Here is a 114,520-nt window from a genome sequence, read left to right as displayed (position 1 = left end):
AGGCGAAGGGCACCGGGCGAGTTTCCGGAGTGCTCGCGCTCAGGACTACCTCCAGGCCGGTGTCAGCAAGGCGATAAACCGCCTCGACCTCCACCTGCCAGGGCCAGCCGGACTGTGGCGCGATTGAGTGGCGCAGCACGACAGCCGCTGGGGCGCACTCACTGACCTCCCACTCGACTTCATTGCAGAAGCCGTGAATCGCATTATTGAGAGCCGGTTCCGTGATGGGCAACTGATAGTTAGTTCCCTGCCACGAGTATGTCCCGTCCTCTACCCGGTTGGGCCATGGTGCGAGCACCACGCCTGCACTCAAAGGCGGATAAGCGCCATCCGGATAGGTCTCGACTAGAGGCTTAGAGTCAAAGGTCAATGCTTTGATACCCCCGCCGAAGGTGGCTATGTCGGCGCGATAGCGCCCGGCGGCAATCTCGAGGACTGGGGAGGTGTTGGCCATGGGAGCTAGACCTTTCTAGCTAGAGGAAGTCCCTACCTCCTCTACCCTATGGCCGCGCTGACCAGCACGTCAATCGTTTGCGTAAATCCGCAATAATTTAGCATTAGGGCCAATCCATAAATACCGTTTTTAGCCCAATCTGGGGTCATACCCTCCACTTGCGCCACAACACCCGCAGTGCTGAGTGCGGGGTGGCGACAACCTCGCGCAGATAGTTGCTCGCCTTCAATGACCACGGAGTACGCGCGGAGTGCATCCTAACCGGGATCCCCAAATGCCAGGCCCACAGCCTAGTGCGCACAATGTGAAAGTCACTCGTAATGACGTGAAAAAGTTCAGCGCCGGGGGAAAGCCGCACAGCCCTCTCTAAGTTCTCGTTGGTGCTCGTAGCATCCAGTTCAACAACAATGCGCCGCGGATCGATGCCGTGGTCAACGAGGTAGCGTTGCATGGCTTCTGCCTCACCTTTGCCTGAAACGATGATGGGTTCGGGCAGGTGGGAGGCTAGTTCTATCGCTTTATCTAGGCGCGTCGCCAACATGGGCCCCGGCTCGCCGTCGACAACGCGGGCGCCAAGGACGAGCAGAGGTTGGGACATAGCAACGAGCATAGGCCAGCGAAATTGATGGCGAATGCCCAGGGGTTGACACCGCGCCTCAAGGCTCAGTAGTTTAAATCCCATAGAAGTTATGCAAACGTTTGCACAACGTGAGAGGTTCATCATGTCAGGAGCAACACTCAAGGACGTGGCCGCCGCCGCAGGCGTGTCCGTTTCGACGGCCTCGCGCTCGTTGGCGGATAATCCCGCCATCTCCGAGGCTACTCGGCGCCGAGTTAAAAAGGCGGCCGCCAGTCTTAATTATCACCCCAATGCGCAGGCCCGCGCACTGCGCAGCTCGCGGAGTAACGCCATCGGCCTAGTCATTCCCAGCCTGGTCAACCCCTACTTTGCAGCCATGGCAGCCGCCATCGAGGAGGCGGCGGAGGCACGCGGCTTCGCCACCATCATCACCTCCAGCGCCGAGGATGGCACCAAACTCGCCTCGGCGCTCGATGCCTTGTCCTCCCGCCAGGTCGACGGCATCGTGGCCGTCCCCATGCACGGCGCCGAGGAAGCGCTTGCCGCAACGGCCGCGCTGCGCCCCCTGCTCCTAGTTGACCGCCACTTGGGGGATCTGCCCGCGGTCGTCTCCGATCCCACCCCAGGCATCGCAGCAGCACTGGCCTTACTCAAGAGGCGCGGGCACAGCCGCATTGGCTACCTCTCGGGGCCGGACTCCACCTCCACAGGCCGCGAACGCCTAGAGGTATTCCTCCGCGAATCCTCAGGCCTCGACGTCATCGTCCACGACGGAGGCTTTCGCCGCAAAGAGGGCTACAAAGCCACCCTCGATCTTCTTGATTCCCAGGTCACGGCCATCGTTGCCGGCGACTCCATGATGACCTTCGGCGCGCTTGAAGCCTGCCACAACGCCCAGGTCGACATCGGAAAGCAACTCGCGCTCGTCGGCTTCGATGACTTTGTCTTCCTGCGCTATCAACCCTCCCCGGTCTCCGTCATCGACCAAGAGGTAGACCGCCTGGGAGTCGCGGCCGTGGACTCTTTAATCCACGCCATCGAGACCAAGACCACGCCGCGCGGTGTCGTACACCCCACGCGCTTTATCCCCCGCCCATCCACCGCCTATGGCCCCCAATCCGGCCCAGCATTGGCAGCACAGCAGTAGTACATGAGAAGTAAATCAGTAACAGGAGAACGAGCATGACCTACCCTGCGCGGCACCAGCCCGCCGCCAGTTCTTCCCATCCGCCGGTCCTCGAGCTAGTCGAGGTATCGAAGTCCTTTGGTTCCGTCGACGTCATCAAGGGCGTGACCCTGCACGTACGCCGCGGCCAGGTCCAGGCACTCTTGGGAGAAAACGGCGCCGGAAAATCCACGCTTATCAAGATGATTGCCGGAGTACACCGCCCAGATTCGGGCCGCATCGTTGTCGACGGAAACGAGGTCGACATTGCGGACACCAACGCCGCAGAAGCCCTAGGCATTGCCACCATCCACCAAGAGCTCAACCTCGTGCCCACCATGTCGGTGGCAGAAAACATCCTCTTGGGACGCACTCCCCACAAGTGGGGCTTGGTCAACCGCGCCCATCTGCGTGCCCAGGCCCAGGCGGCGCTGCACCTCATCGGGCTCGACGTCGACCTGGATACGCCCGTGGGGGAACTCGGCATCGCCAAGCAACAGCTCATCGAGATTGCCAAGGCCCTGTCGATGAACGCACGCATTCTCATCCTCGACGAACCCACCGCGGCCCTGACCGGCAAGGAGATTGACGCACTCTTCCTCATCCTCGACGAGCTCAAGGCCAAGGGCGTGGCGATGGTGTTCATCAGCCATCACCTGGAAGAGCTCGCGCGGATCGCGGACACCATCAGCGTTCTGCGTGACGGAGAATTCGTCGCCGAGGTCCCCTCCTTCACTCCCGAGGCGGAGCTCGTGCGCCTCATGGTGGGCCGCGACATCGAGGATCAATACCCGCGCCAGCGCCCGCAGCAGCCGGGCGAAGTACTCCTCGAGGTTGAAGATCTCAGCGCCGAGGGCAAGTTTTCCGGCGTGAGCTTTTCTGTCCGCTCCGGCGAGGTCGTGGGTCTAGCCGGCCTGGTAGGCGCAGGCAGGACGGAGATCATTCGCGCCATCGCGGGCGCTGATCCCTATGACTCGGGCAGCGTGCGCATCGCCGGAAACGCTGTGAAGCGCGGCGATATAGCGGCCTCTATTGCCGCCGGCGTCGGCCACATCCCCGAAGACCGCAAGTCCCAGGCCTTGGTCCTTGATGCCAGCGTCTCCGACAACCTCGGATTTGCCACCTTGTCCGCCACCTCAAAGCTGGGGCTGGCTGACCTGCGCGGCCAAAAGCAGCGCGCAGGCACCGTCGCCGAGAAACTCCGCATCCGCATGGCCGGCCTTGAGCAACCCATCCGCAACCTCTCGGGCGGCAACCAGCAGAAGGCCGTCTTTGGCCGCTGGGTACTTGCCGGTTCCTCCGTGTTGCTTCTCGACGAACCGACCCGCGGCGTCGATGTCGGCGCCAAGGTAGAGATCTACAACATCATCAACGATGTCACCTCCCGGGGCGGGGCCGTGCTCATGGTCTCCTCCGACCTGCCAGAAGTCCTGGGGATGTCTGACCGCGTCCTTGTCATGTCTGGCGGTGTCCTGGCAGGCGAGCTCTCCCCCGAATCCTCCCAAGACGAGGTGATGGCCCTAGCCGTCTCCAACGTCTCCAACGTCATTACCGAAGCCGATGTCGATCCGGCTGCAGCAAGCTGAAGGAATCAGAAACCATGACTCAGACCCGCACGAAGAACCAGGTCCTCAATTGGGCGATGAATAACGGCGCCCTCGTCGGCCTCATCGCACTGTGCATCGCGCTCTTTATAGCCACGCCCTACTTTCTCACCGTTGCCAACCTGCTCAACATCGGCATTCAGGCCGCTACGGTAGCCATTCTGGCCTTCGGCATGACCTTCGTCATCGTCACCGCCGGCATCGACCTTTCGGTCGGCTCGGTCGCAGCCTTAGGCGCAATGGTCTCGGCCTATATGTTCGCCGAGGCCGGCCTGCCCGGCTGGCTCACCCTCCTCATCGGCCATTGCGCCGCAGCCAAGGCCGATGAGGAGGCCGAACGCAACGTTCCAGTAGAGGTGGTCACCGTGACCGCAGAAAACGTAGAGGACTTCCAATGAGCAAGCTCACCGTAGTCGGCTCCATTAACGCCGATCTGATCATCCGCGCCGAGCGCCATCCGCTGCCTGGTGAAACACTCGTCGGCATTGGCGGAGAGATTCTCGCCGGCGGCAAGGGCGCAAATCAGGCGGTGGCCGCCGCCCAACTAGGTGCACATGTCGCCTTTGTCGGCGCGGTAGGCCGCGATGCCTACGCCGTGCCCGCCATGGCCTACATGGAGACTTCCGGCATCGATGTCTCCGCCGTGGCCACGGCTGACACCAACACCGGCTTGGCCGTCATCACCGTCGCCGCCGACGGCGAGAACACCATCGTCATCTCGCCCGGCGCGAATGCGCTTGTCGACGACGCCTTCGTCACCGCCCGCGCCTCCACCATCGCCGACGCCGACATCGTCTTGCTACAGGGCGAGATTCCCTCCTCCGGCTTCGCTGCCGCCGTCGCCGCGACCACCGGGCGAGCCATCATCAACCTGGCTCCTGTGGTCGAGGTGAATCCCGCCGCTTTACTGCGCGCGGATCCCCTCCTGGCCAACGAGCATGAGGCCGGCCTTATCCTGGCTCAGCTGGGCCAGAAGGTCGATGCTGCTGCCAGCCCGCGGGAGCTTGCGAAAGGACTGCTCGGGGCAGGTTTTCGCTCTGTGGTTCTCACCTTGGGCTCCGCCGGCGCGCTCGTGGCTACTGCGGATGCCGTGACGGAAATCCCCACCCCTCGTATCGAGGCCGTCGATACCACCGGCGCTGGCGACGCCTTTGCAGGAGCGTTGTGCGTGCGACTGCTGGAGGGAGAAAACCTGGAGGACGCCGCGCGCTTTGCAGCACGGGTGGGGGCCTTTGCCGCCACCGGCGCAGGCGCTCAGCCCTCCTATCCCACTACTACATCCGCCCTACCCGAGGTCTAAAACCGTGCTCAAGTCCGGATTGTTCAATCCCGCTCTGGCCAGCGCCGTGGCCCGGCTCGGCCACACCGATTCCTTCGCCATCGCCGATTGCGGGCTGCCCATCCCCCATGGGACCACCATCATCGACCTAGCCTTGGTATTCGGCATCCCCAGCTTCGAGGACACCCTTGCAGCACTTCTGGAGTCAGTGGTGGTCGAGGGTGCAACCATCGCCACCGAGACCCCCGCGTCCATCCGCGCGGCATTGCCCACGGTTCCGATCAAGGAAGTTACTCACGCACAGCTCAAAGCCGCGCTAAGTGAGGTCGCCTTCGTCGTCCGCACCGGCTCCACCACGCCCTATGCCAACGTAATCCTGCGCAGCGGCGTGGCCTTCTAGGCCTCTAGCCCTCCATGAGGCGGCGACGCAGGTTGGCGTCCTTCTCCTCCACCTCAGCGGCCATGCGCTGCTGATAGGCGGACATCTTCTCCACCAGCTGCGGGTTGCCCGCCCCCAAGATGCGCACTGCCAGCAGACCGGCATTCTTGGCACCTCCGATGGATACAGTGGCCACGGGAACGCCGCCTGGCATCTGCACGATGGACAGGAGCGAATCCAGACCATCAAGATCCTTGAGCGCACGCGGAATGCCAATTACCGGCAAGGGGGTGGCCGCAGCCACCATGCCAGGCAGGTGCGCAGCTCCGCCAGCACACGCAATGATTGCCTGCAAGCCACGAGTATGTGCCTGCTTGGCATAGGCCAGCATCTTCTCTGGGGTGCGGTGTGCACTTAAGACGCCCACCTCGAAAGGCACCCCGAACTCAGCGAGCACCTCTGCTGCTGGTTCTACGGTGGGCCAATCAGAATCTGAGCCCATGATGAGGCCGACGAGTGGTTGCATTGCAGTACTCCTTAATTCAACAGATCAACAATTAAATCTACGTAGATAGATCCTCTTAGTCAGTGTCCAGTTAGACAGTGTCCGGCCACTGCGCATGCACTAGGAAGTGCGCCGCCGCCTGCGCCTGCTCCCGCGTGGCCTGCACGTCGGTGCCGCATAGATTAACGTGACCAATCTTGCGACCGGGGCGGTGCGCTTTGCCATAGAGGTGAATCTTGACAGCCGGATAACGCTCCATGACCTCACGTACTCGCTCGCGCATGGGCATCTGCGGATCCTCCGGGGCTCCCAGCACATTGGCCATGACAGTAATCGCTGCGGTTTCTTCCGTTGCTCCCAGCGGCAAATCCAGTACCGCACGAAGGTGCTGCTCGAATTGGGAGGTCACAGAACCATCCTGCGTCCAGTGCCCGGTGTTATGCGGGCGCATTGCTAGCTCATTGACCGCGATGTCTTCCACACCGTTTTCTCCGGTGAAGGCGAAGAGCTCCACGGCAAGCACGCCGGTAACGCCTAGAGACTGCGCAATTTCCACCCCCAGGTCGCGGGCACGCTTTTCCAGCTGCGGGGAGAGGTCCGGTGCAGGGGCCATGGCCTCGGCACAGATGCCGTTGCGCTGGACCGATTGCGTGATCGGCCATTCCTTGGTCTCCCCGGAAGGGCGCCGTGCCACGAGGATGGAGAGCTCGCGGGTGAGCGCCACCTTCTTCTCCGCCATCAAAGGAGTGTCTTTCTTTAGCAGTTGGGTGGTCAGCGCCACCAGCTCAGCCTCGGATCCTGGGAACCATACGCCCTTGCCGTCATAGCCATCACGGCGGGCTTTCAAGCACACGTGCCCACCCGTCTGCGCCCAGAAATGCGCGGCCTCCTCAGCCGAATTGATGGCCTGGAAAGCAGGAATAGGCGCACCCAGCTCTTGCAGGCGCTGACGCATGATGAGCTTGTCTTGGGCGTTGATCAACGCCGCAGGTTGGGGCTGCACATTAAATCCTGCGGCGATGAGCGCCCGCAAATACTCATTGGGCACATGCTCGTGTTCAAAGGTCACGGCATCGGAGCCTTTGGCGGCCCCGCGCAGGGTGGCGTAATCGTGGTAGTCACCGATGATGGCATCGGGGATAACCTGGGCTGCAGAAGAGTCCGAACGCGATGCCAAGATCCGCAGGTGGATGTCGAGCTCTGCGGCGGCGGGCTGCATCATTCGAGCAAGTTGGCCATCGCCGAAGACGGTAACGTTTAGCTTTGCTTGTTCACTCACTCGCCCAATACTAGCCTTAGGACTATGATCGCTCGGCATACCATCTTCCAAAACTCTTTGATGACCGCACTGCTCGACGGAATCTACGACGGCGAAATGTCCGTGGGAGAACTACTCGGCAAGGGCAACTTCGGCATTGGCACCTTCGATGCTCTCGACGGAGAGATGATCATCGTTGACGGAGTCTGCTACCAGCTGCGCGGGGATGGCTCCGCGCAGGTAGCCGATCTCTCCCAGCGCTCGCCCTACGCGGTGGTGACAAACTTCGTGCCTCGTATCACGGTCGATGCCCCTCCCGGGATGCACCGCAGCGATCTCTCCGATCTCATCGATGAAGTCCTGCCCTCCGCCAACTACATGTACGCCGTGCGCATGGTGGGAACATTCAGCTCGGTTACTACCCGTACGGTGGTCAAACAACCCAAGCCCTATCCTCCCATGGCGCAGGCCGTAGGAAGCGATGCAGAGCTGCACTTCAGTAACGTCGAGGGCGTCATTGGCGGATTCCGCACGCCAGTCTTCGAGAAAGGAATCTCGGTCCCGGGCTGCCACGTGCATTTTATCGACGCCGATCACAAATACGGCGGTCACCTGCTCGATTACACCGTAGACAAGGCCACCATCGAAATGTGCCCAGGCACCGACTTGGAGCTGCGCCTACCCCTCACCCGGGAGTTTGAGAGCGCGAATCTTGCCCCAGAAGACCTCGACCACCAGCTCCACACCACGGAGATCAAAGGCCGCGACTGAAAGCCCTCGGCTTAGTACCCGGCCAGAGCAGGCTAGTACCAGGGCTTCTCGTTGAGCAGGGCCTCTACTTTCTTAGCCTTGGGCACATCAGAAAAGTAGAGTGGCCGCTCGAATCCATGGATGGCCAGTGAAATGCCGCCACGCCGGCGGCGGGCTCCGCTTATATCGCGCAGCGGAATCGAATCAATCTTCTTGCCTTGACGGGCGATAACTCGCTGGTTGGTAACAATGAATCGGCGCCGCCGCGCCTTAAACAGCGGCACTCCGAAACGCCAAGCCGCCAAGATCGCCCACACCCCGACGAGCGCATTACGCAGCGCCAAATCGACGCCTTGGGTGTCACACCAGCCAATCGCTATCCAAGCTAGGCCGGTGACCAAAATGAGCTCCAAGAATGGGAAGATCAGCGCGCGAAATGGCGTGGTCATATCCGCGCGGATGACCTCGCCTTGTCCCATCTTCATCATTCCCATAGGTGGGAATCCTACCCGCTAGTCTTGGACACTCCACATGCACGAAGCGGGGACCGCACGACCGCACCGCTTGCTTGAGGCTTTGGGCTTTAAGAAGACGTCGGGCGCAGGTGGGTGACGTCACCGGCCGAGTAGTACTGCCCGCCAACGTTGATGCGGCCATCATCGGCGACGCCTTCCACAAGGCCGATAACATTTCCAGCCGGCGCCTCGAGGCGGACTTCCTGGCCAATGGAAGAGCACACCGCGCGGTAGTCCTCCAAGAGCTGGGGGTCCTGCTTGTCCCACTGATCAATGCGCCGACGCAGATTCTTGAGCACCTTGATTGCCAGCTCAGTGCGGTCAGTGTCCATACCCTCGATGGCAAGCGAGGTGGCCCTCTCAATGGGCAGCTGCTCCCGTGTCAGTGTGACGTTGAGGCCAACGCCCAAGACAACGCGCGCCGAAGGGGCATCCGCTGCGGCCGTCTTCGGCGCAATCTCAGCCTTATTAATCTCAGCCTTGCTGACCTCAGCCTTATTAATCTCAGCCTTATTGACTTCGGTCTTGGTCAGCTCGGTCTTGGGCAGGGACTTAAAGGCGGCACCGACGGGGCCGGCCTCGGCGAGGATGCCGCAAAGCTTCTTTCCATCAATCTGCACGTCATTGGGCCACTTGAGTACTGTGCGCTCGATTGAGTCTGTAACGGCGAGACCGACTGCTAGGGGCAGGGTCCCCAAATGCTCGAGGGTATGTGGGAGCAAAAGGGTGGAGAAGATGAGCTGGGTACCAGCTGGCGAGACCCACGTCCGCCCCAGTCTTCCCTTGCCCGCTACCTGCTCATCAGTGAGCAACACGGTGCGGTCAACCACGTCATCCGCCTGCATGAGGTCAGTATTAGTGGAGGTAGTTTGCTCCACGTAGTCGATCTCGGCATAGTCATCGCTCAACGCGGCACGAATCTTGTCTAGGTTTAAGGCAGTCATAGAAGAGATGATACCTGTGCGGAGGGCCTCAACCGTAGGAAGTGCGCAGCACCTCGCCCCAAAGATGGTGAGCCCGAGCACTGTGCAGTGCTAATGTAACGTCCATGTCAAAGGTCACTTTTGAGAAGGTCAGTATCACCTACCCCGGGGCGGCATCTCCCACGGTGGCAGAGCTCGACCTCACCATCTCCGACGGAGAGTTCCTCGTCCTCGTTGGACCCTCCGGGTGCGGAAAGTCCACCACGTTGCGCTCCCTGGCAGGGCTGGAGCCCGTCTCCAGCGGCCGGATCCTCATCGATGATGAAGACGTGACCAACCTGGAGCCTGGTGAGCGAGACATCGCCATGGTCTTCCAGAACTACGCGCTATATCCGCACCTCACGGTGGCAGAGAATATGGGTTTTGCCCTACGCCTAGCACGCTTGCCCAAGGCAGAGATCAAGGCCAAGGTGGCAGAGGCCGCCGAGACGCTCGGACTGAGCGAGCTCCTTGACCGCAAGCCAAAGGATCTCTCCGGTGGTCAGCGCCAGCGCGTGGCCATGGGTCGCGCCATTGTGCGCCAGCCCAAGGTCTTCCTCATGGATGAGCCGCTGTCCAACCTCGATGCCAAGCTGCGCGTACAAACGCGTTCGGAACTAGCCAGCTTGCAGCAAAGACTCGGCACCACCACCGTCTATGTCACCCACGACCAGGTCGAGGCAATGACCATGGGAGATCGCGTCGCCGTACTCAAGGACGGCATTCTGCAGCAGGTCGCCCCGCCACGGGAACTCTACGATCGCCCCGCCAACGAATTTGTTGCAGGCTTCATCGGCTCCCCCTCGATGAATATCTTTGACTTCGCCGGCCACAGGCTAGGCGTTCGGCCTGAAAACATTCGCCTAAGCGCTGAGCACGGTGAACTCACTGGCGTCGTCGACATCGTCGAAGAACTAGGGGCGGAATCCTATGTGTACGTCACCGTTGGCTCCCAGCGCTTCGTTGCTCGTGCGGAAGCAGGGGTCATCCCTGCGCGCGGCGAGGAGGTAGGGCTGGACTTCGATCCGGAACAAGCCCACCGCTTCGATACCGAAACTGGAGTGCGCCTCTCCGCCTAGACGGGGGTGATTGAAGTCACCCCTACGCGCTATTATTCCCAAAACCACTCTTATATCGCCGTCCGCATCATACTTTTGTATAAGCCAAAAGTTTTCCGAAAGGTGAATCCCCATGAAGATCTCCCGACTCCGTGCCGTGAAACGCGGCGCAATCGTTAGCACCGCAGCACTTGCTCTCGTCCTTGCTGGCTGCTCCTCCTCCGAGGACTCCGGCTCGTCTAATGGCGCCGCCACCGAGGGCACCGACGCACGCGGCCCCATCAGCTTCGCAATGGGCAAGAACGATACCGATAAGCTTCAGCCCATCATCGAGAAGTGGAACGCAGAACACCCCGATGAGGAAGTAACGCTCAAGGAACTGGCCGGTGAGGCCGACGCACAGCGTGAGACCCTCGTGCAGTCCCTCCAGGCAGGCAACTCGGATTATGACGTCATGGCACTCGACGTGGTCTGGACCGCAGACTTCGCTGCCAACCAGTGGCTCGCCCCGCTCACCGATGACCTCAAGGTAGACACCGCAGAACTGCTACCTGCCACCGTGGAATCTGCCACCTATAACGACACGCTCTATGCGCTGCCGCAAAACACCAATGGTCAGCTGCTTTTCCGCAACACCGACCTCGCCAAGGAGCAGCCGACCAAGTTCGATGACATCAAGTCCGCTTGTGAGGGACTCTCCGGTGACCAAGGCTGCCTGACCACTCAGCTCAAGCAGTACGAGGGCCTGACGGTCAACACCATTGGCTTCATCGAAGGCTGGGGTGGCTCGGTCCTCGATGACCAGGGCGCCGTCACGGTTGATTCCCCTGAAGCCAAGGCCGGCATGCAGGCCATGGTTGATGCCTACGCCGATGGCGTCATCACCAAGGCTTCCACCGCAGCCACCGAGGAAGAGACCAACCTGGCCTTTACCGAGGGCAAGTCGGCATTCGCCATCAACTGGCCGTATATGTACACCAACGCCGAGGACGCCGGCGTGAAGTTCGAGGTCTCCCCGCTCGTGGGCAAGGATGATGTCGGAGTGTCCACCTTGGGTGGCTACAACAACGGCATCAACATCAATTCCAAGCACAAGGCCACCGCGCTGGACTTCATGAAGTTCATCATCAACGAGGACAACCAGAAGTCCTTCGCTGAGGCCTCCTTCCCGCCGGTTCTCTCCTCCATCTATGACGATCCCGCACTCGTGGAGCAGTTCCCGTACCTGCCTGCGCTGAAGGAATCCCTGGAGAATGCTGCACCACGTCCGGTTTCCCCGTTCTACAGCGCCATCTCCAAGGCCGTGCAGGATAACGCTTACGCAGCACTGACCGCTGGCAAGTCCGTCGATGACGCGGCTTCAGACATGAAGGCTGCCATCGAGGCCGCCTCACAGGGCTAAGGTTAAAGCACCCTGCCCCTCTTAGAGGTCGCACCTTCTAGATCTCACTTTCTAGGTCGTACCTTCTAAGCCTCACCGCCACCGCGGTGAGGCGGGCAAGAAACAAGCGGGCAGGTCTTCGGACTTGCCCGCTTCTAGGCTTTATTCCGCTTCTTCCTTCTCACCCAGAAGTCTCCGTAAAGAAAGGCGCAGCAGCGTGGCACTAAAATCACCCAATGCCAGCAAGCGCAAACAGCACCTGCAGATTGGCGCCCTCGTTGCGCCAGCGCTCGTCGTGCTGGCCATCGTCATTGGCTACCCCATCGTGCGAGCAATCGCGCTGTCCTTCCAAGCCAACCGGCACCTCGATCCCAGCACCGGGGTATTCGTGGACGGCGGCTTCGCAGGGCTGGAGAACTACCTCTACTGGATCAACAATCGCTGCATGTCCGCCACGGGTGTGGTCTCCCAATGCCCGCCCGGGGTTATCGCCACGGACTTCTGGCCCGCAGTTCAGATCACCCTCTTTTTCACGGTGGTCACGGTGAGCCTAGAAATCATCTTGGGCATGTTCATGGCACTCATCATGAACGGCAGCTATAGGGGCCGCGGCTTGGTGCGAGCCGCTGTGCTTATCCCGTGGGCAATCCCCACCGCCGTTACCGCCAAGCTCTGGCAGTTCATGTTCGCCCCCGACGGTATCGTCAACTCCCTGCTCGGCACGGACATCGCGTGGACCACGGATCCCGCATTTGCCCGCCTAGCGGTCATTGTTGCTGATGTCTGGAAGACCTCGCCTTTTATGGCGCTGCTCATTCTGGCCGGTCTGCAGATGATTCCGCGGGATGTCTATGATGCCGCCCGCGTTGACGGTGCCACGCGCTTGCAGCTCTTTTTCACCATCACGCTCCCCCTAGTGCGCCCCGCACTAATGGTGGCCATTTTGTTCCGCACGCTCGACGCCCTGCGCATGTATGACCTGCCGGTCATCATGATTTCCTCTTCCTCCAACTCCCCTACCGCCACTATCTCCCAGCTGGTGGTTGAGGATATGCGCCAAGGAAACTTCAATTCGGCCTCCGCACTATCCACCCTGATTTTCCTTCTCATCTTCTTCGTCGCCTTCATCTTGGTGCGCCTCCTGGGCGCTGATGTCTCCGGCAAGGAACGTCGCCGCATTCAGAAAGGGGCAGCACAGTGAAAAAGTTCGGACACTACGCCGGCATCCTTTTCATCATGTTCTGGGGCCTAGCGCCCTTCTATTGGATGGTGGTCACCGCCTTCCGCAATAAGGCCCATACCTTCGATACCACCCCCTGGCCCACCCACCTCACGCTGCAGAACTTCCGCGACGCGCTGGCCACAGACAAGGGCAATAACTTCCTAGCGGCGATGGGCAACTCCGTGTTCATCTCACTTGCCACCACCCTCATCGCCGTTCTCGTTGGAGTGTTTACCGCCTACGCGCTCGCGCGCTATGAATTCCCCGGCAAGGGCATCATCACCGGCATCATCTTGGCTGCTTCGATGTTCCCTGCGATCGCGCTGGTGACTCCGCTCTTCCAGCTCTTTGGCAACCTTGAGTGGATCGGCACCTACCGCGCCATGATTATTCCCAACATCTCCTTCGCGCTGCCGCTTACGGTCTATACCTTGCTCAGCTTCTTCCGCCAGCTGCCGTGGGAATTAGAGGAGGCCGCGCGTGTCGACGGCGCCTCACGCAGCCAGGCATTCCGCCTCATTCTCCTGCCTTTGGCTGCACCGGCGCTGTTTACCACCGCCATCATCGCTTTCATCACGACCTGGAATGAGTTCATGCTCGCGCGGCAGCTTTCAACCACCGGCACCGAGCCGGTCACCGTGGCAATCGCGCGCTTCTCAGGCCCCTCGGCTTTTGAGTATCCCTACGCGGCCACGATGGCAGCCGGGGCACTCGTCACCATTCCGCTCATCATCATGGTGCTTATTTTCCAGCACCGCATCGTCGCTGGCCTAACCGCAGGAGGTGTCAAGGCCTAATGTCTATTTCCCGCTCCCTTTCCATGATCGTTCCCATTGTCGTAGGCACCGCGTTGGTGACCGGTTGCTCGCCCGCCAATGAGAATCCCTCTCCCAATCCCCCGGAAACGAGTACTGCTATCTCCCAGCCTGCCGACTCACAGCCTCCTACCTCCCAGCCGGCTATTTCCCCCGTCATCGCCCCAGTCACGGTTCCGGTCTCCGAGCTGGCCGGCTCCCAGCAAAACCTCGTCGAAAGCCAGGTGCTCAACATCGTGGTGCCGGCGGCGGATCTCGACGCCTACAGCCCCGAGAGCACACCGGACTTCCTCGCCTTCCGCCAAGGCTACGATGACGGCAGCGCCCGCTTTAATCCCGGCTTTAGCGCCACCGCCCCCGGCCAAGGCGAGGTAACACTCGAAGGCCCCCAGACCATCACCTTCACGGTGACCGTGGAGCAGTAATGCGTCAGTCCTTGTTGTGGGACACCGCCATTGGTTTCGCCGGCTTCTTCGCCGTTCTTGCCCTCATCCAAGCCATCCTCAACCTCTTTGCACCGGCGCCGGCCCTGTGGCCAGGACTGCTCGCCGGAGCGCTGTGCCTTATGGTCTATGGGTTGGTCAGGGCCAAGTCGAAGGCACTGCACGAGGCTGAGAAGTAGCTATCAACAAAACACCGCAGGATTCCCCCTCCGCAGCACGGGTTCTCCGGTACTTTTGTTTCCATGTCCGGTAGCTTCTGGTTTCGCAATGCAATCTTTTACCAAGCCCTCGTAGGTTCTTTCAAGGACACCACGGGTAGTGGTGTCGGTACCCTGCGCGGGGTCATCGACAAGCTGGACTACCTCAAGTGGCTGGGCGTGGATTGTCTGTGGCTATCGCCCTTCTACGCCTCACCCATGCGCGACGACGGCTACGACATCGCCGATTATTACTCCATCCACCCGGACTATGGCACGATGGCGGACTTCGAGGAGCTCGTTGCAGAGCTCAAGAAGCGCGATATGCGCATCATGACTGATCTGGCACTCAACCACACCTCCATAGAACATGAGTGGTTCCAGCAATCGCGCCTGGATCCCAACGGTCCTTATGGCGACTACTACGTGTGGGGCGATGATGCACAGCGCTATCCGGAAATCCGCATCATCTTCACCGACGCGGAGGACTCGAATTGGCAGTGGGATGAGACCCGTGGCCAGTACTACTTCCACCGCTTTTATTCGCACCAACCGGACTTGAACTATGACAATCCATTGGTGCACGAGGAAGTATTCAATATCCTGTCCTTCTGGATGGACAAGGGGCTAGACGGCTTCCGCCTCGACGCCATTCCTTATCTCTACGAGCGTGATGGGGTCGGAGGCGAATCCCTCCCAGAGACTATCGAGTTCATTGAGAAGATCCGTCGTTTCCTTGATGAGAACTATCCCGACGCCATCATGCTGGCGGAGGCGAACCAACCCCCCTCCGAAACCATGGAGTTCTTTGGTAAGGGCGACCGCTTTCACATGGTCTTTAACTTCCCGCTGATGCCGCGTCTCTTTCAGGCCTTCGCGCTGGGGGACGCCTCCCCTATCTACAACATCATGGCGGCTATGCCGACCCTTCCGGAGAACTGCCAATGGGGCACCTTCGTGCGCAACCACGACGAGCTCACCCTCGAGATGGTCGATGAGGGAAACCGTTCGCTCCTCTATTCCGCCTACCTGCCCGATGACAGCATGCGCGCCCACGTCGGCATCGCCAGGCGCTTGGCGCCACTCATGGGACAGGATCGGCGCAAGATCGAGTTAATGTACTCGCTTCTTCTCACCATGCCAGGCTCGCCCTTCCTGTACTACGGCGATGAGATAGGCATGCTCGATGACACCTCCCTTCCTGACCGCGATGCCGTACGCACCCCCATGCAATGGGAGCCGGGCCCGGGTGCCGGCTTCACCACCTCCTCCCATCCGCGCCGCCCCATCGTCGGAGGCAAGGGCATTTCAGTGGCGGAGCAGGTAGATGACCCGGAATCGCTGCTTAACGTTGTGCGCACGATGGTCCAAGAACGCAAGGCGCATCCGGAGTTGGGCACCGCACCCTTCGAAGCGGTGGAAAGCGGGCACATCGGAGTACTCGCCTTCGAGCGTGGCGGTTTGTTGTGCCTGCATAACTTCTGCGATGAAACGGTGGACCTCGGCATGGTCGAGCTGGGTCCTTATGGCTATGCCTGGATCCCCGTCGAGGCGGCGGAAGATTAGCGGAGCGTGGCGTCTCACGCACGCTTTTCGACGCCCATATAAGTGAACTTTGGTTGAACTTCAGCCATCGTGTGCCATAATTGCCTCCCCGTCTAAGAAGGCTGGGACGCCGCTAACGGCCATACTGTCAAACATAATGGTCCATATTCCCTGCGTGCGGCCCACGCGGCATAGCCTCGCCGCGAAAGCGTTGATTATACAGAGCATCAACGCAGGTCTAGCCTAATCCTCGTCAGCTTCTTCCCTGCTTGGGTGGCATCTTCCATACCGCTCCGGCCCTAGAGGCATGACTGCGGCGGGGACGCCTCGTCTCCCCTATTTCCAGTTTTGTCTGTTCAAGGCTCTTTTACTTCTCCTCCGAAAGGGGTCGCTATTGTGACAGCGACACTCATCATCCTGGCCATTGTCATCGTCACTGCTCTCGCATTCGACTTCACCAACGGCTTCCATGACACCGCGAACGCCATGGCAACCTCCATCGCCACCGGTGCGCTCAAGCCCTTTACCGCCGTAGCCATCTCCGCTGCTCTTAACCTGGTCGGCGCATTCCTTTCGGTCCACGTTGCTGCAACAGTGGCCAAGGGAATAGTTAACCTCGATTCCTACGACATCAGCACCGCCGGTGGTTCCGTGCCTGTCGACGGCGAAGCGCTGCTCATGGTTGTCTTCACCGGCCTTATCGGCGGCATCTTCTGGAACCTCTTCACCTGGCTGCTGGGCATGCCTTCCTCTTCTTCCCACGCCCTTTTCGGCGGCCTCATCGGCGCTGCTTTTGCAGCCATGGGAACGGCAGGCGTGGCCTGGTCCTCGATTGCGGGAAAGATCATCATTCCTGCCTTGGTTTCGCCCTTTATTGCCGCCTTTGTCTCGGCCTGCGGCACCTTCATGGTCTATTGGATCACCAACACGATCCCGCACCGCGTCAAGAACGAGCACTTCCGCCACGGTCAGATTGTCACCGCCTGCCTGGTGTCTTTGGCACACGGTGCCGGCGACGCCCAGAAGACGATGGGCGTCATCTTCCTGGCACTTGTTGCTGCGGGTGAGGCCAACCCCGACGCCCGCCTGCCCACCTGGGTGATCTTCGGCTGCGCCATCGCCATTGCGGCCGGCACTCTCTCCGGAGGATGGCGCGTTATTCGCACCCTAGGCAAGGGCCTCGTGGAGATCGAATCCCCCCAGGGCATGGCCGCCGAGGCATCCTCGGCCGCGATCATCTTGACCTCCGCCGCCGGCGGTATGGCGCTGTCCACCACGCACGTATCCACCGGTTCCATCCTGGGCACCGGCATTGGACGCAAGGGTGCGCAGGTGCGCTGGGGCGTCGCCATGCGCATGGCCGCGGCCTGGCTCATCACCTTGCCTTGTGCCGCCATCGTCGGATTCCTCAGCTGGTGGATCGCCAACGGGGTGTCCTCCTTCAGCTCGACAGTGGTGGGCGCCATCGTGGACTTCATCCTCCTTATCGCCATGGCCACCGTCATCGTCATCCGCTCGCACATGAACCCGGTCGACGCCTCCAACGTCAACGATGACTGGGATTCCAACGCAGAGACCGTCGATTCCTCTATCACCGTCGAGCAGGCCGCAGCTTCCACCACCCTTCAGCCCGTTGCCGTCGGAGTCACAGAACCTGCCCCCGCGGCAGAAAAGTAGGCACACAATTATGTCCCCAGCAGAAATCTTTGAAGCAATTATCCGCGTGGCCGGCCTAGCACTGGCCTTCGGGGCCGGTATCCCCATTTTGTTTGCGCTCGGTATGCGCTGCATGACGGGTGACCCCGTTCGCAATAGCGAGGGAGTTATCGTCGGTGATACCGCGGCCTCCCCGCAGATGAAGGTCCTTGGCTGGTCGGTCTACGGCATCCTTGCCCTGGTCATTGTCGTGGCCATCTTGTGGATAGCCAAAGACTCCCTCAATCACTACTTCGGGTTAAGTCTCTTCTCCTAACCCCGCCCAAGGTGAACAAAAGGTAAACAAATAGTTAAATCAGTATTGACACCCTAATAGGACGGGCGTACTTTAAGAGTCAGAAGAAGTCAATGCCCCTCGGCAAAACCCGCCGAGCGGCAACGTCCTTCCCCACTAACCGAAAAGAGGTGAGAGAACATGAATTCACTCAAAGGACTTCTCAATTCAGTCTCCGCCGTATTTAAAAGCGCCACCGGAACCGGGTTAGATACCCTTGCATCCACTCCCGTGGAGGCTCGAGTGACCGAGAAACTCGTTGAGGATGACCTCATCCCAGCGACACGCAACGACGTCATCGAAGCCTTCAAGGCTACCGAGGGACGCAGCCCCTCCTCCACCGAGCTGCCGGCGGTCGAGCTTTTCCTGCTCGACTTTGGCTGGCTCGACTAGCAAGAAAGCGCGCCCGCACCGCATCTACCAAGTCAGCCTCAGGCTGGGGACATTTTGTCCCCCGCCCTGAAGCACTAGGACGATGCGATTCGGGCGCTTTTTCTTTGTCCGCTTTCTTTGCCGGCTCGGCCTTCCCACCATTTACCTTCGTCCTGAGCAGCCAGATTTCCCGCGGCTGGCGGGCCAGCTACCAGCATAAACTACTTTTGTGAGTGAAATCACCGGCGTGGCAAGGTGTAAAACCGGCGCAAAATTGCCTAAACTCTCCAAACATGACCATTTCCTCACATTTGGCGGAGCTCGACAGCTTGAACAACGCAAACACCACAGCGGAAAAGATCGCTGAGCTCAAGAGGCGCCGCGCCGCGGCTGAAAAGCCCATGGGCGACAAGGCCATTGACAAGGTTCACGCCCAGGACCGCCTCACTGCGCGCGATCGCCTAGATTACCTCCTCGACGAGGGCTCCTTCGTCGAAACCGACATGCTAGCCACCCACCGCACCACGGACTTCGGCATGTCGAAGAAGAAGATCCCCACCGACGGCATCGTCACCGGCTGGGGCACCATCGATGGCCGCGAGGTCTGCATCTTCTCCCAGGATGGAACCGTCTTCGGCGGCGCCTTGGGCGAGGTCTACGGCGAGAAGATGGTGAAGATCATGGAGCTCGCCGTGACCACCGGCCGCCCGCTCATCGGACTCTACGAGGGCGCCGGCGCACGTATCCAGGATGGCGCCGTATCGCTGGACTGGATTGCCCAGACCTTCTACCAGAACATCAAGGCCTCCGGCGTCGTGCCGCAGATCTCCGTCATCATGGGCGCGTGTGCAGGCGGCAACGCCTACTCGCCGGCCCTGACGGACTTCGTCGTCATGGTGGACAAGAAGTCCAAGATGTTCGTCACCGGCCCAGATGTCATCAAGACCGTCACCGGCGAAGAGATCACCCAAGAAGAACTCGGCGGCGCCGCCGCCCACATGCTCGCCGCAGGTAACTCTCACTACACCGCCGCCTCCGATGAAGAGGCCCTCGACTGGGTCCACGACTTGGTGGGTTACCTTCCCTCCAACAACCGTCAGCGCGCCCCCTTTGAAGCCTTCGAGGAGCTGGGAGACGAGGCCGCGAGCGATCTGAGCCTGGATGAGATCATCCCTGACTCCCCCACCCAGCCCTACAACGTCAAGGAAGTCATCGAGGCCCTGACGGATGATGGCGAGTTCCTCGAGATTCAATCCGAGCGCGCCGAGAACGTCGTTGTCGCCTTCGGCCGCATCGAAGGCCAAAGCGTCGGCTTCGTGGCCAACCAGCCGCAGGTCTACGCCGGCTGCCTCGACATCGACTCCTCTGAGAAGGCCGCGCGCTTCATTCGCACCTGCGACGCCTTCAACATCCCCATCGTCTTGTTGGTTGACGTCCCGGGCTTCCTGCCCGGCGCCAGCCAGGAGCACTCGGGCATTTTGCGCCGCGGCGCCAAGCTGCTCTACGCCTACGGCGAGGCCACCGTCCCGAAGATCACCGTGACCATGCGCAAGGCCTACGGCGGAGCATATTGCGTCATGGGCTCCAAGGGCCTGGGCGCCGACGTCAACCTGGCATGGCCCACCGCACAGATCGCGGTCATGGGCGCGGCCGGAGCCGTCGGCTTCATCTACCGCAAGGAGCTCAAGCAGGCCCACGAGAAGGGCCTCGATGTCCAGGAGCTGGCCAAGTCCTTCGAGCGCGAGTACGAAGACCACATGCTCAACCCTTATAAGGCGGCCGAGCGCGGCCTTATCGATGCGGTCATCCTTCCCTCCGAGACCCGCAGCGCCATCACCCGCAACCTGCGCCTGTATGCCGACAAGAACGTTCCCCGTCCGGCCCGCAAGCACGGCAACATCCCGCTTTAAGGGGTGGGGTTGTAGAATTGGACCCCATGACTGATCTTAAGACCACTGCCGGCAAGATCGAGGACCTCGGCAACCGTCTGTCCGAGGCCCGCACCCCCATGGGCGCGGATATCGTCGAGGCCTTACATGCCGCAGGCCACCTCAGCGCACGCGAACGCGTCGAGAAGCTGGTTGATGAGGGCACTTTCGTGGAGATGGACGCGCTTGCCAGGCACCGCTCCACCGCCTTTGGCCGCGAGCATGACCGCCCCTATACCGATGGCATCGTCACCGGTTACGGCGTCGTCGACAAGCGCAAGGTATGCGTCTTTAGCCAGGATGCCACCGTCTTTGGCGGGACTCAGGGCGAGGTTTATGCCGAGAAGCTGACCAAGCTCTACGATCTGGCCCTCAAAACCGGTGTGCCCATCATTGGTCTCTACGATTCCACGGGCCCCCGCGTGCAGGAGGGCATTGCCACCCTGGCCGGCTATGCCCGCATCATGGCGCGTGTGACCGCCGCCTCGGGGCTTATCCCGCAGATTGGCGTCGTCCTCGGTGATACCGCTGGAATCGCAGCTTTTGCCCCCACGCTGAGTGATGTCCTCATTTTCACCGAAGGCGCAACGCTCCACCAGGCCGCAGGGCACGTGGCCGACGCAGACGTCGAAAGCTTCGGCGGTGCCGCGGTTCACGCCGCAGCAGGAACCGCACAGCTCGTCGCCACCGACGAGGAGGAGGCTTTGTCCCTCGCGCGTGACGTACTGTCTTTCCTGCCTGCCAACAACCGGGCGGAGGCTCCGCGGAGCGCGGCTGAGGTCGCCGCTGGGGCCATCGCCGATAACATCACTGAGCGCGACCGCGCCCTTGATGTCATCATCCCCGATGGCGCCGCGGAGGCCTACGACATGCGTGATGTCATCGCCACCGTTGTCGATGAGGGCTCTTTCTTTGAGCTTTCGGCGAGCACCGCGGAAAACATCCTCACCGGCTTTGCCCACATTGAGGGACGCGCCGTAGGCATCGTGGCCAATCAGCCTCTCGCACTCGCCGGTGCGCTCGATGCCGCCGCCGCGGAGAAAGCCGCTCGCTTCATCCGCACCTGCGACGCCTTTAACACCCCAGTCATCGAATTCGTCGACTCCCCTGGCTTCGTTCCCACCTCGGAGGAAGAAAAGGCCGGCCTAGTGCGTCGCGCCTCCAAGCTGGCCTTCGCCTTCGCGGAGACCACCGTGGGTACCCTCACCGTCATCACACGCAAAGCCATCGGTCCTGCCTATGTTTTCATGGGTTCCAAGGACCTCGGCGCGGACCTGGTTTATGCCTGGCCCACCGCCGAAATCGCCGTTACCCAGGCTTCGCAGGCCGCTTTGGCCATCTACGGCGAGGGCGCTAACCCTGATAATGAGGCTGAGCTGGCCGCTCAGTTCCTACATCCTTATGCCGCAGCAGAAAACGGCCTAGTGGACAACGTCATCGAGCCTTCTGCAACGCGCGGCTACCTCATCGAGGGGCTGCGCCTGCTTGAGCGCAAGGTCGTTGCCCAGCTGCCCAAGAAGCACGGCAATATCACCCTCTAAAAGGAGAAACCATGACCACCCCGGCCTTTAGCATCCTCAAGGGAAACCCTTCCGACTCCGAGGTTGCCGCGCTCACCGCCGTCTTGGCCCAGCTCTCCGCGCAGGCGCGCGCCCAGCAGGCTCAATCTGGCACCGGCGAGCGCAACATGTGGGGCCGTCTCGAGGAGCGCTACAACCCGCTGGGCGCCCAGGACATCTTCAACCCCGCCGCGTTCCGCAACGTCCGCTACTACTGATGCGCATTGTTCTAGCCTCCCAATCCCCTTCGCGCGCAGCCATCCTGCGGGCGGGCGGGGTTGAACCCGTTTTAGCCCCCGCCAACGTCGACGAACGCGCCATCGAGGCAGCGCTTGGTCCTGCTGCCCCAGAAGATATCGTCGCCGCGCTGGCGTGCGCCAAGGCCGAAAAGGTCGCCAGCTCCTACCCCGATGACCTCGTCATTGGCGGGGATTCCATGCTCCTCCTCGACGGCGAGCTACAGGGCAAACCTCTCACTGCCGAAGCTACCGTAGCGCGCTGGCAGGCCCAGGCTGGCCGCCGTGCCGAGCTACTGACGGGGCACTGCCTCATCGCCGACGGCCGCCGCCACGTCGAGACTTCCCGCACCGTCATTTACTTTGCGCAGGCAAGCGAGGATGATATCGCCGCCTACGCTGCGAGCGGGGAGCCACTGCAGTGCGCCGGCGCCTTTACGCTTGAGGCACTCGGTGGCTGGTTCATCGACCGCATCGAGGGCGATCCCTCCTCCGTCATCGGGCTTTCCCTGCCGGTAGTGCGCCGCGCCATCTACTCATCTGGATGGAATGTCAGCGACTTCTGGGCTCAGGCACAACAATAAGAGCCCTTGCACAAGCGCCTGCGTCGACTCTAGGTGCGATGCAGGCGCTAAACTGGGGCATCATGAAAATCAATGACATGTTGGCGCCCGAGCCTATAAAACTTCTCCAGGATCCTGGGGCCGATTCCACTGCGGATCTCGCCGCAGGAATTGTCTCCCACCCCGATTCCCCGCTGCTGTGGGCGCTGTTGGCGGAAGAAGAGCTGGCAGGCGTTCGCGCACAAGGTGCCGCACCGGCTGCCTATATCACCGCTTATGCCTACGCACGCACCGGCTATCACCGCAGCCTCGACCGCCTGCGCGGCAACGGTTGGAAGGGCTGGGGCCCAGTCCCCTTCGACCACGAGCCCAACCAGGGCGTCCTGCGCGCCATCGCCGCGCTCGCGCACGCCGCCCAGGCCATAGGAGAGCAGGACGAGTACGACCGCCTGCGCCAGATGCTTTCCGACGCCGACCCAGACTCCGTCGCCCGCCTCCTCGACTAGGGATTAAACCGGCTCTTTCGGTTTTAGAGTGCATGGTGGGAGTGACAGAAAAGAAGCAAGTCCCTTGTCGTTAAGGGTTTAGGTATGAATCTAGCCACAACCAACAAGGGGACTGTGTTCAGCCAAGTACTTCCAGACGCAATGAGAGTGCGCAGAGCCAGAAGAAGCAAGCCACCCGCTGGACTTTGCAACGCAAACGCCGGTTTGGTCGACTGGGTTTGTTTTCGGGGTGCGGGAAGTCGCCGTTAGGCGGTGTTGTCCTAACGGCTAGTGCGCGTGGGGTGGCTGCCAGACTACTGTCCCGCCGTCGCGGGTAAGGCGCCCGCGCCGTGGTGGCGCATTCGGATCATCCTCATTAACACCATTGTGATAGCTACACAAGGTCACCAGGTTGGCAACGTTAGTCTCCCCACCATGACTCCACGACGTGAGATGGTGAAACTGCCCCCGCTCTGCCGGGATGCTACAGCCCGGCCACGCACACGTGGGGTGTTCTGCTGCGAGCATCGTGCGCTGCTTGACCGAGGCGAAGCGGTCAAAGCGGTACAAGTCTACCGGCCCCTGCGCCCGACTTATCACCGTAATAAGACCCTCGTTAGCACAGGCACGCTCTACAAGCTGCGCGCCGGTGATAACAGCCCCACTGGTGGTGCGTATCATCACATCACCACCCTCGCGGCGTACAAGCTTCCCGTAGTCCTCCAACTGGAGGACTGCCATAGTCGTCACCCGAGTACGCGCAGCCGGGGCCGCGCCTGCCTTGCCGAGCATGCGGGCGATAAAACTTGTCCCTGGCCGCTTGTGGTCAATAGTCCGGAAAGCATCCGCCATATCCAGCCCATTGCCGGTCACTGTCAAGGTAGCTAGCCCGTTGGGGTGCTGGCGCAGCAGTGCGCGCTCGCAATACGTGCGGGGAACACGCATTTCACGCAACCGGCGCCTGGCTACCGCGGTAACATGCTCGCTGGAGGTGGCGCATAGCTCTACGCGCAGGTTCCACGCCGCCAGGCGCCCTTGAACGCGGCGGGCAAAGGATTCGATCTGGCGCAGGGTGCTCAGAGTGTGCCTGTTGCGCCGAGCAGAGTTAACGGCTAAGCGCTGCTTTGCTGTATAGGGAGTAGTACCAAAGTAGATGGTGTGCAGGCTTATAAGCTCGGCGGCATCCTGCGCGCTAGCCCCCATCTTTTCAAGGTCTGGCACAGATAGCCCCGAGCACTCAGCTACGAGGTCAACACCTCGGCTAAGTTGTGCGAAATACTCCTGCAAGCCCATGAGCGTCACGCTAAGGCACCGCCAAGCGGTGCGACAATCCCCAACCCGCACCCAGTAAGGAAACTGTGGATAACCCACCAGGCCCGGGGCGGTTATCCACAGACGGGCCGCCTCGCCAGAACTTGGCAGTGCAATAGCAAGGGCATTCGGCTTATCCTGAATGATCGGGCTCAAACGGAGGACAACCGACCAACAAAATCAATGCACTCTAAAACCAAAAGAGCCATTAAAGCTCACCACACCGCAGCGGTTTGCAAACCCCTAAAGAGCCCGCCGCTCCGCTATTGCCTTGGTGTACTGAACGCTGCGGACATTGGACACGAAGAACTCCAGAACGAGGCGTATCTGAATGACGTAGATAAAGAAGAACGCCGTTCCGAAGATGAGGTGTCCAAGCAGCGCCAAAACTATGGTAAACACACCATCACCCATGCCTGCAGCACCGAGGACGAGGGCAAGCAGGAATCCACCACACCAGCAGGCCACACCGATGAGGACGCACACGGTGTAGATCATCGAGGCGAAGTGCACGGTGATGAACGTGGTGAAGCGCATGTCAAAGAGAGCCTTGAAGAAGCCCTCGCGCTGCGGCTCGCTGTCCCCGCGCCCAAACTGTGCCGTCTGGCTTTGCGCGGGCTGCCATGCTTGGCCCTGCTGCTGAGGTTGGGGCTGCTGCGGCTGCTGCCAAGGCTGGCTCGGACCGGCTTGAGCTGCCGGTTGAGTTTGCCACGGGGAGGCCTGCTGCGACTGAGGCACCTGCTGCTGTGGCGCGGCCTGACCGAAGCCCTCGTTGGCGCCAGCTTCGTGCCGGTTTCCTTCTGACCACGGCGCTGAAAAGTTGTCGCTGGAGTTGTCGCCGTTGCTGGCGTCGCTGTTGCTTGCGTTATCCGGGGTAGTCATTGAAGAGAGAGTGCTTTCTTTCGCCTTAGGAGGCGAAGATAGAGGGAAAGTTAGGGAAATCTCAGAGAGATCTAAAACAGAGAAAAGGGCGGGAAGCCCTCAAAGAGGGTCCCCCCCGCCCTAGTTGCCGCCTCCGAAGCAATTAGTGGGAACGGCAGACACAAGCCATTTTAGACAGCCTGTGCCTCTACGCGTGCGATTGCCTCAGCAGCGACCTTTTCTTGAATGCCCATGTCCAATTCGGAGGTGAAGCCTACGCAGGAGCAGTTGATCTCTCCGAGCACGTAGGTGTCTTCCCCGTCTGGGCCATCCGCCAACATGAAGTCCGCGGTCCAGATGAGCGGAACGGTATCGGTATCCCCGAGCTTTTCCGCGATGACAGGGCGGGCGTCGGCGAAGAGCTCGAGCAGCTCAGGCCAGTCATCTGGGTGATCGTAGGTGTAGGTGGCGCCGGAGAACAAGGTGGCGGAGAAGGAATCCCCACCGGCGGCCGGCTTCTTATGAACTATGAAGACGGGCTCGTTGCCTACGAGCAGAATGCGAATCTCACCCTCTACGATGCGCGGCATGAAGCGCATGTCCACGAGCATGCCATTGTGGCCAATGATGTACTTGTCGCAGAAGTCCATGAACTCCCCGAGGGTGAAATCATGGGTCTTATTGTCCACGGCCTCGGTGCACTTGAGCTCGGTATCAAGAGGCAGAGCAGTACCCGGCGTTAGCGACTCAGCCAGCGCCTTATCGGCCAAACGTACGCGCCAGATTCCCTCACCTGTGGAGCCCCGGTTCTGCTTGAGCACGCGCTCCCCGTAGGACAAGGTAACGGGGAAGGTCTTGTGGAAGTCCTCAACATCGTAATAAGCGCGGGTGTCCTCCGGCACGAGGGAGGTGTCATTGAGCTTCACCAAGGCATCCTTGGCACCATAGGCCATCATGTCTGCGGGAGTGGACATTCCCACCAGGCCGGCCTCCGCCAGGTTGGTCAGAAGCTCGAAGTAGCCCTTCTCACCGCCCGGAATATTCCCGGGATTAACGCGAGAGATATAGCCGTCATAGTTCTCAGAAACTTCGCGGAAGATCTCCTCCGCGCGGTCCGGGTGGAAGTAGATTACTGTGGATTCCCAACCAGCATCCTTGATGGCGTTGACGATGGGAAGAGTGTCTTTGCGGTGGCCGTCTGGGCCTTTATCGGATCCGCCCTCGACTTCGAAGACGACGATTGCCTTGTGCACTTGTTAACTCCCTTTCATTAAGAGGGTCCGAGGAGATGTTCCCCGGTCATATCAGCCGGGGAGTGTCCTTCGATGGGACAGAGACCACCGAGTACTTTTCTAAAATTATCCTAAGAACCCCTTCCCGCCGAGCTATTAACCAAACTTTAACCCCGCAAGGATGTGATCTAGCTCGGCTTTTTCTTGATGCAAGCTACACCACATTTGCGGGCCCCGCGTGACCAATCGAGATCGATACAGGCTAGAGTTGGTGCAGAAACTCTTTTCCCCAAAAGACTTTTTTCTTAGAGCACGAACCCCGAAAACACACAGAAAGGCAGACGGAAAGTGGCTGAATTTGATCCGAATCCCCCTTTTCAAGAATATGCAAACCCGCAGCGGCTCGTGTCTGCGCCATGGCTGTCTGCACGCTTGGGCATTAAAGGTCTGCGAGTGATCGAGGTCGATGAGGATTCGCTCCTCTACGACATTGGCCACATCCCCACGGCCAGCCGCATCATTTTCCAAAAAGAATTGCTCGATCCGCTTACCCGCGACACCGTGGACGGGGAGGCCTTTGCCACTCTCATGCAGGCCAAGGGGATCAATCGGGAAGATACGGTGGTGCTCTACGGCGATAAGTCGAACTGGTGGGCAGCCTACGCACTGTGGGTCTTTGAGCTCTTCGGGCACCCAGATGTCCGTTTGCTCGACGGCGGGCGTGACGCGTGGATGATTGAGGAGCGCGATACCTCCTACATGGTCCCGGAGTTCACTGCTTCCGATTATCCCGTCGTAGAGCGCAATGATGCGGAGTTTAGGGCCTTCGTGGCGGAGGTACGCGAAACCTCTGCACACATAGTTGATACCCGCACCCCTGAGGAATACGCAGGCGAGGCCACCGTGGATTCTCCGCTGGGCAATTCCTCCTACGGCACCACCATGCGCCACGGCCACATCCCTGGCGCCAGCAACCTCGAGTGGGATCGCGCGGTCTACCCCAATGCCTGCTTCCGCAGCGCCGATGAACTGCGCGTGAACTACGGTTCCCTCGAACCGGCCAAGGAGACCATCCTCTACTCTCACGTGGGAGCGCAGGCCGCGCACTCTTGGTTCGTGCTCAAGCACCTGCTCGGCTTCGATGACGTCCGCACTTATGACGGCTCTTGGGCAGAGTGGGGCAACATGGTCCGCATGCCGATAGAGAAGTAGGTCACCGTGGCGTAACACCACGGCCTGTCGCGACGAAAAACAGTTAAGACCCCGGCGGTAACACGCCGGTGATTCCCGCATCATCGCTGGTGCGGGATTATTTCTGACACAAAACTGGAACCTGACGGTTTTCTCATGTTTTTGTGTGCAAGAATAGTGGGCAGTCCAATTCAAGATTAATCAGGAGGGTTCCTGCCGTGGCAGTTGAAACCAAGAAGATCACCAAGGTACTTATCGCTAACCGTGGTGAGATCGCAGTTCGCGTGATCCGCGCCGCGCGCGACGCTGGCATTGCCTCCGTCGCCGTCTATGCGGAGCCGGATAAAGACGCATCATTCGTATCCTTGGCCGATGAGGCCTTTGCTCTTGGCGGAAACACCTCCGCCGAGTCCTACCTGGTCTTCGACAAGATCCTCGACGCCGCAGCTAAGTCCGGCGCCAATGCCATTCACCCCGGCTACGGATTCTTGTCTGAAAACGCCGACTTTGCCCAAGCCGTCATCGACGCTGGGCTCATCTGGATCGGCCCCTCCCCCGAATCCATCCGCGACCTCGGAGACAAGGTCACCGCCCGCCACATCGCCGAGCGCGCCAACGCCCCGATGGCCCCTGGCACCAAGGACCCCGTCGCAGACGCGGCCGAGGTCGAGGCCTTCGCGGCCGCCAATGGTCTACCCATCGCCATCAAGGCCGCTTTCGGCGGCGGCGGACGCGGAATGAAGGTCGCCTACGAGGCCTCCGAGATCCCCGAGCTCTTCGAGTCCGCCACCCGTGAGGCCACCGCGGCTTTCGGCCGTGGAGAGTGCTTCGTTGAGCGCTACCTGGATAAGGCGCGCCACGTCGAGGCCCAGGTCTTGGCGGATCACCACGGCAACGTGGTCGTCGTCGGCACGCGTGACTGCTCCCTGCAGCGCCGCTTCCAGAAGCTGGTGGAGGAGGCCCCTGCTCCCTTCCTGAGTGATGAGCAGCGCGAGGCCATCCATGATTCCGCCAAGCGCATCTGCCGCGAGGCCGGCTACTACGGCGCCGGCACCGTCGAGTACCTCGTTGGCTCCGACGGGCTCATCTCCTTCCTCGAGGTCAATACCCGCCTCCAGGTTGAGCACCCTGTCTCCGAGGAGACCACCGGCCTCGACCTCGTTCTCGAGCAGTTCAAGATCGCCGAGGGCCAAGAGCTGTCCTTCCACGAAGATCCCACCCCGCGTGGACACGCCTTCGAGTTCCGCATCAACGGCGAGGACCCTGCTGCTGGCTTCATGCCCTCCCCCGGCACCGTGGTCACCTACTCGGAGCCTGCAGGCCCCGGCGTTCGCGTGGATTCCGGCGTGCGTCAGGGCTCTGTCATCGGCGGCCAGTTCGATTCCATGCTGGCAAAGCTCATCGTGTGGGGCCCGGACCGCGAGTCCGCTCTGCACCGCGCTGCCCGCGCTCTTTCTGAGTACAAGGTCGAGGGCCTGCCCACGGTCATCCCCTTCCACCGCGCTATCGTCGAAGATCCTGCTTTCGGCGAAGATTTCCAGATCTACACCAAGTGGATCGAGGAGGAATGGAAGAACGAGCTTCCTCCCTACACCGATGATGCCGAGGCTGAGGACGAGGAGCAGGTCCCCTCGCAGAAGTATGTCGTCGAGGTCGATGGTCGCCGCATTGAGGTCGCACTGCCTGCAAGCATGACCCTCGGTGGAGGCGCAGCACCGCGCAAGAATTCCAAGAAGCGCCGTGGCTCTGGCTCCAAGGCTGCCGTCTCCGGTGATACCGTGGCCGCGCCCATGCAGGGCACCGTCATCAAGGTCAACGTGGAAGAGGGCCAAGAGGTCGCCGAGGGCGACATCGTGGTTGTTCTCGAGGCCATGAAGATGGAGAACCCTGTCAAGGCTCACAAGGCCGGAATCGTCACCGGCCTCGTGGTCGAGACTGGTGGTCAGATCAACAAGGGCATCGCCATGCTGGAGATCAAGTAGACCCCAGCTCGACAAAGCACTCCGAGGGCTGGTGGGAACTGGCCCTCGGGTAGCGTGGTGTCTATGACTGCCAACGACACCGAATACTCAGTCCGCCTCGCCCGCGAGGAGGACCGTACATATCTCTCGCGCCTGCTTTTCCTCGCCGATGTTCTTGGAGACGAGGAAGCCAATATCGGGGACTTCCACACCGGCGACGTCGGCCTTTACGTGGAACAGTGGTCTCCTTTGGTAGATGGCGGGGTTCTCGCAGTCTCCTCCCACAACGTACCCATGGGTGGCTCGTGGCTGCGCTACTACACCGGCGTCGACAAGGGCGCCGCCTACCTAGGCAGCCACAGCGCGGACCCACATGATGAAGATCTGTGGGCAACGGAGTTTGACCCAGAAGAAATACCCGAGCTGTGCATCGCGGTCGAGCACCGCTACCGCCGACTAGGAATCGGCCGCACCCTTCTGCGCAACGCCTGCGATCTCGCCCGCGCTCAGCAGGCGCCAGGCATTGCCCTGTGGGTCGATGAGAATAACCAGGGCGCACGCTCCCTTTATGAGGCCGAGGGCTTTGAAGCCGTCGATGTCCCCGGGGAGGATCCAGGTATCATGTTCAAGCGCTTCTGGCCGGTGGCTTAAGCCAGATAAGCTTCAGCAGCGCTTTCTAGAACAAGCTGCACTTTCAGATAACACGAAAGGCGGTGCTTTAACCCTCCATTGCTGGGAGGTTAAAGCACCGCCTTTGTGCTGTGGCTGCTACTTGATGACGGCGATGAGGTCTCCGCCCTCTACCTTCGTAGCCTGGCCGATGGCCACGCGGTCAACAACTCCGTCCTTCGGCGCAGAGATGGAAGCCTCCATCTTCATGGCCTCAATGACGGCGACTTGGTCTCCGGCCTTAACCTTGTCGCCCGCGGCAACGGTGGCATTGACAACTCCGGCAAACGGTGCCGCAACATGACCCTCGTTGGAGGGATCGGCCTTTTCCACGGTGGCGACGGTGGATTCGACGTTGTTGTCGCGGACCTTGAGCGGGCGTACCTGACCGTTGACGTTGAGCACCACGTTGCGCATGCCCTTGGCATCCGGCTCGCCCACGGCATCGAGGCGAACAACCATGGCGTTGAGATCGCTGCGGTCGGTGGAATCCTTGGGGAAGAAGTGAATAACCTTTTCTTCACCCTCAGTCAGGCCGTAGAAGAAGTCGGCGTCCGTGAGCGCCTCGGTGTTGCCGAACTTGCGGCGGAACTCCTTGAACTCCTCCCACTGCTTCGGGAACAGCAGGCGGTTGAGTGCCTCACGGCGCTCGGTGGAGTTGTCAGAGTCGAGGTGCTTTGCCTCCTCCTCTGGGATCTCGGTGAGCTTCGCACCGGTCTGGGCGCGGCCGTCCAAGATCTTATCCCGCAGCGGCGGCCAGCCACCGGGAGGGGTGCCCAGCTCGCCGTGTAGGAAGGCGATGACGGAATCCGGGATGTCGTACTTCGTGGGATTAGCCTCGAAGTCCGCAGGATCAACGCCTGTACCAACCAGGTGTAGCGCCAAGTCCCCGACCACCTTGGAAGATGGGGTCACCTTGGTGGGACGGCCCAGCATCTCGTTGACGGCGGCGTAGTTGTTCTCAATGACCTCGAAGCGATCAGACAAGCCGAGCGCAACCGCTTGGGCACGAAGATTGGAGAGCTGGCCGCCGGGAATCTCGTGCTTGTACACGCGGCCGGTGGGGCCGGGAATGCCGTTCTCGAAGGGAGCGTAGAGCTGACGGACGGCCTCCCAGTAAGGCTCCAGATCGGAGACTGCCTGCAGGTCTAGCCCGGTATCGCGCGTGGAGTTCGAGAACGCCGCAACGAGGGCAGACAGCGAAGGCTGCGAGGTGGTGCCCGCCAAAGGAGCGGAGGCACCGTCGACGGCGTCGGCCCCAGACAATGCAGCGGCGTAGTAGGTAGCCATCTGCCCGCCTGCGGTGTCGTGCGTGTGCACGTGGACCGGAAGGTCGAATTCCTTACGCAGCGCCATGACGAGCTTGGAGGCAGCCTCTGGGCGCAGTAGTCCCGCCATGTCCTTGATGGCCAACACATGGGCGCCGGACTCGACGATCTGCTCTGCCAAGTGGAGGTAGTAGTCCAAGGTGTAGAGCTTCTCATTCGGCGAAACCATGTCCCCGGAGTAGGCCATGGCGACCTCGGCAACGGTGGTATTGGTCTCCAGCACGGCCTCGATGGCCGGGCGCATCTGAGATACTTCATTGAGTGCATCGAAGATACGGAAGACATCGACGCCGGACTTGACGGCCTCTTCAACGAAGCCGCGGCAGACGGAATCCGGGTAGGGGGTATAACCCACGGTATTGCGCCCGCGCAGCAGCATCTGAATGTTCTGGTTGGGCATGGCCTCGCGCAGCAGGTCGAGGCGAACCCAGGGATCCTCGTGGAGAAAGCGCATGGCTACGTCATAGGTGGCGCCGCCCCAGGCCTCGACGGAGAAAAGGTTCGGGGTCAGCCGCGCCACGGCCTCGGCCGCGGAGACCAGGGCGGTGCCTCGCACGCGGGTCGCAAGCAGGGACTGGTGCGCGTCACGGAAGGTGGTATCGGTGACGGCGAGGGCATCCTGCTTGCGAATCTTCTCCGCCCACTTCTGCGGGCCGAGCTCAAGCAGGTCATCGCGCGAGCCGCGCGGCAAAGGCTGTCCGTGATCCAGCTTGGGGAGCTTGTCAAAGGGACGCAGGGAAGTTGGGCGCTTGCCGTTGGGCTTGTTCACCGTGACATCGGCGATGTAATCGAGGATGCGTCCAGACTCATCGACCGCCGGGGGCGCCTTGAGCAGCTCAGGGTGGTCCGTGATGAAGCCGGTGTCAACGCGCTTGGCGGTGAAGTCCGGCTCACGCAGAAGCGCACGCAGGAAGCCGATGTTGGTGGCCACGCCAGAGACCGTGAACTCGTTGAGCGCGCGCTGGGCACGCGCGACGGCCTGTGCGAAGGTGGCGCCACGGCAGGTCATCTTGACGAGCAAGGAGTCGAAGTTCGGGGAGATTTCCGCTCCCACGGACGTTGCTCCGTCGAGGCGCACACCCGCGCCGCCCGGCGAGCGATAAGAGGTCAGCGTTCCCGTATCGGGGCGGAAGCCGTTGTTCGGGTCCTCGGTGGTGATGCGGCACTGCAGCGCGAAACCATTGATGTGGATCTTGTCCTGGCTCAGGCCAAGATCCGCCAGGGAAGCGCCGGCGGCGATCTGCATCTGGGATTTAACGATGTCGACGCCGGTGATTTCCTCGGTCACGGTGTGCTCAACCTGCACGCGCGGGTTCATCTCGATGAATACGTGGTTGCCACGCTCATCCACCAAGAACTCCACGGTGCCGGCACCCTCGTAGTTGATGTACTTACAGAACTTCACCGCATCCTCGCAGATGCGATCCCGCAGCTGCGGGTCCAGGCTCGGCGCCGGAGCAATCTCGACGACCTTTTGGTGGCGACGCTGCACGGAGCAATCGCGCTCGAAAAGGTGAATGACGTTGCCCTGCGAGTCCGCGAGGATCTGCACCTCGATGTGCTGGGGCTTGATCACCGCAGTCTCAAGGTAGACCGCACCATCACCGAAGGCTGCCTCGGCCTCGCGGGAGGCCTCAGCTGCCTTCTCCTTGAGCTGCTCGGGGCTTTCGACGAAGCGCATACCTCGTCCGCCGCCGCCGGCCACGGCCTTGACGAATACGGGGAAGGTGAAGTCCTTGGCGTACTCGACAAGCTTGTCGACGTCCTCAGAAGGCTCAGAATCCTGCAACGTAGGCAGGCCGGCCTTCTGCGCTGCGGACACCGCAGCAGCCTTATCACCGGTGAGATCGAGCGTTGAGGGGCTGGGGCCGATGAACTTGATGCCTGCCTCTTCGCAGGCGCGGGCTAGGTCAGCACGCTCGGAGAGGAAGCCATAGCCTGGGTAGATGGCGTCAGCTCCGGACTTCTTGGCGGCACGGATAATCTCATCGATGTCGAGATATGCCTTGACTGGCTGCCCCTCGGTACCAATGCGGACTGCCTCATCAGCAAAAGCGCGGTGAAAAGAATTTCGATCCTCGCGGGGGTAGACGGCCACTGTTTTAGCACCGGTCTCGAACGCGGCACGGAAAGCACGAACGGCGATCTCGCCACGGTTGGCTACGAGAATCTTGTTGAACGATGGAAGCGCGGTTTGAGCCACTTCTTTATGTTCCTTTCAATAACGGGTAATTGCCTCTGATGTTGGGGGAGTTATGGCACCACTAGCAATGAGCCCTCACGGGTGATCCGCATCTCACATTAGTGGGCGCGAACCTAAATATCCACAGGTTTGGGATGCGGATTCTGCCACATTAGGGCCTAAATTGAGAGCAATCGCGTCCCAAGGCACCCTGGACGCAGGTGAAGAACTCTTGTCATATTGCAAATACTGCAAAGAAAAGAGGTGCGAAGAAGTCTCCTCCCTCGCACCCCCAATCCCGGGTTGCCGCCTTAGAAAGACTTAGGCGGAACCGAGCGCTGCGGCTCGCCAATGTAAGCCGAGAGCGGGCGAATGAGGGAGTTGCTCTCATTCTGCTCGACGATGTGAGCGGTCCAACCGGTGATGCGGGACATCACAAAGATCGGAGTGAAGAACTCGATGGGGAAGCCCAGGATGTAATAGGCCGGGCCAGCCGGGAAGTCCAGGTTGGGGCGAATCTTGATGGAGGTGTTGTCATACATCGTCTGAGACATGATGTCATACATCTCCACCCACTTTTCCTGGCCATGCTTGGCTGCCAGCTCACGGAAAGCAGCTTCCATGGTGGGAACGCGGGAGTCACCCTTCTTGTACACGCGGTGACCGAAGCCCATGACGAGGTCCTTGTTCGCCAGCTTGTTCTTGGTCCACTCCTCCGCCTTGGCGGGGTCTCCCACCTCGATGAAGTTGTGCATGACAGCCTCGTTGGCGCCGCCGTGCAGCGGGCCCTTCAGCGCGCCGATGGCGCCAACAACGGCGGAGTAGGTATCCGACATCGTAGAGGTGATAACGCGCGCCGCGAAGGTCGAAGCATTGAAGGAGTGCTCAGCATAAAGGATGAGGGACTTGTCAAAGGCCTCGATGTCGGCACGGTTGGTGGCCGGGGAGCCTTCCTCCTCACCAAATACCATCCACAGGAAGTTCTCGGCAAAGCCCTTCTTGCGGGAAGGCTCGATGTAGGCCTCGCCGCGGCGACGGCGAATATCCAGGGCGATGATGGTCGGAATCTTCGCCATCAGCTCGAGAGCGGTGCGACGAATGTGCTCGGAGTCCTTGGTGTACTCCTCGGGGTCCTGGGCGCCAATGAAGGAGATGGCGGTGCGCAACACATCCATGGGGTGGCACGACAGCGGCATAGACATGATGAGGTCGATGAGGTGGCGGTCGAGGTGGCGCAGCGTCTTCTCGCGGGCGGAGAAGCGGGTGAGCTCGGCGGACTCGGGCAGGTCGCCATTCCACAACAGGTAGGCCACCTCCTCGAAGGAGCAGTAGCGGGCGAGTTCTTGGACAGGGTATCCGCGGTAGGTCAGCGAGTTGGTCTCAGGAACGACCTTGGACACTGCGGTTTCGTCGACGACGACGCCGTAGAGGCCCTTACGGATTTCTGGTTGCTCTGGGGTGGTGGACATGGTGAAGCTCCTTCAAGTTTGGCTTTCAGGGTTAGGGGGGAGGTGGGAAGAATGCAGGGAAAGGGAGGCGACTTAGTCGAAGGTGGGCTTGTAGGAGTCCTTCGAGTAGGTAAATACTTCTTGGTCAAAAGCGTTGTACTCGTTGTAGCGAACGAGCTCGTAGAGGCGTGAGCGGTGCTGCATGCGGTCAAGCCAGTCGCTTTGGATGCCGGTTTCTTGCAGGTCGCGCAGGAAGTCCTCGGTGGCGCCCATGGCAACACGGAAAGTGGAAACCGGCCAGATGACTGCGTTATAGCCCAGGTCTTCGAGCTGGCGGGCGGAGAGCAGCTCGGTCTTGCCAAACTCCGTCATATTCGCCAGCAGAGGGGTGTCAACAGCGGCGCGGAAGGCCTCGAAGTCCTCCGGGCGGTAGAGAGCCTCGGTGAAGATGAGGTCGGCCCCGGCATCGGCATAGGCCTTCGCGCGTTCGATGGCATCGTCGATGCCGTTGACGCCGGCTGCATCCGTGCGTGCACAGATGATGAAGTTCTCATCGCGGCGCTCGTTCGCGGCGGCGGTGATGCGGCGGACCATGAGGTCTACCGGCACGACTTCCTTGCCATCGAGGTGGCCACAGCGCTTGGGGTTTACCTGGTCCTCAAGGTGGCAGCCGGACAGTCCTGCGTCCTCGAGTGCGGCGATGGTGCGCGCGGCGGACATGGGTTCGCCGAAGCCAGTGTCGGCGTCGACAAGCACGGGCAAATCGGTGACACGGGCAATCTGACCAGCGCGGGTGGCCACCTCGGTCAGGGTGGTCATACCGATGTCCGGCAGGCCCAGATCATTGGCCAAGACGGCACCGGAGATGTAGACGCCGCCGAAGCCGCCGATGTCCTGGATAAGACGGGCAGACAAGGGGTTGAAAGCACCAGGCAGGGTGGTGATGCCAGGACCTTCGAGCGCGGCACGGAAGTCCGCGCGCTTTTGGGCGTTGGTCTTAAGAGATCCAAACAGGCCGGCCATTTAGAACACTCCCTTCGGGGTATGCGGTGCGGAAGCAAGGTTTTCTTCAGTGACGCGAACGTTGAGCTCACGCAGGTCCTGGAGGTTTTCCAGGTTCTGGGCGGCGGCGAGGAAGCGATCCTGCTCCTCGGGGGCGACGATGCCCTCCGCCAGGGTGCGGAACTTCTCGATGTACTGCTCGCGTCCAAAGGGACGGGCGCCGAGCGGGTGCGCATCGGCCACGGCCATCTCATCCTCGATGACGGTGCCATCGCGGAAGGTGATGACGGCGCGGGCGCCGAAGGCCTTTTCCGCCGGATCCTGCGAGTGATAACGCCGGGTCCACTCAGGGTCCTCCACCGTGGAGATCTTGTGCCAGAGCTCAATCGTCTCGGGGTGGTGTGCACGCTCAGGGGAGTAGGACTTGACGTGGTGCCAGCCCCCATCCTCTAGAGCGACGGCGAAGATGTACATGATGGAGTGGTCCAGGGTCTCGCGCGAAGCGTCCGGATCCATCTTCTGGGGATCGTTGGCACCGGTGCCGATGACGTAGTGGGTGTGGTGCGAGGTATGCAGGACGATGGACTCGATTTCGGAGGTCGGGCGTCCGGCATCCGCCAGCGTCTTCTTCATCCGGCGAGCCAGGTCGATGGGCGCCTGGGACTGGTACTCCGCGGAGTGCTCCTTGGTATAAGTCTCCAGGATGGCGCGCTTTTCCTCGCCGGGGCCGGGCAGCGGGACGGTGTAGGTGCGGTCCGGGGAGTGCAGCATCCAAGCGATGAACCCGTCCTCGCCTTCCCAGATGGGGGCAGGGGCACCCTCGCCGCGCATCGCACGGTCAGCGGCCTCGATGGCCATCTTGCCCGCGAAGGAGGGCGCATAGGCCTTCCAGGAGGAGATGAGGCCCTTACGGGACTGACGGGTGGCGGTGGTGGTGTGCAGCGCCTGTCCAATGGCCTGGTAGATGGTGTCAACGTCGAGGTCGAGCATGGTTCCCAGTCCGGCAGCCACGGAGGGTCCGAGGTGCGCGACGTGGTCGATCTTCCACTCGTGCAGGCAGATACCCTTGACCAGGTTGACCTGGATTTCATATCCGGTGGCCACACCACGGATGAGGTCTTGCCCACTCAGGCCCTTGTGCTGGGCGACGGCGAGGATCGGCGGGATGTTATCCCCCGGGTGAGAGTACTCGGCGGCCAGGAAGGTGTCGTGGAAGTCGAGCTCGCGCACTGCGGTGCCGTTGGCCAAGGCTGCCCACTCCGCGGAGTAGGTGCCGTCGATGCCGACGACGTTGGCGCCGCCTTCAGAAACAGGGTGAGCCTGCGCCATAACGCGGGCGGAGGTCACGGGACGACGCGCAACCGAGGCCACGGCGACGGCAGCGTTGTCGATGATGCGGTTGATGATCATCTCCGCCGTATCCTGCGGAACGGCTACCGAATCGGCGGCTACCTGAGCAATCTTATAAGCCAGGTGCTCTTCAATGGGGAAATCCTCGGCGGACTTGTGGGTACGTACTTCGTGGTTGATCACGGCCGGTGGTGCTCCTTCATCTTGATGCCTCGTCGTGCGGGGCCCGGTATGAAACGAATATTCAGCATTGCTAAGCGCTAATGCGTTGTCGGTCACATTAGTCAGTTGCGTGTGCTGGGAACCATAGGTAAGGTTTGCGTAAACTAGCGGCATGAAAACGCGGATCTTGCGTAATCTGTAAAAATGGCTGCTAATGGCCGGTTTTTCAAAGGAGACAAACGTGAGCAAACTCTATGCGGGGGCAAGAATCCACGCGCTGCGCAAAGCCCGGAATCTCACCCAAGTCGCCATGGCCAAGCAACTTGATCTGTCCACGAGTTACCTCAATCAGCTAGAAAATGATCAACGCCCCCTTACCGCGACGGTGCTCATGCAACTCTCGCGGCGCTTCGACCTCGACCCCGCCTACTTCTCCCCCGACCGCGATCTCCACGCCATAGCAGAACTGCGCACTCTCTTCCCCGCGGCTGCCGAGGACACCCTCTCCGACCTGGCATCGCGGTTCCCCGAGCTCATCCCCCGGCTCGTCGAGGTGGCAGGACACGCCCCTGCCACGCCGGCGGTCAGCCCCTCAGAGCTGGTCCGTGACTTCTTCTACGAGGCTGGCAACTACATCCACGACTTGGACGTCCTCGGCGAGGATCTGGCCCAGCACACCGGCGATAAGATCCTGCGCCTGACCCGGCTATCCAACGAGCTCGACCAGCAATTCGGGGTGCGCGTGCGCTTTGGTCACCGCACCTCTGGAGCGCGGCGCGAGTTCCACCCCGATAGACGCGAGCTGAGCCTGCGCGCTGGGCTCAGTGACGCTCAGCTCTGCTTCGAAATGGCCCTCCAATACTGCCTGCTGGCCTATCCGCACGTCCTAGAGAACCTTGTCTCGGAGCTGCCCACGGATGCCGCCAAGAAGCTGGCCACCTATGGGCTAGCCCAGTACTTCGCTGCCGCTGTGACCATGCCCTACCGCCAGTTTCTCGCCGCCGCGGAAGACACGCGTTACGACATCGACCGCGTCGCCAGCATCTTTGGAACAGGCTTTGAAACCACCGCCCAGCGCCTGACCACCCTGCAGCGCCCCGGCACGCGCGGGGTGCCTTTCTTCTTCATCCGCACCGACCGCGCTGGCAATATCTCCAAGCGCCAATCCGCCACCGGCTTTCACTTCTCGCGCTCGGGTGGCTCGTGTCCCCTCTGGGTGGTTCACCGCGCTTTCGAGACCCCCAACCGCATCACCCGGCAGGTGGCCACCATGCCGGATGGGCGCACCTACCTGTGGATAGCCCGCCACGTACAGGGCGAGGCCAAGCGTTTTGGCACCCCCCGCAAGGAATTCGCGGTGGGGCTGGGCTGCGACATTTCCCAGGCACACCGGCTGGTCTACTCGGATGCGCTCAACCTCTCACCCTCCGCCGCCACTCCCATCGGCCCCGGCTGCATTTCCTGCCCGCGGGAAAACTGCGCACAGCGTGCGTTTCCGCAGGCCGGCAGCAACCAGGCGCCCGATCTTAACTTCAGCATCGGCATTCAGTAGTTACCTACCGTGCCGGGGCTGCGCACAACCGTTCTAAAGCTATGCCGCGCATGTCTGGGCACAATGCTTAATTAAAAGGGCTCCGTAGATTATGTTGCGGAGCACTCTCTATCACTCACGGCTGTCCTCCCCTTTTCCCCTATCCACCGGCTCCCCCTAGCCGGCGGCACGGGGAGGGCAGCCCTGAATTGTCTACTCCTCCCCCCCTATTCGCGCTTGTTATTCGTACCTATAGTTCTTGCTTACTCAAGGTCATCGTGGGCAACGAGGCGGCGAGCGGCCTCCGTAATCGTGCCCGAAAGCGAGGGGTAGACCGCGAAAGAATCCGCCAGCTGATTAACAGTGAGCTGGTTGGTCACCGCCACGGCGATGGGCAAGATGAGCTCAGAGGCGGTCGGCGCCACGATAACTCCGCCGATAATTCGGCCCGAGGTCTGACGGCAAAATAGTTTGACAAAGCCGTGCTTCAGCGAGCGCATCTTGGCGCGCGGGTTCGTCGCCAGCGGCATGGTGATGGTCCGAGCTGCAATATCGCCGTTTTCGATCTCCGCCTGCGAATAGCCTACGGCGGCGATCTCGGGGCGAGTAAACACAGCGGTGGCAACAGTCTTCAGACGCAGCGGGGACACGCCCTCCCCCAAGGAGTGGTACATGGCGATGCGCCCCTGCATAGCTGCCACAGAAGCCAGCGGGAAGAGATCGGAGCAATCACCTGCAGCATAAATGCCGGCGATGTTGGTGCGTGATACGCGGTCGACGTGAATATGGCCGGACTTCACCGTCTCTACCCCGACGTTGTCCAAGCCAAGGTTCTTGGTATTGGGCACAGAGCCGATGGACATAATCGCGTGGGAGCCGGTAATTTCACGCCCATCCTGAGTCTTGACCAGCACTCCGCCGTCTGCGGTTCGAGTGACTGACTCGACGCGGCAATTCTTCTCTAGCTCCACGCCGCGCTCGGCGAGGACGGTCTCGAGCACATCTGCGGCATCAGCATCGTCGTGGGGAAGAATACGGTCCCGAGAAGCAACCATGGTGACCTTCACGCCCATCTCAGCAAAGGCGGAGACGAACTCCGCGCCGGTCACGCCGGAACCGACCACGATGAGGTGCTCGGGAATCTCCGGCAAGGCATAAACCTGCTGCCAGGTCAGAATGCGCTCACCATCCGGCTGCGCACCGGGCAAGATGCGCGGGGTGGCGCCAGTGGCGATGAGGACTAGGTCAGCATCGAGGACCTCCTCGTGCCCGTCCGAGTTGTGAACTGCGACGACCTTGTGCCCACCAAAGTGCTGGGATTGCTGGTCCTGCGGGAAATAGCCGCGGCCGTCGATGACGCGAGCGCCCAGCTCGCCCATGCGATCACGGATGTCGGAGGACTGCCGCTGCGCCAGAGCTTGCACGCGCTCATTAAGGGCTGTGAAGGAGAGCTCGGCTTTACCAATGTGCTCGTTGAGGCCCATGGCCTCCGCACGGCGAAGGTCTGTCTTGATATTCGCGCCGGCGATGAATGACTTCGAAGGAACACAATCGAGGATGACCCCGGAGCCTCCCATGTCTTGATCCTCAATGATCGTTATATCAGCGCCGTATTTTGCGCCCGCATGGGCCGCCTCATAGCCCGCGGGGCCGCCGCCGATGATGACGATGCGTTTGGTCTGGTTAGACACGGAGTAGCTCCTTTTTATGTACCACATTAAAAGTCCTAACAGAGTTTAACGCTTAGGACGCAAAACCACCTATCGAGGATTGCGCCGCCTTACCTAAGTCCCTAGCCAAGGGTGTTCTTTCCCAGAAACTGGTCAACAACCGCACCAAAGAGTTTGATTCCCACCCCAATAGCGCGCTCATCCACGATGAGGTCCCCCATGTGTAGATCGTGCTGCTCGCCCTCCCCCGACCAGCAGCCCAGCCGCGCCATGGAACCGGGCACATGCTCGAGATACCAGGAGAAATCCTCGCCTCCCGAGGACTGCGGCGCCTGCACCACTGCCTGTGGGTCGATCGCCTGAGCGGCGGAGGCAAGCATGGCGGTAGCAACGTCGTCATTCAGCACGGGGGGAACCCCGCGGTGATAATCAAGCTCGTAGTCCACGCCGACGGGAGCCAGCACCTGCCCCACCAACTCGCTAAATAGACCCTGAATCTGGCGCCACACCGCGATGTCCGCGGTGCGTAGGGTGCCGCTGAGCGAGCCAAGCTTGGGGATAGCATTCGGCGCGTATCCGGAATCAACTTGTCCAAAGACCAGCACCGTTCCGGTGCGCGGATCCACCCGGCGAGAGAGCAGAACCGGCAGCTCCGTGATGAGTTTGCCCAGGGCATAGACCACGTCACCCGTGAGGTGCGGGCGCGACGTATGCCCTCCCGGGCCCTTGACCTTAATCTCCACGACGTCCGTGGCCGAGGTGATGGCGCCGGCGCGCACGCCGATGCGGCCCACCCGCAACTTCGGCTCCGCGTGAATGGCGAAGATGGAGTTAACCCCCTCGAGCGCACCCCACTCAATAACGTCCGTGGCGCCGCCAACCCACAGCTCCTCGGCAGGCTGGAAGATGATACGGATGCCGATGGGCAGGCCGTGCTCGCGCTCATAATCCCCCAGCGCGCAAGCTAGGCCGAGGGCAATGGTGGTGTGGACATCGTGCCCACAGGCGTGCATCACGCCGGGGTTCTCCGAGCTAAACTCCAGCCCAGTAACCTCCGTGACGGGCAGCGCATCGATATCCGCGCGGAAGGCCAGACGCCCCAGCTCGATCTCGGGGCCAATGTCCACCATCAGTCCCGTCTCTGGGAAACGTTGCGGCTCGAGTCCGCGCTCACGCAGCCGCGCCTCAATGTATGCGGTGGTGGCGACCTCGTGGTTCGATACCTCCGGATGGCGGTGGATATGCCGACGCCATGCGATGACCTCGGCGCGATGAGCCGTGAACCATTCGTCGATGAATGCCGAGACCATGCCTACCTCTTCTTAAAACCTAGCGCTAGCAACTGAGCGTCGAACCCACTTACCCTCCAAGATTCTACAACTAGACTATGCGGTTCAGTTAGCGCCCCAGTTCACCGGAGGAATATACAAAGATGTACACCCTAAGCTATGCCCAGCCGCGCTAGGCGACGCCGCTCGATATAGTCCCGCGGAAAAGGCGCCAAGTCCGCTATTTTGTCCTCCAATTGCCCAGACGAACGGCTGCAATGATGACGTTCCACGAGCGCATCAGCGCCGGGCAACAACAAGCCAGGCGGGACTTCCAGGGCTAGCGCCAACTTGTAAATGGTAGACAGCTGCGGATCCGCCATGGAATGCGGCCCGTTCTCATTTCTTTCCAGGTTGCAGATTTGCGAGCGCGAGACCCCTGAAATCTCCGCCAACGCCTGCTGAGACAGCCGCCGCGCGTGACGTGCACTGCGCAGCAGCTGTGAAAAACCGTGGCCGTAGCTCGACCACATGAGCCTATGAATAGACACTTTTTGCCTCCCCCGAGTACTTGGGAAGACAGCTTAGCCTAAAGGTCGATATTGCGCGGGCCGTAGAGGCGATCTCCCGCGTCCCCCAAGCCGGGCACGATGTAGGCATCCTCATTGAGAGCTGGGTCGATGACAGCGGTAACCAAGCGTACGGGCAGGCCGGAATTAGCCAGAGCATCGACGCCGGGCTTGGCCGAGACCATGCAGATAGCCGTGATGTCTGTGGCGCCACGATCCGCGAGCAGGCGCAACGAATGCAGCAGAGAGCCGCCCGTGGCCAGCATGGGGTCAACGACAAATACGGTGCGCCCGCTGAGATCGTGCGGCAGCGCCTCGAGGTAGGGCACCGGCTGGTGCGTCTTCTCGTCGCGCGCCATACCGATGAAGCCAACCTGTGCGTCCGGAATCATCGACAAAGCCGGATCAATCATTCCCAGTCCTGCGCGAATGATCGGGACCACGATCGGTGGATCCTGCAGGCGCGTTCCCTTGGCCACCGCCACGGGGGTCTGGCAGTCGAAGTTCTCAACCGCCAAGTCGCGCGAGGCCTCATAAACGAGCATCGCTCCAAGATCGCGGAGGGCCTCGCGGAAGGCGGCGTTATCACTGCGGGCATCTCTCATCAGCGTCAGGCGGGAAGCGGCAAGGGGGTGATCTACTACGTGGATTTCCATAAACACCACTCTAAACTTTTGGGAACCTTCACGGGTAGCGGGAAGTCCAATAGCCCATGACAACCTTTGCGATAGACACGGAATACGCTCGCCGCCTCTCCCATGAACTGTTCCAGGCCTCCCAGGGATCGAATCCTCCTCCTCCGCCCTTGCCGGGTGATTCTTCTCTGGCACACTTTTCTCAGTGCCTCCACGCGGCGCTGCTTAACGTGGGCACGCGCACCGACAGGCTGCGCGGCGACCTCGACCATCTCGCACGCTTTGGCCTGCGCATGGCCCACGAGGCAGAGACCACAGAGAGTGCTCACTCTGCCGCGCTGGGAGGCAGGGGCTGATGATTGATGTAGCACTCAAGCGCATCCAAGGACTCATTCCAGCCCCTCTGCCACGCGTCGAGCTTCCCGCGTTGCCAGATATGGCTGCCGTTGAGCCCCTGGCAGACATCGCTCACGGGGATCCCTCGCGGATTCTCGAGGTCGCCCGCCTTATCGCCAGCGATGAAGAAGCCATAGATAAAGCCGTGAACGAGGCCGCTGCCCTGTGCTCGCGCGCCGGCGCGGATCTGCTGGCCATCGCAGGCGGCCTCATCGCCAAGGCGCTCCCCTTGAGTTTCGGTCTTCTCGCGCCTAACCCGGCTCTCAACCTCGTCGCGCGGGCGGGCATCGAGGCGCTCATGGCCCAGCACGTGGCTTTAGCCTTGGCGCGAATCCAGCAGCTCATGCAGGAACTCGTGAGCGTGGCTAGACCTTTGCTTAGCATTGCCAGCCGCGAGATCTATTCCACCGTCTCTGAGCCCGACTCCCCGGAGGCTTCTCATGCCCCCGCACATGCGGTCAAAGAGCCCACGCCGCTTGGCCTAGTTCCAACACCCGATCCTCCAGCAGCTCAGGGAGCGCAAGAGTCCTCTGGCCAAGGTGCCGCAGCAGTCGCAGCTGCCAAGAGCCAGATCGGCACCCCCTATGTCTGGGGAGGAACGGGCAATGGCGGCTTCGATTGCTCCGGGCTGACCCAATGGGCCTGGCGGCAGGCGGGCGTAGAGCTGCCGCGCACCGCGGACGCACAGGCGGTGGGCCGCCAGATCAGCGCCGAGGAGCTGCAGGCGGGCGACCTCGTGGTCTGGGACGGGCACGTGGCCATGTATGCAGGCAACGGCGAAATGGTAGAGGCCGGCAGCCCAGTGCAGACTAGTCCTTTGCGCACCACGAATATGGGCATGGGTTTCAAGGGCTTTTGGCGCCCTACCGGTTAAGCGCAGCCGCCGCGGGTTGGGTAAACTGGCTCTTCATGAGCGAGCGCACAATTGTTCCGGTCCGGCTATCTATGAGCGAGGGGGACTTCTATACCCTCTGGGCGCCCAAGTGGCGCCAAAACGGCTCCGAGTGGCAGGCCTTTTTGGGAGATGAAGATGCAGTCTTGGGCTTCGAGTCGGAGGCCGCACTGCTGTGTTTCCTGGAGTCGGGCCAACGCCATGACTTGCTCGATCACCCCGATTGGGACACCTTTGCGGCTTCCGGCGCCAACCGCGTCACTCCCACGGCGCAGCACCTCTATGATCTGATTGGCCTGCCGGACTACCTGGCGGGACGGCCCAGCTATGACAATGTCGCCGCCGTCGGGCGCGGCTTGGAAATCGTAGAGGCGCTGGCTACCGTCACTGCGGCCGAGCACGCTGTCATTTTCTTTGCCTCGCACTCCATCCTGCGCAACGCCTCCCGCGGCGCGGATCACTATTCCGGAGACCAAGGTATGAGCGAGTGGACCGGGCTGGGCCGCGTGGTATTGAGCAACTGGAAGCAGGTCATGGAGGACCTTGACGCCCAGGTCAAGGCTGTTGAGTCCACGGATTTCTCCGCCGCTGAACTCGAGGATGCTCAGGAGCGAATCACCGCTGCAGCTGCCGCAGCCCAGGAGCGCCGTGACAAACGCGCACAGGAGAAGGAAGAAAAGGACAAGGCCACCGATCCTTATGACAAGACCGTCTGGGCTGCCGCCGGTATTGACCCGATCAAGGTCACGGTCGATCTGAAGTCGGTCTACACTCTGCGCACCTACCTCGATGGCAAGCCCATCTTCCTAGGCAAGTGGGGCGAGATCTACACCTTCGATACGCCCAAGACTCTCGTGCGCTGGATCATGGAGAATGACGATCACGGTCTGGCCCGCGTCTCCACCTGGGAGGACATCGTCGCCGCAGCCAACGCCGGGGAACTTGAGGTCAGCGTGCACCCGGAGAACCAATACACCTTCACCGGAATCGTGCGTGACATTGACAAGGGCCCAGAGTCCGTCGATGCCACACAGATGGGCCGCTGCTACGAGGTCTGCGCGGACGCCGCGGACTGGGCCGGGGATGACTCGATCAACTCCTACATGCTGGCCAACCCGCGCTTCCAGGATTACCTGGGTTATATGCTCGGTTCCACCGAACACGCAGGCTACGTGCCCTCCAAGCCCTATACGCAACACGCCGAGGCGTGGAAGGGCCTCGAGGAGATGCTGGTCAAGCGTTTCTCCAAGTTCTAAGGCGCTAGCCTTCAAGCCCCGTGCGCAGGGCCTCCGCAAAGTGTCTAAACATCTTCCGCGAGGCCCCAGCGGCGGGGCGTATTTGATCAAAGATGTGATAGGCACCCGGGATAACCTCGACGGTGGTGTCCACTCCCGCACCTCGCAGGCGCCGCGCATAGTCCACGACTTCATCGTGGAAGAGGTCGAGCTCCCCCACCACCAGCCACGTGGGCGGAAGTCCCTGAAGGTCTTCCCGCCGCCCCGGCGCGGCATAGCGCTTCAGGCCCTCACTCCGGTGGTTCTTGCCCAGATAGGAAGACCAGGCCGCGCGATTGAAGGGCGCGGTCCACATGAACTTCCCCACCGCGCCCTCCTTGTCAGGGGTGCGATTATCGAGCATGGGGTAAATGAGCGCCTGGAAACACACCGGATGCCCCTCGTCGAAGGCCCGCTGTGTCACGGCGGCGGCGAGTCCCCCGCCTGCACTGTCCCCGGCAATGGCGATGCGCTGCTTGTAGAAGCCCATTTCCTCCGCAGGTTCCTGCGCCCACCGCAGGGCGGCATAACAGGCATTAAGGCCTGCGGGAAAGAGCGCTTGCGTGGACTTGGGATAGTACGGGGAGATGACCACCGCGCCCAGCGTCGCTGCCAGCTCGGAGTTCTGGGGATCGTAGAAGGCGGGACTACCAATCAAGTGACCGCCGCCGTGCATCCACAGCACCGCCGGGGCCGGTACTTGAGCTGCAGGCGGGCGAAGTATGCGCACGTGGAAGTCATGGCCTTCACACTCGCCGGCAATCTCCTTTACTTCGACTGGCTGCCGCATCGCCCGTGCCAGATTCACGGAGCGAATGAGCACGCTTAGTGGGGCCACCACGCATCCGGGGATGAACGCGGAGTCAAGGTAGAGAAACGGGGAGCGCAACTCCGGTGCGACGGCGCGCGTCAGCCGGTGGCGTTTATATCCCCACCACCCTGTTGCGACACCTGCAGCTATTCCAGCCGCGGCGAAGACCCCCCTGCGCATCACTCCTCCTCGCCCTGGGCAAGCTCCTCATAGGCGGGCAAGATGACTTCCTCGATGAGCACTTGACGCTCCTCCTGGGAGCTAAAGGAGTTCTCGATGGCCTTGATCGTCAGATCAAAGTACTCCTCCAGCCCGTAGCCAAAGGCCTGCGTCAGGGCCACAAAGCTCTCATTGATATCGCCGGCACCAGCGCTCAGAGCGCAGGTAAAGCCCAGCTGCTGCAACAGGGGAAGCGGATGATCGGGCAGCTCGGCGACCTCGCGGAGTGGATCGAAGCTCAGCGCGATGTGGCGATCCCTAATCCAGCAGGACACCGTTCCTGGGCGGATGCCGTCGAGGTCGGCACCGAAGTCGTCGATAAGCTGCGTGGCATGCGCCAGGCGGGTGGCGCCTGCCTGGACCGCGGCGGCGACCGCTTGGAAGTCCTCGCCTTCTACATCGGCGACGAAGGGAACGAAGTTAGCACGCAGGTCTGCCACCACCTGCTCATCGAGCTCACCACTGATGACGTAGCCGGCCACCGTCGATCCTTTGCGGGCGATGGCGGACTGCGGCGCGCTGGTCAGCAACAGCCGGGCATCTATCCCCTCTACACCCAGTGCGGATTCGGCGGCCTCGAGCGCCGCCTCGACGCCGAAGCCATAGGACTGCGGATCGAGGCGAATCTCGGCGTAGACCACGTTATCCTTTACTAGATTCTCAACCGTGGTGCGCAGGGCGGCGGTCAATTCCTCCGGCGTGGTCGGCATCTGCGCCGGTTCAAAAGTTACGTCAATATCAACTTTAGGCAGGCCCGCGAGAATTTCCGGAGAGTAGTCCTTATTCTCGGGGCTGATAAGAGGCGCGTCATGCATATGGACCATAGTAGGCATGGGCCTAAGATGTGTCATGCTATGAAGAAAACTGTCCTCACGACCCTTCTCGCGATCGCGTTGAGTGCGCCTGTGGCCGCCGGCCAAGAGCTTCCCGCACCCGCGAGCGAGACCTCAACCCGTACCGAGGCGCCGAATACGGATAACTGCCCGCACGCCCTCGTGCCGGAGGATCCGGTGACCACCTCCGAGCGTCTCGCCCCCAATGCCACCGCCCCCACTCCCCTGCCTGCGGTGGACAGTGCGGAGTCTTGCGGGGTGACCGTTCCCGCCGGATTCGAGGTCAGCCCGGAGGTCGTTGCCTCTGCATGGATGGTCTCCGACATCGACACCGGCGAGGTCATCGCCATGAAAGATCCCAACGGCCGTTACCGGCCGGCCTCCATCATCAAGGCGCTCTTGGCCCTCGTCGTCATCGACGAGCTTGACCTTAACCGCAAGGTGGAGGTCACCCAGGAATCCGCCGATGCGGACGGTTCCGCGGTTGGCATCGGCCCTGGTGGGAATTACACCGTAGAGCAGCTGCTCGACGGCCTCCTCCTGGCCTCCGGCAACGATGCCGCCCATGCCTTGGCCCAAGCCCTCGGCGGCGACGAGGTGGCCTTGGATAAGGTCAACGCCTTGGCCCACCAGCTGGGCACGCGCTCCACGCATGCCTCGAGCTACTCAGGGCTTGACGCCGCAGGAATGTCGACGTCCGCCGAGGACATTTCCCTCATCTACCAGGCGGCTTTTTTGAACCCGACCTTCGCGCGCATCGTGGGCACCGAGCACGTTGATTTCCCCGGCTGGGGCGATATGCCTGGCTATGAGTTGTGGAATGACAACCACCTCTACCTCAACGATCCGGAAGGAATCGGCGGCAAGACCGGCTTTACTGACGACGCCCACCATACCTTCGTCGGCGCCCTCAACCGCGACGGCCGCAGGCTGCAGGCAGTGCTTCTCGACACCACTGTCGAGCACGGCTACCGCCCCTGGGAACAGGCGCAGACCCTCCTCCACGAGGCTTATAAGGTCAAGCCCGGGCAAGGCGTAGGCACGCTGCAGCGCGCCTCAGCGCCCGCAACCGTCACCGCTACGCCAACGTCTACTCCTACACCCGCGCCTACCGCCGTGGCTGCGGGAGCGGATTCCTCCGTGCGCGGCATCGAAGGCTGGGCCGGGTGGGCGGTGGCAGCACTCGTGGCCCTGCTCGTGATTATTGGAGGGGCTTTTTCACTACTTCGGCGTTAGCGATCTCGTCGTGCGTGCCGCGCATGCCCTTGGCCGGGGTGATCGTGCCGAGATACACCATGCCCGCGATGAGGCCAACGACCTGGCCAATACCAGGAACCACGTTGATGAGGCGCCACCACTGACGCTTCGCGGACTGCGCGACGCTCAGCTTCTGCTTGGTCTCAATGTCCCGGACTCGGTAGCCCATGGCCAGCTTGGCCGGGCTTCCGCCTGCTAGGACCTCAAAGCCCAAGGCATAGAGCGCCATCACTAGGCCAGTGACGACCACAAGGACATCGGAATTGAAAACCACCGCGAGCGGCGCGGTCAGCAGTGAGGCCGCCGCGGTGGCCAGGAAGAAATCCACCACGGCCATGAGAAACCGCGTTCCGCCAGTGGGACGCTGTGCGGCCGCCTCGGCGCTGCCTGCCTGAGGAACCGGCTGATTAGTGAAGTGGTTTTGCTGCAGGGGATCTCCATAAGGAGAGGAAGGAGCAGCTCCTGCCTGCGCGTAGGTCGGCGCATAAGAACCGTACGTGGTGTTCTGCGGCTGCGGGTTGGCAGCCGGCCATTCGCCGTGCTGCGCCAAGAAGCTCAGCGTGGACCACGTGGGCTGCATGCCCTGATCGATTCCTTGATCATAGGTGGCGCGCTTTTCCGGGGAGGAGAGAATCTGCTGGGCGGTACGAACCTGGGCCAGCTCGTCGCTCTCCCCTAAAAACCCCAGAGAACCGAGCTGCGCTTGCTTGGCTTCCAGAAGGATGCTCAGCTCGCGGCAGGTATCACGACTGTCGAGAGAAAAGTGAGTATAAAGGTCTGCGGCAGGGGAATCGAGGCTCATGCCAGACATTCTAGAGCCATCGCCCGACAAAGCGCCGAAAGCACCCCGCCTACTTGCGCCCCCGCAGGCTGAGCAGGCCAGCTGCGAGCGCGCCAAGCGCCGCCCCCGCGCCTACGCTTAGCCCCACAGGCGGGCCCTTCTTAATCTCGTTGCGCACGCGGATGACCGCTGGCTCTGGCACGGGTGGCTTCACGAGCTCCAGGGATTCTTCTGTGGTTGCCGTCCACGCCGAGACATAAAGGACAACGCGCCACAGCAGGTACATCACCACCATCAGCACGATGACCGGGCCGAATACTGCGCCGGCGGGGTTGCCCGCAGCCGAGGACATGATAAGCGTCGAGGCCTGCTTGAGGATCTCGAGCGCCACCGCACCTATCACCGCACCGATGAGACCAGAGCGCAGCGGAACCCGCGTGCGCGGTAAGAATACAAGCATCCACCAGACAACGAGGAAGTTGGCGATGAGCCCGGCCACCAGCCCAATAAGAAAGACCACCCAGCCGCTGCCGGGGAAGGATTCAATGCCGAGGAGGTCAAAAATCCGGGTGCTCAGGCCGGAAGTCCCAGCCACCGTCACACCGAAGGCAATGGCGAGGGCGACAAGCAGCCCTACTAGGCCTAGGAAATCGGAGATCTTGGTGCGCACAAAACCGCCGCCGTCATTTGGGTCAATGCCCCACATCGCGGAGATTCCAATGCGCAGGTTGCCCATCCAGCCCAGCCCCGACCACAAGGTGGTCAGGCCGCCGACGCCGAACATGGCGCCACGCTGGGCGACGGCCGTCTCCAGGACCTGGTTGAGCGTCCCTCCCAGCTCGCCCGACACGGACTCCGCGATACGCCCCTGGAGCTGATCGAAGAGATCCGGGCGTGCAGCAAGCACCGTGGCGGCCGTGGCCACCGCAATCATCAGCAGCGGAAAGACAGCGAGCACGGAGTAATAGGTAATTCCCGCCGCGTACTGGTTGCCGCCTGCCCCGCTATAACGGTCATTCATGCGGAGGAGATGATCAACGAAGGGCGAGCGCTCGCGCACCTTTTCTACCGGCCCCGGCTTATCGGCGTGCGCGCGCTCAATCCCATACTCGTCGCTGCGGGATGCGTCGGACTGCGTTGTCGTGGCCATGCCATCACCTTTCTGTAACTTATCTCACATCTTAGCCGCGGTTGGGTGGCGCGGTATGGGGAGGCGACATCGCCAAGCGCCGGAAACTGAAACTAACGGCGACGCGGGAGGAAGCCAACCTTGGAATAGACCTCATCGACCAGGGGATCCGCCACCTCGCGGGCGCGCGCGGCGCCCTTGGCCAAAATGTTCTCAATCTCGGCGGGATCCGCCATCAGCTCATCGAATCGCGCCTTGAGCGGGGTGGTGAAAGCCTCGAGCGCCTCGGCGGTGTCGACCTTGAGGTGGCCGTATCCCTTGCCCTGATACTTCTCCACCAGGGAATCGATGCTCTTCCCGCTCAACTTGGACTGAATGACCAACAAGTTGGCCACACCCGGCTGCTTCTCCCTGTCGAAGGCCACCACACCTAGGTCATCGGTGACGGCGGACTTGATGCGCTTGGCCGAGGTCTTGGGCGCGTCCAGCAGGTTGATAATGCCCTTGGGATTATCCCCCGACTTCGACATCTTGGAGGTGGGATCCTGCAAATCGTAGATCTTGGCCGAGCCCTCCGGAATGAAGGGCTCAGGCACACGGAAGGTCTCCCCGAAGCGCGAGTTGAAGCGCTCGGCCAGGTTGCGAGTGAGCTCGAGGTGCTGGCGCTGATCCTCGCCCACGGGCACGTAGTGCGGCGAGTACAGCAGAATATCCGCCGCCATGAGCATGGGGTAGGTAAACAGCCCCACCGTGGTGCGATCCGAGCCCTGCTTGGCCGACTTATCCTTGAACTGCGTCATCCGCGAGGCCTCACCGAAACCGGTCAAGCACTGCAGGACCCACGTCAACTCCGTGTGAGCGGGCACGTGCGACTGCACGAAGAGCGTGGACTTATCCGGGTCAATACCCAAGGCGATGAGCTGCGCCACGCCCGCAATGGTGCGCCGACGCAACTCCTCCGGATCCTGCGCCACGGTGATGGCATGCAGATCCGGGATGAAGTAGAAAGCATCATAGCTATCTTGCAGGTCTATCCACTGCTTCAAGGCCCCGAGGAAGTTACCCAGGTGATAGGAGTCCGCGGTGGGCTGGATGCCGGAAAGTACGCGAGAGAAAGAAGAAGTGTGCTCGGTCATGATTGTCCTCATTGAGATGTTCCCCGCTGCCCGGGGAGGGGTGGTGTAGACATACGGATAAAGGGAGCAGGAAAGACTTCCCCACTCCCCCCTCTATTCAGGCGCCGCGCTCTGGTTTAGAGCTTGCGGGACGTTGGATTACGAACGTCCAAGAATACGGCGAAAGCGCTCACGATGAAGGCTCCGCCGATACCCTGCAAAATGATCGGTGCCAAGAAGGCGAATGATGGGCCAATAACGGTCCACCACCAAATACCCAGGGCGAGCAAAACAGCGCCGAGGACCAAGTAAATGAGCGCGCGGGTCATGAGCTTCTCCAGTGCAGATTAGAATTAAAGACGGATTTACTCTACCACTATAGGTCTTAGCTGTATTCGACTACGAGCGGAGAATGGTCTGACCAACGTTGCTCCACCGTGGGCGCCCTGTCTACCCAGGCGCGCTGTGCCCGGTCAAGCATGGCACGGGTGGCTGCCTGGTAGTCAATGCGCCAACCCGCGTCATTGTTAAAAGCCTGTCCGCGGTAGGTCCACCACGTATAGGGCCCCTTTGCCTCAGGCTGCAAACGTCGAGCCACATCGAACCACTGCGGATTACGCGCCGCCTCCCACGTGGTGCGCGCCGAATAGTTCACCACCCCGAGGTAATTGCCGAGGCCCTTCTTCTCCTGCGGGGCGGCATCAGGAAAAGACCCGAAGACATGATCCATGAAGGCCCGCTCCTCCGGCAGGTGCCCGGCCTTCTTCTCATTGGGCTTATTGTTCTTCAGGTCCTGGGCGCGGTGGCAGATATTCCAGTCCCCGCCGATGACCATCTCCGGGTAGGCCTCCGCGGCCCTGTCCAAGACCCCGGCGAACTGATCAAGGAAAGTGTACTTCTCATCCAGCTTGGGACTCCCGACGTCCCCCGAAGGCAGGTAGAGCGAGGCCACCCGAATCCCCGCGGTGGTGGCCGCCAGCCAGCGCCCGGAATCAGTGAAGTCCCCGAAACCAGTCTCCACATCCTCCAAGGGGGTGCGCGAGAGGATAGCCACTCCCGCGCGCCCCTTGGCCGCAGCTTCTGCTTGGACGAGGTTCCAGCCCCGGTCCAGGGAGGGCGCCAGCGCTTTTTCGGTCTCCTTTGGGTTAGCGCGGACCTCCTGGAGCAAAACGACGTCCGCGGCAGTGTTCTCCAGCCAGGCGTTCATGCCCGGGTTATCTTCGTTGCGCTGCTTGCAGGCGGCACGAATGCCGTTGACGTTGACGGTGGCGATGCAAAAAGTCATGCGCTCAAGCATAACCACCGCGCCAGACACGCGGCCTATGCCCGGCGGGCCAGGCGCTTCTTATCCCACTGCGTAACGCCCCAGACCAGGCAGGCGGCGGCGGCGAGGCCGGCACCCGCCACCGCTGGGGCGGAGTATCCCAAGCCTGCGCCGACCACGATGCCACCAATCGCGGCGCCGGAGGCGTTCGCGATGTTGAGGGCGGATTGATTGAGTGCGGAGGCTAGTGTCTGCGCGTCCCCGGCTACTTGCACGAGCCGCAGCTGCAGGGAGGGCACCAACGTGGAGCCGAAGAAGGCAACGATGCCGAAGAAGATAGAACCCAGGATGGCGCTGGAAGAGAAGAAGTAAAAACACAGCAGCGCTACTACAAGCATTCCCAACGCGAAGATAATTCCAAACTCGAGGTTGCGGTCAGCGAGCCAGCCACCGAAGGTATTGCCCACAGTCATGCCGATGCCGTAGACCATCAGCACCGCCCAGATGAGACTCGAGCTCAGGCCGGCAACCTCCGTCATGGTCCAAGAAATGTAGGTATAGACGGAGAACATGCCGCCGAAGCCGACGACGCCCATGATGACGGTCAGCCACACCTGCGAGTTCTTAAAGGCCTTGAACTCGGTGGAGATATCCGTGGAAGGCATTTCCGTCATGTGCGGCATGAGGAAGAACAGCAGCGTGGCGGTCGTGGCGCCTAAGAGAACCACCAGCACGTAGGCCGCATGCCAGCCCAAGGCCGAGCCGAGCGCCTGAGCGGCCGGAACGCCGATGACCGTGGCCACCGCAAGCCCCATGCCGACGAAGGCCATGGCGCGTCCGCGCTGGCCCGGGGGCGACATCGAGGCCGCCGAGAGGTTAGCAACGGAGAAGTAAGCACCATGTGGGAGACCAGCGATGAACCGCGCCGCCATGAGGACCGCGTAATTGGGCGCCAAGACCGAGAGCAGGTTGCCCACGACGAGAAAGGCAATGAGCAACAAGATGAGGCGGCGGCGGGGAAGCTTTCCCGTGAAAGCCGCGATAAGCGGTGCTCCCACCACCACGCCGAGCGCGTAGATGGCGATAAGGGTCGAGGCGTGGTCCTCGGAGATTCCGAAGTCGGCGGCAATGAGCGGGAGAAGGCCCATCGAGACGAACTCGGTCGTGCCGATGGCGAAGGCGCCCAGCGCCATGGCCAGCATGACGATGGTGCGCCGCCCCGGCGTGATTTCGGTCTGGCGAGGCAGCTGTTTCCTGCGCACGTGGATCCTCTTGCTGGCGTGGGCCTCCTGTGCAGATTGCGGGGTCTGCTCATCGATGATTTTCACGAGCAGCCACCTTACAGTCCAGCGCCTTGTTAAGCACGGCCACGCTGGCAGTTAGTGAAAATCCTGACCGGCCCGGGGGATCGGTGATCTTCCTCGCAAAAGAGGTTCTTGCGCACAGCGTCAGGTTTGGTAACATGATTTGAGTTTGCGATAGGCTAACCTAAATCCCTTTACAGGAGGACCATAATGCATCTCTCCCGCGCGGTGACCGCCGCCCTACTGGCCGGCTCCCTCGGCCTCAGTCTCGCCGCGTGCTCCGCGGATGACAGCGGCGAAGGCCAAACCACGTCCTCTGCCGCCTCCAATGGTACCGGGGACAACGGGAACGCTGAGAGCACCGAGCAGTTCCCCGTCACCATTCCCAACGCCTTCGGCGAGACCACCATCGAGAAGGCTCCCGAGCGCGTAGCCTCCGTGGGCTGGGCCAACCACGAGGTTCCCCTCGCCCTGGGCGTTGTTCCCGTAGGCATGTCCAAGACCACCTGGGGAGATGATGACGACAACGGAGTCCTGCCCTGGACCGAGGACAAGCTCAAGGAGCTGGGTGCACAGACTCCCGTCCTCTTCGACGAGACTGACGGCATCCCCTACGAGCAGGTCGCAGACACCAAGCCGGATGTCATCCTGGCCTCCTACTCAGGCATCACGAAGGAGGACTACGACACCCTGTCCAAGATCGCACCCGTCGTGGCCTACCCCGAACTGCCCTGGGAGACCTCCTTGGAGGATATGATCAAGCTCAACTCGCAGGCCATCGGCAAGCAGGCGGAGGGCGAGCAGCTCATCGCAGATCTCAACGATCAAACCGAGCAGGCACTGCAGAAGTACCCCAACCTGGAGGGCAAGAAGGTCCTGTTCACCGCCTTCGGCGGCGGCACGGATAACTCCAAGATCGGCTTCTACACCACCGGCGATCCCCGCATGGGCTTCCTCGCTGACCACGGTATGGGAGTTCCGAAGATCGTCGAGGAAAGCTCGCGTACCTCCGATCAGTTCTGGGTCGAAGTCTCTGCCGAAAAGCCCGAGGACTTCCAGGACGTCGATCTCATCGTGGCCTATTCCTCCGGCAACGCAGCCGACGATCAAAAGATGATCGAGGAGCTGCAGAAAGATCCGCTGAAGTCGAAGATCCCCGCCGTCGAAAAGGGCAACGTTGCTTTCCTCGATGATGGCCCCCTCGGTGCCTCGGCCAACCAGTCCCCGCTGTCTATCCCGTGGGGCATCGACCGTTACTTCGCAGCGCTCAATGAGGGCCTGAAGGCTTAAAGCCTCGTTGTGAATATTAAAAAGACTGCCATTGTGTGCGGGCTTGTGGCCGCCATCGCCTGTGCGATGGTGGCTTCGGTCATGTGTGGCGTCCGCACAATATCTGTATCCGATGCCGTCTCCGCACTGGGGGGCTCCACCGCCAGCGCCGGCGAGGCCGCCGCCTACCTGCGGGTACCGCGCACGATCCTGGCCTTATTCGTGGGCGCCGCTCTAGCTCTGGCTGGCACCACGTTCCAGGCAATGACGCGCAACCCTTTGGCGGATCCCGGAATCTTCGGGGTGCTCTCTGGCGCCTCGCTGGCCGTGGTCGTGGGCATCGCCTTCTTCGGGCTCTCGCGTCCGGTTCCGACCATGATCGCAGCTATCGTCGGTTCCTTCGCAGCCGCCGTATTTGTCTACTTCGTCGGCTCGCTCGGTCGTGGCGGCGCCACGCCGCTCAAGTTAGCCCTGGCCGGGGCTGCCACCGCAGCCGCGTGCTCTAGCCTGGTCAGCGCCGTCCTTTTGCCGCGCGCCGATGTCATGGATGAGTTTCGCTTCTGGCAGATAGGCTCGGTCGGCGGCGCGCAGTGGGATCTCATCGGCATGGCCGCGCCCTTGCTGGTGCTGGGAACCCTCATCGTCCTGGCGTGCTCGACTGGGCTCAATGCCCTCGCGCTTGGCGACGACGTCGCCACCGGACTCGGCATCAACGTCCTGCGCACCCGTGTGCTCTCCGCAGTGGGCGCAGTCATCTTGTGCGGAACGGCCACGGCCCTAGCTGGGCCCATCGCCTTCGTCGGCCTCATCGTTCCCCACGTCATGCGCCTGTTGCTGGGCACTGATCATCGCTGGCTGTTGCCTGCCACCGCTCTCGCCGGGGCCCTGCTGTTGGTCAGCGCGGATACTCTCGGCCGCGTGGTCGCCCGCCCCTCCGAGGTGGCGGTCGGCATTCTCACCCCGCTTATTGGCGCACCTTTATTCATCTGGATCGTGCGCCGGACCAAGGTGCGTGAACTGTGATGACAACTATCAAGCAAGCCCAGCGCGCCCGCGCCCGCTCCTATGCCTGGCGTCTGTGCGCACTCATCCTGCTTGTGGTGGCGCTGTGGCTGGCCAGCCTCATGTTCGGCGAGACCTTCTACGGGCCAGGCAAGGTCCTGCGCGTCATCGCCGGCGAGACCGTGCCTGGCGCCTCCTTTACGGTCGGAGATCTGCGTCTGCCGCGGGCGACCGCCGCCGTCGCGGCGGGGGTGGCCTTCGGCATGGCGGGCGTGACCTTTCAGACGATGCTGCGCAATCAGCTGGCCTCGCCGGACATCATCGGCATCTCCTCTGGTGCCTCGGCCACCGGCATCACGGCCATCATCTTCTTCAACGTCTCCCAGACCACCGTTTCCCTGTTCTCCTTGGCCGCCTCGCTGATCATCGCGGCTCTCATCTACCTGCTGTCGCTCAAGTCCGGGTTCACCGGCACGCGCCTTATCCTCATCGGCATCGGCATAGCGGCCATCTTGCAGGCATGGACCAACTTCGTGCTCTCCAAGGCTGCGTCCTGGGACCTGCCCACAGCCACGCGCTGGATTACGGGTTCCCTCAACACGATGTCGTGGGAGCGTACCCTCCCGCTGCTTGCCACCGTGGCCGTCATAGCCCCGCTGATGATTCTCGCCGGCAACCAGCTTTCTGTGCTGCGCCTGGGCGACGACCTGGCAACCGGCTTTGGACTGCGCGTGAACCTCGTTCGCATTGCCACCATCGTGGGAGCCGTCCTCCTCATCGCCGTGGCCACGGCGGCGACGGGGCCCATCGCCTTCGTCGCTTTCATGTCAGGGCCGATTGCCGCCCGGCTCTTCGGGCCCGGGCCCGCGCTGCTCGCCCCGGCTGCGGCCGTGGGCGCCATCCTCGTGTTGGCGGGTGACCTCGCTGGCCAGTACTTCTTCGGCACCCGCTACCCCGTCGGCGTGATAACCGGCGTGCTCGGCGCACCCTTCCTTATCTATTTGCTCACCCGCACCAACCGTTAAGGAGCAACCATGCAAAGACAACTAGCCGCCCGCGGCATTTCCCTGGGATACGCCGATTCCGACATCATCACCGACTTGAGCGTCGACATCGCCCCCGGCAAGGTCACCTCCATCGTGGGACCCAACGGCTGCGGCAAGTCCACGCTTTTGCGCTCCCTCTCGCGCCTGCTCAAGCCGCGCGGCGGAGAGATCCTCTTGGACGGCAAAGCTATCGCGGAGATCCGCACCAAGGAGCTAGCCAAGTCTCTGGGCCTTCTGCCGCAATCACCGATAGCTCCCGACGGCATCGTCGTGGCCGACCTCGTCGGGCGGGGGCGCACCCCGCACCAAGGCATGCTGGGGAGGTGGAGCACCGAGGACTACGAAATAGTGGAGGAATCGATGCGCACAACTGGCACCTTCGAGCTGGCCGAGCGCTCCATCGACGAGCTCTCCGGCGGCCAGCGCCAGCGGGTATGGATCGCCATGGCGCTCGCGCAACGCACAGATATTTTGCTTCTCGACGAGCCCACCACCTACCTCGACATCAAGCACCAACTCGAAGTCCTCGATCTGCTCACCGACCTCAACGCACAACATGGGACGACCATCGCCATGGTCCTCCACGATCTCAACCTGGCCGCGCGCTATTCCGACGAGCTCATCGCCGTAGCGGACGGCAAAATCTACGCCCAAGGCAGCCCGCGCGAGGTCATCACCTCCGAGTCGGTGCGCCACGTATTCGGCGTGGATTCCCTCATCATCGACGATCCCGTCTCCGGCTTGCCCGCAGTCATGCCCATCGGCCACCACCACGTTCTCTAAGGAACACTTATGCCTTATCATCCCTTCCGCGCCACCGTCGTCTCCACGCAGCGCCTGTCCCCCAACTTCCAGCGCGTGCGCTTGAGCGGCCTTAAGTACATGGGCCCGCGAGGCCACATTCACGATCTGCGCATCAAGCTGATTTTCCCCGGTCCTTCCGGGCTCGTGGAGTTCCCCACCGACACGCAGGAGAATTGGTTCGAGGTCTGGCAAAGCCTCGATCCCGCCACCCGCGGGGCAATGCGGACCTATTCGGTGCGCGAGCTCGACCGCGACACCGGCATCCTCACCGTCGACTTTGTCCTCCACACCGCCCCCGGTCAAGCCGGCCCCGCCTGCACCTGGGCCTCGAGTGCCACCCCCGGCGATGACATCTACGTGGTCGCGCCCAGCGCCGACGATGAATCCGGCCCCGGCATCGAGTTCCAACCCGCCGACGCAAACGAGGTTCACCTCTTTGGCGACGAGACTGCCCTGCCCGCGCTCGCCCGCATCGTCGATGAGTGGCCTAAAACCCTCACCGGCACAATTCACATCGAGGTTCCCACCGCGGCTGATCGCCAGGAGGTCAACGCGCCGCCCGGAGTGAGTATCGAGTGGCTGCCGCGCGAGGATGCGCAGCTCGGGGCCTTGCTTATCGAAGTCCTCTCCCGCCACCGCGGCCTGCCCTCCCCAGCGCCAGAAACGGAGGACGCGCCCGATCCTGACATCCTCTGGGAAACCCCAGCCTTCTCCTCCTCAGGCGAGGAGATTGATCCCCGCACGAGCGGCGGCGCGTACTGGTGGATTGCGGGGGAAAGCGGCGTCGTCAAGCATATGCGCCGGATGCTGGTACGTGGCGCAGGAATCCCCCGCTCCCAGGTCTCTTTCATGGGCTATTGGAAGCGCGGGGCGGCCGAGGGCTAAATATCCCACGCGCCGATCACTAAGTAGGTATCCTTATCAACTGAACATTTCTTGAGAACCGCTAGGAGAATTATGTCGAAGATTATCTGGACCCGTACCGATGAGGCGCCGCTGCTCGCGACGTACTCTTTTAAGCCCATCGTCGAAGCCTTCGCCTCAACCGCCGACATCGACGTCGAAACCAGCGATATCTCGCTGGCGGCCCGCATCATCTCCCAGTTCCCGGAGCGCCTGCGCGAGGACCAGAAGATCGATGACGCCCTTTCCCAACTCGGTGCCTTGGCCAAGACCCCGGAAGCAAACATCATCAAGCTTCCTAACATCTCGGCCTCTCTGGTCCAGCTCAAGAAGGCCATCGCCGAGCTGCAAGCTGATGGCTACGATCTGCCGGAGTACCCGGACAGCCCCGCCACGCCCGAGGAAGAAGAAATCGCCGCGCGCTATGACGCCATCAAGGGCTCCGCGGTCAACCCCGTCCTGCGCGAGGGCAACTCCGATCGCCGCGCACCCCAGGCAGTGAAGAACTTCGTGAAGAAGCACCCGCACCGCATGGGTGCTTGGTCCGCCGATTCCAAGACCAACGTCGCCACCATGGATCACGGCGACTTCCGCCACAACGAAAAGTCCGTGGTGATGCCCGAGGCCGACACGCTGACCATCAAGCTCACCGCCGCTGACGGCACCGAGACCATCCTCCTCGACGGCCTCGACGTGCTCAAGGGCGAGGTCATCGACGGCACCTTCATGTCCGCGCGAGCCCTCGACGAGTTCCTGGCGCAGCAGGTCAAGCGCGCCAAGGAGGAGGGCGTGCTCTTCTCCGCACACCTGAAGGCCACCATGATGAAGGTCTCCGACCCGATCATGTTCGGCCATGTCGTGCGCGCCTACTTCGCTGATGTCTTTGCCAAGTACGGCGATGAGTTGCTGGCCGCCGGCCTTAACGGCGAGAACGGCCTCGGCGCCATCTACGCCGGCCTCGACGCGCTGGACAATGGCGCTGAAATCAAGGCAGCTTTCGAAGCGGCTCTGGCCGCAGGCCCTGACCTGGCCATGGTCAACTCCGCCAAGGGCATCACGAACCTCCACGTCCCCTCCGACGTCATCATCGACGCCTCCATGCCCGCCATGATCCGCACCTCCGGGCACATGTGGAACAAGAACGACGAAGAGCAGGACACCCTTGCCGTCATTCCGGATTCCTCCTACGCAGGCGTGTACCAGGCTGTCATCGAGGATTGCAAGGCACACGGCCAGTTTGACCCCACCACGATGGGCACCGTGCCCAACGTCGGTCTCATGGCGCAGAAGGCCGAGGAGTACGGCTCCCACAACAAGACCTTCAAGATTCCGGCCGCCGGCACCGTCACCGTTGTCAACAAGGCCGGCGAGGCACTTATCTCCCACGAGGTCGAGGCTGGCGATATCTGGCGCGCCTGCCAGACCAAGGATGCCCCCATCCAGGACTGGGTCAAGCTGGCCGTGACGCGCTCGCGCATTTCCGGCATGCCCGCCATCTTCTGGCTCGACCCCACCCGCGGACACGATGCGCAGCTCATCACCCTCGTGAAAAAGTACCTGGGTGACCACGACACCGCGGGTCTTGACATCACCATCGCCTCGCCTATCGAGGCCACCAAGACCTCCGTCGAGCGTATCCGCCGCGGCGAGGACACCATCTCCGTGACCGGCAACGTGCTGCGTGACTACAACACCGACCTTTTCCCCATCCTCGAGCTGGGCACCTCGGCAAAGATGCTTTCCGTGGTTCCGCTCATGGCCGGGGGCGGCCTCTTCGAGACCGGAGCCGGCGGCTCCGCCCCGAAGCACGTGCAGCAGGTGGAAGAGGAGAACCACTTGCGCTGGGACTCGCTCGGTGAGTTCCTCGCGCTTGCGGAGTCCTTCCGCCACGAGCTGCACGCTCACGGCAACCAGAAGGCCGGCGTGCTGGCTGCGGCCCTCGATAAGGCCACCGAGAAGCTGCTCAACGAGGGCAAGTCTCCTTCGCGCAAGGTCGGCGAGATCGACAACCGCGGCTCGCACTTCTTCCTGGCCACCTACTGGGCCGAGGAGCTCGCTCAGCAGACCGAGGATGCCGCCCTTTCAGCGACCTTCCAGAGCCTCGCGCAGGAGCTGAGCTCCGCTGCCGAGGAGATCGCCCAAGGCCTTCTCGACGTACAGGGTTCCCCCGCCGATCTCGGCGGTTACTACTGGGTCGATGACGCCAAGACCACCCAGGTCATGCGTCCGGTGGCGAAGTTCAACGCCATCATCGACGGCCTGAAGTAGCCTCTCTTCGCGCTTACCGCGCTTGTCCGCCTTTTTGGCGGGCAGGCGCGGTTTCGTTGTTTTCTACCACTCTTATAGCCGCCGGTTTCCCCTAAATCCGCTGCTTAACACTACTTTCTAGACCCCGCGGGGGTGTGACACCACCATAACTATTGCTTGAAAGAAATAACCCAGCCGGTTTATCTATTTGACAGTAGGTACTTATTTCTCTTTGGCGTCCACCACACCTTCAAAAGACGGGAGATGCGAATGGAAGCAGCAGACGTCGCGTGGGTGCTCAGCGCATTCACACTTGTCTCTCTGATGTTCCCGGGCCTGGCCCTCCTCTACGGCGGAATGCTCGGACAAAAGCAAGTTCTTAATATGTTCATGATGGTCATGGGCTCGTCGTCGGCGATTCACTTGGCGGACTAGGTATCATTGGCAACCCCCTGGAGTACCTCGGATTTGCCAACCTCATGGAAGATGACGGCGCCCGCTCCACCTTGTGGGCAGCCTTCTACATCTTCTTCGCCGCAATCTCTCTAGCCCTGACCTCCTCGGGCGCTGCCGGCCGCATGAAAATCAGTGCCTTTCTGATTTTCGGATTCTTCTGGCTCACGTTCGTCTACGCGCCGCTGGCGCACTGGGTATTTGCCATCTCTGACCTCGAGACCGGCAACGTCGGCGGCTGGATGCGCGATGTCCTCGGATTCCACGACTTCACCGGCGGCACCGCCGTGCACATGAATGCCGGCGCAATGGGACTGGCACTTGCTGTCATACTCGGTCCACGCAGCTCGACCTCGATGACTCGCCCGCACAGCCTGCCGCTTGTCCTCATCGGCCTGGGCATCATCATCGCCGGCTGGTTCGGATTCAATGGCGGCACGCAGGTGGCGCAAACCTCCTCGCTACCTATGTCGTCATGACCAGCGTCATCGCCGCCTCTATGGGCGCCTTCGCCTTCATGGTCTACGAGTGGATTACCAGCAAGAAGCCCACGCTGCTGGGATTTTGTACCGGCGTGCTCGGCGGACTCGTCGCCATTACGCCTTCCGCAGACGCGGTCTCTCCCCTAGGGGCGATGGCCATGGGCATCTTCGGCGCTATCGTCGCCGCGTGGGGAATCTCCCTCAAGCGTCGTCACGGCCTCGATGATTCACTCGACGTCTTCGCGGTTCACGGCATGGCCGGCATCGCCGGAGCAATATACGAAATGTTCCTTGGCAACCCCGCCGCCCCAGCCGGGTTCGCGGGAGTCTTCCGCGGCGGCGAACTGTCGCTGCTGTGGCGCGAGCCGGCTGCCATCATCGTCACCCTGGTATTCGCTTTCGGAGTCTCGTGGCTCATCCTCGAGATGATGAGCCAGTTCATGGAGCTGCGCATCAGCGACGAAGACGAAGTCGCGAGCATCGACCTGGCAGAGCATCACGAAAGCGCCTACGACACCCGCACCGCAAACGCCTAACCCATTTTCTACAAGGAGTATTTTCCAATGTCTCAGACCCCCGAGCAGGCCTCGACTCGCATAGAGTTTCTCTACCTTTCCGAGCCGGACATGATCGAGGCCGGGGTAACCGATATCGCCCGCTGCATCGACGTCATGGATGAAACCCTCGTGCTCCTCGCCGACGAGGACTACCGCATGGCCGGTCAGAACGCGAACTCGCACGGCGCAATGATGAGCTTCCCCGCGCAGCCACGCTTCGACTCCATGCCTACCGACGGCCCCGACCGCCGCTTCATGGCCATGCCCGCCTACTTGGGCGGCCGCTTCCGCAATACCGGAGTCAAGTGGTACGGCTCCAACGCCGAAAACCGCAAGAAGGGGCTCCCCCCTCCATCCACACATCCACGCTGAATGACACCGACACCGGCGTTCCGCTGGCAATCATGTCCGGCAACCTGCTTTCAGCCTATCGCACCGGCGCCGTGCCCGGAGTGGGAGTCATTGCTCTGAGGCCGGGGATCAAGGCCATCAAGGTCAAGGGGCGCAGTCAGGGCAGCACCGACTCATTTATCGAATGGGTAACCCAGACCTATCCCCTCCGTCGCCGAGGTCTATCGCCTGGAAACCGACGCCGAGGCCACCCGGGACAGCGACATCGTCATCGCAGCCACGACAACCGACGCCGCCGGCTCCTCCGCCTTTCCTTACTTCAAGAAAGAAGACATCAAGCCCGGCGCGCTCCTGCTCCTGCCCGCTGCCGCGCGCTTCGACGACGACTTCTTAGGCGAAGACAACACCCGTCTCGTGCTTGACTACCACGGACTCTACGATGCCTGGGCCGAGGAATACGGCGACGAGGCCTATTAGATCCTCGGTATTCCCGGCTGCCACTGGAACGGACTCGTGGAGAAAGGCCAGCTAGACGCCTCCAACTTCGACCAGATTGGTGACATCTCCGCCGGGCGCACCCCGGCGCGCCGCAACGAGGATGAGAGCATCCTCTCCTCGGTAGGCGGCATGCCCGTCGAGGACGTCGCCTGGGCAACCGAGGTCTACGACAACGCCCACGCCAAGGGCCTCGGCCAGAACCTTCTTCTCTGGGACGAACCGGCCATCAAATAACACCACTATCATCATTAAGAAAGAAGAAATCTCACTCATGAGCAGCAAAAAAGTCGTCGTCATCGGGCTGGGCACCATGGGCTCCATGTCATTATGGCAGCTCTCCCAGCACGCCGACGTCGAAGCTATCGGCATCGAACAATTCGGCCTCGTTCACGGATACGGCGCCTTCACCGGTGAATCGCGCCTGTTCCGAGCGGCTTACCAAGAAGGAACCAAGTACGTTCCCATTCTCAAAGAAGCGCGCAGCTTGTGGCAAGAGCTCGCCGCCGCCTCTGGCCGTCAGCTCTTCCTCAACTTCGGAGTCATCTCCATTGGCGAGGAGTCCAATGCGCCTTTCCAGATGATGCTGCAGTCCATCAAGGATTGGGGGCTGCCTCACGAGCACCTCAGCGCCGCGGATCTTCGCGAGCGCTTCCCTGCCATGGATTTCAAGGATACGGAAGAAGGCGTCGTCGACAAGCTGGGCGGGGCGCTGCGCCCCGAGCTGGCGGTCCTTTCCGCCTTGGAACAAGCTCGTGCTAACGGTGCAACCATCTACGAACACGAGGAAGTCCTCGCCTTCGAAGACACGGGCAGCGGCGTCACGGTGACCACCTCCCAGCGCACCATCAATGCTGACTCCGTCATCGTTTCCGCCGGCGCATGGACCGAGTTGGTGCTGCCGCAGCTCACGCCGCTGCTGGAGGTACGCAAGCTGGCTCTCACCTGGTTCCTGCCCAAGGACCTCCAGCTCTTCCAGCCTGACCGGCTCCCCTGCTTCATCTGGGACAAGGATGATTTCCACGTCTTCGGCGCACCCTGCGTCGACGGGTATTCCGTCAAGATTTCCGGACTCGACCTGTGGGGCGGACCCGACACCGAACGCGTCGAGGACGCAGACTTGCGCCTTGAAAGAGACGCAGTCTCTGCCTTTGGACGCCAAGTCGCCGGGCTATTCCCCGGCGTCGATGCGGAGCCTAACCGCTACTCGGTGCACTTCGATACCTACACCGCGGATAAGACACCCATCATCGACCGCGTGGGCAACGTCGTTGTTACGGCTGGCTTCTCTGGCCACGGGTTCAAGCTCTCTCCTGCGGTGGGCAAGCTCGCTACCGCGTTGGCGCTGGGTGAGGACACCGCACTTCATCATCCCGACTTCCGAATCGAGGCACACGGGCCGGTGCTGGCAGCGGTATAACCCCCTTTTCAGTTAATTTACAGAAATGGGTTCGGATTCGGCGGTCGTGGCTCCTATACTTAGCTTGTTTTTGACGACTCTCCAGCTAGTAAGAAACAAGGAACCTCGATGCATGATTTTTCCGCGGCGCTCGCGCACCCCGACCAACGCAAGCGCCGCATCGCCGAATCCCTCTCCCAACAGGCCGAGACGGTGCTCGCTACCGCTCGCAGCATCCATGCGGAGCCGGAAACTTCCTTCCAGGAATTTAACAGCGCCAAGAAGCTAGCTGCAGTGCTTGCCGAAGCCGGATTCCGCGTCGAAGCTCCCTTCGCCGGACTTGATACCGCCTTCCGCGCCACCGCAGGTAGCGGTTCCCTCGTCGTCACACTGTGCCTGGAGTATGACTCCTTGGAGGGCATCGGTCACGCCTGCGGGCACAACATCATCGCGGGCGCCTCCCTCGGTGCCGGCCTGGCCTTGCGAGGGCTGGTAGATGAACTCGATATCACGCTGCAGCTCATCGGCACCCCGGCCGAGGAGCATGGTGCAGGCAAACAGATCATGCTCGACAACGGAGCCTTTGTCGGCACCCATCTAGCGATGATGACGCACCCCGGCCCCGACGTCGGGACCTATGATGTCTTAGGCTCCACCTCCCAAGCCGTCGGGCGCTTTCGGACCACTTTCCACGGGCGCGCCGCGCACGCGGCCGGCTTCCCGCATCGCGGGCTCAATGCCTCAGATGCGGCGATCATCGCTCAGGTTGCGGCGGGGATGCTGCGCCAGCAGGTCGAGGATGGGCATCGCTTTGCCCTTATCACCCGCGAGGCAGGGGTCGAAACAAACATCATCCCCGAGCGCGCCGTAGTGGACTGGGAATGCCGGGCTGTAACCCTCGAAGGGTGGACCACTTTGCGCGAACGCATCGTCGCTTGTCTTGAGGCCGGGGCCCATGCGGCGCAGTGCACGATGGACACCGTCGAGATAGAGCCTTTGTATGAGCCACTGCTGCAGAACACGACGCTGGGCACCGCCTGGAACGAGGCCATGTCTGTGCTGGGCCGCCCGCTCAACGGATCGCTCGGTGTTAATGCCGCGTCGACTGATATGGGCAACGTCTCGCAGCGCTTCCCCTCCCTGCATCCTTTTGTCGGAGTGAGCGGAGCGCACGAGAGCCTCCACTCTGCCGCCTTTACCCAAGCCGCCGACACCGACGCCGCTTATGACCTCATGTTCGATTCCGCCCTCGCCATGGCGTGGATAGCCGAGGATGTCGCCTCCAACCCCCATCGCCGCCAGCAGATTCTTGCCGACGCCGATCTTCTCCAAGAACGGAACCTCTAATGTCCATCACTCACCGCCCACACACAGGGACAGCCGCCGCGCCGATCGATAGGGCCGGAAAGCGCCAGATTCTGCCTTTGGTTGTCCTGTCGGTGCTTATTGCGGTTGTGGCCTCGATCATCGGCAAGGTCACTATTCCGGTTGGTCCCGCGACGATCAGCATCTTCCCCATGGTCTGGGGCCTCATCTTGGGCGCACTAATCTCGATGCAGAAGGTCAAGCCCGTCCCCGTATTTGTCCAGCGCACCGCCAATGCCCTGCTGGGCCTTTTCGTCCTCTTCCTCGTCGCCAGGCTCAGTTTCAACATCGGGCCGGAGCTGCGCACCATTTTGCAAGCAGGCCCAGCGCTTTTGCTCCAAGAGGTAGGCCACTTTCTCGGGACCATCGTGCTGGCGTTGCCGCTGGCCGTGGCTTTGAAGATGGGGCCGGCGACCATTGGCGCCACTTTCTCCCTCGACCGCGAGCCTGCGTTCGCGATGGTCAACGAGAAGTATGGCCCAGATTCCGATCAGTATCGCGGCGTTTTGGCCATGTACGTCTTTGGCACACTCTTCGGCGCAGTCATCATTTCCTTCCTGACCTCTTTGGTGGCCAGCCTCGACATCTTCGACCCAGGCGCCTTGGCGATGGGCGTGGGCGTGGGCTCTGGGTCAATGATGGCGGCGGGAATCGCCTCCATCGTCGACATCTACCCAGACGCTGCAGCCACCGTGTCCGGTCTAGCCGCGGTATCCAACCTCATCACCACCGTCGGCGGCGTGTACGTGGGCGTGTTCATCGCCCTCCCGCTCGCCGACAAGTTCTACCACTTCCTTACGCGCGGCAAGCAGGCAGACGCCGTCGTCAGTGCGGAAGAAGGCGAAGCCAACCGGGCCCTGCGCGAGAAGATCAGCGCCAATATGCGTCCGGTTTCGGTTCCGCTGTGGGCCTCTTTCGCCATCATCAACGCGCTGGGGCTTTTTACGGCCACCATCGAAACCGGCGGATGGGACATCAAGTACCTCTGGGGATACCTCACGATGGACGCGCTAGTGGCGCTGAGCATGCTCCTGCACAAGGCGTTTAAACCTATTTCCACCATCATCTGGGTCACGACTCTGGGCACAGCCATCTCCTCGCCATGGTCGCCCCTGACCGGCGTCATGCACGACTGGGTCGGCAGCGTTGACTACCTCTCCCTGTGTACGGTAGTCCTCGTCATGGCAGGGCTGTCTATCGGCAAAGACGCTCCCCTCTTGCGCCAAATCGGGTGGAAGATCATCCCGGTCGGCGTGACGGCCATCGTGGCCTCGTTCCTCTTTTCTGTCGTTATCGCCGAGTTCTCGCTCGGCATGTGGACTCTCTAGCCGGACACTTTATCGCCCGGCGGGGGCTGCCAGATTATCTTTCCGCCTTCGCGGGTAAGGCGCCCGCGCCGCGGTGGCGCATTCGGATCATCGTCATTAACCCCGTTGTGGTAGTTGCATAAGGTCACTAGGTTGGCAACGTTAGTCTCCCCGCCGTGACTCCACGGCGTGAGATGGTGAAACTGCCCTCTTTCCGCCGGGATGTTACAGCCCGGCCACGCACACGTAGGGTGCTCTGCTGCCAGCATTGTGCGCTGCTTGACCGATGCGAATCGCTCAAAGCGGTACAAGTCCACCGGCCCGTGCGTGCGGCTAATGATCGTGACAAGCCCCTCCTCGGCGCAGGCGCGTTCCACAAGCTGCGCACCGGTGATAACAGTCCCACTGGTGGTGCGCACCATCACGTCATCGCGCTCGCGGCGTACAAGCTTCCCGTAGTCCTCCAACTGGAGGACTGCCATGGTCGTCACCCGAGTACGCGCAGCCGGGGCCGCGCCTGCCTTGCCGAGCATGCGGGCGATAAAACTCTTACCCGGATGCTGCTGGTCGATGGTCCGGAAAGCATCTGCCATATCCAACCCATTACCCGTTACTGTCAAGGTAGCTAGCCCGTTGGGGTGCTGGCGCAGCAGTGCGCGCTCGCAATACGTGCGGGGGACACGCATCTCGCGCAGCCGGCGCCTAGCTACCGCAGTAACCTGCTCGCTTGGCGTGGCGCATAGCTCTACGCGTAGGTTCCATGCGGCTCGTTGTTCTTTGACGCGGCGGGTAAAAGACTCGATCTGGTGCAGGGTGCTCAGAGTGTGCCCGTTGCGCCGAGCAGCACAGACGGCCGAGCGTTGCTTGCCTGTGTAGGGTGTGGGGCCGAAGTAGATGGTGTGCAGGCCTATAAGCTCGGCGGCATCCTGTGTGCTGGCCCCTATCTTTTCAAGGTCTGGCACAGATAGCCCCGAGCACTCGGCTACGAGGTCAACACCTCGGCTAAGTTGTGCGAAGTACTCCTGCAAGCCCATGACCGCCACGCTAAGCCACCGCCCACCGCCGCGACAATCCCCAACCCGCACCAAGGCGGAGAACTGTGGATAACCCACCCGCACCGCCCCGGTTATCCACAGCCGGGCCGCCTAGCCAGAACTCCGCAGTGCGGTAGCAAGGCCATTCATCGTAACCTGGATGGTTTTGGAAACGAGGAAGGAGTCATCCCCTGCGCGATAGCGGCGCAAAAGCTCCAGCTGCACCGCGTTAAGGGGAAGCAAGTAGGGATAGCGCCTGCGCAAAGAGCGAGCTTGGCGCTGGTTTTCAGACACGAGGTCCGCATTGCCCGTGACCTCCTGATAAACCTCACGCGTGCGCTCAAACTCCTCCGCGATGATGCCATAAATGCGCCTGGCTACCTCCTGATCCTCGACCAAGTCCGCGTAAAGGCGAGCCAAAGACATCTCCGCCTTCGCCATGACCTGCGCCATGTTGGAAAAGACGCTGCGGAAGAAGGGCCAGGAAAGATAAAGCTCGCGCAGCTCCTCCCAGCGCTCCGGCTCGCTTCCGCCGTCCACCCATTCGCGCACCGCACTTCCGACGCCGAACCAGCCCGGCAGGTTTGTCCGGGATTGAGACCACGACAGCACCCACGGAATGGCGCGTAGGTCAGATATTGCGCTCGTCTGCTTGCGGGCGGCTGGGCGCGAGCCCAAGTTGAGGTCTCCGATTTCATGCAGCGGCGTCGATTCCGTGAAGTACTCGATGAAGCCGGGATCCTCAAGCAGCTCGCGATACTTCTGTCCCGAAAGAGTGGATAGTTCTCGCATCGTGGCATAGGCACGCTCAGGGTCAGCGATGGGTTCGGTGTCGAGCAACGAGGCTTCAAGCACCCCGGAGACAAAGGCTTCGAGGTGGCGGCGCGCAGTCTCCGGGGAGCCGTACTTCGCGGAAATCACCTCGCCTTGCTCAGTGATGCGCACCGAGCCATTAACCGCGCCTTGGGGCTGAGCCAGGATGGCGTCATAGGTCGGTCCGCCGCCCCTTCCTACTGCGCCGCCGCGCCCGTGGGCGAGGCGCAGTTCGACGCCGTGGCGCTGGCATACGTCGACGAGGGCAAGTTCGGCGTCGTAAAGCGCCCAGTTGGCCTGCAGATAGCCGCCATCTTTGTTGGAATCGGAGTACCCCAGCATCACCTCCTGCACGTCGCCACAAGAACGCAAATGCGCACGGTAGGCCGGGACTTGCCACAGCTGCTCCAAAATGTCAGCGCCTGCCTTAAGATCATCGATGGTCTCAAACAAAGGAACCATGCCGAGGTGGTCCAGCCCGACTTCCTTGAGCAGGATCATCGGCTCGAGGACATCACTAACCGCGCCAGTCATAGAAATTATGCAATGGGAGATGGACTGCAGACCGAAATCAGCGACGGCACGCGCGGCGGCTCGGAAGATGCCTAGCTCCTTCTCCGTATCCGCGCTCAGGCCCTCCACCCCGGGAAAGAGCAGTGGCCGCGGCGTGGCCAGCTCCGCGACGAGGATGTCAATCTTGTCCTCCTCCGCCAGCGCGGCATAGTCCTCGCAGCGTCCGGCGCGGCGGAAGAGCTCGCTCAGCACCTTCTCAAAAGACTCAGAGTTCTGCCGCAGGTCAAGGGTGTAGAGGTGGAAGCCGAAGGTAGACAGCGCAGAGCGCAGGCGCGCGAGTCGGTCGTCGGCGATCACAGCGTCGTTGTGCTGGCGCAAGGAGCGGTCGATGATGTCGAGGTCATAGCGCAGCTGAGCAGGTTCGCCGTAGGGCTCGGATTCGGGCGCTTTATCCTCCAAGACTGCGAGCTTGGCCTCGACACGGTGCCGGATTCCGAAAACCGCACGGCGATAGGGCTCATCCACGCGGGACTTCGCGTCATTTTCACTTGCCTCCGCAAGAGTTAGAAGCTCGCCCGAGCAGGAAGAATAGCGATCCGACAAGCTCAGTTCACGCTCGAGGGCCGCCAGCTCACGCTGGTAATAGCGCAGCACGGTCAGCGCCGCGCGGCGCGTGGCATAAGTTAGGGTTTCCGCCGTGACGAAGGGGTTGCCGTCGTGGTCTCCGCCGATCCAGGAGCCGGGGCGGACCACGGGGGCTTCGGGAAGCGAAAGCCCAAAGACTTCGTGCATTCCCCGCCGAATATCGCGGTTGATCGCCGGGATCTCTTCGAGGAGCGAGAGCTTGTAATAGCGCAATCCGACGTCGACCTCGTCCTCGAGCGTGGGCCGAGTAACGCGAATGAGCGCCGTCTGCCACAACAGCGTCATGCGCAGGTAGAGCTCGCGTTCGATGTCCGTATTATCTGCGGCCGTGTGACTGTGGCGCAGCAGCTGTTTGATCCGGGTCTGGGTATCAAATACCGTCCGACGCCGCGTCTCCGTGGGATGGGCCGTCAGCACCGGGGTAACCTGAGCGTCACGGATGACCTCCGCCGCCTGCGCCGGGGTGATCGAGGATTCGCGCAGCTTGGCAAAGGTCGTGCGCAGGGAGACGGCTGCGGGGACCGCTTCATCCTCGAGGTCCTCGGCCAGGTTGCTCAGCAGGGCGAAGTAGCTGAAGGCGCGGGCAACTAGATTGACCTTGGAGATGTCTAGGTCGCGGAAGATGGCGACGAGGTCCTCGGCGCGGGCGTTGCCGCGCGCCACCTCGAAGGCGAGCACGCGGGTCGATTCCACCAGCTCGAAGACCTCCTGGCCCTCCTGTTGCGCGATGACCTGGCCAAGTACTCGGCCGAGAAAGCGAATGTCTGCGCGGACTTGGTCATTAGGCGGTGTCGTCACGTGGGGTGTGTCCTTTCGCTCGCGTGTTTGCGTCCGCCCTTAAAAGTAGCGCAGGTCACTATCGCCCGTACCCCGGACGCGCACCACTACCCCCGAAACGAGTCCATCCACGCGCGATGCAGGCCGGCCTCGGCGTTTTCTTCCGGATGGAAGCTCAACGCGGTGATATTGCCCTGGCGCACGCCAACGATAACGGGGCGCCCCTGCGCATCTGCGCTGCGCGCGATGACCTCGACTCCGGCGCCGGCCTGAGTGACGATAGGCGCGCGGATGAAGCTCGCCTCAACCTCAACGCCGTCGACGCGGACAAGACGCTCGCTCGAAAAGCGCTGGTTGCCAAAGGCATTACGCCGCACTGTCACGTCGAGCACCCCGAGGGTGCGCTGGCCTGGGGCCGGATTGTCAAGACGCTTCGCACAGTAGATGAGCCCGGCGCACGTGGCCAAGGTGGGCAGCCCCGCAGTGATCGCAGCGGCTAGGGGCTGGGCTAGGCCGAAAGCACGGGCCAGCTTATCGACGACGCTCGATTCCCCGCCCGGCAACACCATCGCATCGAGGCCCTCCAGATCCTGCGGCAGGCGCACGCGGCGCACCTGCGCGCCAAGTAAGGACAGGATGTCGCAGTGCTCCTCGACGCCTCCCTGCAGCGCCAGTACGCCAATCACCAGCCGCGCTCTGCCAGGCGGTGCGGGGCGGGCACGTCGGCAACGTTGATGCCTACCATAGCCTCGCCCAGGTGACGCGAGACTCGGGCCAGCTGTGCGGGCTGATCGTAGAGCGTGGCGGCCTGGACGATGGCGGCCGCACGTGCCGCAGGGTTGCCGGACTTGAAAATCCCGGAGCCAACGAAGACGCCCTGGGCGCCCATCTGGCGGACGAGGGCGGCGTCGGCTGGCGTGGCGACACCACCCGCGACGAAGAGCACGACCGGAAGCGCGCCGGTCTCCGCCACCTCGTGCACGAGGTCATAGGGCGCTTGCAGCTCCTTCGCTGCGACGAAGAGCTCGTCGCGATCGAGATTGCGCAGGCGGGCAATCTCGCCCCGAATGGTGCGCAGGTGCTTGACGGCCTCGGAGACGTCTCCCGTGCCGGCCTCGCCCTTGGAGCGGATCATCGCCGCGCCCTCGGTGATACGCCGCAGGGCCTCGCCCAGGTTGGTCGCGCCGCAGACGAAAGGCACCTCGAAGTCCCACTTGTTGATGTGGTTGGTGTAGTCCGCCGGGGAGAGAACCTCCGATTCGTCGATGAAATCCACGCCTAGTTCCGCGAGGATCTGGGCCTCGACGAAGTGACCGATGCGGGCCTTGGCCATGACCGGGATGGACACGGCGTCGACGATGCCCTCGATGAGATCCGGATCGGACATGCGCGCCACGCCACCCTGGGCACGAATATCGGCCGGGACCCGTTCCAAAGCCATAACCGCGGCCGCACCAGCGTCTTCCGCGATCTTGGCCTGCTCTGCGGTGACGACGTCCATGATGACGCCGCCCTTGAGCATGTCGGCCAGGCCGCGCTTGACGCGAGTGGTGGCGAAGGTGGCGTCCCCGGAGGGCTGTCCCGAATTACTAGTTTTACGTGTCATGTCGTCTATACAAGCGCGCACAGCGGTCCAATACAAGGTCCAATTCTCAGCAATTGGATTAGACCACTTAGGATGGCGGGCATGAACCTCACACTCGATCCGCAGGATCCGCGCCCGCTGCCTGTGCAAATCGCGGCCGCAGTTCGCGAGCTGGTAGCCGCAGGAGCCCTCCTGCCTGGAGAGACCATCGAGTCCTCGCGCGCGCTCGCAGCCTCGCTGGGCATCTCGCGCGGCAGTGTGGTCACGGCCTTCGACCAGCTCACCGCGGAAGGATACCTCGTGGCCACGACGGGTTCGCGAACACGCATCAATCCCCTCCTCAAGCCCATCGCACAGCCATCGCCTGCGCCCGCACCCTCCCCTGCACCCCGCCCGCCACTCATTGAGCTAACACCGGGACTTCCCGATTCGCGCGGGATTGTCACACCGCAGTGGCGCGCGGCGTGGCGCGAGGCCGCCGCCCATGCGCTAGGCACTGCCCCCTCCGTGGGGCTGGAGGCGTTGCGCCGCGAGATAGCGGCCCACCTGCGCCACATGCGCGGGCTCGCCGTGGAGACAGAGCGGATTATCGTCACCGCCGGCGCGCGCGAAGGGCTCACGCTCTTCCTGCGGCACATAGCGGGACCAGGCCCGTTGCGCATTGGCGTCGAGTCGCCCGGCTATCCCAGCCTGCGCCGCATCCCGCCGGCCTTGGGCCATACGCTCGTGGAGGTTCCCACCGACTCGGAGGGCGTCACGGTTCCCCCCACGCCAGTCGACGCCCTCGTCCTCACCCCCAGCCACCAGTATCCCTACGGCGAGTCGCTGTCGGCGGCGCGGCGCACCGAGGTAGTGGAGTGGGCCCGCAGTCAGAGCAGTTGGATCATCGAGGATGATTTCGATTCAGAGCTGCGCTACCTCGGCCAACCCTTACCCGCGTTGGCGTCGCTGGCCCCGGAACGCACGGTCCTGCTCGGAACCTTTTCTTCGGTTCTCTCCCCCGGGATTGCCTGCGGTTTCCTCGTCTGCCCTCCCCGCCTCGTGGCCGGCCTTTCCGCGCAGCGCGAGCTCTTTGGGCAGCCGGTCAGCCTCATCACGCAGACCGCACTGGCCTCCTTCATGGCCAGCGGTGCGCTGCGCCGCCATACGGGAAAGATGCGCCGCGCCTATCGAAGCCGCCGCAACCTCGTCATCGACGCCTTCTCCGACGTCGAGGGCGTGGAACTTCTCCCCATCCATGGAGGACTACACGCGGTCTTGTTGTGTCAGCGACCAGCCGCCGAAGTCGTTGCACGTGCAGCCCGTAGCCGGGTTGGCTTGACCGCCTTGGCGGACTATTGGGGAGGCCACACCGCTCCCAACGGCGTGGTTATAGGCTTCGGGCACCTCGACGATGCACAGCTAGCCGGCGCGCTGAAAGTGCTCGCTCACGCCAGCAACAGCACCCAGCCATAACGCTTTGTCTATTTACATTATTCACCTTCCCTGTGGTTTTCCCTGCGAGAATAGACACGGCATACAGCTTGGTCTAGTCTGGGGTCTCATGACTACGAAATACGATAATTCTTCTTCCGCGAAGTGGTCCTTCGCCACCCGCGCGGTTCACGCCGGGCAGAACCTCGACGGGACGATCAACGCCCGCAACGTGCCCATCTACCAGACCACCTCCTACGTCTTCGACTCCGCGCAACACGCAGCCGATCGCTTCGGTCTCGCAAATGCCGGTCCGATTTATACCCGCATTACCAACCCCACGACTGAGGCGCTAGAAACCCGCCTTGCCGCCCTAGAGGGCGGGGCCGCAGCCGTGGCCTTCGCCTCCGGCCAAGCCGCTGAGACCGCAGCGATCCTCACCCTGGCTTCCGCCGGGGACCACATCGTCACCTCCCCTCGTCTCTACGGTGGCACCGCTAACCTCTTCACGGTGACCCTGCAGCGCCTGGGCATCGATGTCACACTCGTCGACGATCCGGATGATCCCGGCTCCTGGGCCGCAGCGGTGCAAGACAACACCAAGGCCTTCTACGGCGAGACGTTTGGCAACCCAGCCGCCGATATCCTCAACATCCCTGCCATAGCGCAGGTCGCACACGATAATCAGGTGCCTCTCATCGTCGATAACACGATCGCCACCGCCGCTCTGGCCCGCCCGCTCGAGCTCGGCGCCGACATCGTCGTCTTGTCTACCACGAAGTTCTACTCAGGAAGCGGCTCCGTCATCGGCGGCGCCATCGTGGACGGCGGATCCTTTGACTGGACCGTCGAGCGAAATGGCAGCCCGGTCTTTCCCTACTTCGTCACCCCGGAGGCTTCTTATCACGGGCTGACCTTCGCCGAGCTGGACATCCCTCCCTTTGCCACGAAAGCCCGTGTGGGTATACTGCGCGATACCGGTGCGGCAATGTCCCCGTTTAATGCCTGGCTGACGCTGCAGGGGATTGAGACGCTGCAGCTGCGCGTCGAAAAGCACAATGCCAACGCCCAGCAGGTCGCCGAGTACCTCGATGGCCACCCCAAGGTGGCGGCGGTGCACTACGCCGGCCTGGACTCTTCGCCGTACAAGGCGCTCAAGGAGGAGCTGGGCTACGCCTACACAGGCTCGGTACTCTCCTTCGATATCGTCGGCGGCAAGGACGAGGCTTGGGCGTTTATTGACGCCCTGCGCCTGCACTCCAACCTCGCCAACGTCGGCGATACGCGCTCGCTCGCAGTGCACCCGGCCACCACCACCCACTCCCAATCGGATGTGGAAGGTTTGCGCGTGGCTGGAATCAAGCAATCTACTATCCGCCTCTCGGTCGGCATCGAGGACATCCGCGATATCATTGCTGATCTTGAGGCAGGTTTCGCTGCCGTCTAGGCACCGACGTCGTCCACGAAAGAAACACCCACTGTGAATCAACACTCGCCCGCACTCGCTCCCGAGGGAACGCTTGAAAAGGTGTCCATCGGTACTTTCCATACCGAGGCGGGCGCGGCCATCCCTGGCGCAGAGATTGCTTATCAGCGCTTCGGTGCCTTTGCCGGAGAAGGCAGGGGCAGCAACAATGTCATCGTGGTCGAGCATGCGTTGACGGGTGATTCGAATGTCCCGGACTGGTGGGCGGAGCTCATCGGCCCAGGCCGGGCGCTGGACACCGACCGCTGGTGCATCATCGCCACCAATGCCTTGGGCGGGTGCCGCGGCTCCACGGGACCTTCCTCCCCGCACCCGAGCAGCGGCGTATGGGGCTCGCGCTTTCCCGCGCTGTCCATCCGCGACCTCGTCGAGGCGGAGCGCGCAGCCCTGCGGGCTTTAGGCATCGAGCATGTGCATGCCATCATCGGCGGTTCAATGGGCGGGGCTCGCACCTTGGAGTGGAGCCTCATGCACCCAGACTTCCTCGACGCGGCCTGCGCCATCGCCGTTTCCGCCCGTGCCTCGGGCTGGCAGATAGGCATCCAGTCGGCGCAGATTTCAGCCATCGAAAGAGACCCCTTCTGGCAGGGAGGGGACTATTACGCCACGGATGCAGCCCCGCTGGAGGGGTTAGCGGCAGCCAGGCGCATAGCCCACCTGACCTACCGCGGGGAACAAGAAATTGATGAGCGCTTTGGCTCCCAAGCCCAAGAGGGAGAAAACCCGCTCGGGGCTTTCCGCAGCCCCCAGCAGCGTTTCGCCGTCAACTCCTACCTGGACTATCAGGGCGCAAAGTTGGCCCAAAGGTTCGACGCCGGCTCTTATGTGGTCCTTACCGAGGCGCTCAACCGCCACGACATCGGGCGTGGACGAGGCGGGCTTAATAAGGCACTAGGGTCCTCGCACGTACCCACCATGGTTGTGGGGGTAGACACAGACATCCTCTACCCTTATCACCAGCAAGAACACCTCTCGCGCAACCTCGGCAACCTGCTGGCGATGGCGAAGGTGGTCTCCCCCGTGGGCCACGACGCCTTCCTCGCAGAGGCGCGCCAGATGGACCGCATCCTGCGAAACTTCCTTCACCTCGCGCAGAGCCCAGGTAAGTAGCTAGCTGCCGAGTGCGTCGACCGAGGCGGCCAGGAAGGTCATCGCCGCCCCGATGACTGCGGTGAAGAAGGCATCAAAACGCCGCGAGCGTACCGCCAGGACACCCACGCGCTGTGAATCGCAGCTCAAGCGCACGAGGGAAAGCCACAGGAGCGATGCCCCCAACACCACGGTGGCTCGGCGCCAGTGCTCAGAAAAAGCAAAAACGCCGGAGACGGCGACCCCCGCGATGAACAGCCCGATCATCGCCCACTGCACGGCGCTTGGCAGCCGGGAGGGGGCGAGGCCTCGATCGTGCGGGTTATCCAGCGAGAGCGCCTGGCTCATTAGGCCTGCGCCTCCGCGCGCTCGACGATATTGCTCACCAAGAAGGCGCGAGTCAGCGGCCCTACCCCGCCGGGGTTAGGGGAGATGAACCCTGCTTTCTCCCATACGTCGGGCGCGACATCCCCAGCCAGCTTGCCGTCGACGCGCGATACTCCGACGTCGAGGACTGCGGCACCGGGCTTGACCATATCGGCGGTGAGCATATGTGCCTTGCCTGCCGCCGCGACGATGATATCGGCAGCGAGAGTCTCTGCTGCCAAGTCCTTCGTGCCGGTGTGGCAGAGGGTGACGGTGGAATTCTCGCTGCGCCTAGTCAGCAGCAGGCCGATGGGGCGGCCGACAGTGACTCCGCGCCCGATGACGACCACCTTCGCCCCGTCAAGCTCCACCCCGAAGCGACGCAGCAGGTGAATGGCACCATTGGGAGTACACGGCAGCGGGGCCTGCTCATTGAGCACCAGCTTGCCCAGGTTAACCGGGTGGAGACCATCGGCGTCCTTGTCCGGGTCGATGAGGGCAAGGACGCGGTTTTCATCAAGATGAGCGGGAAGCGGCAGCTGCACGATGTAGCCGGTGCACGCGGGATCCTCGTTGAGCTCCGCGATGACTCTTTCAAGCTCTTCCTGCGTGACAGCAGCGGGCAAGTCGCGGCGAATGGAGTTGATTCCTAGCTGCTCACAATCGCGGTGCTTCATCTTGACATAAGAGTGGGAACCGGGGTCATCACCGACCAAAACGGTGGCTAGGCCGGGAACAATGCCCTTTTCTTTCAGCGCGGCGACCCGGGTGGCCAGGTCCTCAAATATCTCGTCTCGGTACAGTTTGCCATCTAGTTTGGTAGCGGTCATGCCCACCATCCTAGACTGAGCACTATGAGCCAGCTGCACATCGTCTTCGATAATCCCGTGATCCCCACCAATACCGGCAACGCCATCCGCACCGCCGCGGTCACGGGAGCAACGCTCCACCTCATCGAACCTCTGGGCTTCGACTTCTCCGACAAGCACCTCAAGCGTGCTGGGCTGGATTACCACGACCTTGCTGATGTGCAGATTCACCCCGACTTCGACTCCTGCATGCAGGCCCTGCCCGGCAGCCGCGTCTTCGCCTTTACTACACAGGCCGCGCGCTGGTTCACCGACGTAGACTACCGCGAGGGCGACGTGCTGCTCTTCGGCACCGAGCCCACCGGCCTGCCCGCCGAGCACCGCAAGCACCCGCGCGTCACCGACGAGGTACGCATCCCCATGGTCCCGGCGCGGCGCTCGATGAACCTCTCCAACTGCGCCTCCACCGCAGTCTTTGAGGCCTGGCGCCAGCTCGGCTTCGCGGGCGGGGTCTAGGCTTCGCGCTGCGGACAGGCGCACACTCGGGCACACTTGAATCCAAACTGCGTAATCCTCAAGAAGGAGCCTGAAGCCGCCGTGCCCGAACTCTCCCGCCAACTTACCCCCTGGATAAATGAGCTCATCTCTGAGCTCTTAGCCTCCGATTCCGCCCACGCCCCACTCATCGAGGCGGTACACCCCACCCATCGCACTGGCGCGCGCAACCTGTTGCATTATGCGCTACTGCGCCAACGAGACGTCGCCAAGCTGCAAACGGGGCTCTCCGCGCTGGGAATTACCCGGCTGTCGAACGTGGAACCCGCCGTGCTCGCCCGGCTGCATGCGGCGCGCAACGTGCTCGACGCCTTCGAAGGCACAGCGCTAACCTATCCCCTTGAACCGATTGCCTCGGCCTTCGCCACGGCGGATGACATCCTCGATGCGCATTCCACCGAGCTTCTGGGGCCAACGGCCGAAGACACGCACTCGCGCATCATGGTGACCCTGCCCGCGGAAGCCGCCCAGGATCCGGCGCTGGTGCTCGGTTTCGCCCAAGCCGGCATGGAGATAGCCCGCATCAACTGCGCGCATGACGGGCCCGAGGTATGGGCCCAAATGATAGAGAACGTCCACGCGGCTGCAGCGCAAGTGGGGCGTGAAATCCTGGTGTCGATGGACCTGGCCGGACCAAAGGTGCGCACCGGCGATTTCCCGCCCGGGCCGGCCGTCGCCCGCGCGCGGGTGACCAGACAGAAGTGGGGCGAGATCATCACCCCGGCCAAGCTCTACCTCTCCCCTGCCGGCCACCCGGTCGCGCCGCCTCCCTTAGGCCCCGGCCGCCCCGGCGTGAGCATCGAGGTCGATCCGCACTGGCACGCGCAGCTGCGCCCTGGCTCCGCGATAACCTTGGTGGATGTGCGCAATTCCCGGCGGCGCTTCATCGTCTCCGAGGTTGTTGAGGATGGCCTGGTGATTGCCCTAGGCCAGCGCAACGCCTACATCGGGGAGCGCACCCTGCTCAATCACGAGGGCTTCCGCACGCGTGTCACCGGCATCGCCCCGATAGAGCGCTCGCTCCTGCTCCACCCCGGCGATGAGCTGATATTAAGCACCACCCAGGAGCCCGCCGTCCTGCCTTCCGCTGGTCCTGCCATCTTGGGCTGCACCGCCCCGGAGGCCGTGGCGGTGCTGCGGGTGGGCCACCGCGTGCTTTTCGACGACGGTTCGATCGCCGCCGTCGTCCGTTCTCTGCGCGCCAAGGGAGACGATACCCAAGCCCTGCTCGAGGTCACCCGCGCCGGGCTCGAGGGCACGAAGCTGGCGGCCCACAAGGGCATAAACCTGCCCGATACGCATATCCCGCTGCCGAGCCTTTCCGTCGAGGACCTCGCCGCCTTCGACTTCGTGGCCCATCATGCCGACATAGCGGCGATTTCTTTCATCCGCACGCCCGCCGACGTGGACTTTGCGCTCCAAGCCTTAGAGGACATCGCCCGGGCCGATCCAGACAACGCCGAGCGTATCCGCGACCTCGGCATCGTGCTCAAGATTGAGACCGAGCCAGCCTATGAGCACTTGGCCGCTGTCCTTTTGGCCGGGATGCGGCACCGCCACTTCGGCATCATGATTGCCCGCGGAGATCTGGCCGTGGAGCTGGGATTCGAGCGCATGGCGGAGGTTCCGCGTCTTATTATGCGCATGGCCGAGGCCGCGCATATTCCGGTCATCATGGGCACCCAAATCCTCGAGAACTTGGCCAAGAAGGGCATCCCCTCGCGCGCGGAAATCACCGATGCAGGCTACGCCCTGCGCTCGGAGTGCGTCATGCTCAACAAGGGCCCGCACATCGGCGAGGCCATTGAGATCCTCGAGCATCTCTCGCGCAAGCTGGGTCGCTCCGAGTTAAAGAACCGCCAGTCCCTGCGGCGCATTGCCAGCTGGGGAGACGATATCGCCGCGGATTAGTCCATGGGCTTGTCCGGCGCCGGCAGTTGGCGGGCGCGCAGCCGGCCGATCAGCTCTGCGGCATCATCTGGGGCAAGGTTGCTGCCCCGCATCCGCACCGGCCCTCCCACCAGCTCGAGGCGCACGGAGGCCAGGTTGCATAGCTGATCAACGGGGCCGGCCTGATAGGTCAGCTCCTGGATGTGCGAGTTCTCTATCGCCATCACCCGGCGCGTGAGGCGCCCGGCGTGGGTCACGGTGACATCCCCCAGCAGGGTCACTGCCTGCTGCGCGCGATCCACCGGGGAGGCCCACCACGCTCGCCGCGGGGAGTTAAAGGTGGGCCGCGTGGCGCCCTCCGGCAACGCATACTCCGTGATTTCTGCGGCATCTAGTGGCCCGACCAACTCGAAGAGGGCGAGGGCGTGCTCGCGCGATCCCACGGGCAGGATTCGCGTTGATCCCGAGCCCTTTCCTGCGGTGGCCCCATAGCCCGCGATGGAGACCTGCACCTGGTACCAGCCGAAAAGCCGCCACATCCACGGCTGGGCCACCCGCACCCCGTGAATCCGCTCAAAGCGAATGGACTGGCGCCGCCTGTCTGCCAGCCCATAGGAGATGTTGAGCACCTGGTTGCCGTGGGCGTCGCGGTCGAGGAAAGCGCAGTAGCGCCAGGAGGAATCGATAAGCTCCCACACCTTGGGCAGAAATCCCACCACGACGGGCAGGGCCGCGGAGTTGGGTATGGGCGCAAGAACCGTCGCCGCCACCGACACCACCGCCAGCACCGTGCCCGGGTGGAGTGCTGCGGCCACCAGCGAGCGCCGGATAGGGATCTCGGGGATGACGCTTAGCCCTTCTGGCGCGACGGTGGGTTCAACAACTACAGCTCGCTCCGGCGCAACCTCCCTACCCTCGCGCCGGACCTGGCCCAGGATTTCCGCGCGCAGCTTTTCGGCCTCCGCCTTCTTCAGGTAGGCGATCTCGATGACCGAGTTTGCGCCGCCGGCCGTCTCCACGCGCACCGCGGCCAGACCGAAGATGCGCGCGATAACCGATTCGACGACATCAACCGCCTGCGTGCGGTCATAGCGCGCGGAACGCAGCTGCGTGGAGATGAGCCCGCGGCGCAGCGCAATCTCCTCCTCATCCAGGCGAAATCCCAGACGACGCCACCACAGAGCGGAAAGAAACCAGATGGCCAGGCACACAAGGACAAAAGCCACCGCCGCTATTGCGGTACCCCTAAGCGCCTCGGCGCGATGCTCGCCCCGGGCGAAAGCGACGAGGTTGCTCAGCATCTCTGCGTTGACGTTGACTATTAATATGGCGATGAGCGCCAGGATGAGGGACCAGAACCTCAGCAGCGGGGTGAGACGATGCACGCGCCGGAAACCCGCATCGTCCACGGGCGCGACATCGCTCGCCTGAAGATGCTTGCTCACAGGCCGCTCATCCTCTCGCGTGCCTTGTCCGCCAAGCGTTCGCGCAGGGCGTCGGCAGTCGCGGCAGGCAGGCCCTTGATGGTGGCATCCGTGCCTGCGGAAGCCGTGTGCAGCTGCAGCTGCCTGATCCCCAGCCAGCGCTCGATGGGGCCGGCGGAGACGTCGACGAATTGGATGCGCCCGTAGGGAACCACCGTGAAGGTATGCCACAGCTTCCCGCGCGTGATGAGCAGCTCGTCCTCGTCCTCCAGCCAGGCCATCGTGCCCACCTGGGCCGGGATCAGCCAGAGCAGGTAGCACGCCCACACGGCACAGACCGCCAACCCCCAATAGGCCCACGGGGTCCACAGGTAGCCCACCACCGCTGCGACGATGACGAGAAGAGTAGTCCAGCCCAAGTGGACGATGTAGCGCGCGGTCACCAGCTTCGGAGAGACCGGATGCATACCTGCGGGGGGAAGTGAACTCATAAGGAAATCCTAGCAACCGGCTGTGAGAGGAATCCTTAGCGGAAGTCACGGGAGCCGCGGGAGAACCACGAGCCCATCTCCAGCGGCTCAAGCTTATCGGCGACCACGCTCGTGGCCCCCGTGGCATTCTGGACGATGCCGCGCACGATAAGAGCCCGCGAGGTGCGCGCGAGGATCTTCTGCCTGTTCCACAGACCCACCGAGACCATGACGTTGATAAGGCCCGTCTCATCCTCCATGCCCAAAAAGGTCAGGCCGGAGGCGGTCTGCGGGCGCTGGCGGTGGGTAATGATTCCGGCTAGGCGCACGCGCGAACCATCCGGGGCTTGGCGCAGTTGGGCGGCGGTGAGGATGCCGGCTTCGCCAAGCGCGACACGCAGCAACTCCATGGGCTGGCGGTCGTGGGTAACGCCCACCGCCGCCACATCCGCGGCCATGAGCTCGAAGGCCGACATCCCGGGCAGGGCGGGCGGGGCGATGGCGGATAACCCCGGCAGCATCCCCTCGCGCTCGGTGGCGGCCACCCCTGCCTGCCACAGCGCTTGGCGACGACTCATTCCCAGACACTCCAGCGCCCCCGCCGCCGCCAGTGCCTCGACGTGATCAACGCCGAGATCCGCCCGGCGCGAGAGATCCGCGACGTCCTTAAAGGGTGCATGCGCCGCAATGCGCGCCGCAGCCTTCTCCCCCAGCCCTTTGACCAGAATGAGGCCAAGGCGAATGGCCGCATCCTCCATCCCCGACTGCACACCGGAGGCATTAACGCTGACGGGAAGAACCTCGGCTCCGTGGCGCCGGGCGTCCTGGATGAGGGACTGCGGCGAATAGAAACCCATGGGCTGGGCGCGCAGCAGCCCTACGCAAAACTGCGCCGGGTAGTGGTACTTGAACCAGGCGGAGAAATAGACCAGCGAGGCAAAAGACTGCGAGTGCGACTCCGGAAAGCCATAGGCGGCGAAGGCGACGACCTTATTCCATAGTTTGTCCGCCACCTCGCCGGTGATGCCGTTGGTTGCCTCCAAGCCCGTATAGAAGCGCTGGCGCAGCGCCGCCATGCGCGCCGGAGAGCGCTTGGAGCCCATGGCGCGGCGCAGGTCATCTGCCTGAGCCCCGGAAAAGCCTGCGGCGTCGACCGCCACCTGCATCAGTTGCTCCTGGAACAGGGGGATGCCCAGGGTGCGCGCCAAAGACTTTTCCAGGACCGGATGGTCATAGGTTATTTCCTCCTGCCCGTTGCGCCGCCGCAGGTAAGGATGCACAGAGCCGCCCTGGATGGGCCCGGGGCGGATGAGCGCCACCTCCACGACGAGATCGAAGAAGCACTGCGGCCGCAGGCGCGGCAGCGTGGAGAGCTGCGCGCGCGATTCCACCTGGAATACTCCCACCGCATCGGCGCGACAGAGCATGTCATAGACCGGCTTTTCGCTGAGATCAAGCTCCCAGAGGCGCACAGTGCGGCCGGTGCTCTCCCGCACGATATCGACCATGTGATGCAGCGCCTCGAGCATCCCCAGGCCCAGCAGATCGAATTTGACCAGGCCTGCGGCGGCACAATCGTCCTTGTCCCATTGCAGCACCGAGCGCGCCTCCATGCGCGCCCACTCGACCGGAACCACGTCGGCGATGGGGCGATCGCACAGGACCATGCCCCCGGAATGGATACCCAGGTGCCGCGGCTGTCCCAGAAACTTCTGCGCCAGCTGCTCCACGTGCTCCGGCGGCTGTGAGATTCCCTTCGCCCAGGAATCTGCGGCGCCTTGCGGGTATCCCAAGGCCCTGGCTGCGTCCCGCGTGGCCCCCTTGCGGCGATAGCTGATGACGTTGGCCACCTGCGCTGCTCGGTCCCTTCCGTACTGGCGATAGACGTACTGGATAACCTCCTCGCGCCGCCCCGATTCGATGTCGATGTCGATATCAGGCGGGCCCTCGCGCTCCGGGGAGAGAAAACGCTCGAAGAGCAACTGCGCGGAGATGGGCTCGGCGTTGGTGATGCCGAGGCAAAAGCAGACCACCGAGTTGGCCGCAGAGCCCCTGCCCTGGCATAAAATATTGGTGCTTTTGCAAAAATCCACCAGGTCACACACGATGAGGAAGTATCCGGGAAAGTCCAGCTGCTCTATCACCTTTAGCTCGTGGCTAATCTGCGCCCACGCTTTCTCCTTAATCTCGCCCGGGCGTGAGGCATAGCGCTCCTGCGCGCGCTCCCAGACCAAGCGCTCTAGCCAGCTCATCTCCGTGTGCCCTTCCGGGACGCGGAAGTTGGGCAGGTTGGGCGCGAGCGCATCCCAATCAAAAGAGCACTGGCCAAGAACCGCGACGGTCTCCTCCACCAGTGCGGGGCGGTGCGCAAAGATACGGTGCATCTGTTCTCCTGAGCGCAACCATCCCGCGCCCATCGGATGCGCATCGGGCTGTTCCTCCTCGAGGCAGCGGCGGCGGGCAAGGGCTTGTTTGGCGGCGGCGAGGCGGGCGTCCTCCCGCGTCGCCGCGGCGGGGCGGGCGGTGGCAATGGCCCGCATATTGTTGATGCGATCGAGCGCGGCGTGATGATCCGCGTCCTCCGGAAGCATGGTGTACACGTACTCAAGTACTATGCTGTCTATTTTTATTCTTTCGATAAGATGATCGATTTTATCCAACCATTCCCAGCCCACAAGGAAGATACAATGATCCTGCAGACGCGCGGCGATCTCCCCCAGGGGCGGATAGCGCACCTCGCCTTTCTGGCCGGCGTCCATACGCGCCTGCGAGATGAGCCGCGAGAGACGGCGATAGCCCTCCGGGCTGCGCGCCAGCACCGTCAAAGGAGCCGGATCTAGTGATAGCTCGGCCCCGTAGACCACCGGAAGGCCAGCCCTTGCTGCAGCTTCCACGAACTTCATCAGCCCATAAAAACCATCCCTGTCCACGACAGCCAGCCCGGATAGTCCCAGCTCCACAGCCCGCGCCACCATAGCCTCCGGCTCGGAGGCTCCGTGCAAGAAACTATAGGAGGACACGGCATGCAGCTCGGCAAAAGGCACCTTAACCCGCCACTGGGGCGAGGGCACATCCCCCCGCAGCAGGTGATTCACCGGAACCGGCGTCGGCTCCTCACGCCCGGAAAGGATGCGCTCGATACGCGACCACGACAGGGCCCTTCCTCCGTTAAACCTCATGGCACGTATCCTAATATCGAACTTGAGTTCTATACAACCATCAAGACACGCCGCGCCCATATAGACAAAGCGGTTCAATGTTTGGTAGGTTTCTTTTCATTCGCCGAGAAGGAATCTTCTTCCGCAGTTTCTCGTAATTAAGGCCTCAAGTAACACCCGCAAGTTAAAGATTGGATTATCACCACCATGTATCTTCGTCGCATCCTTGCCGCCGCCTCTGTCAGCGTCATCGCCGCCACCGGCCTCGCCGCCTGCTCCTCTGATTCTTCCGGGGACAGCGCCAGCAATGGCCCCATCACTATCGGCACCACCGACGCCTCCAAGAAGGCCTGGGCGGCCTTCGAAGACGAGGCTAAGAAGGAGGGTTTCGATATCAAGATCCAAAACTTCTCCGATTACAACACCCCCAACCAGGCGCTTGACCAAGGGGAGATCGATACCAATAACTTCCAGCACCTGAAGTTCTTGGCCGAGTACAACAAGGGCAACGGCACCGACCTCGTGCCCATCGTCGCCACCGAGATCGTCCCGCTCGCCCTCTTCTGGAAGGACCACGACTCCCTCGACGGCATCGAAGGCCAAGAAATAGCCATCCCCAACGACGCCACCAACCAGGGCCGCGCCATCAACGTCCTCGTGCAGGCCGGACTGGTCACCCTCAAGGAAGAAGGTCTCATCACCCCAGGCCTGCCCGATATTGACGAGGCTGCCTCCAAGGTCAAGGTCACCCCGGTCGACGCGGCCCAGACCCCCGCTGCTTATGGCGAGGGCAAGCCCGCCGTCATCAACAACTCCTTCCTGGATCGCGCCGGCATCGATCCCAAGACCTCCATCTTCCAAGATGATCCGAACTCCAAGGAAGCAGAGCCCTACATCAACGCCTTCGTCGTCCGCGCCGCAGACGCCGACCGTGAGGATCTTAAGAAGCTCGCCGAGGTCTGGCACACCCAGCCCGTGCAGGACGCCGTGGCCGAGGATTCCAAGGGAACCTCCGTGCCCGTCGAGCGCACCCCTGAGGAACTGCAGACCATCCTCGAGCGCGTCCAAGAGCAAAGCTAGCCTCCACCCCCACCGACCTTTAAGGAAACGATGTACCTCCGCCGAATCATCTCCCCCGTGGCCGCAGTTGTAGCCGCGGTTGTGGCCGCCGGCAGCCTCAGCGCCTGCTCTTCTGCTTCTTCCACTAACGAGACCGCGGGCGAGGATCGCCCCATCGTCATCGGTACCACCGATGCCGAGCTGCCCGAGTGGCAGGTCTTGGAAGATCTCGCAAAGAAGGAGGGCATCGAGATAGAGATGCGCAACTTCACGGACTATGCCACGCCGAATCAGTCCCTCGCTGAGGGCGATACGGATACCAATAAGTTCCAGCACCTGAAGTTCTTATCGGAATACAACGTGGGCAACGGCACCAACCTAGTGCCTGTGGCTTCCACCCAGATCTACCCCATGCCGCTGTTTTGGAAAGACCACGATTCCCTCGAGGGCATCGAAGGCCAACAGGTCGCCATTCCCAATGACCCGACCAACCAGGCACGCTCCCTTAACCTCTTGGCCTCGCAAGGACTGCTCAAGCTCAAAGAGGATGACCTTTTGACCCCCACCCCGGCCGATATCGACGAGGGAGCCTCCAAGGTCTCGGTCGCGCCTGTCGACGCCGCTCAGACCCCCTCCGCCTATGGCGAAGGCAAGCCCGCGGTCATCACGAACTCCTTCTTTGAGCGCGCCAATATCGATCCCTCCCAGGCCATTTTGTACGACGATCCTGATTCCCCCGGCGCCAACCCGGAGGTCATGTTCGAGCCCTACATCAATGTGTGGGCGGTGCAGGAAAAGGACAAGGACAACCCCAAGGTCAAGCGCCTAGCCGAGCTCTATCTTTCCGATGAGGTAAAGGCAGCCGTGCAGAAGACCACTGGTGGAACCACCATCTTCGTCGACAAGCCCCAGGCGGAACTCCAGCAAATCCTGGACCGCCTCGAGGAAGAAGCATCCAAGTAAACCTCTCTACCCCGCCGGCGCATTTTCCCCGGCGGGGTTAGATTATTAGGGCGGCTAGTCATCACTTACACCGCCTCATCACTTAGCAAGGAAAGACCTCACGTGACGCACAACAAAGGTACGCGGATTGAGTTCCGCAACATTACCAAGGTCTTCAAGAACAAAAAGACCGAAACCAAAGCGCTTGACGATGTCACTTTAACCGTCGAATCCGGCGATATCACCGGCATCATCGGTTACTCTGGCGCCGGCAAATCCACCCTGGTCCGCATGATCAACGGGCTCGATACCCCTACCTCCGGGCAGCTGCTGCTCGACGGGCAGAATATCGTGGGCCTGCCCGAGTCCAAGCTGCGCGGCACCCGCCGCAACATTGGCATGATCTTCCAGCAGTTCAACCTCTTTCACTCTCGCACCGCGGCGGGCAACATCGAATACCCCCTGCAGCTGGCCGGGGTGCCCAAGGCCTTGCGCAAGAAGCGTGTGGCGGAGCTCTTAGAGTTCGTCGGCCTAGGAGATAAGGGCTCTAACTATCCGGAGCAGCTCTCCGGAGGACAGAAGCAGCGCGTCGGCATCGCTCGTGCGCTGGCGGTCAACCCTTCTTTGCTCTTGGCGGATGAGGCCACCTCCGCTCTCGATCCGACGACGACCTACGAGGTGCTCAACCTGCTACGGCGCGTCAACAAGGAACTCGGCATCACCATCGTGGTGATCACCCACGAGATGGAGGTGGTCCGTTCCATCGCCGATCACGTGGCCGTGATGGAGGATGGCCGCGTGGTCGAGCACGGCAGTGTCTACGAGGTCTTTTCCCATCCCCAGACCGCAGTGGCGGAGAAGTTCGTCGCCACCTCGCTGCGCAATACCCCCGACGTCATTGAGGCAGATGATCTCCTTGCGCACGAGGGGCGCCTATTTACCGTCAATCTCACCGAGAACTCCGGCTTCTTCGCCGCCACTTCGCGCCTCGAGGCAGCCGGGGTATCCATCTCAATCGTGCACGGTGGCATTACCACCTTGCAGCAGCACTCCTTTGGCAAGGTCACCGTGCGCCTTAGCGGCTCACAGGCGGCCATCGAAGAGTTCTACGCAACCCTCCAGCGCACCACCGACATCGAGGAGATTCAACGATGAACGTCACCTACCTGGCGGAAGCAAACTGGGACCGCCTCGGCGATACCCTCCTCGAGGCTGTCAAGGACACCCTCATCATGGTCAGCGTCACCATGGTGGTCGCAGGCCTGCTCGGGCTCTTCCTCGGCATCTTGCTCTACACCACCCGCCCTGGCGGGATTCTGCAAAACAAGCTCATTTACCTCTTGATCAACGTGGCTGTGAACTTCGTTCGCCCGATCCCGTTTATCATCTTGCTCGCCTTTGTGCAGCCGCTGACCGTCGCGGTGATGGGTGGGTCCATCGGCCGCGGCCCTGCCACCTTTGTCATGGTCATCGCTGCGACCTTCGCGGTGGCGCGTATCGTCGAGCAGAACCTAGTCTCCATCGATCCGGGCGTTATCGAGGCGGCGCGCGCCATGGGGGCGAGCCCGTGGAAGATCATCACCTCGGTGATCATCCCCGAGGCCTTGGGCCCGCTGGTGCTGGGCTACACCTTCCTGTTTATCGGTGTCGTGGATATGTCGGCGATGGCCGGCTACGTCGGCGGCGGCGGCTTGGGTGACTTCGCCATTGTCTACGGCTACCGCGCCTTCGAGTGGCAGGTCACCGTGGTGGCCACGCTCATCATCATTGTCTTGGTCCAGGCCGCCCAGTTCTTTGGCAACTGGCTCTCGGCCAAGATCATGCGCCGCTAAACCGCGACCCACACCCGCGAGGTCTTCGGCTCGTCCCCACAGGAGGAGACGATGCCGGAGACCTCTTTCTGCTCCATATCAACGTCCCACTCGCGCCCGTCAACATGCACCACATGCTTGTCGAGGGCGCTCAGATCCCCATAGTGCACCTTCTCACCGGCCTCGATAAGGCGGCGAGCGATGGCCAGCTCCGCTACCTGCCCTCGCGCATCATAGATGCCTCGCCCGCGGTTGGAGGGATAGAAGTACTCACCTGTGGCGGCGGCGCGCACCATCGCACGTCCCGCCTCGAGATTGAGCCGGCCAAAGGAATATCCCCACGGCATCAAGAGCACAGAGGGTGCGAAACGGTGGCCCTTGGTGTGCGAGGACTCCCAGATCAGCTCGGGGAAGTCCTCCACCAGCCCCGCGGCTAGTGGCCTCCCTTTGACCGCGCAGCACACGTCGCGGCGGCCGTGCGTGCACACGAGCACCAGCGGGGAGTCGATGCTGCCTCCGCCGTTGCGGCCTGGTCCTGTGAGATCGAGCTCCACGATCTTCTCCGGACCAGTAAGCAGGAGCATCTCCATGCACGCCGATTGGGCCCACACGAGGTAGCAGCGGTGCATGTTGCCTACTTGGTGCCCCTTGCGGCCGGGGCGCCGGATGAGTTGCAGCCCGGCGTGCCCGGCCAGCTTTTCCTTGAGCAGGCGTGTGAGCTCGGGCCCAAAGGTATCCCCATCGAGTACATCACGCGACCATCCGCCCGGCCATTCAAAAAGGACATAAACCTTCTCCTGCTTGGCCGTACCCGGCAGTGGCTCGACCAAAATGTCAGAACAAGTGCGCGCAGTCATACCAGATACTTTAGCGCTCCCCACGCCGAGGAAACTCCACGCCGGTGGTGCGCCTTTGCGGTTGTCCGCAAAGCCCTTTAGCCTGAAAGCATGTTGATGTCTCATAAAGTGTGTTGCGGAGTCCTCGTGATCTGCTCCGTGACACTAGGCGCCTGCGGCCGCAGCCCTGATGCAAGCAGCACCTCGGCAGCGCCGTCCACCGTCGCCGCGACGGTGGGCAGCGTCGAGGCCACCGCCCCTGCTGAGACCCCCAGCGCGGGCATCTCGCCCTTAGGCAACGCCAATAGCGAGATGAAAACACTGCGGCCCCAGGCTCCCAGCCAGCTCGTTGTCACGGACGTGCGGGTGGGAAAACACCAGGGTTTTGAGCGCATCGTCTTCGAGTTCACCGGAGATGGCGAGCCGGGTTGGTTCATTGATTACAGTGACACCCCCACCCAGCAGGGCTCAGGCAAGCCCGTGGCCTACACAGGCAATACCGCCCTCAACGTCAATATCGACGGAGTGGTCTATCCCTTCGAGCTCAACATCGACGATCCTAATATCGGCACCACCCATGGCGCTGGCGGTTTCGTCACCGAAGTTGTCAACACCGGGACCTTCGAAGGCCGCTGCCAGTTTATTATCGGGATGAAGGAACGCCACGCGTATTCCGTGCAGACTCTACAAAATCCCACCCGCCTCGTCATCGACGTCTTGCAGGCCGGCTAGGCGTAGCTCGCCTCGACGCGCCACTTTCCTCCCCGCCAGAGCAGGAGCCAGGCCCGCTGGCGCTGTTCTCCTTGTCCCTGCCCGAGCACCTGCAGACGGGCAAGCCGCTGCTCTTGGCCTTTCCACCAACCAATATCCACCGGCCATGGCCCTGCCCAGCCGATGACCGCGTAGCGGTGTTGCCCCCAGCCCAGCGCGTGAGGGGTGCTGCTCAACAAGGTCTCCGCGGTGACATAGATATCCGCGGCACTGGCATCTATAAGACGGATGCGCGCGGCAGGATGTGCCCCGGCTAGCCGCGCAGGCAAGGGTGCGGGAATGCGCCCCGGCCAACTGCCCTCGGGGGCCGGATCGCGCTTTTCGCCATAGGGAATAAACTCGACGCGCTCAGCCACCCCGCGACCTCCGCTGTCCCACGGCTGGAGCACCCGATCGATGCCGAGCTGCGCCTGCACCCGCGAGATCACACGCTTGGCATCTTCTTCCGAGGAACCGCTTCCCCACAGGCCCTCCCCGTCCGGGTGAGCCACTTCGATGGGCTCGAGGATGAGGGACACGATGCCGGCGCCGTCCTTGCCCTGAGCTCGCGCGGAGGTCAGCCACCCATCGAGCTGCCAGCGCACGCGATCCGCCGTGGCCTCTTCACTCAGGGCAGATCGCGTGCGCCAGACCCGTTCTAGAACCTGCTCGTTGGCCAGCTCTGCCACTACCCGCAGGCGCAGGCAGGCCCATCCGCCCTCCCGCAACCGCGCGTGCAGGCGCGCTGCTAGCTCCCGCGCGGCGAAAGCTGCGGCATCAACTCGCTCGATGGGTTCCTCCAGCACCGTCTTCACCGCCAGCTCCGCGCGCGCGGGCTCGGGGGCCACCCTCCTGTCTGGTGCCGCGCTCGCTATGGCATGGCAACGCCTCCCCGCCTCCCCAAAGCGCGAACTGACTTGGCGCAGCGGCAGGCGTGCCAGGTCCCCCAAAGTCTTGAGGCCCAGACGTCGGAGCTGTTCAACCAGTTCTCCTGCACAGTCCAGCGCCACCTCCGCCGCGAGGACCCCTATGGGCTGCGGCTCTAAAAACTCCCGCGAACCTCCCTCCGGGATGACAGCGCCCAGCTGTCCGTCTCGCGCGGCGATCAGTGCGGTGGCAATCTCCCCTGCCACCCCAACGGTGGCATCAAGACCACGCCGCGACACGGCATCCACCAACATTTCCACTGCGGCATCCTCGCCGCCGTGAAAGCGTCCCGCCGCAGCCGCATCCACGATGACTAGGCCCGGCCTTATCACCTCGACAGAGGAGGCCACCGCGTCTAGGCCGGCGGTGAGCTCGGCAAAAAGCGCCCCCTCGCGGTCCGGCTGAGACCCCACGATGGAAACCTCGGGGCAGATGGCCTGGGCCTGGCGCACCCGCATCCCCCGCCTAATACCCACCCTGCGTGCCGCAGCATCACAGGCTAAGACCGCGTTGCTTTTCTCCACGATGGCTGGGCCTTTAAAATCCGCGTCCATGCGCGCAGCCTGGATGGGCCAGTCCGGAAACCACAGCGCCGCTATCCTCATACCGCCTCCAAGCGCCTGCGCTTGCCGCAGCTTATTACCCCTTGCGCAGGCCGGGCCCCCTTTGCACTTACGCGCACGGAGATATCAAGGCCATTGATGCGGCCCGTACCCCTACCCAATCCGCGATACGTGGTCACCTCCGCCGAGATATGGGTATGCGTTCCCGGCAAGCCTCCACCCACGGTGACCAGTGCGGCCTTAGCACCGCGCAGCTTGGCCAGCACCGGACGCGCGCTGGCCGGGCTAAGGGAGACCGCTGGGGCGTAATGGATAACTAGATCTAGCCCCTCCACGAGGACCCCCGTCACTGCCCATGGCTGCGGTCCTGGATCGGGGATGGCAATCACTTTGTCCATATCGCCATCCTCGACCACCTGTGCGAATGACAGTTCCGGCCAACCCACCACCGCCACATATCCACCCCGGGCACTAACATAGGAGATCAGCTCCACGACCAAGGCCGGACAATCCGTGCAGCGCACGGCCTGCCGACGCCGCAAACCCCCAAAGGGTAGAAGTTTGGCCAGCTGCGGCGGGGTATCCACCCCCTCCACCTCCACATCCTCGGGTGCCACGGGGGCGGCCGGAGACTCCGACGCAGCCTCCATGGCCTGCAGGCGGGCCCGCAGCGCGGCCACCTGGCCAGCCCTATCCCCACCGGCCACGGCCGCCAGTGGGCGAACGTGTGTTTGATTCATCCCCCTAGTATGTACCCCGCTAGGGACACGTGCAAATGTGTGTTCGAATACTGCGGGAAGCCGGTAGTGAAGGTGCCTAATCTAGGTCGCGGCGTGCCGCCCAGCGCGTGAGCTGGTAGCGATTCGATTGCTGGGTCTTGCGCAAGATATTCGAGGCATGAGTCTCCACCGTCTTCACCGAGATGAATAGCTCTCGGCCAATCTCACGGTAGGTATAGCCGCGCGCCAAAAGGCGCAGCACCTCCAGTTCGCGCCGCGTCAGCGCATCCACCACCGGATCCTCCTCGGCGGGTGCGGGAGCACCGGAGGAGAAGGCATCGAGCACGAAGCCTGCCAGCCGTGGGGAAAAGTACGCATCCCCGCTATCGACCTGTTCGATGGCGTGCACCAGCTCTGGGCCGGAGATATTCTTCGTGACATAGCCGCGCGCGCCTGCCCGAATCAGGGAGATGACATCCTCTGCCGCATCAGAGACCGACAGCGCCAGGTACTTCGGGCCAGGCGCGCCTTGCACCACGGCCAGTCCGCCGCCTTCCGGCATGTGGACATCAAGCAGGACCACGTCTGGGTGCTGGCAATTAATACCCTCGATGGCCTCTGGGACCGTTCCTGCCTCACCGATGATCTCGATGCCCTCACCTGCCGCAGCGATCTCCGCGTGCACGCCGGCACGAAACACCGAATGATCGTCGACCAAAAAGACTTTCACCATGGCTACAAAGCTACCGTGAGCACAACCTCGGTGCCCTCACCCGGCGCGGATTTGATGCGGCAGCTGCCCCCAGCGGCGTCCGCTCTGGCCTGGATACTCTCCCGAATCCCGTGCCGATCTTCCGGAATATCAGAAACATCGAAGCCGGTGCCGCGATCACGCACGAAGATAGAGAGCTCACCGGCAAGAATCTCCGCATAGACATCGACGGAATCAACTTGGGCGTGCTTGGCGGCGTTGACCATGGCTTCACGGGCAGCCATCACTATAAGCTTGCTCTCCTCGCTCAAGGCGGTATCCTCCCCCACCGTCACCGCGGATAGCCGCAGATTAAACAGGTCCTCGACCTCCCCGCAGGCCGCTTCCAAGGCACCGAATATGGTCTCGGGGGAGGCGGAGTCGGCGTCGAAAAGCCAGGCGCGCAGCTCGCGTTCCTGGGAGCGCGCCAGGCGTGAGACCTCCTGGGGATCCTCCGCCCGCTTTTGAATGAGCGCCAGAGTCTGCAGGACGGAATCGTGCAATCGCGCGGCGATCTGGGTGCGCTCATCCGCCGCCGCCTTCGCCGCCTGCTCCTGGGCCAGCGAACGCCACAGCTTCAGCACCAAAGGCACCACCAGCGCCCCAAAGCCGAGGAGGGTAAGGAAGGCGGCAACGATAACCCCGCCCGAGCCCGACTCCCACGTGAGCGCCATGAACACGATGCACACGATGACAAGCCCCGCCCCACCCACGATGCTAACTAGGCCTAGCTTCGAATCCAGGCCCCGATCATAGGCCTGCCACGCCATGAAGGCGCCCACGGCAGCCAAGGCCAAAGGCACCAAGGCACCCGCGCTAAAGCCCGAGGCCAAAGCCACGGCGGCAAAGGTGCCGAGCACGGCGGCGAGCACCAACCAAAGGGCAACGGCAGCGGGCTTTTTACGCGGTCCATCCTCCTCCACCGAGGTAGACATCCACAGCCCGGCATAGGCCAAGGCCCCGACCCCGCCCAGCAACGTCAGAGCCGTCAACGCAATGCGCACATAGACGACGTCGACCCCAAGATTATGCGCCAACCCCGCCGCCACGCCGGCCACGACGCGCTCTGAGCGCGGGCGCACCATCGTGGGATACGCCGCCGCGGAGGAGCCGGAAAGGTAGGGCGATTTCATAGACTCTATAGTGGCACGGCCAGCCCCTAGTCCACATCGGGGACAACCCTGAGCCCAAAAGATCAGGGTGCTCCCCGATGTATTTCGCACCCTTCCCCCGCCATACTTGAGGCATGACACGCCAAGGACCCCGCGAGGAGAGCCCGTATTCCGGACCGGCTAGCCCGCGAGAATCAGACTTCTCCGGAACCCTGCACGCCATGTGGAACTCTAGGCCGCCGCGTTTGCCCTCCGCTCAAGGCGGCAAGGCCCATATCGCCGGCGTCTGCGAGGGAATCGCGGTGCGCTATCAACTCGATCCCACCATCGTCCGCGTCGCCTTCGTGGTCTCTACCATCGCCTTCGGCGGCGGCATCGCTGCCTATGTCGCAGCATGGGCCATCATGCCGCGCTACGGGAAGAAGACCTCTCCACTCGAGGAAGCCTTTGGCCGCCACGACGGCGAGGCCTCCGAGGCCGGCCTGGGCTGGGGCCTCATCATCGCCTTCGGCATTGCAATGGGAATCGGCCCGCTCATCGGCGGCGCCAACCTCTCCTCGCTGCTGGTTCTCTCACTCTTCGGGCTGGCCTGGTATATGCTCCATCGCCGTGAGCCCGTTCCTCCAGCTGGACTCTCCGCTACCGAGCAGCCCACGCGTCACGAGGCAGTCGACCTCAGCGCATTTACCCCGGTGGAAGGCTACCCCTTTCCCCCGGGCCGTAAGGCACCGCCTTCCTGGGATCCGCTCGGGGTCGTGCCCGAGGCCTGGGACCTGCCAGATCCTTCCCCACGCCCCCAGCCACGCAAGCGTGGCCGCGGCTTAGCCATCGCTGCGGGATGGATCCTCGCCATCGCCGCCGCCCTCGGGCTGCTGGCCTACCTCAGCTATGACTCCGGGGAGAGCTCCTACTCCTCCACCGTGAGTGTAGGCATCGGGGAGCTTGAGCAGACCCCGCGCAGCGAGGAAGATCTGCCGGAGCACTACGATCTCGGCATTGGTTCCGCCACCATCGACTTCTCGCAACTACCTGGGCTCTCCGCCCCGCGTGATGTCACGGTGGACATGGGAATAGGCGAGCTCAACGTGACCCTGCCCGAATCTATCCCCTTCAACCTCACCTGTGATTCGGGAGTGGGGCAAAGCAACTGCACCCCACGCAGCGACCCGGAAGCAAAGCTGAATATCCACATTGATCACGGCGTTGGAAGTGTCAAGGTCAACGGATAAACTTACAGCCCATGATCCACTTTGGTAATGACTATCACCGCACCGGCCACCCCGCCGTCCTCTCCGCCCTCGTAAAAGCACAAGATTCCTACCCGGGATACGGAGAGGACCCACTGTGTGAGAAGGCCAGGGCGGAGATTAGAAACGCCTGCGCCGCCCCGGAAGCAGGAGTTCATTTCCTGATGGGTGGAACCCAGGTTAATACCACGGCAATTGCCGCCACTCTTCGGCCCTGGCAGGGAGTCATCAGTGCGGATTCCGGGCATATCAACACCCATGAGACCGGCTCCGTCGAGCATTCCGGGCACAAGATCCTGGCCTTGCCCGGGCACTTGGGCAAGATCACCGCCGCGCAAGTTACCCAGTGCGTGGAAGAGTATCGCTCCTCCGGCACCATGGAGCACGCAGTAGAGCCAGCCATGGTCTATATCTCCCAGCCCAGCGAGTACGGCACCGTCTATTCCTTGGCGGAGCTGCGCGAGTTGCGCGAAGTCTGTGACCGCTTCTCGCTCACGCTCCTCGTTGACGGCGCCCGCTTGGGCTATGGACTCGCCGCCGGGGACGCCACGCTGCCCGATCTCGCGCGCCTGTGTGACATCTTCACCATCGGCGGCACAAAGTGCGGCGCTTTATTCGGAGAGGCCATCGTCTTTCCGCATGGCGGGGACGCCTACTTCCGCAATGCCATGAAACAAAACTCCGCGCTTCTGGCAAAGGGCTGGTTGCTTGGCGCGCAGTTTAGCGCGCTCTTCCACGACAATCTCTATGAGGAGATTACCGCCCATGCCAACGAGCAGGCGCAGCGCATTGCGCACGCCTTCGCCGCGGCCGGAATAGACATGCTCTTTGACTCCCCCACCAACCAGCAATTCGCACTGTTGACCCAAGAACAGGAAGATGAGCTCTCCCAGAACTACGTGTGCCAGTTCTTCGAGCCGCACGGGGATCTGCGCGCGGTGCGCTTTTGCACCTCGTGGTCCACCAATGACGAGGATATCGATGCGCTCGTCGGCGACATCGCCAACCTCGCCCGCTAAACCGGCTCTTCTGGTTGTAGAGTGCAGTGGTTTTGTTGGTCGGTCGTCCTCCGCTTGGGCCCAATCCTTCAGGATAGGCCGGATGGCTTTGCTATTGCACTGCCAAGTTCTGGCTAGGCGGCCCGGCTGTGGATAACCGGGGCGGTGCGGGTGGGTTATCCACAGTTTCCTTACTGGGTGCGGGTTGGGGATTGTCGCGGCGGTGGGCGGTGTCTTAGCGTGGCGGGCATGGGCTTGCAGGAGTATTTCGCACAACTTAGCCGGGGTGTTGACCTCGTAGCCGAGTGCTCGGGGCTATCCGCGCTAGACCTTGAGAAGATGGGGGCCAGCGCGCAGGACGCCGCCGAGCTTATAAGCCTGCACACCATCTACTTCGGCCCCACGCCTTATACGGGCAAGCAGCGCTTAGCCCTTGATGCTGCTCGGCGCAATGGGCATTGTTTAAGCACCCTGCGCTTGATTGAGTCTTTTACCCGCCGCGCCAAAGTGCAACTAGGCGCATGGAACCTACGCGTAGAGCTATGCGCCACGCCAAGCGAGCAGGTTACTGCGGTAGCGCGGCGCCGGCTGCGTGAAATGCGTGTTCCCCGCAAGTACACCGAGCGCGCACTGCTGCGCCAGCACCCCAACGGGCTAGCCACCCTGACCGTGACCGGCAATGGGTTAGATATGGCAGATGCCTTCCGAACCATCGACCAGCAGCATCCGGGTAAGAGTTTTATCGCCCGCATGCTCGGCAAGGCAGACGGGGCCCCGGCTGGGCGTACTCGTGTGACGACCATGGCAGTCCTCCAGTTGGAGGACTACGGGAAGCTTGTACGCCGCGAGCGCGATGATGTGCTGGTGCGCACCACCAGTGGGACTGTTATCACCGGCGCGCAGCTTGTCGAGCGTGCCTGTGCCAACGAGGGTCTTATTACGGTGATAAGTCGTGCGCAGGGGCCGGTGGACTTGTACCGCTTTGACCGCTTCGCGTCGGTCAAGCAGCGCACAATGCTCGCAGCAGAGCACCCCACGTGTGCGTGGCCGGGCTGTACCACCCCGGCAGAGCGGGGACAGTTTCATCATCTCACGCCGTGGAAGCACGGCGGGGAGACCAACATTGCCAACCTGGTGACCTTGTGCAACTACCACAATGGGGTTAATGAGGATGATCCGAATGCGCCACCGCGGCGCGGGCGCCTTACCCGCCAAGGCGGGACAATAGTCTGGCAGCCACCACACATCAGCCGTTAGGACAACACCGCCTAACGGCGACTTCCCGCACCCCAAAACACACCCCGGTGGGGAAACCAACAATGGGCAGGACTGTGACTGTGCAGTGGTCATGATCCCGGGAAATACCGACAAGGGACTCGCTTATCACGCACTCTAAAACCCAGAAGAGCCGCCCACCGAGTATTGACCAAGGACCGACCACGGCTATCTGGGGATCAGCAAAGCCCCGTGTGACTGCGGATTAACCCTTCCACAGTTATACGGGGCTTTGAGGCGCTACTCCCACTCGATGGTTCCCGGCGGCTTGGAGGTCACGTCCAGCACTACTCGGTTAACATCATTGACCTCGTTGGTGATGCGCGTAGAAATCTTCTCCAAGACGTCATAGGGAACGCGCGTCCAGTCCGCCGTCATAGCGTCCTCGGAGGATACGGGGCGCAGCACAATGGGGTTGCCATAGGTGCGTCCGTCTCCCTGCACGCCCACCGAGCGCACATCCGCCAAAAGCACCACGGGGCACTGCCAGATTTCGGCATCGAGGCCGGCAGCGGTCAGTTCGGTGCGGGCGATCAAATCTGCCTCGCGCAGCGTTTCTAAGCGCTCCTCGGTGACCTCACCGATGATGCGGATTCCCAGGCCGGGGCCGGGGAAGGGCTGGCGCGCGACGATCTCCTCGGGCAGGCCGAGCTGGCGGCCAACGGCACGGACCTCGTCCTTAAAGAGCAGGCGCAGAGGCTCGACGAGCTGGAACTCCACGTCATCGGGCAGGCCGCCCACGTTGTGGTGGGACTTGATATTGGCAGTTCCATCTCCACCGCCGGATTCCACAACGTCCGGGTAAAGCGTGCCTTGGACAAGGAAGTCCACCTTCTGGCCCGCCAGTACTCCGGCCACGGCGCGCTCGAAGGAACGAATAAACTCCGCGCCAATGGCCTTGCGCTTGGCTTCCGGATCGGTGACACCGGCCAGCTTAGCCAGGAAGGCTGCGCGCTCATCGGCGGTAATGAGCTTCGCGCCCGTAGAAGCCACGAAGTCCGTCTCCACCTGCTCGCGCTCCCCGGCACGCAGCAGGCCATGATCGACAAAGACACACGTCAGACGGTCCCCGATGGCGCGCTGCACCAAGGCTGCGGCGACGGCGGAGTCCACTCCGCCCGACAGGGCGCAGATGGCCCGGCCTTCCGGGCCGACCTGCTCGCGCACATCGGCGATGAGCTGCTCGGCGATATTCTCCGCCGTCCAGTTCTGCTCAAGGCCGGCGATCTCAGTCAAAAAGCGGATCAAAACCTCTTGACCGTGTGGGGAGTGCAGCACCTCCGGGTGGTATTGCACGCCGGCCATGCGCTTGTCGACGCATTCCATCGCCGCCACCGGCGCACCCGCCGAGGAAGCGGTAACCACGAAGCCTTCCGGCGCCGCCGATACCGCGTCACCGTGGGACATCCATACTTTGTGCTTGGGCTCTAGTCCCTCGTGGAGCACGCCACCGGCAACCGATAGGTCGGTGCGGCCGTATTCGCGCTCGCCCGTGGAGGAGACCGTACCCCCTAGGGCATGATTCATGGCCTGGAAGCCGTAGCAAATACCAAAGACCGGTACGCCAAGCTCCAGCAGCTCGGGCTTGAGGGCGGGTGCCCCGTCTGCGTATACGGACGAGGGGCCTCCCGAGAGAATCAAGGCCGCTGGGTGCTTGGCCTTAATATCTTCCGCGGAGGCGGAATTGGGCACGACCTCGGAGTAGATATTGGCCTCTCGCACGCGGCGGGCAATAAGCTGCGCGTACTGTGCACCAAAATCCACAACCAGGACAGGATTCGGAGTGGTGGTTGGGTTAGTCACGCGCACTAGTCTAACTCACGCATAGCAATAGTTAGGAAGCGTGCGCCTTGCCCATCTCCCCAGGGCTTTTAACCTGAGCCTTAGTCGAATGCCTCCGTCGCCGCCGCGGCCGCCCGATACAGCGCCAGGCGCACCGCCCTAATGCCTGGGTGCCGCTCCCTTCCGGCGCGCACAGCGGTAAACAGAGTGCGGGTGGGCTTGCCGGGGATTTCGACGATGCGCAGTCCCTCAAGCAGCGGCAGGAATAGCCGCGGTGCCAAAGAAACGGCGTGGCCTGTGCGCACCAGGTGCGCATGCAGGAAGGGATCAGGGGTCTCGAACTCGACGTTGACGCGGAAGCCATGACGCAGGCCTAGCTGCTGGGTGAACTTGCCCATTGCTAGCTCTGCTGGGTCGATGGCAAAAGGCACGCCCTCCAGATCATCGAACTCCAGGTGTGACCACGGTCCCGTGGTGGGGGTGATGAGGTAGATCGGGTCTTCGATAAGCAGCTCACGGTGGGTGGCCTCATCCGTCAACGGCATGTCCGCCTCGTATTCTTCCCCCAGAATCAGATCGACCGTGTCGGTGCGCAAGGCCTCGATGGCGCTTTCGACATCGCGCTGCATGATTTCCACCCGCAGCTCCGGATAGCGCTGGCCAATCTCCGTCAGCGCCGTGGGAAGAAACGAGGACAAGGCGGTTTGGAAGCTGGTGATGCGCAGGCGCCCGCGCACGCTATCGGTCGAAGCTAGGATCTCCGACTCCGCCTCATCCGCCAGCGCCAGAATCCTGCCCGCGTAATCAGCCAGCAGCTCGCCCTGCTCGGTCAAGCGCACCCTACGCCCCACGCGTTCGTAGAGCTTGACCCCTACTTCCTTCTCGCAGATGGCCAGCTGCTGGGAAATCGCCGAATGGGTGTAGCGCATCGACTGTGCCACCGCCGTGAGCGTTCCGAGGCGTTTTAGCTCAAAAAGCATCTTTAAGCGGTGGAAATCCAGCATAGAAGTGCCCCTTTAAGCTTTCGCGTTTCAAATTGTCATTTTTTCTAACATATATACTCGATAAATCCTAGCTCGACTAACGCTTTGGAATCATAAAGAATAGATTTCATGAAATCCCCGGTCGCAATTCTTTGCGTCATTAGTTCTTGTATCTCTCTCCAATTAGGCGCGGCGCTTGCGACCCAGCTCTTCCCCCATGCCGGCCCCTGGGCCACGGCTTCCCTACGCCTGCTCATCGCCGCCAGCTTCTTGCTCGTCCTCACCCGCCCGAAGGTATGGACGTGGTCGCGCGAGCAGTGGGTCTCCGTTCTCTGGCTGGGAATCTCCCTCGGCCTGATGAATGGATTCTTCTACGCCGCCATCGCACGCATCCCCCTCGGCGTTGCCGTCACGATTGAGTTCTTGGGACCTCTGCTGCTGGCCGCCGTCCTTTCTCGCTCGGCGCGAGACTTCACCTGCGTGGCCTTGGCCGTAACCGGCATGGCCCTACTCGGATTCGATTCCCTGACCAACAACCCGCTCGATGAAATCGGCGTCATCTTAGTGCTCATCGCGGGTGCATCCTGGGCTTTCTACATCTTGTCCAGCAAGAAAACCGGAAGGCTCATCCCCGGTCAGGGTGGCCTCGCGGTGGCCCTGGCAATCGGCGGCTTGGGACTGCTGCCAGCAGGAGGCTCGGGTACGTTGGTCATCATCAACGATCCTTACCTGCTCCTCATGGCGATCGGTACGGGCATCCTCGCCTCCCTCATCCCCTATTCCTTGGAGCTGGTGGCGCTGCGCCGGCTGGCCGCGAATACCTTCTCTATCCTCATCGCCCTCGAGCCCGTCTTCGCTGCCATGTTTGGCTGGCTGCTGCTCTCCCAAGGCATCACGACCTTCAAGCTCTTGGCCATCGCGCTGGTAGTCATAGCCTCCATAGGCCAAGCCGTTGTCTTGCCCTCTGTGCCTTTGCGCATGCACAGGGTCAGGCGCCTGCGCATCCCCCGCCGCGCCCATACCCGTGCGCAGGGATCAAAAAAGGACCCAATGCGCGTGGATCCAGCCAAGCCGGCACCCGCGCACATCGAGTCCTAATACATCTAGCGGATAGCCAGCCCCACCTTTTGGAAGGACTTGAGGTCGGTGTATCCGCACTTGGCCATGGCGCGCTTGAGCCCGCCCACCAAGTTCAACTGCCCCAGTGGATCGTTGGAAGGGCCATGGAGGACAACTTCCAGGCTCAACTCCACCCGTGCTGCAGCGGCAGACGCCGGGGTATATACCTCGGCGAGAGCGCTGCCCACCGGTTCAATGATTCCGCGCGGAAAGCGCGGGTGTCCAGCGGTAGAAGGCCAGTAGTAGCCCTTTCCACCGGCTTCCGCCGCCTGCGCGAGCACGGGTCCCAAGACCACGCCATCCGCGCCACAGGCAATGGCCTTGGCGATGTCTGCCGAGGTATGAATATCCCCGTCCGCCAAAAGGTGCACGTAGCGCCCGCCCGTCTCATCCAGGTAGTCGCGTCGAGCGGCCGCCACATCGGCGATAGTGGTTGCCATGGGCACGTCGATGCCCACTGTCTCTGCATTGGTGTTGACGCCAGAGCCCACGATGACGCCTGCGGCGCCTGCACGCATAAGGTGCAAAGCCGTGGTGTAATCCGCCACACCGCCGGCGATGACCGGAATATCCAAGGTGCCGATGAACTCCTTGAGGTTCAGCGGCTGCCCGCCCTGCTGCACGTGCTCTGCAGAAATGAGCGTGCCTTGGATAAAGAGGATCTCCGCACCCGCCTTGATCACAACGGGGGCCAGCTCGCGTGCACGCTGGGGCGAAACCCGCACCGCGACGGTGACGCCGGAGTCACGCACTTGGGAGATGCGTTCGCTCAACAGTTCCTCATTGAGCTCGGCCGCGTGAAGTTGCTGCAGGTTGGAAAGATCCTGCGGGTTGGACGTGACCTGAGCAATCGCGCCTTCCAGATCACGGTGACGCCCCCACAGGCCCTCGGCGTTAATAACACCCAGACCGCCCTGCTTGCCCATCTCGATGATGAACTCAGGCGTGGCCAAGGCATCAGTGGGATGCGAGACCAAGGGAGTATCGAAGGTATAAGCGTCAATATGCCAGGTGGTGTCCACGTCCTTGGAAGAACGGGTACGACGGGTAGGGACCAGGGATACTTGATCCAGGTCATAGGTGCGGCGGGCCTCGCGGCCGATGCCGATCTCTACGTAATCGCGCACGATAATCTCTTTCTTAACGGTAATTGGGGGCTTCGGCGATTTGCTGCAGGTGGTGGGGGTGAGATTCCTTCAGGCCCGCCGCGGTAATCTGCACAAAACGCTTGGTCTTGAGCTCAGCCAACGTGGCAGAACCGGTGTATCCCATGGAGGCACGCAGGCCACCGACGACCTGGTGAATGATCGCATCGATGCCGCCGCGGAAGGGAACGCGTCCCTCGACGCCCTCCGGCACCAGCTTGTCTTCGCTGCGCACATCTGCCTGGAAGTAGCGGTCCTTAGAATAGGAACGCTTCTCGCCGCTCAGGCCGCGGCCTTGCATGGCGCCCATCGAACCCATGCCGCGGTAGCGCTTGTACTGTTTGCCGTTGACCACCACGACGTCTCCCGGGGACTCAGTGGTGCCAGCCAGCATGGAGCCGAGCATGACCGTGTCCGCTCCAGCGGCAAGGGCCTTGGCGATATCGCCCGAGTACTGCATTCCGCCGTCGCCGATAACAGGAATGCCGGCCGGTGCGGCCACGGCCGCAGCCTCCATGATGGCGGTAATTTGCGGGGCGCCGACGCCGGCGACGACGCGAGTGGTGCAGATAGAGCCCGGCCCGATGCCCACCTTGATGGCATCTGCCCCGGCAGCAATCATGTCGCGGGCGGCCTCTCGCGTGGCCAGGTTGCCACCGATGACGTCGATACGCGAACCGAAGTCACGCTTCACGCGGGAGACCATCTCGAGCACGCGGTTGTTGTGCGCGTGGGCGGAGTCTACAACGAGGACGTCAACCCCGGCATCAACCAGCGCACCTGCGCGGGCATAGGACTCCTCCCCGGTACCAATACCCGCTGCAACCAGCAGGCGCCCGGAGGCATCCTTGGAGGCATCCGGGAATTGCTCAGACTTAACAAAGTCCTTGACCGTGATGAGGCCGATAAGCTTATTCTCTCCATCGACGATGGGCAGCTTTTCTACCTTGTTGGTCGAAAGCAGGCCCAGCGCCTCTTCCTTAGTGACGCCCTCCTTGGCAACTACCAGGGGCATTGCCGTCATGACCTCTGAGACCTTGCGGCTGAAGTCCTGCTCGAAGCGCATATCGCGGTTGGTGCAAATACCCAGCAGCGTGCCCTTGTCGTCCACGACGGGCAATCCGGAGATACGGAAGCGGCTGCACAGGTCATCGACGTCCTGGATGCTCATGTCCGGGGAGGCAGTAACTGGGTCTGTGACCATGCCGGACTCGGAACGCTTGACTATCTCAACCTGGCCTGCCTGCTCCTCGGTGGAGAGGTTCCGGTGCAAAACACCGATGCCACCTTGGCGTGCCATGCCGATGGCCATGCGGGCCTCGGTGACGGTATCCATGGCCGCGGAGGCGACTGGGACGCCGAGGCGAATATTGCGCGTGAACTGGGCCGAGGTATCGACCTCTGAGGGAACTACATGTGATTCGGCAGGCAGCAGCAACACGTCATCAAATGTCAGTCCGTGCAGGATAACTTTATTGGGATCATCTCCACCGGTGTGCACACGGTTTTCGCTCATAAGATTAGGCAACTCCTTCAAGGACCAAGACGTTTCACGGATACCACAAACTGTAGTGCTTAAAGGGGGTCTAGAGGTAGTCACGAGCCTTGTCAATCTCTGCGACTATTGCATGTCTGCCTCAACCCCACCAACCTGCTACGCGAAAAATTGCCTTAAAGTCCTCGGTTCAATAGGCTCGCAGGCGTGAACTTCTTCGCAAACATGCCCCGCGACCCTTTCGCGGACGATCCCAATGACCCCGCCTCCTTCCTCGAGGAAGAAGAGCAGGCCCTTCCTCTTAGTGAGGAGGACCGCCTCGCCATCATCCACGATCTGGCACTGGTGCAGGAGTTTGCACGCGTCCTTGGACCCCGCGGCATCGACGGCATCTTCTTCCTCTGTGAGGACTGCGAGGAGAACCATTTTTATGAATGGGACATCATGGCCGCCAACATGCGCGCCACTTTGGAGGGCGAGCTCTCTCCGGTCCACGAGCCCGGCGCGGCCCCTGATCCAAACCGCTACGTCCCCTGGGACTATGCCCTCGGCTTCTTGGACGGGCTTGACGCCCGCTAGTCTTTAGCGCCAGCGCCTTAAAAAAGACCGCCTCCACCAACCATGGATTGCGAACCATGGTGGGTGGAGGGGGTCTTTCTTTGTCTCTAGCTAAGGGGTGGGGGTGTGCCCGTCCGTCCCGCCGCCATGTGCGGGATCTGCCGAATCACTAGGCTCGGCAGGGTCCGTGGGCTCAGGCGCTGTACTCGTCGGTGTTACCGGCCGCGTGGAAGAACCCGGCGTGGTGGTGACGTAGACCGTCTCGGTTTCAACGGCAGTGACCGTCACGGTTTCTGCGCTTGGCGAAGCCGCCGGTGGCACCGATACCGGCGCAGGTGCAGCACCCGGCTCTGGGCTTCTTGTCACCGTGGTGGTGCTGCGCACAACTGGGGAGTCTTTAGACTCAGCCTGCGCAGCCCCTTCCCTGCTACGAACCAGCTTGCGGGCCTCCTCGAGCAGCTGGCGAGTGCCATCCATGTCTCCGGAGGCAACGCGAGAATCAATCTCCTCCAACTTGCTGGCCAACTCCACCGAGTCCGCATCCTGCGAGCCGAATACCGCGGCCTGAATTCCCGCGAGCGGCGAATCAGGTCCGGCATTAAAGATGGCCGTGCCGCTACCCGCAATGAGCAAGGTGGCCGCTGCAGCGCCGATAAGACCATGCATCAAAGGACGCCGCCGACGACTCCGCGCCGATTCTAGGGACATGACGGTGCCGCCGGAAGCCTCAGCACCGGCAGCGCCGTTATCAACGCCACTTTCCGCGCCACGGCCTGTGGCGCCTGCGAGAGCACCAAGCGGAACCTGCGGCATGGGTTGGTGCACTTCATCACGCAACTCCAGCAGGAGCCCGGCCAGTTCGTCTTCACCTTGGGAAGGGTCCTTGCCTAGAGAAAGCGCGTTTAAGAACGCGTCATCATCTCTCTTGACCATGGTGTTCTCCCTTCCTTTTCTTGGTACTTATCATCAACACAAAACCTATACACGAAGCCTCAAGACGAAGCCTTAACTCTGCGCACTGCCTGGCAGCTCACGCCGCCGAGGGGTAGTTCTGTCGAGCAGTTTCACTGGGCCTAGTCAAACTCCTGCGACCGAGACAACGCCTTGCGTAACTGAGCCAGAGCGCGATGCTGGGCTACGCGGACGGCCCCGGCCGTGGAGCCGACGATGTCCGCGGTTTCCTCAGCCGAAAGGCCGACGAACACCCTCAAAATAATGATGTCCCGCGCCTTGTCACTTAGTGTATCGAGCAGGGCTCTTGCTCTGTTACTACCGTCTAAAACCAAGGCAAATTCCTCGGGGGGATTGCCCTGCCCCGCTACCTCCGGCACCTCATCGGTGGGATTGGAATGATCGCGGCCCATTGCCCGGTGTGCATCGGTGACCTTGTTGAAGGCGATCCCGTAGACATAGGCCATAAACGGCCGCCCTTTATCCTCATATGATCCAATAGAGGTGGAGACAGCCAGACAGATCTCTTGGGTCACATCTTCCGCGGTGGGATGACGCCCTCCCCCAATGCGCGCCCGGCAATAGCGCAAAACCGGCGGATAGATAAGGCTCACGAGTTTATGCAGCGCGCGGCGATCGCCAGCAACAGCCGGGGGAACGAGTTCCGCCAGCTCCCTTTCGCTCTCGCTGCTCATGGCTGTCCTTAAGGTCTTTGATAGTACAAATCTATCTTGTCACATGACGAGAGAAAATCTGCCACCAGCCTTCTTTGCTTGCGCTCACAGAAACCCCGCGTACGCCCCCTTTTTGGGGCCTCGCCCATCAGCTCCGAAAGTTCATTAAGCGTTAACCTACGACGTTTACGCTGTTCAATCGTGGCAAAAACACGATCGATACGCACGAAAAACCTGGTGGCAAGAAGCTGGTAACCGGGCGTTCACCGAGGCAAGAAACACTACGAGACGTCGTGTTCGCGGCAGATCCCAGCACGGAGCACGTGCCGCGAACAAACACTAGCGAGCAAATTCTAGATCGAAAAGTTCCCCTAAGGAGACCTCGAACGTGTCCCAGCCAAACCTGCTTCCCGGACCCAACGCAGACTTTTGGGATTGGCAGCTGCAAGGCGCCTGCCGCGGAGAACAGTCCGATGTGTTCTACCACCCAGACGGCGAGCGCGGCCGCGCCCGTGCGCAGCGCGAAAACCGCGCTAAGGCAATCTGCCATTCTTGCCCGGTTTTAGAGCTGTGCCGCGAGCACGCCCTCAAGTCCGCCGAGCCCTATGGGGTGTGGGGCGGCATGTCGGAGGCCGAGCGGGTTGTCGCCCTGCGCTCCCGTCGCCACTCAGTGGTCAACGCTTAAGGTAATCGGCGAGGTAGCGCCCGGTTATTGATTCAGGAACCTCAAGAAGCGCACGGGGAGTGCATGCGGCAACCAATCTGCCGCCGGCAGTGCCCGCCCCCGGCCCCAAGTCGATCACAAAGTCAGAGTGCGCCACCACGCCGAGATGGTGATCCACACAGATAACCGTGGTCCCAGAATCAGCAAGACGGTCAAGCAGCGCTAGGAGCGTCTCCACATCCGCCAGATGCAGCCCGGTCGTAGGCTCATCAAGGACGAGGACATCCTGCGTGGATTTCTTATCGGATAGGTGTACCGCCAGCTTAAGGCGCTGCCTCTCTCCTCCCGATAAGGTGCTTAAAGGCTGTCCGAGCGCGATATAACCCAAGCCCACGTCCACTAAAGTGGCACAGATCTTCGCTGCCTGCGGGACCGAATTCGCGCGGAAGAACTCCGCCGCTTGCTGCGCCGGAAGCTCGAGGACCTCGGCGATGTTCTTTCCGCCAAACCTGTAGCCGAGCACGTCCTCGGAGAAGCGCCGTCCCTCACAGACCTCGCAGGGCACGTCCACCCCGCTCATCACGCCAAGCTCCACATGCACCACGCCAGCGCCATTGCAGTGCGGGCAGGCGCCGGCCGAGTTGGCAGAAAAGAGCGCCGGCTTCACCCCATTGGCCTTGGCAAAAGCTTTACGGATGGGCTCCAGCGCACCTGAATATGTAGCAGGGTTCGAGCGCCGCGAGCCCCGGATAGGCTCCTGGGTTAGAAATTGCATCCTTTCCCGCGCCTGCGAAGGAATACAGGCTAGCAGCGAGGACTTACCAGAACCAGCCACGCCCGTGATGACGCTCAGCACCCCGAGCGGCAGGTCTACGTCGACCTCGCGCAGATTATTGCGCGCAGCGCTACGAATCTCAATGGCCCCTGCCACGGGCCGCGTTTCTTCCTTGAGCCGGACGCGGTCGGCGAAGTGTTTCCCCGTCAAGGTGGGTGCGCTGCGCAGCTTGGCGACGTCGCCAGTAAAGACAATCTCTCCGCCCCTCGCCCCCGCTCCCGGGCCCATGTCGATGACGTGATCTGCAATGGCGATGGTCTCCGGCTTGTGCTCGACAACGAGGACGGTGTTGCCCTTGTCCCGCAGCCGCAACAAGAGGTGGTTCATTCTGTCGATGTCGTGGGGATGCAGCCCGGAGGTGGGCTCGTCGAATACATAGGTGACGTCGGAAAGCGCGGAACCCACGTGTCGCACCATGCGGGTGCGCTGGGCCTCACCGCCAGAAAGCGTGCTGGTGGGGCGGGAGAGGCTGAGGTAGCCCAAACCAATCTCGATGGCGTTGGACACGGCACGGGAAAGCGCCTCAACCAGTGGGGCAACCCCCGGTGCATCGATGCCGGCCAACCACTGCGCGAGAGCGCCCAACTCCATCTCGCTGACCTCAGCGATGGACTTGCCCGCCAGGTAAGACTGTCTGGCATGGCGCGCGAGCCGCGTGCCTTCACACTCGGGACAGTCCACGAATACCACCGCGCGCTGGACAAACTCGCGCAAGTGCTTTTGCAGGCTCTCCGGATCCTTGGCCAGCATCGAAGCCTTCATCCGCGGCACCAAGCCCTGGTAGGTGACATTGATGTCCCCCACCTTCACCTTCTTATCGGCGCCATAATAGAGCAGCTCTTTTTGCTTCTCGTCGAAGCTCCTCACCGGCACGTTCACCGGGTAGAAACCAGAAGCCGCGTAGGACTTCCAAGTCCACGTCCCCCCCTTCATGCCAGGAATGAGGATAGCGCCCTCCTCCAGGCTGAGATCTTCATCCACCACGGCGGAAAGATCTATCTCACTAGCGCGCCCCAAGCCCTCGCAGGCCGGACACATGCCTCCGATGCGCTCGAAGCTACGCACCTCCTTTACGCCGTTCACCTCCAGCGCGCCCTTGCCTGAGGCCGAAGGAATGTTGAAGGAATAAGCAGCGGGACCTCCGGCGCGCGGCTGCGCGGCGCGGGAAAAGAGCACTCTCAAAGAACCCGTGATGTCCGTGGCCGTTCCAAAGGTAGAGCGCGCATTCGGAGCCAGCGGTTCCTGGCCCACGATGATGGCTGCGGTAAGCCCCTCGAGTTCCTCGACATCAGCGCGGGCTTGGGAGGGCATGAATACCTGCACGAAGCCGGGTTAGGTTTCATTGATAAGCCGCTGGGATTCGGCGGCGACCGTGTCAAAAACCAGGGAGGACTTCCCGGAACCAGACACCCCGGTAAACACCGTCAGCTTCCGCTTGAGAATGTTGACGTTTAATCCGCGCAGGTTATTCTCCCTGGCACCAACGACTTTGATGTACTCCTGCTCAATCACGCTGCCAGTCTGCCAGAAAATACAGTGCAGGCTTCCAGTAGGCATGAGAAAAGGGGCGCCACGCTGCTGCGTGACACCCTTACCAGAGCCGGAGGCTCTTTGGATTACTTCTCTAGATTCCCCTTAGTGGGAGTGACCATGAGGAGCGGCCGGAGCCTGCTCCTCAGCCGGCTTTTCCACTACGGAAGCCTCGGTGGTAAGGATCATCCGCGCCACGGAGGTGGCGTTAACCACTGCGGAGTGGGTGACCTTGACCGGATCGATGATGCCTGCGGAGACCAGGTTGCCGTACTCGAGGGTGGCGGCGTTGAAGCCTTCACCGTTGGCAGCCTCTGCGACGTGGGAGACCACGACAGAACCGTCAAGTCCTGCGTTCTGGGCAATCCAGTAAGCGGGGCGGGTCAGCGCGCGAGCCACGGAAAGCACGCCCACCTTAGCCTCGCCCTCGAACTCCTCGGCGTAGTCCTTGAGCACCTTGGAAATCTGAACCAGGACAGATCCGCCGCCGGCGATGATGCCTTCTTCGACCGCAGCACGAGCGGCGTTGATGGCGTCCTCGACGCGCAGTTTACGCTCGTTAACCTCGGTCTCGGTGGCGGCACCGACGCGGATAACCGCGACACCGCCGGAGAGCTTAGCCAGACGCTCCTCGAGCTTTTCCTTGTCCCACGTGGACTCGGTGCGCTCAACCTCACGGCGGAGCTGCTCGCGGCGAGCCTCAACGGCCTCGGCGCTGCCTGCTCCGTCGACAATGACGGTGTCATCCTTGCTGACGGTGATGCGGCGAGCGGAACCGAGTACCTCGAGGCCTACCTCGTTGAGGTTGACTCCGACCTCAGGGTCAATGACGGTGGCACCGGTGACAACTGCAAGGTCGTCGAGGAAGCCCTTGCGACGCTCACCAAAGTAGGGAGCCTTGACCGCAGCGACCTTCAGAACCTTCCGGATGGAGTTGACTACCAGCGCCTGCAGCGGCTCTCCCTCGACGTCTTCCGCGACAATCAGGGTGGGCTTGCTGGATTCCGCAATCTTCTCCAACAGGGGAAGGAAGTCCGGCAGGGAGGAAATCTTGTTACGAACCAAGAGGATTGCGGCATCGTCCAAGACGGCGGTGCTGGTCTCTTCTTCCGTGGCGAAGTACGGAGAGAGGTAGCCCTTGTCAAAGGAGATACCCTCGGTCACGTCCACGGTCGATTCGATGGACTGCGATTCCTCAACAGTGAGGACGCCGTCCTTGCCAACCTTGTCCATGGCGCCGGCGACCATCTCGCCGACCTCAGGGTCACGGGAGGAGACGGTGGCGACCTGAGCGACCTCGCTAGAGGTCTTGACAGGAGTAGCGCGAGCCTTGAGCTCTTCTACTGCCTTCTCTGCGGCCGCGGCGATACCGCGGTTGAGCTCAATGGGGTTGGCACCGGCCGCAACGTTACGCAGGCCCTCATAGACCAGTGCCTGTGCGAGCAGCGTAGCGGTGGTGGTGCCGTCACCGGCAATGTCATTGGTCTTGACGGCCACGGACTTCACCAGCTGTGCGCCGAGGTTCTCAAAAGGATCTTCTACGTCGATGTCACGCGCGATGGTAACGCCGTCATTCGTGACGGTGGGTCCCCCAAAAGACTTGGACAATACGACGTTGCGGCCGCGTGGTCCGAGGGTCACCTTGACGGCATCCGCCAGCGTATCGACACCACGCTGGATGCCCTCACGGGCTTCCTGGTCGAATGCAATTAGCTTTGCCATAGTTGAAACGCCTTACTTCTCGATGACAGCGAGCAGATCACGAGCAGAAAGCAGGAGGTACTCCTGACCGTCATACTTCAGCTCGGTTCCGCCGTACTTGGAGAAGATAACAGTATCGCCCTCGTTCACGCCGACGGGGATGACTTCACCCTTGTCATTGCTGCGGCCGGGGCCTACAGCGATGACGGTTGCCTCTTGTGGCTTTTCCTTCGCAGAATCCGGAATGACGAGACCGGATGCGGTGGTGGTCTCTGCCTCTACGATCTGAACGAGAACCTTGTCCTCGAGCGGCTTAATGCTTGCCATGATGATTCCTCCGTTAATGAATCAGTGAGTTGTATGTGCCGGTTGCGGATGTCCAGCACAGCCGTCGTCGCGGGTGAACAACTGTGGGTCAAACAACCTATTAGCACTCTACCCTCGCGACTGCCAGCCCTCAACTACGCAAGGCTCATTAACTGTTCGCCCCTCGCGAACAGGAGGAAAGGCCAGCACAACAACGTGTTCAGCCTAGAGAGAGTTCTCCGAGTTAATCACTGCGGCACGCCAGAGATGGTATTCTTCCGGCATGTCTTCACGGTAGTTCTTTACAGCGCGGATGCCGTGGTCCACCGCATCCATGACTGCGTCAATGGAGTCATCCTTCCCAGCGGAATCAACAAAAATAACTGGACCGCAGATTGCGCGAATAGGATCCTGGAGGAAACGCGAGTTCCCCGTATCGGCAGCGTTGCGCGCGAGCGAGGCTACCGGGTTAGGCTCAGCGCCATCATGCTTGGCTTGGGGGTTATACAGCGCGGCATAAGTAGTTCCATCATCTTGAAAGGCCACCGAGACTCGCCCCTCGGTGGCGCCGCCAAGAAACTGATTAGCGTGTTCGAGTTCGAAGTCGATTTTGCGGTGGCTGAGATCCGGATTAACAAGAAAACCAATGGTCATGACGGCAGAGAGCTCCTTTAAAAAAGGCAAAGAGGACAGTAATGTCTCGCACACTACCGCCCTCTTTGGGACCCTGCATCCGCAGGACAGCGAACCTTAGGTTAACAACGGGGTTTCTACGTCCATCTGCGTATCTGTGCCCACACCCAGACCAGAAGGCTGCGCCCCTTCATGAATCAACTGCGAGGCAAGCGCCGCGATCATCACGCCATTATCGGTGCAGAGCTTGAAACGCGGCACCCGCAACTCGATACCAGCCGCAGCGCAACGCTCCGCCGCCAGTTCCCGCAGCCGAGAATTCGCCGCCACGCCACCGCCCAAAAGCAGCACCTTGGCCCCGCACTCCTGACAAGCGCGCACTGCCTTCGCGGTGAGCACGTCCGCGACGGCCTCTTGAAAGGAGGCGCAGACATCCTCGATGCTGATAATCCTGCCCTCCTTCTCCGCTTTTTCCACGTAACGAGCAACCGAGGTCTTGAGCCCAGAGAAGGAAAAATCATGGCGATGCTCGCCGCGCAGATCCTCCGCACGAGACA

General features: G+C 62.0%; 102 protein-coding genes and 4 pseudogenes (2 of these 106 running past the window's edge). 56 read left to right on the top strand and 50 right to left on the bottom strand.

Annotated features, from left to right (window positions below):
• Positions 1–454: the 5' portion of an aldose 1-epimerase family protein gene (locus tag F4V60_RS02985; protein ID WP_075729269.1), read on the bottom strand. The gene continues 434 nt to the left of window position 1, outside the view; 454 of the gene's 888 nt are visible here — the first part of the coding sequence; its start codon is at positions 452–454; its stop codon lies off the left edge, out of view.
• Positions 455–599: 145 nt separating this feature from the next.
• Positions 600–1,052 (bottom strand): YdcF family protein, encoded by a 453-nt coding sequence (locus F4V60_RS02980; protein ID WP_141255973.1) that lies wholly within the window; start codon positions 1,050–1,052, stop codon positions 600–602.
• A gap of 124 nt (positions 1,053–1,176) precedes the next feature.
• On the opposite strand from F4V60_RS02980, the gene F4V60_RS02975 reads away from it, so the two are divergent.
• From F4V60_RS02975 to rbsD, 5 genes and pseudogenes are all read left to right on the top strand, one after another.
• Positions 1,177–2,181, top strand: coding sequence for a LacI family DNA-binding transcriptional regulator (locus F4V60_RS02975; RefSeq protein WP_075731004.1), 1,005 nt, complete (start codon positions 1,177–1,179; stop codon positions 2,179–2,181).
• Positions 2,182–2,216: 35 nt separating this feature from the next.
• A complete protein-coding gene (locus tag F4V60_RS02970) occupies positions 2,217–3,785 on the top strand; it encodes a sugar ABC transporter ATP-binding protein (protein ID WP_075729267.1) in 1,569 nt (522 codons plus the stop codon).
• A gap of 14 nt (positions 3,786–3,799) precedes the next feature.
• Positions 3,800–4,126, top strand: a pseudogene (locus F4V60_RS02965) (ABC transporter permease); the annotation flags it as partial.
• Positions 4,127–4,197: 71 nt separating this feature from the next.
• Positions 4,198–5,103 (top strand): ribokinase, encoded by a 906-nt coding sequence (locus F4V60_RS02960; RefSeq protein ID WP_075729266.1) that lies wholly within the window; start codon positions 4,198–4,200, stop codon positions 5,101–5,103.
• Positions 5,104–5,107: 4 nt separating this feature from the next.
• Positions 5,108–5,482 carry a D-ribose pyranase gene (gene rbsD, locus F4V60_RS02955; RefSeq protein WP_075729265.1) on the top strand — a complete coding sequence of 125 codons (375 nt, stop codon included), beginning with the start codon at positions 5,108–5,110 and terminating at the stop codon, positions 5,480–5,482.
• Between the two features lie 4 nt (positions 5,483–5,486).
• Here the strand turns inward: rbsD and purE are convergent, their stop codons facing one another.
• Together purE and F4V60_RS02945 are read right to left on the bottom strand one after the other, a co-directional pair.
• Complete coding sequence (purE, locus tag F4V60_RS02950) at positions 5,487–5,987, bottom strand: 5-(carboxyamino)imidazole ribonucleotide mutase (RefSeq protein WP_075729264.1); 501 nt, start codon at positions 5,985–5,987, stop codon at positions 5,487–5,489.
• Between the two features lie 70 nt (positions 5,988–6,057).
• A complete protein-coding gene (locus F4V60_RS02945) occupies positions 6,058–7,284 on the bottom strand; it encodes a 5-(carboxyamino)imidazole ribonucleotide synthase (protein ID WP_084559122.1) in 1,227 nt (408 codons plus the stop codon).
• On the opposite strand from F4V60_RS02945, the gene budA reads away from it, so the two are divergent.
• Positions 7,270–7,995, top strand: a complete 726-nt coding sequence (budA, locus tag F4V60_RS02940) for an acetolactate decarboxylase (RefSeq protein ID WP_075729262.1) — start codon at positions 7,270–7,272, stop codon at positions 7,993–7,995. The genes F4V60_RS02945 and budA overlap by 15 nt on opposite strands.
• Positions 7,996–8,027: 32 nt before the next feature.
• Here budA and F4V60_RS02935 read toward each other — a convergent pair whose 3' ends face one another.
• The gene (locus tag F4V60_RS02935) at positions 8,028–8,468 is read right to left on the bottom strand and encodes a YdbT family protein (RefSeq protein WP_075729261.1); all 441 of its coding nucleotides are present in this window, start codon (positions 8,466–8,468) and stop codon (positions 8,028–8,030) included.
• 89 nt (positions 8,469–8,557) lie between these two features.
• Positions 8,558–9,433 carry a biotin--[acetyl-CoA-carboxylase] ligase gene (locus F4V60_RS02930; RefSeq protein ID WP_075729260.1) on the bottom strand — a complete coding sequence of 292 codons (876 nt, stop codon included), beginning with the start codon at positions 9,431–9,433 and terminating at the stop codon, positions 8,558–8,560.
• 104 nt (positions 9,434–9,537) lie between these two features.
• Here F4V60_RS02930 and F4V60_RS02925 point away from each other — a divergent pair, with 104 nt between their 5' ends.
• The 15 genes from F4V60_RS02925 to F4V60_RS02855 all read left to right on the top strand — a co-directional run bounded on the left by F4V60_RS02925 (position 9,538) and on the right by F4V60_RS02855 (position 23,266).
• On the top strand, positions 9,538–10,530 hold the full coding sequence (locus F4V60_RS02925; RefSeq protein WP_075729259.1) for an ABC transporter ATP-binding protein: 993 nt from the start codon (positions 9,538–9,540) through the stop codon (positions 10,528–10,530).
• A 112-nt stretch (positions 10,531–10,642) separates the two neighbouring features.
• Entirely contained in the window at positions 10,643–11,911 is a 1,269-nt protein-coding gene (locus F4V60_RS02920; RefSeq protein ID WP_075729258.1) for an ABC transporter substrate-binding protein, read from the top strand.
• A 196-nt stretch (positions 11,912–12,107) separates the two neighbouring features.
• Entirely contained in the window at positions 12,108–13,091 is a 984-nt protein-coding gene (locus F4V60_RS02915; protein ID WP_075729257.1) for a carbohydrate ABC transporter permease, read from the top strand.
• The gene (locus tag F4V60_RS02910) at positions 13,088–13,909 is read left to right on the top strand and encodes a carbohydrate ABC transporter permease (protein ID WP_075729256.1); all 822 of its coding nucleotides are present in this window, start codon (positions 13,088–13,090) and stop codon (positions 13,907–13,909) included. The genes F4V60_RS02915 and F4V60_RS02910 overlap by 4 nt, the downstream gene beginning before the upstream one ends.
• Entirely contained in the window at positions 13,909–14,352 is a 444-nt protein-coding gene (locus tag F4V60_RS02905) for a hypothetical protein (protein ID WP_075729255.1), read from the top strand. The genes F4V60_RS02910 and F4V60_RS02905 overlap by 1 nt, the downstream gene beginning before the upstream one ends.
• Positions 14,352–14,549 (top strand): hypothetical protein, encoded by a 198-nt coding sequence (locus tag F4V60_RS02900; protein WP_075729254.1) that lies wholly within the window; start codon positions 14,352–14,354, stop codon positions 14,547–14,549. Before F4V60_RS02905 ends, F4V60_RS02900 begins: the two co-directional genes overlap by 1 nt.
• A 63-nt stretch (positions 14,550–14,612) precedes the next feature.
• Complete coding sequence (locus tag F4V60_RS02895; RefSeq protein WP_075729253.1) at positions 14,613–16,133, top strand: alpha-amylase family protein; 1,521 nt, start codon at positions 14,613–14,615, stop codon at positions 16,131–16,133.
• A gap of 375 nt (positions 16,134–16,508) precedes the next feature.
• Positions 16,509–17,789, top strand: a complete 1,281-nt coding sequence (locus F4V60_RS02890) for an inorganic phosphate transporter (RefSeq protein WP_075729252.1) — start codon at positions 16,509–16,511, stop codon at positions 17,787–17,789.
• A gap of 10 nt (positions 17,790–17,799) precedes the next feature.
• Positions 17,800–18,084, top strand: a complete 285-nt coding sequence (locus F4V60_RS02885; RefSeq protein ID WP_075729251.1) for a hypothetical protein — start codon at positions 17,800–17,802, stop codon at positions 18,082–18,084.
• A 159-nt stretch (positions 18,085–18,243) separates the two neighbouring features.
• Positions 18,244–18,495, top strand: coding sequence for a hypothetical protein (locus F4V60_RS02880; RefSeq protein WP_075729250.1), 252 nt, complete (start codon positions 18,244–18,246; stop codon positions 18,493–18,495).
• A 272-nt stretch (positions 18,496–18,767) separates the two neighbouring features.
• The gene (locus F4V60_RS02875; protein ID WP_075729249.1) at positions 18,768–20,384 is read left to right on the top strand and encodes an acyl-CoA carboxylase subunit beta; all 1,617 of its coding nucleotides are present in this window, start codon (positions 18,768–18,770) and stop codon (positions 20,382–20,384) included.
• A 26-nt stretch (positions 20,385–20,410) separates the two neighbouring features.
• A complete protein-coding gene (locus F4V60_RS02870) occupies positions 20,411–21,943 on the top strand; it encodes an acyl-CoA carboxylase subunit beta (protein WP_075729248.1) in 1,533 nt (510 codons plus the stop codon).
• A gap of 11 nt (positions 21,944–21,954) precedes the next feature.
• The gene (locus F4V60_RS02865; protein WP_075729247.1) at positions 21,955–22,179 is read left to right on the top strand and encodes an acyl-CoA carboxylase subunit epsilon; all 225 of its coding nucleotides are present in this window, start codon (positions 21,955–21,957) and stop codon (positions 22,177–22,179) included.
• Positions 22,179–22,781: a Maf family protein gene (locus F4V60_RS02860; RefSeq protein WP_075729246.1), complete on the top strand. Its 603-nt coding sequence runs from the start codon at positions 22,179–22,181 to the stop codon at positions 22,779–22,781. The genes F4V60_RS02865 and F4V60_RS02860 overlap by 1 nt, the downstream gene beginning before the upstream one ends.
• 62 nt (positions 22,782–22,843) lie before the next feature.
• Complete coding sequence (locus F4V60_RS02855; RefSeq protein WP_075731002.1) at positions 22,844–23,266, top strand: DUF3151 domain-containing protein; 423 nt, start codon at positions 22,844–22,846, stop codon at positions 23,264–23,266.
• A gap of 267 nt (positions 23,267–23,533) precedes the next feature.
• Here F4V60_RS02855 and F4V60_RS02850 read toward each other — a convergent pair whose 3' ends face one another.
• The 3 genes from F4V60_RS02850 to F4V60_RS02840 form a co-directional block, all read right to left on the bottom strand.
• Complete coding sequence (locus F4V60_RS02850) at positions 23,534–24,538, bottom strand: HNH endonuclease signature motif containing protein (protein WP_075731000.1); 1,005 nt, start codon at positions 24,536–24,538, stop codon at positions 23,534–23,536.
• A 261-nt stretch (positions 24,539–24,799) separates the two neighbouring features.
• On the bottom strand, positions 24,800–25,438 hold the full coding sequence (locus F4V60_RS02845) for a DUF4282 domain-containing protein (protein WP_075729245.1): 639 nt from the start codon (positions 25,436–25,438) through the stop codon (positions 24,800–24,802).
• Positions 25,439–25,608: 170 nt separating this feature from the next.
• Positions 25,609–26,670, bottom strand: a complete 1,062-nt coding sequence (locus F4V60_RS02840) for a Cj0069 family protein (RefSeq protein ID WP_075729244.1) — start codon at positions 26,668–26,670, stop codon at positions 25,609–25,611.
• A gap of 327 nt (positions 26,671–26,997) precedes the next feature.
• Between F4V60_RS02840 and F4V60_RS02835 the strand changes: the two genes are divergently transcribed.
• From F4V60_RS02835 to F4V60_RS02825, 3 genes are all read left to right on the top strand, one after another.
• A complete protein-coding gene (locus tag F4V60_RS02835; RefSeq protein ID WP_075729243.1) occupies positions 26,998–27,861 on the top strand; it encodes a sulfurtransferase in 864 nt (287 codons plus the stop codon).
• 197 nt (positions 27,862–28,058) lie between these two features.
• On the top strand, positions 28,059–29,822 hold the full coding sequence (locus F4V60_RS02830; protein WP_075729242.1) for an acetyl-CoA carboxylase biotin carboxylase subunit: 1,764 nt from the start codon (positions 28,059–28,061) through the stop codon (positions 29,820–29,822).
• Positions 29,823–29,885: 63 nt separating this feature from the next.
• Positions 29,886–30,452 carry a GNAT family N-acetyltransferase gene (locus F4V60_RS02825; protein ID WP_075729241.1) on the top strand — a complete coding sequence of 189 codons (567 nt, stop codon included), beginning with the start codon at positions 29,886–29,888 and terminating at the stop codon, positions 30,450–30,452.
• Between the two features lie 117 nt (positions 30,453–30,569).
• Here the strand turns inward: F4V60_RS02825 and F4V60_RS02820 are convergent, their stop codons facing one another.
• The 4 genes from F4V60_RS02820 to prpD form a co-directional block, all read right to left on the bottom strand.
• A complete protein-coding gene (locus F4V60_RS02820) occupies positions 30,570–34,001 on the bottom strand; it encodes a pyruvate carboxylase (protein ID WP_075729240.1) in 3,432 nt (1,143 codons plus the stop codon).
• Positions 34,002–34,291: 290 nt separating this feature from the next.
• On the bottom strand, positions 34,292–35,449 hold the full coding sequence (locus F4V60_RS02815; RefSeq protein ID WP_141255981.1) for a bifunctional 2-methylcitrate synthase/citrate synthase: 1,158 nt from the start codon (positions 35,447–35,449) through the stop codon (positions 34,292–34,294).
• A gap of 72 nt (positions 35,450–35,521) precedes the next feature.
• Positions 35,522–36,451, bottom strand: coding sequence for a methylisocitrate lyase (prpB, locus tag F4V60_RS02810; protein ID WP_075729238.1), 930 nt, complete (start codon positions 36,449–36,451; stop codon positions 35,522–35,524).
• Positions 36,452–37,963, bottom strand: coding sequence for a 2-methylcitrate dehydratase PrpD (gene prpD / locus F4V60_RS02805; protein ID WP_075729237.1), 1,512 nt, complete (start codon positions 37,961–37,963; stop codon positions 36,452–36,454).
• 220 nt (positions 37,964–38,183) lie between these two features.
• Between prpD and F4V60_RS02800 the strand changes: the two genes are divergently transcribed.
• Complete coding sequence (locus F4V60_RS02800; RefSeq protein ID WP_075729236.1) at positions 38,184–39,494, top strand: short-chain fatty acyl-CoA regulator family protein; 1,311 nt, start codon at positions 38,184–38,186, stop codon at positions 39,492–39,494.
• Positions 39,495–39,736: 242 nt separating this feature from the next.
• On the opposite strand, the gene F4V60_RS02795 is transcribed toward F4V60_RS02800, so the two are convergent.
• The 4 genes from F4V60_RS02795 to upp form a co-directional block, all read right to left on the bottom strand.
• Complete coding sequence (locus tag F4V60_RS02795; protein WP_174775538.1) at positions 39,737–41,191, bottom strand: NAD(P)H-quinone dehydrogenase; 1,455 nt, start codon at positions 41,189–41,191, stop codon at positions 39,737–39,739.
• Between the two features lie 74 nt (positions 41,192–41,265).
• Complete coding sequence (locus F4V60_RS02790) at positions 41,266–42,453, bottom strand: M20 family metallopeptidase (RefSeq protein WP_075729234.1); 1,188 nt, start codon at positions 42,451–42,453, stop codon at positions 41,266–41,268.
• 131 nt (positions 42,454–42,584) lie between these two features.
• Complete coding sequence (locus F4V60_RS02785) at positions 42,585–42,962, bottom strand: helix-turn-helix domain-containing protein (RefSeq protein ID WP_075729233.1); 378 nt, start codon at positions 42,960–42,962, stop codon at positions 42,585–42,587.
• Positions 42,963–43,000: 38 nt separating this feature from the next.
• Positions 43,001–43,636: a uracil phosphoribosyltransferase gene (gene upp / locus F4V60_RS02780; protein ID WP_075729232.1), complete on the bottom strand. Its 636-nt coding sequence runs from the start codon at positions 43,634–43,636 to the stop codon at positions 43,001–43,003.
• 56 nt (positions 43,637–43,692) lie between these two features.
• Between upp and F4V60_RS02775 the strand changes: the two genes are divergently transcribed.
• From F4V60_RS02775 to F4V60_RS02765, 3 genes are read left to right on the top strand one after another with little or no spacing between them, the layout of a single operon-like run.
• Entirely contained in the window at positions 43,693–43,971 is a 279-nt protein-coding gene (locus F4V60_RS02775) for a hypothetical protein (protein WP_075729231.1), read from the top strand.
• On the top strand, positions 43,971–44,885 hold the full coding sequence (locus F4V60_RS02770) for a C40 family peptidase (protein ID WP_075729230.1): 915 nt from the start codon (positions 43,971–43,973) through the stop codon (positions 44,883–44,885). Before F4V60_RS02775 ends, F4V60_RS02770 begins: the two co-directional genes overlap by 1 nt.
• 35 nt (positions 44,886–44,920) lie before the next feature.
• A complete protein-coding gene (locus tag F4V60_RS02765) occupies positions 44,921–46,159 on the top strand; it encodes a hypothetical protein (RefSeq protein ID WP_075729229.1) in 1,239 nt (412 codons plus the stop codon).
• Positions 46,160–46,163: 4 nt separating this feature from the next.
• Here the strand turns inward: F4V60_RS02765 and F4V60_RS02760 are convergent, their stop codons facing one another.
• A complete protein-coding gene (locus F4V60_RS02760; protein WP_075729228.1) occupies positions 46,164–47,168 on the bottom strand; it encodes an alpha/beta hydrolase in 1,005 nt (334 codons plus the stop codon).
• Complete coding sequence (locus F4V60_RS02755) at positions 47,168–48,022, bottom strand: amidohydrolase family protein (RefSeq protein ID WP_075730998.1); 855 nt, start codon at positions 48,020–48,022, stop codon at positions 47,168–47,170. Before F4V60_RS02755 ends, F4V60_RS02760 begins: the two co-directional genes overlap by 1 nt.
• A 39-nt stretch (positions 48,023–48,061) precedes the next feature.
• Here F4V60_RS02755 and F4V60_RS02750 point away from each other — a divergent pair, with 39 nt between their 5' ends.
• On the top strand, positions 48,062–49,276 hold the full coding sequence (locus F4V60_RS02750; RefSeq protein WP_075729227.1) for a D-alanyl-D-alanine carboxypeptidase family protein: 1,215 nt from the start codon (positions 48,062–48,064) through the stop codon (positions 49,274–49,276).
• Here the strand turns inward: F4V60_RS02750 and F4V60_RS02745 are convergent.
• The 6 genes from F4V60_RS02745 to F4V60_RS02720 form a co-directional block, all read right to left on the bottom strand.
• Positions 49,242–50,099, bottom strand: coding sequence for an RDD family protein (locus F4V60_RS02745; RefSeq protein WP_075729226.1), 858 nt, complete (start codon positions 50,097–50,099; stop codon positions 49,242–49,244). The two genes, F4V60_RS02750 and F4V60_RS02745, sit on opposite strands and share 35 nt — an antisense overlap.
• Positions 50,100–50,148: 49 nt before the next feature.
• A complete protein-coding gene (locus tag F4V60_RS02740) occupies positions 50,149–51,228 on the bottom strand; it encodes a YhjD/YihY/BrkB family envelope integrity protein (RefSeq protein ID WP_075729225.1) in 1,080 nt (359 codons plus the stop codon).
• Positions 51,229–51,320: 92 nt separating this feature from the next.
• Positions 51,321–52,343 (bottom strand): tryptophan--tRNA ligase, encoded by a 1,023-nt coding sequence (gene trpS, locus F4V60_RS02735; protein WP_075729224.1) that lies wholly within the window; start codon positions 52,341–52,343, stop codon positions 51,321–51,323.
• Between the two features lie 116 nt (positions 52,344–52,459).
• Positions 52,460–52,651 carry a hypothetical protein gene (locus tag F4V60_RS02730; protein WP_075729223.1) on the bottom strand — a complete coding sequence of 64 codons (192 nt, stop codon included), beginning with the start codon at positions 52,649–52,651 and terminating at the stop codon, positions 52,460–52,462.
• A gap of 56 nt (positions 52,652–52,707) precedes the next feature.
• A complete protein-coding gene (locus F4V60_RS02725) occupies positions 52,708–53,607 on the bottom strand; it encodes an exodeoxyribonuclease III (protein WP_075730996.1) in 900 nt (299 codons plus the stop codon).
• A gap of 35 nt (positions 53,608–53,642) precedes the next feature.
• A complete protein-coding gene (locus F4V60_RS02720; RefSeq protein WP_075729222.1) occupies positions 53,643–54,914 on the bottom strand; it encodes an MFS transporter in 1,272 nt (423 codons plus the stop codon).
• A gap of 186 nt (positions 54,915–55,100) precedes the next feature.
• Here F4V60_RS02720 and F4V60_RS02715 point away from each other — a divergent pair, with 186 nt between their 5' ends.
• The 11 genes and pseudogenes from F4V60_RS02715 (at position 55,101) to F4V60_RS02665 (ending at position 68,591) form a co-directional block, all read left to right on the top strand.
• Positions 55,101–56,180: an iron-siderophore ABC transporter substrate-binding protein gene (locus F4V60_RS02715; RefSeq protein WP_075729221.1), complete on the top strand. Its 1,080-nt coding sequence runs from the start codon at positions 55,101–55,103 to the stop codon at positions 56,178–56,180.
• Positions 56,181–56,246: 66 nt separating this feature from the next.
• A complete protein-coding gene (locus tag F4V60_RS02710; protein WP_084559247.1) occupies positions 56,247–57,182 on the top strand; it encodes a FecCD family ABC transporter permease in 936 nt (311 codons plus the stop codon).
• The gene (locus F4V60_RS02705; protein WP_075729219.1) at positions 57,182–58,186 is read left to right on the top strand and encodes a FecCD family ABC transporter permease; all 1,005 of its coding nucleotides are present in this window, start codon (positions 57,182–57,184) and stop codon (positions 58,184–58,186) included. Before F4V60_RS02710 ends, F4V60_RS02705 begins: the two co-directional genes overlap by 1 nt.
• Before the next feature lie 9 nt (positions 58,187–58,195).
• The gene (locus tag F4V60_RS02700) at positions 58,196–58,990 is read left to right on the top strand and encodes an ABC transporter ATP-binding protein (protein WP_075729218.1); all 795 of its coding nucleotides are present in this window, start codon (positions 58,196–58,198) and stop codon (positions 58,988–58,990) included.
• A gap of 9 nt (positions 58,991–58,999) precedes the next feature.
• A complete protein-coding gene (locus F4V60_RS02695) occupies positions 59,000–59,896 on the top strand; it encodes a siderophore-interacting protein (protein WP_075729217.1) in 897 nt (298 codons plus the stop codon).
• A gap of 72 nt (positions 59,897–59,968) precedes the next feature.
• On the top strand, positions 59,969–62,182 hold the full coding sequence (locus F4V60_RS02690) for an NADP-dependent isocitrate dehydrogenase (protein ID WP_075729216.1): 2,214 nt from the start codon (positions 59,969–59,971) through the stop codon (positions 62,180–62,182).
• Between the two features lie 243 nt (positions 62,183–62,425).
• Positions 62,426–63,632, top strand: a pseudogene (locus tag F4V60_RS12940) (ammonium transporter).
• Positions 63,633–63,659: 27 nt separating this feature from the next.
• Positions 63,660–64,736 (top strand): annotated as a pseudogene (locus tag F4V60_RS02680) (Rossmann-fold NAD(P)-binding domain-containing protein).
• Between the two features lie 37 nt (positions 64,737–64,773).
• Complete coding sequence (gene solA, locus F4V60_RS02675) at positions 64,774–65,919, top strand: N-methyl-L-tryptophan oxidase (protein WP_075729215.1); 1,146 nt, start codon at positions 64,774–64,776, stop codon at positions 65,917–65,919.
• Positions 65,920–66,027: 108 nt separating this feature from the next.
• The gene (locus F4V60_RS02670) at positions 66,028–67,245 is read left to right on the top strand and encodes a M20 family metallopeptidase (RefSeq protein ID WP_075729214.1); all 1,218 of its coding nucleotides are present in this window, start codon (positions 66,028–66,030) and stop codon (positions 67,243–67,245) included.
• Complete coding sequence (locus F4V60_RS02665) at positions 67,245–68,591, top strand: DUF3100 domain-containing protein (protein WP_075729213.1); 1,347 nt, start codon at positions 67,245–67,247, stop codon at positions 68,589–68,591. Before F4V60_RS02670 ends, F4V60_RS02665 begins: the two co-directional genes overlap by 1 nt.
• On the opposite strand, the gene F4V60_RS02660 is transcribed toward F4V60_RS02665, so the two are convergent.
• The 4 genes from F4V60_RS02660 to pdxS form a co-directional block, all read right to left on the bottom strand.
• Positions 68,588–69,604, bottom strand: coding sequence for an HNH endonuclease signature motif containing protein (locus tag F4V60_RS02660; RefSeq protein WP_075730994.1), 1,017 nt, complete (start codon positions 69,602–69,604; stop codon positions 68,588–68,590). The two genes, F4V60_RS02665 and F4V60_RS02660, sit on opposite strands and share 4 nt — an antisense overlap.
• Positions 69,605–69,715: 111 nt before the next feature.
• Positions 69,716–72,373, bottom strand: a complete 2,658-nt coding sequence (gene ppc, locus F4V60_RS02655; RefSeq protein ID WP_075729212.1) for a phosphoenolpyruvate carboxylase — start codon at positions 72,371–72,373, stop codon at positions 69,716–69,718.
• A gap of 86 nt (positions 72,374–72,459) precedes the next feature.
• Entirely contained in the window at positions 72,460–73,041 is a 582-nt protein-coding gene (gene pdxT / locus F4V60_RS02650; RefSeq protein ID WP_075729211.1) for a pyridoxal 5'-phosphate synthase glutaminase subunit PdxT, read from the bottom strand.
• Entirely contained in the window at positions 73,035–73,958 is a 924-nt protein-coding gene (gene pdxS, locus F4V60_RS02645) for a pyridoxal 5'-phosphate synthase lyase subunit PdxS (RefSeq protein ID WP_075729210.1), read from the bottom strand. The genes pdxT and pdxS overlap by 7 nt, the downstream gene beginning before the upstream one ends.
• Positions 73,959–74,039: 81 nt before the next feature.
• On the opposite strand from pdxS, the gene pdxR reads away from it, so the two are divergent.
• From pdxR to metX, 3 genes are all read left to right on the top strand, one after another.
• Positions 74,040–75,392, top strand: coding sequence for a MocR-like pyridoxine biosynthesis transcription factor PdxR (gene pdxR, locus F4V60_RS02640; protein WP_075729209.1), 1,353 nt, complete (start codon positions 74,040–74,042; stop codon positions 75,390–75,392).
• Between the two features lie 88 nt (positions 75,393–75,480).
• On the top strand, positions 75,481–76,797 hold the full coding sequence (locus tag F4V60_RS02635; protein WP_075729208.1) for an O-acetylhomoserine/O-acetylserine sulfhydrylase: 1,317 nt from the start codon (positions 75,481–75,483) through the stop codon (positions 76,795–76,797).
• 33 nt (positions 76,798–76,830) lie between these two features.
• Positions 76,831–77,946 (top strand): homoserine O-acetyltransferase MetX, encoded by a 1,116-nt coding sequence (gene metX, locus F4V60_RS02630; RefSeq protein WP_075729207.1) that lies wholly within the window; start codon positions 76,831–76,833, stop codon positions 77,944–77,946.
• Here the strand turns inward: metX and F4V60_RS02625 are convergent, their stop codons facing one another.
• Together F4V60_RS02625 and F4V60_RS02620 are read right to left on the bottom strand one after the other, a co-directional pair.
• The gene (locus F4V60_RS02625; RefSeq protein WP_075729206.1) at positions 77,947–78,273 is read right to left on the bottom strand and encodes a DUF3017 domain-containing protein; all 327 of its coding nucleotides are present in this window, start codon (positions 78,271–78,273) and stop codon (positions 77,947–77,949) included.
• A complete protein-coding gene (locus F4V60_RS02620) occupies positions 78,273–79,121 on the bottom strand; it encodes a bifunctional methylenetetrahydrofolate dehydrogenase/methenyltetrahydrofolate cyclohydrolase (protein WP_075729205.1) in 849 nt (282 codons plus the stop codon). The genes F4V60_RS02625 and F4V60_RS02620 overlap by 1 nt, the downstream gene beginning before the upstream one ends.
• A gap of 24 nt (positions 79,122–79,145) precedes the next feature.
• Between F4V60_RS02620 and F4V60_RS02615 the strand changes: the two genes are divergently transcribed.
• Both F4V60_RS02615 and F4V60_RS02610 read left to right on the top strand, forming a co-directional pair.
• Positions 79,146–79,616 (top strand): tRNA (cytidine(34)-2'-O)-methyltransferase, encoded by a 471-nt coding sequence (locus F4V60_RS02615; RefSeq protein ID WP_075729204.1) that lies wholly within the window; start codon positions 79,146–79,148, stop codon positions 79,614–79,616.
• Between the two features lie 81 nt (positions 79,617–79,697).
• Complete coding sequence (locus F4V60_RS02610; protein WP_075729203.1) at positions 79,698–81,566, top strand: pyruvate kinase; 1,869 nt, start codon at positions 79,698–79,700, stop codon at positions 81,564–81,566.
• Here the strand turns inward: F4V60_RS02610 and F4V60_RS02605 are convergent.
• The 3 genes from F4V60_RS02605 to F4V60_RS02595 are packed head-to-tail and all read right to left on the bottom strand — an operon-like array spanning position 81,563 to position 86,618.
• Positions 81,563–82,990 carry a PH domain-containing protein gene (locus tag F4V60_RS02605; RefSeq protein ID WP_075729202.1) on the bottom strand — a complete coding sequence of 476 codons (1,428 nt, stop codon included), beginning with the start codon at positions 82,988–82,990 and terminating at the stop codon, positions 81,563–81,565. The genes F4V60_RS02610 and F4V60_RS02605 overlap by 4 nt on opposite strands.
• Positions 82,987–83,436: a PH domain-containing protein gene (locus tag F4V60_RS02600; RefSeq protein WP_075729201.1), complete on the bottom strand. Its 450-nt coding sequence runs from the start codon at positions 83,434–83,436 to the stop codon at positions 82,987–82,989. Before F4V60_RS02600 ends, F4V60_RS02605 begins: the two co-directional genes overlap by 4 nt.
• A 59-nt stretch (positions 83,437–83,495) precedes the next feature.
• Positions 83,496–86,618: an error-prone DNA polymerase gene (locus tag F4V60_RS02595; protein ID WP_075729200.1), complete on the bottom strand. Its 3,123-nt coding sequence runs from the start codon at positions 86,616–86,618 to the stop codon at positions 83,496–83,498.
• A gap of 186 nt (positions 86,619–86,804) precedes the next feature.
• Here F4V60_RS02595 and F4V60_RS02590 point away from each other — a divergent pair, with 186 nt between their 5' ends.
• The 4 genes from F4V60_RS02590 to F4V60_RS02575 are packed head-to-tail and all read left to right on the top strand — an operon-like array spanning position 86,805 to position 90,430.
• Complete coding sequence (locus F4V60_RS02590; RefSeq protein WP_075729199.1) at positions 86,805–87,677, top strand: MetQ/NlpA family ABC transporter substrate-binding protein; 873 nt, start codon at positions 86,805–86,807, stop codon at positions 87,675–87,677.
• Between the two features lie 30 nt (positions 87,678–87,707).
• Complete coding sequence (locus F4V60_RS02585) at positions 87,708–88,619, top strand: MetQ/NlpA family ABC transporter substrate-binding protein (protein ID WP_075729198.1); 912 nt, start codon at positions 87,708–87,710, stop codon at positions 88,617–88,619.
• 60 nt (positions 88,620–88,679) lie between these two features.
• On the top strand, positions 88,680–89,753 hold the full coding sequence (locus F4V60_RS02580) for a methionine ABC transporter ATP-binding protein (protein ID WP_075729197.1): 1,074 nt from the start codon (positions 88,680–88,682) through the stop codon (positions 89,751–89,753).
• Positions 89,750–90,430, top strand: a complete 681-nt coding sequence (locus F4V60_RS02575) for a methionine ABC transporter permease (RefSeq protein WP_075729196.1) — start codon at positions 89,750–89,752, stop codon at positions 90,428–90,430. Before F4V60_RS02580 ends, F4V60_RS02575 begins: the two co-directional genes overlap by 4 nt.
• Here the strand turns inward: F4V60_RS02575 and F4V60_RS02570 are convergent.
• The gene (locus F4V60_RS02570) at positions 90,427–91,266 is read right to left on the bottom strand and encodes a ferredoxin family protein (protein ID WP_075729195.1); all 840 of its coding nucleotides are present in this window, start codon (positions 91,264–91,266) and stop codon (positions 90,427–90,429) included. The two genes, F4V60_RS02575 and F4V60_RS02570, sit on opposite strands and share 4 nt — an antisense overlap.
• A 90-nt stretch (positions 91,267–91,356) precedes the next feature.
• Here F4V60_RS02570 and F4V60_RS02565 point away from each other — a divergent pair, with 90 nt between their 5' ends.
• Positions 91,357–91,977 carry an AMIN-like domain-containing (lipo)protein gene (locus F4V60_RS02565; protein WP_428840508.1) on the top strand — a complete coding sequence of 207 codons (621 nt, stop codon included), beginning with the start codon at positions 91,357–91,359 and terminating at the stop codon, positions 91,975–91,977.
• Here the strand turns inward: F4V60_RS02565 and F4V60_RS02560 are convergent.
• The 4 genes from F4V60_RS02560 to F4V60_RS02545 all read right to left on the bottom strand — a co-directional run bounded on the left by F4V60_RS02560 (position 91,974) and on the right by F4V60_RS02545 (position 96,088).
• Entirely contained in the window at positions 91,974–93,527 is a 1,554-nt protein-coding gene (locus tag F4V60_RS02560) for a DNA polymerase Y family protein (protein ID WP_075729193.1), read from the bottom strand. The genes F4V60_RS02565 and F4V60_RS02560 overlap by 4 nt on opposite strands.
• Complete coding sequence (locus F4V60_RS02555) at positions 93,524–94,225, bottom strand: hypothetical protein (protein WP_075729192.1); 702 nt, start codon at positions 94,223–94,225, stop codon at positions 93,524–93,526. Before F4V60_RS02555 ends, F4V60_RS02560 begins: the two co-directional genes overlap by 4 nt.
• 76 nt (positions 94,226–94,301) lie before the next feature.
• On the bottom strand, positions 94,302–94,937 hold the full coding sequence (locus F4V60_RS02550) for a LuxR C-terminal-related transcriptional regulator (protein WP_075729191.1): 636 nt from the start codon (positions 94,935–94,937) through the stop codon (positions 94,302–94,304).
• A gap of 2 nt (positions 94,938–94,939) precedes the next feature.
• Positions 94,940–96,088, bottom strand: coding sequence for an ATP-binding protein (locus tag F4V60_RS02545; RefSeq protein ID WP_075729190.1), 1,149 nt, complete (start codon positions 96,086–96,088; stop codon positions 94,940–94,942).
• 113 nt (positions 96,089–96,201) lie between these two features.
• Between F4V60_RS02545 and F4V60_RS02540 the strand changes: the two genes are divergently transcribed.
• The 3 genes from F4V60_RS02540 (at position 96,202) to F4V60_RS02530 (ending at position 99,569) form a co-directional block, all read left to right on the top strand.
• Entirely contained in the window at positions 96,202–97,296 is a 1,095-nt protein-coding gene (locus tag F4V60_RS02540; protein WP_084559118.1) for a PspC domain-containing protein, read from the top strand.
• An 11-nt stretch (positions 97,297–97,307) separates the two neighbouring features.
• Positions 97,308–98,333 carry a threonine aldolase family protein gene (locus tag F4V60_RS02535; protein ID WP_075729188.1) on the top strand — a complete coding sequence of 342 codons (1,026 nt, stop codon included), beginning with the start codon at positions 97,308–97,310 and terminating at the stop codon, positions 98,331–98,333.
• Positions 98,334–98,561: 228 nt separating this feature from the next.
• Entirely contained in the window at positions 98,562–99,569 is a 1,008-nt protein-coding gene (locus F4V60_RS02530) for an HNH endonuclease signature motif containing protein (RefSeq protein WP_075729187.1), read from the top strand.
• A 258-nt stretch (positions 99,570–99,827) separates the two neighbouring features.
• On the opposite strand, the gene guaA is transcribed toward F4V60_RS02530, so the two are convergent.
• Together guaA and F4V60_RS02520 are read right to left on the bottom strand one after the other, a co-directional pair.
• Positions 99,828–101,390 (bottom strand): glutamine-hydrolyzing GMP synthase, encoded by a 1,563-nt coding sequence (gene guaA / locus F4V60_RS02525; protein ID WP_075729186.1) that lies wholly within the window; start codon positions 101,388–101,390, stop codon positions 99,828–99,830.
• Positions 101,391–101,470: 80 nt separating this feature from the next.
• A complete protein-coding gene (locus F4V60_RS02520; RefSeq protein ID WP_075729185.1) occupies positions 101,471–102,373 on the bottom strand; it encodes a LysR family transcriptional regulator in 903 nt (300 codons plus the stop codon).
• A gap of 108 nt (positions 102,374–102,481) precedes the next feature.
• Between F4V60_RS02520 and F4V60_RS02515 the strand changes: the two genes are divergently transcribed.
• Positions 102,482–103,450 (top strand): EamA family transporter, encoded by a 969-nt coding sequence (locus F4V60_RS02515; RefSeq protein WP_075729184.1) that lies wholly within the window; start codon positions 102,482–102,484, stop codon positions 103,448–103,450.
• A 5-nt stretch (positions 103,451–103,455) separates the two neighbouring features.
• Here the strand turns inward: F4V60_RS02515 and F4V60_RS02510 are convergent, their stop codons facing one another.
• Together F4V60_RS02510 and guaB are read right to left on the bottom strand one after the other, a co-directional pair.
• Positions 103,456–104,598 carry a GuaB3 family IMP dehydrogenase-related protein gene (locus F4V60_RS02510; protein ID WP_075729183.1) on the bottom strand — a complete coding sequence of 381 codons (1,143 nt, stop codon included), beginning with the start codon at positions 104,596–104,598 and terminating at the stop codon, positions 103,456–103,458.
• A 13-nt stretch (positions 104,599–104,611) separates the two neighbouring features.
• The gene (gene guaB / locus F4V60_RS02505; protein WP_075729182.1) at positions 104,612–106,132 is read right to left on the bottom strand and encodes an IMP dehydrogenase; all 1,521 of its coding nucleotides are present in this window, start codon (positions 106,130–106,132) and stop codon (positions 104,612–104,614) included.
• A gap of 186 nt (positions 106,133–106,318) precedes the next feature.
• Here guaB and F4V60_RS02500 point away from each other — a divergent pair, with 186 nt between their 5' ends.
• Entirely contained in the window at positions 106,319–106,690 is a 372-nt protein-coding gene (locus tag F4V60_RS02500; RefSeq protein WP_075729181.1) for a DUF5319 domain-containing protein, read from the top strand.
• A gap of 90 nt (positions 106,691–106,780) precedes the next feature.
• Here F4V60_RS02500 and F4V60_RS02495 read toward each other — a convergent pair whose 3' ends face one another.
• The gene (locus F4V60_RS02495; protein WP_075729180.1) at positions 106,781–107,602 is read right to left on the bottom strand and encodes a hypothetical protein; all 822 of its coding nucleotides are present in this window, start codon (positions 107,600–107,602) and stop codon (positions 106,781–106,783) included.
• Positions 107,603–107,742: 140 nt separating this feature from the next.
• On the bottom strand, positions 107,743–108,315 hold the full coding sequence (locus tag F4V60_RS02490; protein WP_075729179.1) for a sigma-70 family RNA polymerase sigma factor: 573 nt from the start codon (positions 108,313–108,315) through the stop codon (positions 107,743–107,745).
• A 367-nt stretch (positions 108,316–108,682) separates the two neighbouring features.
• Between F4V60_RS02490 and F4V60_RS02485 the strand changes: the two genes are divergently transcribed.
• Positions 108,683–108,979, top strand: a complete 297-nt coding sequence (locus F4V60_RS02485) for a WhiB family transcriptional regulator (RefSeq protein WP_075729178.1) — start codon at positions 108,683–108,685, stop codon at positions 108,977–108,979.
• On the opposite strand, the pseudogene F4V60_RS02480 reads toward F4V60_RS02485, so the two are convergent.
• From F4V60_RS02480 to tsaD, 5 genes and pseudogenes are all read right to left on the bottom strand, one after another.
• A pseudogene (locus F4V60_RS02480) lies at positions 108,969–111,302 on the bottom strand (AAA family ATPase). The gene F4V60_RS02485 and the pseudogene F4V60_RS02480 sit on opposite strands and share 11 nt — an antisense overlap.
• Positions 111,303–111,428: 126 nt before the next feature.
• Entirely contained in the window at positions 111,429–113,045 is a 1,617-nt protein-coding gene (gene groL / locus F4V60_RS02475) for a chaperonin GroEL (RefSeq protein WP_075729177.1), read from the bottom strand.
• Positions 113,046–113,057: 12 nt separating this feature from the next.
• Positions 113,058–113,351: a co-chaperone GroES gene (groES, locus tag F4V60_RS02470; RefSeq protein WP_075729176.1), complete on the bottom strand. Its 294-nt coding sequence runs from the start codon at positions 113,349–113,351 to the stop codon at positions 113,058–113,060.
• Positions 113,352–113,555: 204 nt separating this feature from the next.
• Positions 113,556–113,984 (bottom strand): hypothetical protein, encoded by a 429-nt coding sequence (locus F4V60_RS02465; RefSeq protein WP_075729175.1) that lies wholly within the window; start codon positions 113,982–113,984, stop codon positions 113,556–113,558.
• 96 nt (positions 113,985–114,080) lie between these two features.
• A protein-coding gene (gene tsaD, locus F4V60_RS02460) for a tRNA (adenosine(37)-N6)-threonylcarbamoyltransferase complex transferase subunit TsaD (RefSeq protein ID WP_075729174.1) crosses the window boundary here: on the bottom strand, positions 114,081–114,520 show its end. It continues 604 nt past the right edge of the window; the window shows 440 of its 1,044 coding nt (coding positions 605–1,044); the start codon falls outside the window, past its right edge — the gene reads right to left on this strand; its stop codon occupies positions 114,081–114,083.

The organism is Corynebacterium flavescens (genome assembly GCF_008693105.1).
Taxonomy (GTDB): Bacteria; Actinomycetota; Actinomycetes; order Mycobacteriales; family Mycobacteriaceae; genus Corynebacterium; species Corynebacterium flavescens.
The sequence above is the reverse complement of the archived record's forward strand: the minus strand, read 5'-3'. Positions and strand labels throughout refer to the sequence as shown.

Bases quoted from the DNA above. Each gene is read 5' to 3' on its own strand.
- F4V60_RS02980 (WP_141255973.1), bottom strand. From the start codon at position 1,052: ATGTCCCAACCTCTGCTCGTCCTTGGCGCCCGCGTTGTCGACGGCGAG.
- F4V60_RS02975 (WP_075731004.1), top strand. From the start codon at position 1,177: ATGTCAGGAGCAACACTCAAGGACGTGGCCGCCGCCGCAGGCGTGTCC.
- F4V60_RS02970 (WP_075729267.1), top strand. From the start codon at position 2,217: ATGACCTACCCTGCGCGGCACCAGCCCGCCGCCAGTTCTTCCCATCCG.
- F4V60_RS02960 (WP_075729266.1), top strand. From the start codon at position 4,198: ATGAGCAAGCTCACCGTAGTCGGCTCCATTAACGCCGATCTGATCATC.
- purE (WP_075729264.1), bottom strand. From the start codon at position 5,987: ATGCAACCACTCGTCGGCCTCATCATGGGCTCAGATTCTGATTGGCCC.
- budA (WP_075729262.1), top strand. From the start codon at position 7,270: ATGATCGCTCGGCATACCATCTTCCAAAACTCTTTGATGACCGCACTG.
- F4V60_RS02945 (WP_084559122.1), bottom strand. From the start codon at position 7,284: ATGCCGAGCGATCATAGTCCTAAGGCTAGTATTGGGCGAGTGAGTGAA.
- F4V60_RS02935 (WP_075729261.1), bottom strand. From the start codon at position 8,468: ATGGGAATGATGAAGATGGGACAAGGCGAGGTCATCCGCGCGGATATG.
- F4V60_RS02930 (WP_075729260.1), bottom strand. From the start codon at position 9,433: ATGACTGCCTTAAACCTAGACAAGATTCGTGCCGCGTTGAGCGATGAC.
- F4V60_RS02925 (WP_075729259.1), top strand. From the start codon at position 9,538: ATGTCAAAGGTCACTTTTGAGAAGGTCAGTATCACCTACCCCGGGGCG.
- F4V60_RS02920 (WP_075729258.1), top strand. From the start codon at position 10,643: ATGAAGATCTCCCGACTCCGTGCCGTGAAACGCGGCGCAATCGTTAGC.
- F4V60_RS02905 (WP_075729255.1), top strand. From the start codon at position 13,909: ATGTCTATTTCCCGCTCCCTTTCCATGATCGTTCCCATTGTCGTAGGC.
- F4V60_RS02900 (WP_075729254.1), top strand. From the start codon at position 14,352: ATGCGTCAGTCCTTGTTGTGGGACACCGCCATTGGTTTCGCCGGCTTC.
- F4V60_RS02895 (WP_075729253.1), top strand. From the start codon at position 14,613: ATGTCCGGTAGCTTCTGGTTTCGCAATGCAATCTTTTACCAAGCCCTC.
- F4V60_RS02885 (WP_075729251.1), top strand. From the start codon at position 17,800: ATGTCCCCAGCAGAAATCTTTGAAGCAATTATCCGCGTGGCCGGCCTA.
- F4V60_RS02880 (WP_075729250.1), top strand. From the start codon at position 18,244: ATGAATTCACTCAAAGGACTTCTCAATTCAGTCTCCGCCGTATTTAAA.
- F4V60_RS02875 (WP_075729249.1), top strand. From the start codon at position 18,768: ATGACCATTTCCTCACATTTGGCGGAGCTCGACAGCTTGAACAACGCA.
- F4V60_RS02870 (WP_075729248.1), top strand. From the start codon at position 20,411: ATGACTGATCTTAAGACCACTGCCGGCAAGATCGAGGACCTCGGCAAC.
- F4V60_RS02865 (WP_075729247.1), top strand. From the start codon at position 21,955: ATGACCACCCCGGCCTTTAGCATCCTCAAGGGAAACCCTTCCGACTCC.
- F4V60_RS02860 (WP_075729246.1), top strand. From the start codon at position 22,179: ATGCGCATTGTTCTAGCCTCCCAATCCCCTTCGCGCGCAGCCATCCTG.
- F4V60_RS02855 (WP_075731002.1), top strand. From the start codon at position 22,844: ATGAAAATCAATGACATGTTGGCGCCCGAGCCTATAAAACTTCTCCAG.
- F4V60_RS02850 (WP_075731000.1), bottom strand. From the start codon at position 24,538: ATGGGCTTGCAGGAGTATTTCGCACAACTTAGCCGAGGTGTTGACCTC.
- F4V60_RS02845 (WP_075729245.1), bottom strand. From the start codon at position 25,438: ATGACTACCCCGGATAACGCAAGCAACAGCGACGCCAGCAACGGCGAC.
- F4V60_RS02825 (WP_075729241.1), top strand. From the start codon at position 29,886: ATGACTGCCAACGACACCGAATACTCAGTCCGCCTCGCCCGCGAGGAG.
- F4V60_RS02815 (WP_141255981.1), bottom strand. From the start codon at position 35,449: ATGTCCACCACCCCAGAGCAACCAGAAATCCGTAAGGGCCTCTACGGC.
- prpB (WP_075729238.1), bottom strand. From the start codon at position 36,451: ATGGCCGGCCTGTTTGGATCTCTTAAGACCAACGCCCAAAAGCGCGCG.
- F4V60_RS02795 (WP_174775538.1), bottom strand. From the start codon at position 41,191: ATGTGGTACATAAAAAGGAGCTACTCCGTGTCTAACCAGACCAAACGC.
- F4V60_RS02790 (WP_075729234.1), bottom strand. From the start codon at position 42,453: ATGGTCTCGGCATTCATCGACGAATGGTTCACGGCTCATCGCGCCGAG.
- upp (WP_075729232.1), bottom strand. From the start codon at position 43,636: ATGGAAATCCACGTAGTAGATCACCCCCTTGCCGCTTCCCGCCTGACG.
- F4V60_RS02775 (WP_075729231.1), top strand. From the start codon at position 43,693: ATGACAACCTTTGCGATAGACACGGAATACGCTCGCCGCCTCTCCCAT.
- F4V60_RS02770 (WP_075729230.1), top strand. From the start codon at position 43,971: ATGATTGATGTAGCACTCAAGCGCATCCAAGGACTCATTCCAGCCCCT.
- F4V60_RS02765 (WP_075729229.1), top strand. From the start codon at position 44,921: ATGAGCGAGCGCACAATTGTTCCGGTCCGGCTATCTATGAGCGAGGGG.
- F4V60_RS02760 (WP_075729228.1), bottom strand. From the start codon at position 47,168: ATGCGCAGGGGGGTCTTCGCCGCGGCTGGAATAGCTGCAGGTGTCGCA.
- F4V60_RS02755 (WP_075730998.1), bottom strand. From the start codon at position 48,022: ATGCATGACGCGCCTCTTATCAGCCCCGAGAATAAGGACTACTCTCCG.
- F4V60_RS02750 (WP_075729227.1), top strand. From the start codon at position 48,062: ATGAAGAAAACTGTCCTCACGACCCTTCTCGCGATCGCGTTGAGTGCG.
- F4V60_RS02745 (WP_075729226.1), bottom strand. From the start codon at position 50,099: ATGAGCCTCGATTCCCCTGCCGCAGACCTTTATACTCACTTTTCTCTC.
- F4V60_RS02740 (WP_075729225.1), bottom strand. From the start codon at position 51,228: ATGGCCACGACAACGCAGTCCGACGCATCCCGCAGCGACGAGTATGGG.
- trpS (WP_075729224.1), bottom strand. From the start codon at position 52,343: ATGACCGAGCACACTTCTTCTTTCTCTCGCGTACTTTCCGGCATCCAG.
- F4V60_RS02730 (WP_075729223.1), bottom strand. From the start codon at position 52,651: ATGACCCGCGCGCTCATTTACTTGGTCCTCGGCGCTGTTTTGCTCGCC.
- F4V60_RS02725 (WP_075730996.1), bottom strand. From the start codon at position 53,607: ATGACTTTTTGCATCGCCACCGTCAACGTCAACGGCATTCGTGCCGCC.
- F4V60_RS02715 (WP_075729221.1), top strand. From the start codon at position 55,101: ATGCATCTCTCCCGCGCGGTGACCGCCGCCCTACTGGCCGGCTCCCTC.
- F4V60_RS02710 (WP_084559247.1), top strand. From the start codon at position 56,247: ATGGTGGCTTCGGTCATGTGTGGCGTCCGCACAATATCTGTATCCGAT.
- F4V60_RS02705 (WP_075729219.1), top strand. From the start codon at position 57,182: ATGACAACTATCAAGCAAGCCCAGCGCGCCCGCGCCCGCTCCTATGCC.
- F4V60_RS02700 (WP_075729218.1), top strand. From the start codon at position 58,196: ATGCAAAGACAACTAGCCGCCCGCGGCATTTCCCTGGGATACGCCGAT.
- F4V60_RS02695 (WP_075729217.1), top strand. From the start codon at position 59,000: ATGCCTTATCATCCCTTCCGCGCCACCGTCGTCTCCACGCAGCGCCTG.
- F4V60_RS02690 (WP_075729216.1), top strand. From the start codon at position 59,969: ATGTCGAAGATTATCTGGACCCGTACCGATGAGGCGCCGCTGCTCGCG.
- solA (WP_075729215.1), top strand. From the start codon at position 64,774: ATGAGCAGCAAAAAAGTCGTCGTCATCGGGCTGGGCACCATGGGCTCC.
- F4V60_RS02670 (WP_075729214.1), top strand. From the start codon at position 66,028: ATGCATGATTTTTCCGCGGCGCTCGCGCACCCCGACCAACGCAAGCGC.
- F4V60_RS02665 (WP_075729213.1), top strand. From the start codon at position 67,245: ATGTCCATCACTCACCGCCCACACACAGGGACAGCCGCCGCGCCGATC.
- F4V60_RS02660 (WP_075730994.1), bottom strand. From the start codon at position 69,604: ATGGGCTTGCAGGAGTACTTCGCACAACTTAGCCGAGGTGTTGACCTC.
- pdxS (WP_075729210.1), bottom strand. From the start codon at position 73,958: ATGACACGTAAAACTAGTAATTCGGGACAGCCCTCCGGGGACGCCACC.
- pdxR (WP_075729209.1), top strand. From the start codon at position 74,040: ATGAACCTCACACTCGATCCGCAGGATCCGCGCCCGCTGCCTGTGCAA.
- F4V60_RS02635 (WP_075729208.1), top strand. From the start codon at position 75,481: ATGACTACGAAATACGATAATTCTTCTTCCGCGAAGTGGTCCTTCGCC.
- F4V60_RS02625 (WP_075729206.1), bottom strand. From the start codon at position 78,273: ATGAGCCAGGCGCTCTCGCTGGATAACCCGCACGATCGAGGCCTCGCC.
- F4V60_RS02620 (WP_075729205.1), bottom strand. From the start codon at position 79,121: ATGACCGCTACCAAACTAGATGGCAAACTGTACCGAGACGAGATATTT.
- F4V60_RS02615 (WP_075729204.1), top strand. From the start codon at position 79,146: ATGAGCCAGCTGCACATCGTCTTCGATAATCCCGTGATCCCCACCAAT.
- F4V60_RS02600 (WP_075729201.1), bottom strand. From the start codon at position 83,436: ATGCATCCGGTCTCTCCGAAGCTGGTGACCGCGCGCTACATCGTCCAC.
- F4V60_RS02595 (WP_075729200.1), bottom strand. From the start codon at position 86,618: ATGAGGTTTAACGGAGGAAGGGCCCTGTCGTGGTCGCGTATCGAGCGC.
- F4V60_RS02590 (WP_075729199.1), top strand. From the start codon at position 86,805: ATGTATCTTCGTCGCATCCTTGCCGCCGCCTCTGTCAGCGTCATCGCC.
- F4V60_RS02585 (WP_075729198.1), top strand. From the start codon at position 87,708: ATGTACCTCCGCCGAATCATCTCCCCCGTGGCCGCAGTTGTAGCCGCG.
- F4V60_RS02575 (WP_075729196.1), top strand. From the start codon at position 89,750: ATGAACGTCACCTACCTGGCGGAAGCAAACTGGGACCGCCTCGGCGAT.
- F4V60_RS02570 (WP_075729195.1), bottom strand. From the start codon at position 91,266: ATGACTGCGCGCACTTGTTCTGACATTTTGGTCGAGCCACTGCCGGGT.
- F4V60_RS02565 (WP_428840508.1), top strand. From the start codon at position 91,357: ATGTTGATGTCTCATAAAGTGTGTTGCGGAGTCCTCGTGATCTGCTCC.
- F4V60_RS02560 (WP_075729193.1), bottom strand. From the start codon at position 93,527: ATGAGGATAGCGGCGCTGTGGTTTCCGGACTGGCCCATCCAGGCTGCG.
- F4V60_RS02555 (WP_075729192.1), bottom strand. From the start codon at position 94,225: ATGAATCAAACACACGTTCGCCCACTGGCGGCCGTGGCCGGTGGGGAT.
- F4V60_RS02550 (WP_075729191.1), bottom strand. From the start codon at position 94,937: ATGGTGAAAGTCTTTTTGGTCGACGATCATTCGGTGTTTCGTGCCGGC.
- F4V60_RS02545 (WP_075729190.1), bottom strand. From the start codon at position 96,088: ATGAAATCGCCCTACCTTTCCGGCTCCTCCGCGGCGGCGTATCCCACG.
- F4V60_RS02540 (WP_084559118.1), top strand. From the start codon at position 96,202: ATGACACGCCAAGGACCCCGCGAGGAGAGCCCGTATTCCGGACCGGCT.
- F4V60_RS02535 (WP_075729188.1), top strand. From the start codon at position 97,308: ATGATCCACTTTGGTAATGACTATCACCGCACCGGCCACCCCGCCGTC.
- F4V60_RS02530 (WP_075729187.1), top strand. From the start codon at position 98,562: ATGGGCTTGCAGGAGTATTTCGCACAACTTAGCCGGGGTGTTGACCTC.
- F4V60_RS02520 (WP_075729185.1), bottom strand. From the start codon at position 102,373: ATGCTGGATTTCCACCGCTTAAAGATGCTTTTTGAGCTAAAACGCCTC.
- F4V60_RS02515 (WP_075729184.1), top strand. From the start codon at position 102,482: ATGAAATCCCCGGTCGCAATTCTTTGCGTCATTAGTTCTTGTATCTCT.
- guaB (WP_075729182.1), bottom strand. From the start codon at position 106,132: ATGAGCGAAAACCGTGTGCACACCGGTGGAGATGATCCCAATAAAGTT.
- F4V60_RS02495 (WP_075729180.1), bottom strand. From the start codon at position 107,602: ATGGTCAAGAGAGATGATGACGCGTTCTTAAACGCGCTTTCTCTAGGC.
- F4V60_RS02490 (WP_075729179.1), bottom strand. From the start codon at position 108,315: ATGAGCAGCGAGAGCGAAAGGGAGCTGGCGGAACTCGTTCCCCCGGCT.
- groL (WP_075729177.1), bottom strand. From the start codon at position 113,045: ATGGCAAAGCTAATTGCATTCGACCAGGAAGCCCGTGAGGGCATCCAG.
- groES (WP_075729176.1), bottom strand. From the start codon at position 113,351: ATGGCAAGCATTAAGCCGCTCGAGGACAAGGTTCTCGTTCAGATCGTA.
- F4V60_RS02465 (WP_075729175.1), bottom strand. From the start codon at position 113,984: ATGACCATTGGTTTTCTTGTTAATCCGGATCTCAGCCACCGCAAAATC.